Genomic DNA, 115343 nt, shown 5'->3' on the forward strand with positions numbered 1-115343 from the left:
CGGGGAGAACCACACATCATCTCCATAACCTGATGTTGATGTTATAGCAAGTATATAGCCGTCATTATCCGGGCTGATCGAGAGCGACATTTCGGAATCGTCTATGCTATCTTTAAATACTATCTGCTTTTTCATTCTTCTCTTTTTTTCTCAATTTTCACTTTCAACCTCTGGAAGTTCCGCAACTCCCGAATAGCCCCGTCTATGGCCTTGCCGATCTCGGTGGGATTGGGCTGCTCTATATCCGCTCCGCGTCTCCACTTCTGGAAATAGTGAAGCTGGTTAATGATCTCCTTGACTTTCATTTTTTATCTCTTCAATCGTCACCCTCACAGGGCGGCAGGTGTGACTCTCTTTCTCGTAATTGCCCCACGAGGATTGGCCGATGAAATCTTCAATACACCATTCCTCGTTCGGGCGTAGTGACCATTCTACGGGTTTCCCTTCCGGATCAAACACCGCCCACATTTTGATTGTTGTGCTCATATTCCCAATGCTTTTTCAATCAACTTTCTGTTTTCCGAGTACTGAATCGCGAAGTCAGCGTATCTACTATCCCCGGTGTGCGTGTTGTCCAGGTCTTTGAGTAGATCGTTGGTTTTCTGCAAGGCTTCCAGCAATTCCGGGGCGGCGGCGATAAGACGGGCGTTGGCCTCGGCCACTTCTTTATCTAAATTAAGAATTGAAGTATCTTTCCCATCGTACACGATCGCGATCTCGTAGTCTGACTCTGCCGGATATATATCTCTTACGTCTCGCTCCCACGGCCCCGGCGTGCCTTTAAATTTCGGTTTCATTATTCCTGTTTACGTTCGTGAAGTTTACACCAGTTTGTACTTTTGACTGCAAAAGAGCCAATTGCACATCGTAAGTTCTTTTGATACACACGATACTCATCGTAAAAATGTGTGCCACGCACTTCATCATAAGTAAAGTATTTACAATTATTGCACATTGGGGCTTTCTTATCAAATCCTTGCTCCTGCTTGATTTGGTTGACGGTCTTTTTCATCTTCTTACTCCTGTTATGCCCGAAGGCGGTTACTTTAATCGTAGTCCATGAAATCATCTTGAAAAACAAACTGACGGCAATCCTTATCCCACATTATTTCCTTTCCCTGCTTGAAGAAAACATCACTGTGCTCGTCGAATAATGCACATAAACCTATTTGGGTGGTTTCGTCAGAAAAATAGTTTTTGTTGTTATATTCCTTGTATGTCTCAAGGTCACTAATGACAGGAGCAAGAATCTTCTTAGTGTCGTCATTCTCGTACACCTCCATGAATAGGAATGTTCCGCTTTGATACATGTCCATGTCTGCAACATGATCTCCTTCGACCAATTGATTCATAATATCCAAAGTCAAATTCGGATTCTCGTAAAATTCCTGAGTAAAAAAATCTTTTCTTTCCATAGTTTTTATTGTTTTAGTTACTCCTTTACTCGTTCGATGTGACGCCAGTGGGTGACATATTGGCTAATATCGCGCCCTGTTGAATCTTCTACCCAGCAACCGTCTCGGCCAAATTCGGCAAAAGCATAACCGGATTCGGAAAAAAGAGGGCATTTGACCGAGTAATATTTTTCGTCGTAAGGCTCACCGGGTTCCGGCAATTCATCCTCCACACTGATCCACCGATATGCCTTTTCCAGACCTCTGCGGTAGCCGAAAGCATCACCGGCGAGGAAACCATCCCGATACTCCTGATAGCGGGCCCGACACCTGGTGTGATACCCTGCTACATTTCTGTCAAAAGGCCGACAATCAAACTCTTTGCAATTAGTACTTTTGCAGCGCTCTGCAATATGATCGTGCGCGTACTCTCTGGCCGCTTCTTGGGGTGTTTTCATAGCTCGTTCTGTTTAAGTTTATCCATTGTAATTCCCCGGCCTCGGCCATTCTTGCGGATTCGCTCGATTTTTTGGATTCTCCGAATAATTCCTGTCGGTTGAAGATTTGCATCAAGTCCTGAGTACGCTACAACCTCATTCAGCCAGGTTTCAACGCTTACTCCTTTGGGTGGTCCCTGCCAAATGCCGCCTATCAGATAGTTTTTCATTTCCCGTTATTTTTGAAGTATTCGACAATCTCTTCGGCGGTAGCTTTGCGGTAATAACCTGATGGCACGTCTACAAAAGAATCGAATCGCGCAGGCTCATTGAAAACAAACTTCCGAACACCGTTTTTACCCTCATTGGTCGGATACTCTGTGTATGCATACCATTGTTTCCGGTCGTTCTCGTCATTCATCGCCGCCAGGGCTTTGAACAGCTCGATGTTGTCGCCGCAGTCGATATAGCCTTTTGAAACCATCTCTGACTGTGTGACGGGGGATTCAAACGCGCATAATAGACAACCCGATGTAACATCTACATACAACACGTTAGATTCAAGACCCCGCATAAGAAATTTATATCCAATCCCTTCCAGCCACTCGATCAACTCTTTTCGCTTCTCCGGATTCTCAACCCGAACAAAGCAGGGGGTAGTGAAGGTCATTGCTTGTTGAGTTTTTGAATGAATAATCCTCGTAATCTGAACTTAACGTTATCAAAATCCTGCACACATTCAGCCGTCATAAATTCCGTAAAATCCAGACTGTCGAACGCGCATACCGCTCTTGCTTTCAGCGCTTCGATCTCCTCTTCTGCGTCCTGCTCGGCAAGCATCACGCAATACTCAATATCAGCAGCGGTGAATTGAAGGTTTCCGATCTTGATATGCCCATTGATAAATTCTTCTGCTCGTTTGCTTTTCATCTCCCGCTCCTTTCTGCCCTCGATAGGGCTTCATACTCGTTGATCGTTTCAAAAATCTGTAATACCACTTGGGGAACTACGGCGTTTCCGTAGGCTTTGATGGCCTGCTCCCGCCATCGGTTGTAGGCTTTGGCCCGCCGGGGTGTTAGGATTCCTTCAAAAACGGCATCAAAATCCAACCAGTCGGAAAGCCCATCATCTCCTCGACGAACAGGGGATTGAGTTGGGAAGTTTCGCCAGTTTGGCGGTATACTAACTCGCTCATTTCTTCGCCGAGGTTGCTCTTGCCCCTGTCTCTCTTGGCATGGCGACAATCCTGCACTTTCGGAGTAGGAAGCAACCCCACCGGATAAAATTTCGTCTTTCCGTTCTCGCACATCTTCAATCCCTGCGTCTGCGCGGTGGGCAACAAACCATGTCCGGTACCTTTGGTGTGGAGCGCCGACACCGCAAGCTGGAAGTACATACGGCTGGACTTCGTAACCTTCCGCTTCCAGGTCAGCGCACACCTGTTCGAATACCAACCCGTCCGACCAACTAACAATCCCGTAAACGTTCTCGCCCACGACCCAACGGGGTTGAACAACCCGAATAACTCCGAGCATTTCGGGCCACAGGTAGCGGTCATCTTCGGTTCCTTTTTGCTTTCCGGCAGTTGAAAACGGCTGGCAGGGAAAACCTCCTGTGAACACGTCGATAAGTCCTCGGTAAACGGCAAAGTCAGCTGTTCGTATGTCTGTGAATTGCTCTGCATATGGAAAGTGGTGTTTTAGTACGGTTTGACAAAAAGGGTCTATCTCGCAGTTGAAAAGGTTTTGCCATCCGACCCATTCGGCGGCGAGGTCAAAACCTCCGATCCCTGAGAACGAACTGCCGTGTGTCATCTCTCTTCATTCTGTGCCCCGGAGGGGACGGCTTACAAACACTCTTTGATCCTGCCGAGAATCTTATCATCGGACACTTGATAACCCAGCGAAAGGACATCGCACAGGATGCGTCTGAATTCTCCGGGTTTGTAATTCTCGACGGTAGTTGTTTCCAGATTAACCCTGGCGGACAACTCCCTGCGGATAACCTCGCCACGCAGCTCATCATCATCGATTTTCTCCAGTATATCTCTTACATAAAATTCAACTTCGGTATCGACGTCCAAACTAATGTATTTACTCATGATTGTCTGGTTTTTAATAGTTTTGCGTATCTGTCTTTCGGCGTATCCCCGATGTGGATTAATCCTGCTTCTTTCAGCCTTTCGAGCTCTTCGGCCATCTCGAACCAACTGATCGAAAGTTTGTCGTAGATACTCCGGAAAACAATGTTCAGCGGCTCGATTCTTTTCTCTTTTCGTTCGGCGGTCAGTTGCTCGATAGCTTCAAGGACGGTCATTTCTCTTTGCTTTTGAAGTAGTTTAACAGTTCATCCAAACTCATCAGGAGGGTAAATCTTTCCTTGTCGTGACATCTGGTGTCGGCAACTTCGGAACAGGTGTAGTTATCTTTCATGCTTTATCTACGGCTACTTCCGTTTAGCTTAATGAAGTTGAACATCTGTTTTAATCTGTCACCAAGCATCTTCCCATACATCTCAGAAAGAGATTCAAGCGTGAAATTTCCGGTAGCGTGGGTTATGGTTCCTTTGCGGTGACGCTCAAAGAGAAGATCGATCATCGGGGTTGATTCATTGCCGTAGTCTTTGGCGACTTTGGGCTCCCGGCCTATCTCGTCAATCACGAGCGGAGTATGAAGCATTTGGCTTGTGATACCTGATTTGGCAAGGTTGTACAACTCCATGCTTGTTTTAAACAGAACCGGGCAAACCTGCAATCCTTTCGACTGGACGAACTGATTGACCAACCTTGAATAAGCGTCCATTATCAGGGATTTTCCACAACCATAGCTCCCGATCAGGGCAACTCCGAGGAATAAATTTCCAGAGAAAGATTTATCCATTGTCGAGTATTTGTAGAGTTCGAGTATGACCGGCTCGTTACTGCGGTCTATCGTGAACTCGGAATACTCCCCGCGTTCGGACATCACGAGCTCCGCAAAAGCTTTCATCAATCTGGTGAAATCTGCCGGGGAATAGTCCAAAACGATTCTCTTGCGGATGGCAGCGCGGTATTTTTCCTCACGTTGAATTTGAAGGGACTTGATAATCCCGTCAATCGAAATCAGATCCTGAGATGCGTGTTGGGATATATTTTCCATTTTTCTGAGGTTTTTGTTTGTCCAGTTGAATCTTTAGCCAGCTCACAAAGTGGCTTTTCGTGTCATGTAGGGATTTTACCGTGTCTCCTCGGATGCGAAGTTCCCCGAAGAATTTGTCGAGCCACATTCGAGCCTCCTGTGTGTTTTTCAATCCACGCTGCATAGCTACCTGATCCAACCAGATTGTCTGCGTTTGCAATTCTTGTTGAACAATTGAGAGCTCTGAGGTGAAATCCGAGCCTTCGGATGGTGGTTGTGTTTCCCCCATACCCCCTTCTTCTTTTTCTTCTTCCTTGTATGTGTCTTTTTCTTCAAGGGTATCAATACCCTTTGGATACCCTTTCAATACCCTTTCATATAAACCGTGTTTTTGAAGAAGTGAGATGATTTTTTTATGAGGCCGGCACGATTCCGTCAATTGCCCGTATTGAAATTCTATAAAGTCCGGGATGAAATATTTGTTTGCGCCGATTTGCTCAATTCTTCCCGACAATGCCGACAAATCATCATGGGTGACCCGATCGCCTATGTAAGCTGACGCAAGCGCCCAATTGGCCGACCAAACACCCGCTTGGTCGCATTTATCGAAGATGAACCGGACAAGGCATTTATGCTTACAAGAGAGAGACATAAACCACTCTTTGTCCCACAAATCGGTATCTGTAAATCGTTTTGCCATTACTTATATTTCTTACAATCCTTTTTGCTCTTTAAGCCTTTTAACCTCCTGCTGATAGTGCTTTATTAGCACCGTATATTCGGTCGGCCCGATTTTACTGATGTTGTGTCTTTTGATGTCCAAATAGGAAATAACCTTATCCCCGTACTTCTCGATAAGACCGTGATTATATCCGATCATATTGCCTTCGTCGAACCTATTACAACTCCTGCATTGTAGATTCACGTTCTTTTCATCGAACCGCAGGCTCATGTGTTTCCGGTTGACATAATGACCTGCATCCGCATCCTTCCAAAAAACTACCTTTCCGCACGAAATACAGCGTCCGTAACCATTGCTGTCGGAATCCCTCAGTCGGACATATTCGCTGAAAATTCGGTCTAATTTGGCTTTGTAATTCATTAGTAACCCCTCCCATCCAATCTAACCTGCTCCTTTACGAAACTTATCTGCGTCCTGAGATTATCAGATTGATGTTTGCAGGTGGCGTTGATCCGGTCCAACCACTTGACTAACCTGTTTTCATGCCGGCAGCAACTCGTCAGGTATTTATTGGCTACCGTGGCCGCCATGCAATCGATTCGCTCTTTGTTTTCCTCGAAAGCCTTATTGATGGCTTCCTCCTGCAGGAAAACAGCCTCGGCAAGCATCTCACCGGATCGGGCCATGTAGACATTGAGAGTGGATAGCCGGTCGAGCAATACATTTATTTCACCGGAATAATGGGCGTTGAGATACTGCTGTATATCGTGGGCTTCCCTGCAAAGCGGTTCGAGCCTGCCAACCATTGTTTCAGGCAGTAACTCCCCATTATACTCCACCAGAATATCATCCATCATGCGATCATTTTTAAAAGTTTACTTTTGATCTCTTCTTTGTACTTATTGGCCTTTTCAAGCTGTTTCAGGCAAAAATCAATGAAAGGCTCATCCCGTTCTACCCGAAGTATTTTAAGGGCCAAATCCGGATTCTGAACCCTGGGATCGTATGCTATGAAATCACACCATTTTCGACTTGTCACGATCAGGTTCCCCTGAATCTGGGTGTAATACCCTCGGTTCAGCTTCTTCAAATCCTCCTGTGTCTCCAATAGGAGGTACTCTACATAATTTTTCCCGCTGTAAGGACACTTGATCTCAATGATTCCATCTTCACCTACCAATCCATCCGGGGAACCGCCGAAATATTCGTTATAGCGTATGAAGCCGCACAAATCGACTTTATTACCCGTTCTGGCTTCATACTGCATTCGGGCCTCGTCTTCATACTGCTGCCCCCATTTGACCTCTTTGTTGTTGAGTTCCTTGTAATCGAGGATTGTTCCGTTGGTGATCTGCTCGGATACTTTGTCGTAAACGTAATCCTTACTCGATTCGGAAAGTTTGCCGGCTTCCTTGTTGGCTTTACTTTTGGGCTCGGAGAGGAGATCGTCCAGCTCCGAGCTCGTAAACATTTCCAATCTGCCCGAATACCATTCAGGAGTTCTCTGTAGCTGTTCCATGCTCTTTGGCTATATCTTTCAAACCGAAAGCGTTGTTTGCGATCTGCTGCTCGGCAAAGCTCTTTTCCTCCGGTTCGTCTTTTCTTCCCAGGGCCTTGCTGAGTAATTCGTCGTACTTGGCTTTGTCGATATGACCCCTTAAAAGCGCGTCTTTGGCCTCTTGCTCGGTGGAAATCTCTTTCACATCCGGAACCTCCACAACATTGGGATTATCCATGTAGTCGGCCCCGTTTACCCGGATTACAGCCTGATCGCTAATGACAGCGGATTGCATCTCTACCGACATCGGGGCGTATTTCGACAGTAAAAGTTTTAGGACGGTCTTTTTGGCCATCGCATCAAAATCCGTAGCCCATTTACTGTTGTTCCTGATATACTCTTTTGATGAAGAATAAGTTTGTGAGTACTTTTTTGCGTGAGCATCAATCTGCTCGACGCTGCTGTAAGACATTTTTTCAAATCCGTTGGTCAATCGGAAGTAGGCCACATAGCCGATAGTCGGAAGCTGATCCCGGTCAGGAAGTTTTTTAAACTTGATTTCTCCGGTTACAAGGTCTTCATCCAGATATTCGCCTTCCTTGACTTCTGCAACGTTAATAGTCTGAAATTGACCGGAACGGATGGCTAATTGAACAAAACCCTTATATCCAATCTGAAATTGAGCTTCTGTCTTGTTTTCCCGGTTGTTCCTGTAAGGGATGACATAGGCAAAACCGAGGTTTGGATCTAAGGGAAGATCGAGCGCCGTAGCTTTAATGCCTGCATACATGACGCTCAACGGGTCGCATTCCTGTAAATTCTTGTTGTTTGCCACAAGAGCAGTCAAGTTATTTACAAAACTGCTCCGCTTCTCTCCGAGCACCTGACTCAAATAATTCTGTGTCCGTGGGTCGGTGATCTTTTGATTGAAGGCTTGGAAATTGCTCATAACGTTATATTTTTTGAGGTTTGAGGGAGATTGTGGTCTCCTTTGAGGATGGCTCCGATTCGAACGGACTTCCCTTGATATGAATTAGAATTTCGGTTTCCCTGTTGGCCAATTAGGCCGCCATCCTGCCGGTCTTTCCCGGCGGTCAACCAACGTATCGATGGTGCGTCTCGCGTTAAATAATGGTCCACTCTTCTCATCTGACCTTGCGGACAGGGCCGGTTCTGCCCCGGCGACAGCTTTGAATCTTACCCGCGAGAAAGGGTATCTGTCGGCTTCGTTTGTGTTGGCCCTCTCTTGCTGTACATCTCAAGGGCGCACTCCCCGCATCATTGCCTGCCACTTATCCGGGCGTCCCCGGTGGCTGCCTGTCCAATTGCCCGTCTTTCCCGACAGTCCGTCTTTTATTTGGTATTTATCCTATTTTTTATAGCTACCTTAACCTTTTCTGAGATAGGGAGATTGTGGACTGCCTGATTGCACTTTTGATGGGCCAGAACCATGTTGGAAAGATCGTTTTTACCTCCACAACTCAGGGCGATCAGGTGCTCAACAGTAATATCGTCCCCCATCTCATTTCCACAATAGAAGCAACAGGTGCCATCGCGTTCAATCAACCGTGCTTTCTCTTTCTTATAGCCAGGGTACCGACCTGTTTTTATTGGCGCTCCATTCCACTTTCCGCCTGCCCGGAATGCCCTAATCGCTTCATCCGTGAACCTGCCATTTGTTCGTCCAGTGTTATACAGCACCCCTGTTTCCTTGCCTTTAAACCGGAGAATTTCATATTGGTTTGTCGGAGGCAATATTTCGCATCCCCTCTGAGCCAGCCAGATTTTGAACTTTTCAACGTCCATATTAATTTACTTTTGTTGTGGACAGGGCAGGATTCGAACCTGCAATGAGTGCTTACGGTAAGCGTCTTTTACACACTCATTAATGCTGCTCGCCTTGTTCGGCATACTTACCACATGTATTAGCGTCTACCAATTCCGCCACCTGTCCAAATTGCCCGTCTTTCCGGGCTGTCAGCAGACCTTTTAACATCGCGACTTCTCCTTCGTTATAATCGCTTTCTGCGCTATAATCGCTGTCGAGGGTTCCCCACACCTTCCCGGAACTGTCCCCGTCTGTCCGGGATAGGTCGTCTGCCTGCCTCTGGGCATGATGTTTACTGATTCCAAAATACTTCTCGAAAACTTGGCTTTTCACCATCTTTAATGTAGAAATACCGCTTGTAGCGACCGATAAACTTGCCATTCTCATCCAGCCGAACAATCCATTCATCGCCGATTGGAAGCCCTTTGTCATTACGGAGCCTTGAGATAATCTTTCGCGCATCTACAGTACCGCCCACCTTGTTCATCTCGGCGGTCGTCATGATCCTGCCGTGAAGTAAAGCCGCTTCGATCTTCTTCTGGGATTCTGCTAAGCCATCCATAGTACTGAGTTTTGATTGGTTCTTTAAAAACTCCGCGAGCCTCACGGATGGCGGAGTGGTGACCCGGATTGCCGTCCGGATCGTAAAAAATGGCTGCTAACCTAAACCAACATTACTAACCTAACCTGCTTTACGGTAGCAGGAACCGTGTGTTATCATTTCACTCCATTTGAAGTCCGTTAAAACCTCTTCGTCTCTCGTGTTTAGGTGGTATTCCCACCATACCGGTGTTATGTCAATAATCTGATTCGTATACAGGTCACGGTCAATAATCACGGTAACATCAAGAGTGGAATAGAAGTCATCGGTATCATATTCGACTTTTCCATTATAGAAGAACTTGTCATCGATAGCCTTCAGTAACCTCCCATAGACCTCTGCATATATTTCAGGTGTGATATGCTTTTTCATAGCTTCTCAATTTTGCACCCCTTAGCGGACTCGAACCGCTACCTGCTCACACGCGCACAAAAACATCTTCAGTCAAGCAATAACCAGTTATGCGTGTTCGCCGTCTCTCTCCCGTTAGACTAAAGGGGTGGAATATTACAATTTGTCGAGGTACTCTTTGATCGCCTCTTTATCCTCATCGCTGACTTCGTCAGAAAGAGCCATCCGGGAAAGGTTTGCCCTCAGTGGATTCAAAGCTGAATCCGGAGCAGGGCCGGGTGTGATGATAAATTCGTCGTTCATGGCTTTGTAGGTTTACTGTTTTGCTTCAAGAATAGGTAAGCTGGCTTCGGTAGGAATGTAGATCACCTTATTCGCAGATAGATTTTGCTGGCGCACCCACAGATACTGAATGTAAGTAGGCGTTATGCTACCGTTTTCGATCTTTATAGCTTCGGCAGCACCTTTAGCACGTTCAATCTCTGCCTGGGCGTTGAGTTTCTCGGCTTCAAGATTAGCCTTAGCTTCCTCGATCTTGATGCGTCGGTTTTGTTCGGCTTTGGCAAATTCAGCTTTGCCGCTCATTTCTTGCTGCCATACGGCGTAGCGAGGGAATCCGACCATGCAAAGCACAATAATAAACACCATAAGTGCTGCAATTCCAGTAAAATTCAATACGTTTCTCATAACCTTTTTATTAGTGATTTCTTCTTAACTCAGAGAAGTCTAACTTGAGTGCAACAGAGCCCCGGATATAGGTGCGGCTATCTGTGCTGTCAGGATGTTTGGGAATAGCACCCGAATCAACATAAGCCTTGACTGTCCGTGGGTCTACACTTTGTAGCGAAGCGACTGTGTGCAAACTAAGGAGGGCCCCATAAAATTTTTCTGCGTTTACACTGTTTGCGCGTAAATCGTTGAGCTCTTTTTTTAGCTGGCGGTTTTCTATTTCCAAATCGGCCACATAAGCCGCTATACCCGATGCAGAATAGTCCATAATCTTTATCCTATGAAACAATTACACTTGTTATACTGATCGTTCTCGCTTCCTCTCGTCCTCTGCCTCGGCGGCAAATCGTTTCGATCTCCCTACCCCGCCGTACTTCTCTGTAGGTTTCACTTTGGTAGATCATTTCATTCGGAATAAAAGCCAGTAGAATAATTCCAGCCATAATTCCTTTCGCATCCCATGTGCGGATAAATTCGGGGAGCTGTGCGCCGCTTTTAATGCAGTAGTACCAGGCCACAAGCGCCGAAGTGTTATGAGGAATACCGAGCTTATCGAAAATCTTGTTTTTGGTGTTCTTGAAGGTCGAGTAAGCTTTATTTAAGTAGTAAGCCGCCTCTTTGTCCGAACGTCCCGTAGCAATCGTTTCGATCATCCGGTATTCGTTAGCTGTCAGCACTTCCTTTCCGTTCATACTCCCTGACCACTTTACCGACGTAAGCGTCCGTTACCTTCAAAATCTCTGCAATCGCCATGTATGTTCCGCGCGGAGCAACCCCGTTGTTTTCAGTTTTAGCCTGCTCGTAAAGCTCGATTGCCCTGGCTTTCTTTTTGGCCCACTTTTGTTGGTTTTTTGTCAAGACCCTTCTTTGTGGTATCATGTTATGTGTATTTTGTTATTTTGTGATTATCTTGCTTATATTAGTGTCTGCTAAATGACTTTACCTATGATTATTACACCAAAACTTAAAGATGATTTGTTGAGCAACCTGTTGGATCGCGACCTTCGTAAAGGATTGATCCCCGAAAAAGAATGCCTTTCATTTGGTATTGATCCTTGCATGTATGTTTCTATACTCGAGCAATTTGAAGACATGAATTTTTTATCTTTGAGTAAAACCAAAAGTTGCATTTTCATTGATGTTAAGGTTGATATGCATGATTTCTTTCGGCGTGGCGGATTTGTTGCACAGGAAGAACTGTTAAAAGCCAATATCGAGAAGTTAGGCTATGAAATAGACCTTCTTTGCAAACATCTTTCTGCGCCAGAATTTCTTGATAAAGCCAAGACGATTTCGATTATAGGCTCTAATATTCTTTCCTCCCTTGCCTTTTTTCGGTAATCCCAACATTGCCATCTCAAATTGCCTTACCGGATCATCAAAATTGCCCATGAGCATTGACCTAGTTTGCTTAACACGGTAGAATAAGTCACCTTTCTCGTCGGTTACCTCGTACTCCACATAAGACTTGTGCATGCTGGACGCGCTGTCTGTTTCGTAGTAGTTTATCGATATGATGAATTTGGTTGACTGTGCTAATGTTTCCATATTGATGTGTGTAATCAACTGTTTATTTGCCGTTAATAAGCCTTCGGTACTTTTTTACTATTTGTTTATTTGGCCTTTATTGTTTACTTTGTATTGTAGAATAGTTGTTTGATTTGTTTTGTTAATGCAAATATAGAGATTTCTCTGCAATAAGCAAATTATTTACAGAGATTTTTATAAATATTTTTCTTGATAGTGATTTTATGTCTGTAAAACAGAGACTTATAGAGTTTATAAAGCGAGAGGGCTTGAGTCAGTCGAGGTTTGAAAAGGCTGTCGGCCTCTCTAATGGCTATGTAAACAATATATCCAAAGGAATTGGAGCTGATAAGCTACAGAGGATTACAGAGAAATTTCCTTATTTAAACGCAGAGTGGCTACTAACTGGTAAAGGTGAAATGTTAAAGGCGAATACTATACAAGAAAGGACTGAATTACCTATTAACCCTAATGTTGAACCTATAAACAATGAGAGTATGTTAAACAGGGCTTTTGATGCATTGGAACGCAGAGATGTGGAATATGCAAAGCAGGGTGAACGAATTGACAGATTAATTGCATTAATGGAAATTGCAATGGGGGTCAAACAAGAGATGATCGACGAAACCGTCGAAAAAAAGAGAGCTATGTAATAGGTCAAAAAGACCTATTTACAACAATAAAGGACGGATGATGTCTTTGTCCAAGAATTTAGGCAAGAAATAACCAATATAACGGCATCATGTTTTGGTGCCGTTTGTTGTATAAATCTTCTATTTATTATGAAAACGACTTATGTATTGAGTGTAATTGTTTGTGGGCTATTATTTACTTCGTGCGCATCTATACCTATGTATTCGGAACATGTTTACTCCATAGATTTTAGAAAGTATTCCGAACAGGGATTTATTATTACCCCCACCGATAACATCAACAGGGAATATACTTCTTTGGCTGATATAGAAATGGTGTTTACGTTTGGATATACCGAAAAGAAAATTGTCACAAGGCGTGGTTTTTCTCAATCAGAAGTAAAGGATGATTTATACATAGATAAAAATACATTAAGATCTAAAAAGCCGCGTGGTGATAATTGGTTTACACCAACTCCTGAATATGTGCTTGACCAATTTGTTCAATATGCTAAATCGATTGGAGCAGATGCAATAGTTAATTTTAAATCAATAAAAATAGAAAGTTATCCTGGTAAAGTAACGTTAAGTGGATTTGCCATTAAAATTTTGGATTAATAGGCAATGAGATATTTTAAAATTATATTATTGTTAATCACTTTAATGTGTACAAATAGGGCCATTGCAGAGGTGCGGCCCGGCATAAAGATCGGCCTTAATGCTTCAGGTGTTAATTCCTATGACACTAAAATAAGTTGTCATGCGGGTGTTTTTGTGAATATTGATTTGAATAAATCCTTTCGTTTTTCCCCGGAAGTATTGTATTCACGAGAGGGTTTTGAAGCGGGCTATCCTGACGTTAATAGGATTAGATTGAATTACATGCGAATACCTTTCATGTTTCAATATATTATATCTAAGGATATTCCGATAGGATTTGAACTTGGGCCTCAAATGGGTGTTTTATTGAATGCCTGTCAAAAAACCGATGAAAGTAAGACCAACTTAAATAATTGTAGAGATTTTGATTGTGGGCTGGTTGCAGGCTTGCTTGTTGATTTAAATAAGTTTATCGTTCAAATAAGGTATTGTCAAGGTATAACCACGATTATCCCTAATACTAACTATCGAAATAACAACATACAAGCATCATTGGGTTTTAGATTTTAAGAACTATATTTGCCTTATCCTCATTTTAAGGCAACAGATAATTTAGCGGCTCTACACCCCCGTGCTGGAGTGTTAATGCACCCACTGCCTGCCTTAAGGTGAAGGATAACGGGACAGGTAGAGCCGTTTTTCAATTCTACCTTGCATAAGTATCCTTCTATGCAAACCAACTTCACAGCCTCCGATGTTACGGAGCGCCTCATCAGGGACAAGGTCTTTAGATGGGAATTGCTTGAAGCCGTCATCCGAGATAGGCGGATGAACCGATGGCTAAAAGAGGTGGTGGGTCAATTATTCGACCTACTCAAAGAACGAAAAGCCGCACAAAAGCGGTAGGAAGAGAAAAGGTGTCGGAATCGACACCTTTTTACATACAAAACTATCAACTACATAAAATGTAGTTTTCGTGGAAATATCAGATGCTTTCTGCGCATTTGTGGATTCTCTTTGATAAATCGAACAAGGCATTACGCAAGGTCTCCTTCTCTGCCTCATTGAAATCATCCGGTTTTCCATTATTCATTCCATCCATTTTATGATAAAGCCATGACCGGGACTTCTCAAAATAACGCTCTGAGATTTTAGCCCAAGACACATCCAGCAGAATATCGGACATTTTCTGCTTCACCGTTTCACGGTTTTGTTTTACAATAATTTCCATGTCATTTTCCGTTATGTAGTATTGCAATTGTAATACACTTTTGTGTATTATCCAAAGAATTTCATAAAGAATAGCAGCGAAAAACCGAAATCCTGCATTATATTTGTATTGTTTTAATCCAGTTTTAACTATGAGTAAGCCTTCGACTATATCTGGCAGCATGCAAATCGGAAATAAAAAAGTAACCGTAAAATTAGCTCTTCTTCTCTTTGAAGACGGAGGGGTTAATATTGCCTACTGCCCAGCTGTAAACGTTTACGGATACGGAAACACTTCCACCGAAGCCAGCAAGTCATTTGAGGTATGCTTGGAGGAATTTTTTACATATACCCTGCGCAAGAAAACGCTGGTAAAGGAATTGGAAAATTTAGGTTGGCGGATTAAAAAAGAACATAAATTTTACCCTCCCGAGTTTTCATCCCTGTTGGATAAAAACAAAACATTGCACAAAATACTGAATACCCGTAATTTCACAAAAATAGATCAGGATTTCACTATTCCGGCCTTTTCATAGATGGTACGCCTACACAACGTTTCCTTAAAAATATTTCGGGGATTCCTGGAGGAAAAAGGGTTGAAATGCATCAGGAATAAAGGAGGACACGAGGTTTGGTCTAGGTCTGATTTACGGCGTCCGGTAGTTCTGCAATCCCATATTGATCCTATCCCTGAATTTATTGTCAAAAACAACCTTAGAACAATAGGTGCTACAATCTCGGATCTTTTGCGGTACATGGGGTCATGAAACGGGTTTACTTGAAAAAAGGATGATTTAGCAACATCTCCGCATTCTCTTCGGCTGACACCTTGATATATTTGAGAAAGGTTGATTCTTTTTTATGACCGGTGATCTTCATTATGGCTATAGGCGGAACGCCGGATTTGTAGGCATTGGTCGCAAATGACCTCCGCGCGGTATGGGTGGTTACGAGATCGCATTTGGGGATCGGATGCTGCTCCTTGCGCCCTCCGATAATTTTGGTCACAAGAACTTCATCTGTTATTCCTGCCATTCTGGCTAACTCCTTAACTCGCATATTGGCGTGTTGATCTGACATCCTCAAACTACATCCTTTGCTCAAAATTTCCCGGACAATCGGATGTAATGGAATGACCACATCCACTCCTGTTTTTTGTGTAGTTATGCGGATTAAATCTCCATCAACATTGGCTGCTTCAAGCCTTGACAGGTCTGAAATCCGAAGTCCGGTATAGGCACCCACCAAAAATATATCGCGGGCTAAATTCAAGCTTTTCTGTTTGCGCTCTGCTTTTTCGCTGGACGGAATATCAAAAAAACGGCCCACAGTCTCAGCGGTTAAATCAAGTTTATATATTTTAGTCAATTCGGATTCTGACAGATAGACATTATATACATCGTTTTGAATAGCCGTGAAATCCTTGTGCCGGAATCCCTCGCACGATATGCCATCATTCACTGCTTCCCGGCATACAGTCTTTATCGTTTTGGCTATCATGCCGAAATAGTTGTCGGAATACCCTAAACGCAGAAACCACCGGCGAAGATCGTTGTACAGGTCCATGCCGATCATTCCAAAATCCAGCCTTCTACCCTTCCCTTTCTGATATTCCTTTAGCTTATTAAGGCAGGTAATGTAGCCCTTTATGGTATTCGGGCTTCTGATAACTCGATTATTATCGATGAAGCGCTCGAAATAATCGGTAAATAAAATAGGAGTGTTGTCCTCTTGATTAGTATAATGAATGTTATCGAAATACTCCCAGAATTGCGCTTTTGAGGGCGGCATTTTCCACTCCTTGAAATGTGCAATGGTTTTCATGGCAGACACCTCCCAGCGGTCTAAAACGCTATTTACATCGTTTCCTTGTCTGAAATCTCGAACAACTTTGCATCTCGCTTTTTCCTGGTTCCAATAAACGACAGGCGTTGATTCTCCCGTAGATTTTTTGTAATATTGTCCACGGAACGAGATGTAAATCAATATGGAGCTTTTAGATTTACTCTTGTCTTTTAGTAGAAATGTAACGGCCATAAAGGGGAGTGAATTGGGGAGTGAAAAGTTGCAGATTTATAGTTTGCTTATTCTGCAAATTTAACCCTTTCATCCATATAATCAAATATAATGCAGATTACCCACTTTGTTAATATGCAATTTAAATACTCCCGTTCCGAGTACTGAAAAATGCCTGTCAGTCTTTATAGACTGACAGGCATTTCGTTTATTTGGTATGTGGACGTATGGAAGATTGGAACTTATCCCGGAAGATGTCCCGATCATGACTTGTTTCGTCATGTCATGGTTATATAATCTAGGGCCCTGTGGTCCGGTCAATCAGGTCTGACGGAAGATTTATAAAATCTTGTCGAGTAGTTTTTTTACATGGTCCGTAGCCTGCTTCCCCCCTTCGATCCAATGAATCGCCTCGTCACGCCGGAACCAGGTCTCCTGGCGTTTTGCATAGCGCCGGCTGTTGCGTTGGATCAGTTCGATTGCCTTGTCACGCGAATGCAGTCCGTCGAAAAAACCGAACCACTCCTGATAACCGACCGTTTGCAAGGCATTCAGGTGACGGAGCGGATAGAGCCCGCGGGCTTCCTGTTCCAGTCCGGCTTCGACCATCAAGCCTACTCGCCGGTTGATGCGTTCGTAGAGCACTTCGCGCGGATAGCGGATGCCTAGCTTAATAATCCGAAAAGGGCGTTGTTTGGCGGTTCCGCTGCGGATTTCGCTATAAGAACGTCCGCTTTGCAGGCAGACTTCCAGAGCCCGGATCACCCGTTGCGGATTGCTTCGGTCCACCGAAGCATAGTATTCGGGATCGAGTTCGCTCAATTGCCGTAGCAGCGGGAAGAGTCCTTCTGTTTCGGCAGTACGGATAAGTCGTTCGCGCAGGGCCGGATCGGTTGCGGGCATCTCATCCATCCCTTTGCAAACCGCATCGATATAGAGTCCCGATCCGCCCACCATGAACAGCGTGTCGTGTTTGTGGAAAAGTTGTTCCAACAGTGCGAGTGCATCCGCCTCGTACCGGCCGCACGAATACTCTTCGGTGATGCTGCGCGAAGCGATGAAATGGTGAGGAACGGCCTGTAATTGTTCGGGTGACGGAGCTGCAGTTCCTATCGGTATTTCACGGTAAATCTGGCGCGAATCCGCAGACAGTATTTCTGAACCGAACTCTGTTGCGAGCGCTACGCTGACATCTGTCTTGCCCGTTGCGGTTGCCCCGAGGATGACGATCAGCGTTTTGTCCGGCTTATTCGTCATCGGCATAGCTTTCATTTCCATCGAAATCATCGAAATCGCTCATGATCTCATCGAAGATGGAGCGGTTTACCGGAGATGCTGACGGATCGAACTGATCGGGAGCCTCACCGTTGGCCAACAGCAATTGCGGGCCGCCTTCTTCATCCCGCCGGGCGTCGACCAGTTCCAGATAGAAGGCCCGATCCCCCACTGCATCGAATTGATAGATTAACCGGTTGTGGTTTTGCCGGATCACGTCGGCCAGTGTCATGTCGCTCATTGCGCCGGGAACGGAGGTTCCTTCCACCCCTTCGTCCTCGCCTAATCCCAGGTCCAGGTAGGTGTATTCCGAGAGTCGGTTCCATTCCCGGTCGGAAGTGAAGAACGACGTCATGTTCTCTTTTTCGTATTTGAGATCGTCGCTGATAAAGACATGCAGGTCGGCCAGCGTCATCTCGGGCGGAAGCAGGTAGTCGCGCAGGAAGTTGTCATCCTCATCGCTAAGCATTCTGAATTGTAGCAGCATATTTGGAGCTTTATAGTTCGAGTAAAAATTTCATCACGTCGATGCCATCCGGATAATCTGTCGGAGCGGGATGTTGGGCCTGTCCGAAACGCACCCGGCGAGGGTGGCGGATACGGTCCGATACGACGCATTGTATTCGGGAGTCGTGCCCGGGGAGCCAATCTTCGACTTCGGAAAGCGAGTCGTAGCGGGTGCAGGCCAGTTCGCTTACCGTTTGAGCGGGTTCTCCGCCTTCTCGTAGCAGGAAAAAACCGCCATCCGTAAAAGGCTTGCCCTGCATCGTGTTCAACGCAAAAGCCTGACGATAATTGTGCAGGTATGGCGGATGAGTGACCGGGTCTTTTTGCAAAGCGCGCATGAGCGGCTCCGTATCGTAGTTTCGCGGAAGGAATAACTGGCTGACATTGCGGCACCCCATCCCGAAATAGGTGAAAATGTCCTGTCTCAATTCAGCTAAATCTGCCGGGGTTTCGTCGCCGGTCAGCACGGCGATGCTGTGGCGGCTGCCCCGAAACAGGGCCGGCATATCGTGGTATATGGTCCGGAAATAACGGTTCGTATTGTCGCTCCCGGTGGCAATTACGGCATCCGGTCGTTTACCGTTCATGCGCTGCAACGGTAATGACGGATCGATTCCGGTGAGCAGTTCGGCGATGTGGTCGATCAGTACGCTGTCTTTCGACGAAGGTTTGTAGAGGCAGCCGTGCCCGCTGAGCAGTACGCACATCAGGTCGAAAAAACCGACCAGCGGAATGTTGCCCGCCATGATGATTCCCACCCTCCTGACCGTTTTTGTTCCCTGCTTTTGGTACGGTCGCAGCCATGTTTCGAGCAGCTCAGGTTGCAGCATATCGTTGCATATCGCCCGTATGGCGAAAGCGACCGATTCTGCGGTGAACCAACAATTCGCTTCAGTGGCCCGGCGGATTACGGGATCGAGTCGGCCTTCGTCGAGCTCCTGTTGCAGGATTCTGCCTAACTCTACGAAGGGGCCGATCGGATATTTTGCAGCGGGATTCATACAACAAAACTACAAAAAACTTACCTTTGCCCAACTGCATTACTCAAGAATCGCTGTATTATGAAATTTCTCGCCCTAATCCCTGCGCGTTACGCGTCGACACGCTTCCCCGGCAAGCCGCTGGCCGACCTGATGGGAAAACCGATGATTCAGCATGTGTATGAAAAGGCGCATGCCGTGTTCGATGCTTGCTATGTGGCGACGGACGATCCGCGCATTGAACAGGCCGTGCTTTCGTTCGGGGGCCGGGTGGTCATGACCTCTTCCGAACATCCCAGCGGTACGGACCGCTGCCGGGAAGCGCTGGTGGAAGTGGAGCGGGAGACTGGCACGGCATTCGATGTGGTTGTGAATATCCAGGGAGATGAACCGTTCGTCTCGCGTGAGCAATTGGAACTGATACAGCAATGCTTTGAGGACAGCGGTACCGATATTGCCACTTTGGTTAAGCCTTTTGGTCCGCAAGAGGATGTTTTTAATCCCAACTCTCCTAAAGTGGTGGTCTCGGCACAGGGTTATGCACTCTATTTCAGCCGTTCGGTTATCCCTTACCGGCGCGGTGTCGAGCCACAGCAATGGCAGGAAGGATTCAAATACCTGAAGCATATCGGGATGTATGCCTATCGCACCGGTGTGCTGCATCGGATCACCGACCTTCCCCGCGGTGTTTTGGAACAGTGTGAATCGCTTGAACAACTGCGTTGGCTCGAGAACGGATTCAAGGTTAAAGTGGCAGAGACGCTTTCGGAAAGCCTTGCGATCGATACGCCGCAAGACCTCGAAGCGGCGCGGGCGTTTATGGTCCGGAATGGCGGCTTGTAATCTTTTCAGGGCCCGGGATTTGGGAAATCGGGAAAAAACGGTATCTTTGTCAAGTCATATCGTTCTTCTGCGGTTCGTCCGAATTGCACCGTGTGACCTCCTTATTTTGTAAATTCCTACCACCATGTACGATAAAGATGCCCTTCAGGGTAAGACGCTTGCCGAATTGCGCGAGATCGGACGTCAGTTCGGGATCAAGGCGCAGATGCGCAAGCAAGAATTGGCAGACAAGATACTCGAACTATCCGCCCGCCAGCAACCGGCCGTTTCTCAACCCTCATCCGATGCCGAATTGTCGTTCGAATCGACAGGTGTGAAAACAGTCCGGCCGGTCGGAAGACCCAAAAAACAGACTGCTCCTCCCGCTGAAGAGCAAACTGCGGTGAGGATAGGCCGCGTTGTGCAGGGTGAACCCTACCGCAAACAGCGCGGACGGCGTCCTAAGGATAACCGGGACGGTGCGGAACAGCGAGATCCGGAAATTTCAGCAACGACGGTTGAAACTGAAGTCGCCCGTCCGAGTACGCGTGAAATGCGAGGGGACTCGCAGGAGGGCATGAAACGTCACCGGCGGGACAGGATTACCGTTAACAAGGCGATGAAAAACGTTGCCGGGGAGACTGATCCCGAAGCCATATTGATACAGGAGGGAGGGACTGATTTTACGGATATACCCGAATTGCCCATCGCAGAGACGCCGTCGGCCGAATTCCGGCTCCAACAGGAGGCTCCTGTTGCCGTGAAAGAAGAGTCTGCTGTCAAAGAGGTTAAACAGCCGCATATCCGGCGCGATGCCAAAGACGATTTCCTGGGCGATGTCGAAGGCGAAGGCGTGTTGGAAGTCATGCCTGACGGATATGGATTCCTGCGTTCTACCGATTATAACTACCTGAATTCACCGGATGATATTTATGTTTCCCCATCGCAGATCAAACTGTTCGGACTGAAAGTCGGCGATACCGTACAGGGAATGATCCGTCCCCCGAAAGAGGGTGAAAAGTATTTTCCGCTTGTCAAGGTGAACCGGATCAACGGACTGAGTCCTGATGAAGTGCGTGACCGTGTGCAGTTCGAGTTCATGACCCCGTTGTTTCCTTCGGAGAAATTCAATCTGACCGGCAATGGGCATAATAACCTTTCATCGCGTGTAATCGACCTTTTCGCACCGATAGGCAAGGGACAGCGCGGCCTGATCGTGGCACAACCCAAAACAGGTAAGACGATGCTGTTGCAGTCGATCGCCAATGCGATTGCCGATAACCACCCCGAAGCGTATCTGATCGTACTGCTGATCGACGAACGCCCCGAGGAGGTGACCGAAATGGCGCGCCACGTGAAGGCGGAGGTGGTCGCCTCGACATTCGACGAGCAGGCGACGCGTCATGTGAAGGTGGCCGAAATGGTACTCGAAAAGGCGAAACGTATGGTCGAATGCGGCCATGACGTAGTGATTCTGCTCGATTCGATCACCCGCCTGGCCCGGGCTTACAATACCGTTCAGCCCGCTTCGGGCAAGGTACTTTCCGGCGGTGTGGATGCGAATGCGCTGCACAAGCCCAAGCGCTTTTTCGGCGCTGCCCGCAATACCGAGGAACGCGGCTCGCTGACGATTATCGCTACGGCGCTGATCGACACCGGATCGAAGATGGACGAGGTGATTTTCGAAGAATTTAAAGGTACCGGTAACATGGAATTGCAGCTTGACCGCCAGTTGGCAAACCGGCGCGTTTACCCTGCTGTCAATATCGTGGCATCGGGTACGCGCCGCGAGGACCTGTTGCTGAGCAAGGAGGTGATGCAAAAGATCTGGGTATTGCGCCGCTACCTGTCGGATATGAATCCGACCGAAGCGATGGAAGTAATCAAAAAGCATATGGAATCGACCCGTTCGAACGAGGAACTGTTGGTTACGATGAACCAATAATCGTCAGGTTTATCGACCTGTTCGTTGCGATGATGCCGGGCGATAACGATAGATTGTGGGCGATGTACGGATAGATTCCGTCGAAAGTTTTGCCCCCATGTAAAGAGCGGGATGCCGTTGCAACGGCATCCCGCTCTTTTTGGGTATGTATGTATTTTTGGGGTTGTCTATCCGGGCCGGATCTGGTTTATGGATAGGCTGCTTGCAGGGTTTTCCAAAGGTTCAGGCGCAACTGCGATGCCGAGAGGCGTTTGTTCGTGCGTGTCGGATGAATACTGTTTGAAAGGAAAACCATGAACAGTTTCTTGCTGCGGTCGATCCCAAAGATCGTTCCGGTAAATCCGGTGTGGCCGCAACAATCCGGACCGCCGAATGCGCTTGCCGTTCCACGCTTGTCGAAGCCCAATCCTCGATAGATACCTTTGGCCGACAGCGGGGATGACGTAAAGGTATCGATCGTGGCCGGAGTGATGATCTGCCGTCCGTTATAGGAACCGTTATTGAGAATCATTTGGCAGAAGCGGGCGATATCGGATGCCGTCGAGAACAGGCCGGCATTCCCCCCTGCCCCGCCGGAAACTGCGGCGAGCTCGTCGTGCACGAAGCCTTGGATTGGTCCCCGCCTCAGTAGTTTATCGTTTTCGGTCGGTGCAATACGCTCTCGCGAGGTCCATTCGAGCGGCCGGTATCCTGTGTCGGTACACCCCAGTTCTGCAAACAGTTCGGCGGTCGATTCTTCGAGTGTGCGACCGGTAATTCGTTCGGCGATTAGCCGGAGCAGGTACATGTTCGTGTCGTTGTAGAGGTAGCGTCCACGCCGGCCGGGGTCGTAGCTGCGGATAATCTTGCGGGCCATGATCGTATCGACGGACGGATTGACCCACAGCGAATCTGCGATCTGCCGGTAACCGGGCCGGGGAACTCCGGAGAGATAGACGGAATCCTGAACGACATTACGCACCATGTAAAGATTTTGATCTACCAGATAAGGATATTGTTCGTTACGGTGGCCGTTGAACAGTTTCCCGCCGTGGGCCGGTTTGATCAGATCGGGATAAACGACGGTCGGTTTTAATCCCGATGTGTGCGTCAGCAGTTCCTGTATGGTGAGCGTTGTGAGAGGTGTCCCTGCAAATCGGGGCAGGAACTCCCCTACGGTTCGCTCCAGGCTTATTTTTTTTTGGTCGTAAAGGCGCATCAGAACGAAAGTGGTCGAGAGTACTTTCGTACACGAGGCTACGTCGTAAAGCGTACTGTCCGTTACCGGAACCGTGTGAGTATAATCGAGGTCGCCGTAATTATGGGTGTAAAGAGTCTGGTCTGCGGTACCGCACAGAAACGCTGCACCGGGAAATGCGCGGGCAGAGAGCTCCCGTCGGATCATTGAATCCATCCGCTCCTCCTCTCTACGGGGCAATTCGCCGCTTCGTGTTGACAACACCGTACCCAGCAAGAGAAATATGGCGATCAATCCGGATTTCATCGGGACGTATTTTGTGGTAGCGGTTCCAATTTAGGCAGAATGTGCAAATCCTGCAGGGCGACGATCGCTTCTCCGTTGTCGCCCAGAATGTTGATCCGGACGGCTTTAACAGGTTGTTCGGGGCAAAACGTTGCACTGCCGCTGTCGTCGAGCGGGCCACAGTCGGTGAAATGCGTTCCGTCGGTCGAATATGCTACCGTGCCCTGCGTGACGATGTAACGCGTGACGTTGGGAATACCGGTCTGGATGACGATAGCCCGGCACGAGACCGGCTCGGCGAAGGTGTATTGTATGTAATCGCCTTTTTTGCACGCCCTTGAACTGCGGCTGTAACTGGTCAGGTTGTAATCGGTGAGTCGCTGCGAGGGAAATCGTGAGGAGAACGGCAGCGACGAAGTAATGGTGGTTTTCGGTTCGATACAGGGCGACGGCCGGAAACTGAACGAAACCGGATTGGCCGCAGAGCTGTTATTCGATATCGTCAGGATAAGGTCTGCCGACTTGTTGCGGTTGTCTATATACAGGCGCAACGGAGAGAACGGGTTGGCCTTTTGTCCGTTACGGATGATGGCATACGTGGTGTCCGGTCCCGTTACATCGAGCCGGTTGATGACGGTTTCCGGGTCGCCGGGCGTAACGGTCAGGTACCAAATGCCGTTTCGGTCTGTATAGCGACTCAGCGGGAAGGTCAGCGTACGCCGGCTGCTGGCATGCAGCACTGTATCGAAAGTGGCGGCAGGCGGTACAACCGGGCTGTGTGCGTTGCCGTAGAATGCCCGGAACCGGTAGCGTTCGGGCAGCGTGTCCCGGATCGGAGCCGTGTAGCGTGGAGAACCGGCGGTCGGATCGGTGTCGTCGGCGGTATAACGGATCGTGGCGTGCGGCAACGAGGCGGCAGAGATAACACCGTGATCGTATTTGATTTCCGGTGCGAACAAATGGAAGCCGATGCCCATGGCGTCAAGCCGGGCCAAATGAGTGCCGGTCAGGCGGACATAAAAATCGTTCCAATCCCGTACCTCCGGTCGGCTCCATCCCACCTCGGCCAATGCACACAGGCGAGGATAGGCCTGGTATTCGGCAATACGGTCCGGATGGTCGAGCAACTCCGCCCACAGTGCGCCCTCTACTCCCCGGACGAGTTTGCTTTTTTCGGCGGAAGCGGTGACGGATGCAGGATCCAATGCATAGACCCGCCGCGTGTCGACAAGCCATGCCCATGTGTGTCCGCGGTCGAATGCATTTTGCTTCATGTCTATGTAGCAGTAAGATGCGGGCATCACGATGACGGGTAGTCCCCTGTCTACCGTCTCGGTACAGGCTTTCAAATCGTGCCAGCCCGAAATTACCGTGCCGGCGGATAATCCGTTCGTTGCCGATGCTTCGTCCCAGAACATACACCGTTTACCCTCTTCATGAGCGATTTTTTCCAGGCGCAGGACGAAATAACTGAATATCTCTTGAGGGGATTTCATACCCTGTTTTTTCATCAACGCTTGGCAGTGCGGGCATTTTTTCCAGTAGCGTGTGCTGACTTCGTCACTGCCCAGGTGCAGGTAGTGCGACGGAAAGAGTTCGGCCACTTCGTGAATGATGTCGCGGATCATTTCGAAATTCTCTTCGCGGGCGGCGCAAAGCACATTGCCCGTTACTCCGTTCCCATTCGGATCCGGATCGTCCGTCGTCCGGCAGAAGGTCTCCGGGTAGGAGGCTGTCAGGGCGAGGGCGTGGCCCGGAAGGTTGATCTCCGGAATTACCTCGATGTTGCGGAATGCCGCGTAACGGACGATTTCACGGATATCGTCCTGCGAGTAGTAGCCTCCGTAGCGCCGTTGTCCCGAGCCGTATGAGGGAGGTAGCACCTCTCCCGGTCCGCGCCAAGCTCCTTTGGCAGTCAGTTCGGGATATTTCTTGATCTCGATACGCCAGCCGTTGTCGTCGGTCAGGTGCCAGTGGAATTTGTTGAGCTTGTGACGGCTCATCCAATCGAGGTATTGCATGACGGCCTGCTTGTCGAAAAAGGTGCGCGATACGTCGAGCATGGCTCCCCGGTAAGCGTACCGAGGACTGTCTTTGACCGATACGGCATCCAGTGTCAGTGGTTGCGGAGCCGAGGCGACCGATTGGCCGTACACTTCCGGAGGCAGCAGTTGAAAAAGGGTTTGCAATCCGTAAAATACTCCGCCGCGGTCTCCGCCCCGGATGATGATATGTTCCGGTTCGATCGAGAGCGTGTAAGCCTCGTTTCCCAAATGCCCTCCCCGGCGCAGCGAGATGTAATTGGTTTCCGGCGTATGCGGTACGGTTTGGAGCCGGAAACCGCAAACTCTTTCGATGTGATCGTTCAGATACCCGGCCAGGTCGTCCGACTCGTGCGGGACGATCACCGTTTCCGGCGTAATGGTAAAACGCCCTTCCGCATAGGCCAGTTCCGAGGGCTGCGGGATCAATTGCTGCCCGTGTCCGGGGACAGCATGCAGGATCACAAACGTCAGGATGGCCAGAAAACGGAAAGAATTTATCATCGGATTACTCTTCATACAACAGGTAAGGTTTGCGCTGGACAAGGAAGCGTTCTACATCCCCTTTCCAGCGGCTTTTGATTTCGTCGGCTCCGGCTCCCGCGACGATCATTTCGCGGATGTAATTGACACCGGTCAGCTTGTCGAATATCGGCAGGAAGAAACTCTCGCCTCCTCCGATTTGTCGGTAACTTTCGATCAGGTACGCGAGATTGATTCCGTTTTTCCAAAGTATGCTGTCCGGTGGCTCCCGGCGCAGGTCTTCGCCGTGGCATAACACGCCCCGTAGCGGCGGATTTTTCGCACCCGGATTACTCTGCGGTGTGAACGAGTAGCTGCTTTGGAGTTTCGGATGTCCGTAAATCTGAAACGGGGCATCGGTACCCCGGCCTACGCTGAGAGGCGTGCCCTCGAAATAACACAGCGACCCGTAGAGGTAGATCGCCCGCATGTTGGGAAGATTCGGCGACGGTTTCACAGGCAGTGTGTATCGGGTTTGGTGCGTATAATTCAGACATGGAATTACCTTCAATGCACATTGTCCCCCGTTTCGGAGCCATTTTTCGCCGTTGATCATCCGGGCCAGTTCCCCGAGGGTCATGCCGTGTACGATCGGGATGGGATGCATGCCGACGAACGAACGGTTTTTCGGATCTAAAATCGGCCCGTCTACATAGAAACCGTTGGGATTGGGACGGTCGAGGACCAGGAAGTCGACACCGTTTTCAGCGCATGCCTCCATCATGTAGTGCATCGAGGAAAGGTAGGTGTAAAAACGTAAACCTACGTCCTGAATGTCGAATACGATCACGTCGATCCCGTTCAATTGTTCCGGTTTCGGCCGCTTGTTGGCACCGTAGAGCGAGACGACTTCGATTCCTGTCTTTTGGTCCCGGTAGCTCGCGACGCTCTCACCCGCATCCGCTTCGCCGCGGAAACCGTGTTCGGGAGCGAAAATCCGGCGGATCGCCACGCCGCGCGCGAGCAGCGTATCGACTAAATGTGTATGTCCTACTAGCCCGGTGTGGTTGGTCAGGAGCCCCACATTGCGTCCTGCGAGCAGGGGAAGGTAACGCTCCGTCTGCCCGGCGCCTACGATGACATCCGATGAACAGGGTGTGGCGGGGACATTGGATTTAAAACTAGTTGCCGGTTCTTCCCCGAACGTTACGGAAGAACGGCGGGTGCCGGGATATTCGCCCGTTTCGTGGTCCCGGGAAGGTTTGGGCGCGGCGAATGCATCCGCTGTGCAGGCCGCGAGCAGCAACCCGCACAGCAGGTATTTATATGGTGTATTGTGCAACATTCTGTTATTCGACGGTTACGGATTTGGCGAGGTTGCGTGGCCGGTCCACGTCGCGATTTTTGTTCACGGCGATGTGATAGGCCAGCATTTGCAACGGTAGCGAGACGACCAACGGAATCAGCCGTTCGTCGACCCGGGGAATTTCGATGACGTAGTCCACCATCTTGCGCACGTCTTCATTGCCTTCGGTAACGATGGCGATTACCTTGCCCCGGCGCGCTTTGATCTCCTGAATGTTGCTGATAGTCTTTTCGTACACGCTGTCGGCGGTGGCAATCGCTACTACGGGCATTTCGCTGTCGATCAGTGCGATCGGTCCGTGTTTCATCTCGGCGGCCGGATAACCTTCGGCATGGATGTAGGAAATCTCCTTGAGCTTCAGTGCGCCTTCCAACGCGACCGGGTAATTGTAACCGCGGCCCAGGTAGATGAAATTATGCGCATAGGTGAAAATTTTCGCCAGGTCGCAGATTTCGGTATCCAGTTTCAGAACCCGTTCCATCAACTGCGGTATTTGTTGCAGGTCGTGCAGCATGGTGGTATATAATTCCGGCGAAATGCTTTTTTTCAGTTTGGCGACACTCAGCGCGAGCATGATCAGGACGGTTACCTGGCCCGTAAAGGCTTTGGTCGAAGCCACGCCGATTTCGGGACCTACGTGGATGTAAGAGCCTGAATCCGTCGCCCGGGCGATCGATGAACCGATGACGTTGCAGATACCGTATATGAATGCGCCGCTGTTGCGGGCCAATTCGACAGCGGCCAGTGTGTCGGCGGTTTCGCCGGACTGCGACAGGGTAATTACGATGTCGTTGGGGCGTATGACCGGATTGCGGTAGCGGAACTCCGAGGCGTATTCCACTTCGACGGGAATGCGGCATAACTCTTCGATCAGGTGCTCCCCGATCAGGCCTGCGTGCCACGACGTGCCGCACGCGACGATGATGATGCGTCCGGCTTTGAGAAACTTGTCTTGGTGGTCGCGTACGCCGGAAAGGATAACGTCGGTGCCTTCGGGGTTGATCCGGCCGCGGATACAGTCGATGATCGTGCGGGGCTGTTCGTAAATCTCTTTGAGCATGAAGTGCGGGAAACCTCCTTTTTCGAGTTGGCTGATATTCATCTCCAGCATCTTGATGTGCAGGGGCTTCACCACGTTATCGAGCGATACGACCTGGAGCGGTTCGTTTCGCCGGATGACGGCCACCTCTTCGTCATTGAGATACACTACCTCTTTGGTATGTTCGATAATCGGCGTGGCGTCCGAAGCGAGAAAACGCTCGTTGCCCCGGATGCCGATCACCAGCGGGCTGCTTTTGCGCGCTGCCACGATCAGGTCTGGATTCTCTTTCTCTATAACTGCGATCGCATAGGCGCCGACCACTTCGTGCAAGGCCAGTTGCACCGCCGTGCAGAGATCGCAATGGTTAGTCTGCTTGATGTACTCGATCAGTTGTACCAGTACTTCTGTATCGGTGTCGCTCTGGAAGGTGTAGTCGTGGTTGCGCAACATTTCGCGCAGTACGTTGTAGTTCTCGATAATGCCGTTGTGGATAATAGCGAGGGTTTTCGATTGCGAATAGTGCGGGTGCGCATTTGCGTCGTTTGGTTCGCCATGCGTGGCCCAGCGGGTGTGCGCGATCCCGATGGTGCCCGAAACGTCTTGGCCTTGGGTGGCGCGCTCTAGGTCGGCGACTTTGCCTTTGGATTTGAATACATCCAGCGTTCCGTTTTCGTGTACCAGCGCGACGCCCGCACTGTCATATCCCCGGTATTCCAATCGGCGCAGACCTTGGATCAGCATCGGATAGGCCGGCCGGTCACCGAGGTAACCTACAATTCCGCACATGCTCTGAATTTTTTAGTTTTACTCCTGACAAAAATAACGTTTTTCATAGGAATATCGTACCTTTACAGGATCAATAAACCTGATGAGTTATGAACAAAGATAAGCGTTTGGAGGCATTCGGGCGCCTGCTTGACGTGATGGACGAGTTGCGGGTGAAGTGCCCGTGGGACCGGGTACAGACCTTTGAATCGCTGCGTAGCAGCACCATAGAAGAGACCTATGAATTGGTCGATGCGTTGCTCGATCACGATATGAAGAATGTCAAGAAAGAGCTGGGCGACCTGTTGCTGCATGTGATATTTTATTCCAAAATAGCTTCTGAAGAGGGGGCGTTCGATATCGCGGATGTGGCCGATACGGAGTGTGACAAGCTGATTTTCCGTCATCCCCATGTTTTCGGTGCCGTGCATGCCGATACGCCCGACGAAGTAAAACAAAACTGGGAAGACCTCAAGCTGAAGGAGAAGGAAAAAGAACACGAGAAGAAACGCGTGCTTTCGGGGGTGCCCCGGACACTACCTTCGCTGGTAAAGGCCTATCGTATCAGCCAGAAAGCGGCTTCGGCAGGTTTCGACTGGGAGACCAAAGAGGATATCTGGAGCAAGGTGCAGGAGGAGATCTCCGAAGTGCAGGCAGCTATGCAGAGCGGCGACGAGGTTAATAAGGAAGAGGAGTTCGGCGACCTGCTTTTCGCATTGGTCAATGCCGCGCGGCTCTATGGCGTGAATGCGGAGACGGCGCTTGAAAAATGCAATAAAAAATTCATTTCAAGGTTTACTTATATTGAGGAACAGGCCGAAAAACAGGGATTGTCGCTGCGCGAACTTTCGCTTGCGGAGATGGAAAACTGGTGGTGTGAAGCCAAAAACAAGGCAAAAGAGAAAACGGAATAGTTATGGCAATCATTAAATCGGTCCGGGGATTCACCCCGGTAATTGGAGAGAATACCTTTCTGGCGGATAACGCCACGGTGATCGGCGATGCGACGATCGGGCGCGATTGCAGCATCTGGTTCAGCGCCGTGGTACGGGGCGACGTCAATAAAATTACTATCGGCGACCGGGTTAACATTCAGGACGGGGCGGTGATCCATACGCTTTACCAGCGTTCTGTGACCGAAATCGGCAACGATGTGTCGATCGGCCACAATGCGAATGTACATGGGGCGAAGATCGAGGACAAATGCCTGATTGGTATGGGAGCGACGGTACTCGACCATGCCGTGGTCGGTACAGGGTCGATCGTGGCGGCCAATTCGCTGGTATTGACCGGTACGGTGATCGAACCCGGCAGCGTTTATGCCGGTGTGCCGGCGCGCCGCGTGAAGGGCGTGACTCCCGAGCAGGTGCGCGATATCATCGAACGCACGGCGCGCGATTATATGATGTACGCTTCGTGGTATAAAGAATAGACATAATGCTCCAGGGCAATTGAGGCGGATATTTCATGCATTTATCGTGAAATATCCGCTTTTGATCGGTATGATAACGCCCTTTTGGGAAATTACGTCTATTTTGGCAACCGTAGCAAATGAACGGTCTATGAAGATGAAATTGATCAAATCCGCCTTTCCCATATTTTTATTGTTTTTGTCGGTTTCGGCTTTTGCGCAGCAGGCAGGCTCGGTGACAGGCACATTGCAGGATGCGCAGACCAAGGAGCCGATGGCCGGAGCGATGGTCGAAATTTTTCCGGTATCCGATTCTGCGGCACGCCGGTACGTGACGGCCAATGCCCAGGGGCGGTTTTCCGTGACCGGACTACCCTATCGCGAATATGCCTATAACGTCACCTTTCTGGGGTACGATACCCTTGCCGGCTCGGTCAAGGTGAACCGGGCAGCCGTTGCGCTCGGTGTACTGCAGATGGCGCAGAAGGCGCAGGATCTCGATGAAGTTCTTGTTTCAGCACGGGCGATGCGCACGTCGTCCAAAGGCGATACCGTCGTTTACAATTCCGGAGCCTTTAAGGTAACGCAAGACGCTGCGACCGAAGACCTGCTCAAAAAGATGCCGGGCATCAGTGTGCAGAACGGTACGGTAACCGCGCACGGCGAAACGGTGCAGAAAATCCTGGTGGACGGTAAGGAGTTCTTCGGCAGCGACGTGACCACTGCGATCAAGAACCTGCCTGCCGAGGCGATCGATAAAGTCGAGGTGTTCAACAAACTCAGCGACCAGGCAGAATTCAGCGGAGTGGATGACGGGGAAGGTTACAAAGCGATCAACCTGGTTACGCGGAAAAATATGAACCGCGGGACTTTCGGCAAGTTCTATGCGGGTTATGGGTTCAACGACAAGTACAATGCCGGGGCGAGCCTGAACCTGTTCAACGACAAGCGCCGGTTTTCGATTATCGGCATGGCCAATAACGTGAATCAGCAAAATTTCGCCATTGACGACATTCTCGGCGTAGTCGGCACTTCGAATAGCGGCGGAGGCGGCGCGCGTCACCGGAGCGGTCGGGAGATGTCGAATTTCATGGTGGGCAACCAGAGCGGCGTTTCGACCGTGTATTCGTTGGGAGTCAACTATTCCGAAGAGTGGAGCGAAAAAGTGAAGTTTGACGGCAGCTATTTCTTCAATTCGACCAAAACCCATGTGAATACCGTTACGAACCGCAACTATTATCTGGGCGACGACTCCACCCAGTATTACGATGCGTTGGGGATTCGCGATACGCGTAACTACAACCATCGTTTCAATGCGCGGCTCGATTACAAGATCAACGAGAACAATTCGCTGATGTTCCGTCCGAGCGTCAGTTTGCAGACGAACGATGCGTCGAGCAGCGATACATTGACCACGATGCTGAGTGCGAACGCGATGGAAAACGCATTGGTCAACCTGTTCCGCAGTACCACATCGTCGCATACGGAGGGGTATAACATTTCGGGGAACCTGATCTACCGGCATAAGTTCGGGGAAAAACTCGGGCGGACGCTGACGGTGATGTTTGGCGGCGGGGTGTCGAAAAACGACGGCAAGCAGGATCAATACTCGCTGACGCGCTATTTTAACCCCGATTCCGAATCGTTGCTGGATCAGTATATAGCCAATAATTCCCGTTCATACCGGCTCAGCGGCCATGTCATGTATTCCGAACCTCTGAGCGAAAAATCCCAGTTACTGTTCAGTTACAATGCGAATTACAGCTACTCCGACCGGGATAAGCGTTCGTACCAGCGCCCCGAGTACATAATGATCGACAGTTTGTCGAATACTTACAACAGCGGCTACCTGACCCAACAGGTCGGTCCGGGTTTCCGGTACAACAATAAAAAGGTGATGGTCATCGGAAACCTTTCCTACCAATATTCGACATTGGCTGGAGATCAGCAATTTCCGAAGGTAACCAAAACTTCTGCCGATTTCAATAATTTGGTTTACATGGCCTTGTTGGATGTGAAATTCAATCCGACCAATACGCTTCGTGCGATGCTCCGCTCGTCGACGAACAATCCGTCCGTCACTCAGCTGCAGGATGTACTCGATGTGTCGAATCCGCTGTTCGTTTCCCAGGGCAACCCCAATCTCCGTCCGGTGTATGCCAACCGAATGTTTGTGCGGTATGTCAATACGAATGTTACGAAAGGCCGTACGTTCATGGCGATGCTGGGTGGTTCCATGCAGTCGAATTACATCTCCAATGCTACGGTGATCGCGGGCAAAAACGGCTACGAGGTCAAAGATCCCGCGGGCAATACGGTGATCGTGCTGAACCAGGGTGCTCAGTATTCGCGTCCCGTCAATATGAACGGTTACTGGAATGTGAACGGGATGATGAGTTACGGACTGCCCGTTTCGTTTCTTAAAAGCAACCTGAATGTCAATCTGGGCATTAATTATGCGGCGACCCCGAACATTTTCAACGAGGTCAAAAGCACGACCAATACGACGACCTATACTGCCGGAGCCGTACTGGGTAGCAATATCAGCGAGAAACTCGATTTTACGCTGGGCTATGATGTCGGTTATAACGTAGCGTCGAATAAGGTCCGCAAAGAGAGTAATAACCGTTATGTGAACCAGCAGGTATCCGGAAATTTCAAGTGGATTACCTGGGCCGGAATTACTTTGCAGGCCAATGGCTCTTATCTGAAATACAGCGGTATTACGGATTCGTTCGTTGAAGATTATTTCTTGCTGAATGCTTCGATCGGGAAAAAAATATTCAAACACCAGCGCGGTGAGATCAACGTATCGGCTTACGACCTGCTGAACCAGAACAAAAGTTTCTCGCGCAATGTCACGGATATCTATATCGAGAACGTGAAAACCAATGTCCTGGGCCGCTATTTCAGTATTAACCTGATCTATAACCTGAGGCGTTTCGGAGGCAAGAATGTAGACGCTTCGTCCACTCGTCGGGGGGAAACTCCGGATTCGCTTCACGACGGACGGCCACCGATGGGACGCCCCCCAATGGGGCCGCCGCCGGGCGGACACCGGGGACCGATGTAGTGTTAATTACTTGTTTCCGCAGGCCCATAACACAAAAAAAGGGAGAATTGTTCTCCCTTTTTTTGTGTCCTTGTGTGGTCGTTTTATCCTTGCGTGATTAATTGAAGGAGTGTTCTTTTATTGCCGGGTCTCCTGTTTTTTCAGCAAGTCGCGGATTTCGGTCAACAGTTGTACGTCGGCGGGTGGAGCCGGCGGAGTCGCGGGCGTTTCGGTCTCTTTTTTCCGGTTGAGTCTGTTGATCAGTTTGATGAACAGGAAGATTGCAAAAGCGATGATGATGAAGTCGAAAGTCGCCTGAAGAAAATTCCCGTAGTTAATCGTCACGGCCGGGATGACTTCGCCCGATGCGGCTGTCTGGGCCTGCTTGAGTGTGATGCCCAGATCGGTGAAATTGACTCCGCCGACCAACACGCCGATCGGAGGCATGATGACATCGGCTACCAGCGAAGAGACGATTTTGCCGAAGGCCGCACCGATTACGACACCGACGGCCAGATCGATCACATTGCCCCGCATGGCGAACTGCTTGAATTCGTCTATGAGTTTGCTTTTCATAATACAAGGTTTTGATATGGTACCAAATTTAGTGAAATAAACTTAAAATGAAACCGGTGGCGACATTTCCCCTTTCATTTTGCGGCATTTCCCGGTATTTTTTGTACTTTGCGTACCATTTTATGCGTTTTATCTCTAAAATAGCTGAACTATGAACTTAAAATCATTATGGATTCTGGTTCTGGCCTGCGTGGCAACTACGCTTTCGGCACAGAAGAAGCCGTTGGACCAGAGTGCATACGACGGATGGAAATCGATTGTTTCCCCTAAGGTTTCCGAAAACGGCGATTGGATTTGTTACGCGATCACACCGCAGCGCGGTGACGCCCTACTCGAGTTTTACAATGCGGGAACCAAACAAACGACGCGTATCGAACGCGGCGGCAGCCCTGCATGGTTTAACAACGATACGTGGGCTACCTTCAAGATCGCCGTACCGTTTGCCAAGGTACGCCAAGCCAAAATCGACAAGGTAAAGGCGGATAAGATGCCCAAAGACACCTTTGCCGTGATGAATCTTGCCGAGATGAAGGTGGTCAAACTGCCGGGCGCCAAAGAACTGAAAACGTCGGCGAAGGGGGCGCTCTATGCCTATACCTATGAGGTGACTCCGGTTAAAGATACGACCGTTAAGGATAGTGCTGCCAAAGGAAATAAAACCCCGGGCAAATACGACCGGCTGGTTGTCGTCGATGTCCGCACGGGCGACAGTACGGTCGTGGACAGTGTGAAGAATTTCACGGTGGCCGAGAACGGGAGGTCGGTGCTTTATACCCGTGAGGCCGATTCGCTCAAGGCGGTCTATGTCTACACCGTCGATCCGAAGCGAGGCGTCCTTCAGCGTGAACTTTGGTCGAGCAAGCTTGGTGCAGTCTCGCCTTCGCTGGTGCTGGACCGTTCCGGGGAGCAAGGTGCTTTTCTGGTGACGGCCGACACGGTGAAACATGCGCTGTACGATCTCTACTATTTTTCCACAACCGATCTGAAACCCCGCCAAGTGGCCGATGCGCAGATTATCGGGTTGCCGGGCGGATATGCCGTGAGCCGGTTCGGGAACCTTTCGTTCAATCACGAAGGGAACCGCCTGCAATTCGGGATCGCTCCGAAACCGAAAGAGGTACCCAAGGATACGTTGCCTGCCGATGAGAAGTTTTCGCTGGACGTTTGGAGCTATCGCGATACCATGTTGATGCCGACGCAATTGGTAAACAAAAAGAAAATCGAAGAGGCTTCCTATCCCGCGGTCTATTTCCCGAAAGAGAACCGTGCCGTAGCATTGGGCGACAAGGATCTCCCGTCGGTGTCGTTTGCCGAGAACGGGGATGCACCCTATGCGATCGGTACGACCCGCTTGCCGTACAGCCTTTATACCGAACCTGAAATTCAGATGTTCGATCCGTCGGACTCTTATCTGATCGAACTGAAAACCGGCAAACGTACGCTGCTGCGCAAAAAAGGATACGGCGGGATGTATCTTTCCCCGTCGGCCAAATATGCGGCTTATTACAACCTGCCGGACTCTTCGTGGTATTCGATCGACACGAAGACGCTGAAACATACGCGCCTGACGGCCGATATCCCTTATCCGCTCTATAATGTCGATGACGATCACCCGGGAACCCCGCCCCTGTATGGCATGTACGGTTGGACGAAAGGGGACGAGATGATGCTGATTCCCGACCAGTTCGATCTTTGGTTGGTTGATCCCTCGGGTAAAAAAGCTTCCCGGAACCTGACTAAGATCGGCCGCGAGACCAACACTCAGTTCAAGTTTGTCAACCAGAGCCGCACCGAAGGTAAATCGGCGGTAGATATGACCCGGCCGATGATGTTCCTGTCGTTCAACCGCGGCAACAAGGAGAACGGTTATTATACGTTGCGTCCGGGCCAGGCGATCCAGAAGCTGGTGGAAGGCCCCTATATCTATGCGATTGCGGGTTTTGCCCGTAAAGGCGACCGGTTGATTTATACCCGTGAGAATTTCAACGAGTTCCGCGACCTATGGACCAGCAACGAGCGGTTCGGCGATTCGTTGAAACTGACCAATGCTAACCCGCAGCAGGCCGATTACAAATGGGGATCGGTCGAACTGTTCAAATGGACCGATTTCAACGGTAACGAATGCGAGGGTTTGCTGCACTTCCCCGAAGATTACGATCCGTCGAAACCCTACCCGACCATCGTCTATTTCTACGAAGTGCAAACTTTCTTGAAATACCGTTACAATACTCCGTCACCGAGCCGTTCGATCATCAATCCGGTTTATTGCACCAGCAACGATTACATCGTCTTTATCCCGGATATCAAATATCGCGACGGATTTCCGGCCAAAAGTTGCTACGATGTGGTAGTGAGCGGAACGATGGCGCTGATCGACCGCGGAATCGCCGATAAGAACCGGATCGGTTTACAGGGGCAAAGCTGGGGCGGTTACCAGACCGCGCATCTGGTGACTCAGACCGACCTGTATGCGTGCAGCGCGCCCGGTGCCGCTGTCACGAACATGATTTCGGCATACGGCGGCATTCGTTATGAGTCGGGTTTTTCGCGCGCTTCGCAGTATGAAACGGGCCAGAGCCGTATCGGGGCTACTCCCTGGCAGCGCCGCGATCTCTATATCGAAAACTCGCCCGTGTTCTTCGCCGACCGCGTCAAAACTCCGCAGCTGTTGCGCCATGACGATAACGACGGTGCGGTGCCCTGGACGCAGAGTATCGAATATTACATCGCTTTGCGCCGTTTGGGCAAACCGGTATGGTTGCTCAACTACAACGGCGAGCCGCACAACCTTGCATCGCGTGCCGCCAGTATGGATTGGGACAAGCGGATGTATCAGTTCTTCGACCACTACCTGAAAGGTGCGCCGATGCCCCGCTGGATGAAGGAGGGTATTTCGGTAACCGAAAAAGGGATCGACCAGAAATACGAACTGGTCACCGAGTAACCCTGAGTTTTTATTACGGGAAAATAGAAAACGGAGTGGATCTACATCCACTCCGTTTTTGTTTGGCGGCTTTACTCGGAAATATTCAAGCCCTCCGGTTTTATGCAGTGCAGTCCGGTTGGTTGGACTATGCGTTATTTCCAGCGTGCGTATGGCCGGTGTATGGTAATTTGCATGTCAAGTGTAGTACAGAATTCCTGCAGTGGAGCGCGTGGTATGTCGGTCAGATTTTGACCGTACAGCCGCTTCTGTGGCTTTCGAATGCGGCTTCGAGCATCCGGATATCGGTAAGCATCTCTTCGTGTGACACCGGTGTGGGCCCGCCGTCACGCAAAGCGCCGTAAACGGCATCGTAGTAGCCCAGGTAGTTCCCCGGGACGGTCGGGTATTTGCGGCGTCCGGCATCGGTATTCAGGATGCCCCACTCCGCTTCGCTTTCGGCGGCCCACGCTTGGCGTGAAGGTGTGGCTTTGCCTGACCGTAGCAGATCTTCCTGCGGGTCGAGGCCGTATTTGACATAAGAGCCCTTTGTCCCGTGCACGGCGAACCGGGGTCCCTCTTCCCGGATAATCATTCCGGCACGCAGGGTGACTGTCAGGTTCGGGTAAAGCAGCTGCATCAGGCTGTAGTCGTCGACTCGGCTGCCGTCCCGTTGTGAAGCCAATGTAGCCCAAACACCGTCAGGCCTGCCGAAGAGCGCGAGTGCCTGGTCGCTCAGGTGTGAACAGAGGTCGTAAGTGATTCCGTTACCGGGTAACGGTTCTTCCCGCCAAGGGGCCCGTGCTGCGGCCATATCGGGCCGGTAGCGCTGGAATGCGGATTGGAATTCGACGATGCGGCCCAACTCTCCCGATTGCAGGATTTGTTTGACGGTCAGAAAATCCCCGTCGAAGCGTCGGTTTTGAAAAACCGTCAGCAGCAGGCCTTTTTCCTCGGCCAACCGGATCAATGCTTGTGCTTCGGCAGAGGTGGGTACGAACGGTTTTTCCACGACTACGTGTTTGTCCGCTTCGAGGGCCTGCCTGCAATAATCGGCATGAGTCTGTCCGGGGGTATTGACCACGACCAGTTCGATATCCGTCGCGAGCAGGTCGTCAAACGAGCGAACGACCTGTACGCCGGGATAGGCACCCCGGGCCAGGTTGTTGCTTCGTTCGGCGATGGCCGACAGTTCGAAACCTTCGTGCACGTCGAGAAACGGTGCGTGGAACACTTGTCCCGACAGGCCGAAAGAGGCGATTCCGGTTTTGATCTTTTCCATGACATTTGGGTTTAGGATTCAGGTTGGGCGGTCAGTTGTTTCAACCGCTCCTCCCGTTCGGTTTTACGCAGTACTCGGCGCATGCCGAGGCAGGCCAGGAGGAAGTAAACTGCCGTCAGTATCCAGAGTGTCCAGAATTGGGTGCTGACTTCGGCAAGCGTTGCCCCCATCGTCTGGATGCGGATAAAGCCGTCCACACCGCTGCCGCTCGGAATGAATTTGGTCCCGTAATAGAGCCATTGCGGGATACACTCCTGGGGAACGGAGGCGCCGCTGAGCATCAGCACCGGGATGGAAGTGAACAGCAGCAGCAGCAGTGAGTTTTCACGGTGGCGGAACAAGGATGAGAGGGCCACGCCGAGGAATGTGCACGACAGCAGGTATGGGAGCAGAAACAGGACGATCGTGCCTGCGCTTCCGTTCATCGGGTAGCCGAATAGTTTGTAGTGGAAGCAGAGCAGGTACGAGAGCGTAATACAGTAAACCGAAATGAAAGCCGCCGATTTCCCCAGTACGATCGGTAATACAGACATGCGTCGTTCTCCGCTGGGAATCAATGTTTTGTAAAGGCCTTTTTCACGCCAGGTACCCCCGACCATACCGATGCCGATCAGCAGCGTCTGCTGGATGATGACCATCAGTATTGCCGGCATGATGAAGGTGGCGTAACCCAGATAGGGGTTGTACATGTTCCGGACCGATATCGAGACGGGATTGCTCAGTGCTTCGGCCTGCTTGGATGAAACTCCTTTCGAGACGAACCGCAGCCATTCGACGTTGCTGTTCGAATGGCCTATGCTGCCCATGATGTCGAAAAAAACCTGCCGGTACATCAGGAAGTAACTTGCATCGGCATAGATGGCAAGGTTGACCTTTTCGGTCCGCATCAATTTCTTTTCATAGTCGCCCGGAATGACGATGATGCCGTTTACCTTCCGTTCGAGAAAGAGTTTTTTCGCTTCGTCGAGGCTGGCCGGTTTGTAAACGACGTTGACGTTGGGTGTGGCGTCGAACGAACGGATCAGTTGCCGGCTCGACGGCGTGCGGCTGTTATCGACTACCGCGACGGGTACGTCGCGCAGCACTTCGTTTTTATAGGCGAGCGAATAGGCCGTCGAGTAGATGAAAATGGCGCCCACGGCAATCAGCAGTACACCTGCATCGCAGAAGATGTTGCGATATTCGTTGCGCAGCACCGAGGCGAATTCGCGGAATTTCTTTTGAAAACGGGTTGTTATCATTTTACAGTTTCCCCCAGTATTTTTCTTCGGTGCATATTTTCTTCATTCGCGGCAGCATAATCAGCGGCAGCAACAGGAAGAGCATCATATAACCCAGATAGGCGAACGAATTGACGACCGGAGCGCCCCGCATCGCCTGATCGATGAAAATTTCGACGTAGTAGGTCATCGGGAAAATGTATCCGAAAATTTGCAACGGCAGGTCCATCGCCATGAATGGAAAGGTCAGCCCCGAAAAGGTAAACGACAGCACCGAGTAGCCGCCCCCGATCGAAAGCGCGAGGCGAAGGTTGCTCAGGGCCGCGATCATAAAGACCCCGATGGCTTGAGATACCATTACGTAAACCAGTCCCGAGACGAAAAGCAGCATTACGTTTCCCTGCAACGGGACGCTCAGGAACTTGAACAGGCAGGTGTTCATCAGCATACACAGTGCAAAGAAAATCACCGTGTAAGGCGCCAGTTTTCCCGCCAGGGCTACGAGCATGTTGCCGCCGCCGGTAGCGAGCCATTCGCGTGCGGTGCTGTTTTTCAGTTCGACGCCGATCGTGAAGATCGTTGTCAGCAGCGTAAATAGCATCAGCATCAGCGGCAGGAAACTCGGCAGCAGGTAGTATTCGTAGTTCGAGAAGGGGTTGAACAGGATGTGCTTTTCGAAATAAATCGGCATCATCAGGTCGTAGGCTTCTTTTTCAGAAATGCCCTGTTTCATCAGTGTCTGGATCTGAATGCCCGACGAAAATGTCATCACGACGGTTTGGATATCCCGGTTGAGCATGCCGTTTTTAACGAGGTTCAGGCCGTTGATGTACGCCACGACGTTCGACTGCTTGTTGCTGTAAATGTCTTTTTCCAAACTGCGCGGAATCGAAACGATCGCGTCGATCTTCCCCTCTTTCATCATCCGTTCCCCTTCGGCCAGATCGGTGATGTGGTAGGCTACGCGGGCCGACGGCGTCGCGTCGATCATCCGGCTTAGCTGCCGGGAAAGAGGCGTATTGCCCGGGTCGTATACGGCGATGGGAATGTCGTGGGGCACCCCGGTGCGGAACAGCAGGATGAAGACGACGAACGACAGGATGGGCAGTCCGATCGACAGCCGCGAGAAGGTCTTGTAGCTGTTGAACATCCCCAGTTCGCGCCGCAGTACGGCTATGAAATCCCGGATCAGTTTCATGTGCGGTTATTTTATTTCGTCCCAGTTGACCGTGACGGTCATTCCCGGACGCAATCCTGCGATTCGTTTTACCGGACGTGCCTTCACTTCGAATGTGCGGATGTCGAAATCGCCGCGCGTTTTGGTGGCCGACCAGGTCGCGTATTCGGCCTGTGCGGCCATGTAATCGATTTTCAGTTGAATGGTTTTGGCCAGTCCCGGCACATAAGCGGTGAGGATCGATCCGATTTTCACTTTGGGTAACAGGTCTTCCTTGACGTTGAACGTCACCCACAGGTCGTTCATGTCGAGCAGGGTGATGACCGGATAGCCGGAGCCGATCAGCTCGCCCGGTTCGGCGATCACCGTCGACACTTCTCCGTCGATCGGCGAATACTGGATGGCGTCGCTGGCGTACGATTCCACTTCGGAGACGGCTCCGGTAGCTTGTGCGACCAGTGCGGCCGCTGCGGTCTTGTCTTCGAGGCGCGCTCCTTCCACGGCCATGTTGTACTGAGATTGTGCGGCTTGCGCCGTCGTTTTCATCGCCTGCAGGTTCGCGGATGCCTCGTCGAATTTCTGGGCCGGCACCACTCCGGACTCGTACAGGTTTTTGATCCGGTCATAACTCTTCTGTGCCAATTCCCGGCCCGCTTCCGCTTTTTTCCACATGTTGTATGCGGCCTCGATTTCCTGTACCCGGGCGCCACGACGGGCTTTCTCGCTTTGTGCCCCGGCAGCCTGGCGGACGGCTTGTGCCTGTTGCAGTTTGGCTTGCACTTCCGGCGTGCTCAGCATAAACAGCTGTTGCCCTTTGGTAACTTGCTGCCCCTCCTTGACGTCCATCTGTTCGATGCGGCCGGGGACTTTAGACGAAATTTTGACACTCGTCGCCTCTACTTCGCCTTGGATGAAATTGGGAACGGGCTTGATCGCGAACCAGCAGATCAGCGAAACGGCGACGATGACTACGACGATGCCGATAGTCAGTCCGATTACATTGCTCTTTTTCATATAGGTGTTCTATTTTTATTGTCTTTGTTATGGGGTCATTGTCACGATCGACGGGTTATTCGTAACGGATCGGCATTGCGGCCGGCCGCCGGGCATACTCCGTCAGCATTTCACTTTCTCCGCACGCTTCGAGCAGCCGTGCCAGCATCAGGTCGTAGTAATAGGCGGCCTGCAGGCGTTCGGTTTTGATCTTGGCCAGATTGAGCTGGGCATCGACCACATCCGAAGAAGGCGCAGCCCCTTCCTTGAACGCTTCCTCCTTGATACGCAGGTATTCGGCGGCGAAGTTGTATGCCGCATCGATCGAGGGCAACTGCTCGTTGTAGGTCGTCATTTCGTTGTAAAGCTTGTCGATCAGCGTCAGGATATCATGCTGGGCCTTGACGTTCAGCGCTTCGACCTGGCGTACCTGCGACTTGGCGGCGCTGAACTTGTATTCCCGGTTCAATCCGTCGAAAATCTTGAACGAAACCCCAGCCCCGACAGCCCAGCGCGGCATGAGCGGAGTCACCTGATAATTATAGAACGAAGCGCCTCCCATCAGGGCTACTTGCGGAGCGAAGTCGGCCCGCTGGAGCCGGACTCCTTCTACGGCGAGGTCTTTTTTCAGTCCGACCTGCCGTAACTGCGGATTGTTGTTTAACGCGAGTTGTTTGAAATGGTCGACGTCTTCGATTTGGCTGAGGATGAACATGGACGAGATCGGCTGATAGGTCGTTTCAGCGTTCAGGGTATTGCAGAGTGCACTGTTCAGTGTTGCGGCCGTTTTTTGTGCGGCGAGGTATTCCCGTTCGGCTTCGGCCGTGTGAACTTCAGCATAGAGCCGTTCGCCTTTTGCGATGATACCGTTGGCCTCAAGCGCTTTCGCATCGGCAAGATGGTGCTGCATCCCTTCGAGCACTTGGCGGCGCACTTCGACTACCTGCAGCGCCAGTGAGAGCCCGTAATAGCGTTCGGTCAGCTCGGAGACGAGCGAGTTGCGGGTTTGATACCCTTTCTGCTCGGTTTCGCTGATTTTGATCTTTGCCGCATTGTTTGCAGCGTTGATTTTGCCGCCGGTGTAGACCGGGACGGTAATCGTGCCCCCGACCGTTCCGAGGCTGCGGTCCTGCAACGGAAGCGCCCAATTCTGTTTCATCAGTGCCTGTGCCTGCTGAAGTACCGCCGGGGGCAGTACTCCGCCCATGCCCCCGATCAGTCCGCCGACCGGTTCTTTCATTCCATTGAGGTCGATGTTGATGTCCTCCGAAAGATAAGCATAAGCGCCGGTTACCCCGATTTTCGGCAGGCGCAGGCCGTATGCTGCTTTACGTTCGCGCTCTGCGGCTTCTTGTTCATATGTTGACGCCTTGATGCTCGGGTTGTTGGTCAGCGTGAGGTTCAGCGCTTCGTCGAAAGAGAGCGTCTGCTTCGGTTGGGCTGCGAGACTCGAGGCAAGGCTCATGGCAAGTGCTGCAAAAACTATTTTTTTCATATGGTTGGTTCTATTTGATTGCACACATGGATATTCTTGTAATCTTCTCAATTTCGGCGGCGATATCCCAGTCGTTCGCTCCGAAGCCGAATTTGTACCGCGCAGCGAGGTATTGCATCGGGATACCGACCAAAGCTATGTAAAAATCTTCGATACTCACATTTTTCCGAACCGATCCGTTTTCATGTCCTTTGCGGATCAGTGTCTCCCCGATCTGGCGAATCTGTTCGCGGATCGCCGGATCGATCTCGGTCGAAAAGTCGTTCAGCAACATAATCTGGAACTTCAACCGATACGGATTCAGGCTGGCGCTCTCAAAGATGAAACCGATGATTCCGCTGACAATCCTGTCGATACGGTCGTTTTCGCCGATCAGCGCATCGATTCGCTCCGTGATCGAATTCAGTGCGTCATTGAGCAGGTCGTTCACCAACTTCACCTTACTCGGGTAATGGCGGTACAGGTAACCTGCCGACACCCCGGCCCGCTGGGCGATAGCTGCGACCGAACTGCCGGTGATGCCGCACTCGCTGATAATCTCGACCGATGCCTGCCGGATACGTTCGATTTTGGATGTGTCGATCTTTTTGGCCATTGCATTAATGAATGAACGTTCATTCTTGCGGCAAAAATGGAAACAATTTTTCAAAACTCAAAAAATAAATGAATAATTATTCATTTATTAATGAAAAATTCGGACAAAAGTTGAATCGTATGCAGGTATTGTCGGTTATTTCGCGAGGTGTCGGTTGACATCCAGTGCTTTTTGTGCAAGGTCGCTGAGGATGGTAACCTCTATCCCGGCTTGCCGTAAAACTGCTTCCCCGAGGCAGGTGACGAAGGTCGGCGGTTCGTATGCGGCGAACACAACCCGTTTCATGCGGTGGAGGATGATCAGTTCGGAGCAGGAGGCCGGTTTGGACTTCCGTGTAGTACAGGGCTCCATGCTGGAATAGACAGTTGCTCCGGTGAGCCGGCTGCCGGCCCGAATGGCTTTGAGGATGGCCTCTTCCTCTGCATGGTTGGTCGGGGCGGTTTCCCGGCTGTACCCGGTGAATACCTGCCCGTCTTCGGTTACGATTACGGCCCCTACCGAATAAGCGCCTTTCGACGGCGGGCACTGAGCGGCCAGTGTAATGGCCTGTTCCATGCGGGCATAATCTTCAGCGGAAGCTTTCAGCGCATAAATGGCAACGGACATATCCCCTACCGCCTGGGTGCTGAGCAGGTGCATCCGCCGATCTTTGTTGTGAGGGAACCTTCCTGCATGTACGAAACGTGGGGCGTGTGAGTCGCCGACAAAAAAAGGAGCCGTAGCCATACGCAAATAATCGATCGCATCTGCGGTGAGAAATTGGGTCAGGATACGGGTACCCCCTTCGATAAACAGCGTACGGATACCCTCTTGCGAGAGAAGCTGCAGGATCGTTTCCGGGGTAATCGGGTCTGTTTTAGCGACGATTACCGTGGCGACGCGCCGTAATGCTGCCAAATGTTCCGGTGATGCTCCCGTTCCGACGATTACGATCTTTCGGCCCGTCCCTTCTGTGAAAAACCGGGCTTGCGGATCGAGCCGTCCACTCGCGCTGACAGTCACTTTGACAGGGTCGGCAGGCTTGCCTTGCGCCGTACGTTTTTCGCGCAGTTTTTCACTGCGGGTGACCAATGCCGGATTGTCTTTGCGGATGGTCTCCGCACCCACCAGCACCGCGTCGCATTCGGCCCGCAAAGCGCGGACCTGTTCCCAATCTTTTGTGCCAGAAAGCACAAGACGCCGGGAAGTGGTGTCGTCTATATATCCGTCGAGCGAGACGGCTGCCGAGGCCCATACGATCATAGCCGGAAAAGTAGATCTGTTATACAAAACAAAGATCATTTAAATTTTTCTAAATCACAAATTTGTGTACCTTTGTATAAGGGAAAGTGTACATGAGGATGAATGGTGCGAAAATGTATGGTTTTCTGAAACATTTTATCATGTTTCACGTTATAGAAGCAACGAAAGACGAATCAAATCCATCTATCTGGTAAGATAGATCGGTATTTATCCTGCGAGTACAGTGACCGAAAGACAGTTGATAAAACGTTGTTGTCAGCATGACCGCGTCGCCCAACAGAAGCTCTATGAAACATATGCCCCCAAGATGCTGGGCATATGCATGCGCTATGTGAAGGACTACCATGTGGCCTGCGACCTGATGCACGACGGTTTTATCACGGTGTACAGTAAAATCGGGGATTTCCGTTCGGAAGGCTCTTTTGAAGGATGGATGCGCCGTATTTTCGTCAATACCGCATTGGGATACCTGCGCAAGGCAAATGTGCTGAACGGCTCGGTACCCGTGGATGGCCTGGTTCAACTGGACAATCACGATGTCACGGTATTCGAACGGATGGAAGCCGCCGAACTGCGCCGGTGCATCGATCGGCTACCCGACGGATACCGGGTGGTGCTGAACCTTTTTGCCATAGAAGGTTATTCGCATAAGGAGATCGCCGAAATGCTGGGCATTAACGAAGGTACTTCCCGTTCGCAGTACGCCCGTGCAAAGATCTATCTGCAAAAGATGTTGCAAAAAGCAGAGATGATGTAAGATGAAACGAGACCGGTTTGATGACATATTGCACTCCAAGCTGCAGGACCCGGAAGCGGATTATGCGGTTCCGTCCTGGAATGAAATGGAGCGTCGGCTGGTCCTTGCTGAAAATGCGGCCGGGGTGGTTCGCAAGCGCTCACTCGGGCGTAGTGTAAAATACTCCATTGCTGCCGCTATAGCCCTTTTAATCGGATTCGGCGTCTATCAATTCGGCCGGCACAGCGGGGAGATGGTTGCTTCTCTGCAGGAGGGCACGGTATCGAAAGGCGGTTCGCTGCCGGCCTTGGAACAGGCTATGAAAGCGGATATGATTGCCAACACGGAACCTTTGAACGATCCCGCTCTCGAAAAACTGTTCCGCTCGGTGCGGAGCGTTACCCCGGTTCAGCCGACTCAAAGTGCGCAGAATCCCCTTCATCGGGCAATGGTTTCGGCGGGGTTGAATGTCCCGCAGGAGCCGTCTGCATGGCCGGAACCGACCGTTTTGTCTCCCGATGAGATCGAAGGACCGGACCGGACGGATGAGCCATACCTGGCGCAAGGACCTCAAACATCGGATCAATCGCCGTTTACCCGGTCCCAGACCGACGGAGTGGATCGCAAGGCTTCGTACCGCAATGGTTTTGACTGGAATAGCGGACTTAAACCGCAGCGCCGTTCGTGGATGGTCTCGGCCTATACGAGCGCACATGCTTCCGGGGCATCCGATGTAAAGTTGCTGAGGAGCCAAACGGCTTTCAACGCAGCGTTGGTGGAGTCGAATTACACGAAAAATGCCGTTACGTTCATTGGGCGTAATCTCAAACACCGCTTCCCCATTTCGGTCGGGGTGAATGTGAAAAAACGGCTGACCGACCGTTGGGGTATCGAAACCGGGCTTGTATATTCCTATCTGGAATCCAGCGGCGATCTGGATGCTGAATATACTTATAGGTATAAACAGAAGATACATTATTTGGGCATTCCGCTCAATCTGAGCTATTCGCTTTACCAAAACAAACGGCTGGACATCTATCTGCAGGGCGGCGGTATGGCCGAAATGGCGCTTTCGGCGCATGGGTATACCCGTATCTTCAATCATGGGGTGTTTGCGTCCGACATCGATGATAAATTGCCGGCCAGCGGTGTGCTGTGGTCGGTTGGGCTCGGAGCCGGTATCAGTTACGATTTTGTGCAGAATTTCGGACTCTATCTCGAGCCGGGGGCCAATTATTATTTCCCCAACAGCAACCAACCCCGCTCCTACCGGACGGACAATCCGTGGAGTTTCAACGTCCGTGTCGGTTTCCGGTTTAAATTTTAATGCGCCATGCAACATTTTGGGTTGTGGTACCGTCTTTGTGTAAAAGACGTCTGAAATTCTAATCCTTAATGTACCTTTTAAGCTCTAAGTTATGAAACGAGTATCAAAACTTTTCGCTTTACTGATAGCCGCGCTCTCGGTCGCTTTGGTCTCTTGCAATAAAGATGGTTCCAGTGACAATTTTTACGTGAGTTACGGCGTGATCGTGGGCACTCAGGATGCCTATACCATTAAAACGGACGGAGGCAATACCCTGACCGTTATCGAGAACCTGGTCCCTTCGTTTCCTGTGGTGGATGGCATGCGTGTGAGGGTCAACTATACCATTGAAAAGCAGACCGCCAACGGTTTCGAAGTCCGGCTTAACGCTATTGAGAAAATTCTGAGCAAGGATCCCGTTTATTCGACGAAACTGACTCCCGAAGAGTTGACGGCACTGGGCAACGACCCGATCGATGTCGAGGACGCCTGGTTCGGGGGAAACTATTTGAACGTGAATTTCTTCGTATTCCGTTTCGATCCTTCTCTGGCGCATTTTATCAATTTGCTGGTGGACGAACAGAATTCCACGGCGGATAATGTGGTGGTTATCCTTAAGCATAACGCTTATGGAGACCCGGCGACTTCGCTTGCTTTCGGCCGCGTGTCGTTTGACATCAGCGGGTTGGTCCCGGCCGGGCAAAAATCGGTTAAGATTACGCTCAAATGGACCAATTACAACAATGTAGAGCGCAGCGATTCGGGTATTTTTACCCTTGACGATCCTGCTGCATCGACGACGCTTACCGGCGCAAAAGACGAACAATCGACCGGTGCAGCCCTGGGGGCGATCAAATAATAACAGGGCGAAAGCCCGGTTAGTTCTGTGGGTTATTTAATTAAGGTTAGCAAGTGAAGCGGGGCGCCATTAGGCGCCCCGCTTCTTTTTGCTTTCAGAACCTTTTTTCCGAAACTTTTATTTGCGCTTCGGACCCGGTTTGGTTACTGTTTTGAGTGCTGTTTTATCGTTCTCCGGTTTGGCTGCCGCCGGTTCGCTTCCCTGTTTTTTGAGCGAATTCAGGTACTGCACTACTGCATATTTGGCAGCTGCGATCGTTTCCCGGTTTACCTTCTCGATTACGCTCCCCCGGGCCAGGTCGTCGCTGCTGATGTAGCCTTCGAGCATCAATAACTGTACGATCATATTGTTGATGTTCGTCTCTTCGCTGTAGCCTTCGGCGATGTAAAGTGTCGGTACTTTGGCCGCAAACTCCTCTGCGAAATCGGGATAGTTCGGAAAACTCATCAATTCCTCGAATGTTTCCCCGAAGCTCGTCAGTTCGATGTTCAGGTTGGGATTTACCAACAGCGGACTGAATTCGTGATTCGGGTCGGACGGATGGAAATTGACAAGGTTGGTGATGTCCACCTTTTTGGACTTGTTGTCCATCCGGCGCAAATCGGCTTTACGCATGTTGTCGAGCTGGTAGAGGTAGAAGTTGTAGCGCCACAACTCGGAGCTGTTCATCTCTCCGTGGAAAAGATGTCGGTACTTTTCATTCAGCAACCGTTTTACCTTGATCTTGCCTTCGTTGATTTCGGGTTTGTTCACACGGACTTCCTGAATCAGTTGTTTGAGTGCGGCCGCCGCCTTCTGCGGGCCCGTGATTTCGCGGCCTTTCTTGCCGATTTCGGTTGACAGTACGCCGCACTGGATGTGGCGTGCCCCACCCTTGCCGTCTTTGCCGCCGCGCAGACAGGTGATAAGATTGTGAATACATTCTACCTGTCCCTCTTCCGAGATGAACGGCTGGCCGCCCGGCGTACTGGCCAGTGCATCGAATATCGCGCTGAACATTTTGCGGTCGATCTGTTTTTCATCGGTCAGCCTGTCATCGCCGAACCGGTACGAAACCGTTGCGATGAAGCGGTTCTGGATCATGTCGAATGCCACATTTTCGATCGTGTAGGCTACCCCATCCCGGGTAAACGACCTGCCTGCGAAGATCATTTTCACCACTTCGGTGATATCTATCTTGTCGAGCAGTTTGAATGACGAAGCGAGGTAGTATTGTTGGTCGGCGGGAGAGAAATCCCAGTCGAGAATGTCGTCCAGGTAGTTGCCGTGACGTGAGATCACCTCGACGATATTCTTGTCGGCCGTGTAGCGTTTGAGCGTGCACTGGAAGTTCGGGCCGTCTCCGCTGGTTGCTTTCTCCTTGCGTTCACCGTGTGCATCGATATAGAGCAGAAAGTTTTCCGGATTGTCGATCCGTGTAATGCCGCCTTCGTTTTTCGAATAGTTACTGGCCGACAGCATGATATCCACCTTGTAAGGCATCGTGATGTCGCACATGCCGCTCACGGTACTGCGGGCGTTGCGGTCGTCCACGTTGCTGTCCGCACTGCTTTCGAACAGGTACTTGTAGTATTTGATATAGTCGGGATCGAAATCGGTCGTACGCGAGAAATCGCCCACTTCGGTACCGATGCCGTAAAGATTTCCGTCGGCGTCCTGGAACTCGTGGAACATGTCGCCGGCGACCATCTTCACCGAGCGGATGCCTTCGAGATTGTTGCGCAGCCATTTGAGGACAAAGGCGGCGATCATTTCGCTCTTGCCTACCCCGCTGTCGCCGTTGATCTCGATTACGAAGACGCTGCCGTCGTTCTCTTCGACCATAAACAGCGATCCGTGGCGCGGCGTGCCACCCATCTCTTTCACCTTTTCGTTGATGACCGTCAGGCGCGGTTTTTTTACGTCGCCGAAATAATCGGCTTCCGACTTGAGCGGCGTGACGATCGTCTTGATGTTGCCTGCGGGACCTTTGATGTCGAAGTAACCGATCTGCGGGAATGAAATCAGTTTTTCCGGGGCGCCGAGCAGCGAAATGACGTCCGGCACGAAATTACGGATGTCCTGCAGGCTGATGTCTTCCGTATAATTGAGCCGGTAGTTGTCGGTCAGGTATTTCAGGTAACCCTTCTGGAAGATGACCAGCTCCTTGACAATGCCGTGCTTAACCACCTTGCAACGGTAGTCGTCCGAGTCCATGTTCGCGACGAAACGTGCGAGGCGGTGTACGAAGAACGACGGATCGGGCCGCAAGTCGATGTAGCGGATGTATTCGGCCGGATAATCGGAAGGAATCTCCCCATCAGGCTTTTTGCTTTCCACCCGGTCGATCTTGTGGAACGGATATTCGCGTTTTTTTGCGTCGGTAACGATCCGCGTGTGTTCCTGTACGGGCTGTTCCGACGAGATTACGCCGCACTTGGTCATCAGTTCGTTAATCCAGTTGATACGGCCTCCGGCGAAGGTTTCGAGCGACTTGTTTTCCATTTCGAAACCTTTGTAAATCGAAATGCCGTGTTGTACCATTTCGTTTACGCTGGAATTTTGCTTCTTGAATGCCGTTTCGACGATCCGTACGATCGTATGCGCATAACGGTTGTAATAGTCCGTACCCCGGGTGCGCTTGATCAGGCTGATGTAGAATCGCACGACGCGGCGGCTGACCGCATAGATTTCGCTTTCTGCGATCTTGATGTCTTTCTTGCGCATGATGTAGTTACTCAGTTCCTGCAACTGCATCGGCATGATGCTCGAAACGAACTCTTCGGTGAGCATCCTCACTTCCGTGTCGTCGCAGTCGCTGATGCGCTTGTCGAAATAGGCCAGTTTGTCGCAGACCATCTTGTAGAAAGACTTGTCGTTTTCGAGTAGGTACAGGTAGAGTATCTTGTCCGTGATTTCGGCTGCCCGGTCCACTCCTGTGCGCAGTACGTCTTCGATATAGCCGATGCTTTTTTGCGAGATGGTGAGGTTGCGGAACTCTTCTTTGTCACGCAGCGTGCGCATGAATTCGTCGATCCAGATATTCAGGTTCAACTGTAAAAGCTTGATACCGGTGATCTCTTCGAAGCATGCGCCGGCCATCTGGATAATTTCGCGGCGGCTAGGTTCGAGACTCTCCTTCTCGAACGGCAGGTTGAAGTGCAGCAAGATCTCCCGGATATACTTTTTGATGATCGAGTTCAATCCTTCGAGCTTTGCCTTGTCGAGTTCGGGACTGCCCGTTGCGTTGATAGCCAGGATTTTCATTTTGCTGTCCGAGAAGAGCAAGTTCTCCATCTCGATCAGGATCTCCATCATTACACTCTTCTCCTCGGGGTTGTCGAGTACGTGGTGGTTCGGCTGGAAAGTCCGTTTGTTGGTAATGTATTTCAGGATGACCGCTTTGCTGTATTTCGAACTGACCGTGTTGAAATCCAGGTCGGCCAGCGCCGGAACACGTTTGTAAACCTGTGCGAGCAGGTTTTCATAGATTTTGGTGAATGCCGAACTGCGGACGAATTCGAAAACGTCTTTGCAGGTGCCGACGATATCGCCGTGCAGCTCGATCACCGAGTTGGCCGACCTTCCGATTGTAGTGATCGTTACGCCGCTTTTTTCGGGAGAGGCGTGGTACAGCGAGCGTACGTCGCGGATTTGCAGCGACGGCGCTTTGTCTTTCTTGTATTTCGCTGAAAGCGGATAATCCGCAATGATGCTCTCGATGAAATCTTTGTCTTTCGGATAGCGGAACATCTCATTCAGCAGGGCGCTGCTTTCACGCTCTTTGTTCGCCGAATCGGCACGCATGGCGGCAAATTGGTTCCAATACCGGATGAAGATCGAAAAGGCATCTTCCAATTCGGCCCCGAGAACTTTCAACCCCTCTTTCGATGCCGAGGTATAGCCGCCCAAAGAGAAGCGTACGAGTCCTGTCGGATACGGTACGGTGGCTACGCCTTTGTTCCGGGCCAGCATCTGGCAGAACAGCAGCAGGTCGGGGTACGAATAGGGACCGGTGATCTTGAAGTTGAACAGGTAGGAACCGTCCGATTGGATGACTCGTAGTGCTGTCCCCGCCGGACTGTTGTCAAGCAGGCGCTGTCCGATCTCTTTGGCCATCTTCATACGCGTGAGCGATTCGTGGCGAAAGTTCTTGTTCACCCGGAAACGGTTCAGGTTTTCCACCAACTTGCTTTGGTAGTAGACGAAAAACGGTTCGTCGTGGTATTTGAAATCGTCCGGCAGTCCCAGTACGTCTAGCTTGTCCAGGGCTACCAGTTCGTCGAGCAGGAACAGGTAGAGCGGCGACCCCTCGAAGCCGGCCGTTTTGTGCAACTGGCGGTTGGTTTTGCTGATCTCGTTGTTTTGCTGGGTCTTTTCGAATTGGCTGACGATAAATTTGACGATCGCCTTTTTGATTTTCGAACGCGAAGCGTTTTTCGGCAGTTCGGCTTCGATCTGGTCTTTGATGCGCTTGGCTACCTGGGCGATCTCGAGCGTATTGTTGAGCATCAGCAACGAGTTGTTGTTGCCGTGTTCGGCGCTGTTGCAGGCCCGTGCGTATTTTGCGAAGTCCGTTGCCTGGGGAGTGACGGCTACGGCGCCGAGGCGTTCGCCCGTGGCGGCGAGGTTCTTCGTGGTCGAAAGCGACGAAATGGCCTTGATACGCGACTGCGCGTTAATGTTGTTCATGATGTAGCGAGAAAGCGTACGCCATTTTGGCAACTCGCGGTCTTCGATCTTGACGCTCTCTGCGTATGCTTCGTCGAGGAACAGCGTGATTTTGCAACTGTTCAGGAAACGCAGAAAGTTGTTGGCCGCCTCGCTGTTGAAATCGGTATAACCCGTGGGATTGTTCGGGTCGTTGACGATGATCGTCGTATTTTCGCAGAAAAGGTCCCACAGGCTGCCGCTGTCGTCGAATAATGCCAAGGTCGATTTGATCCGTTGCAACCGGTCGATCAGGCGGTCGTAGGCAAGCCTGCCTTCGTTGTCGTTCTCGATTTCGATGTCGAACGGATTGATGTCGAAACAGTCGTCCGGCAGCAGGTCTTTGTACTCCCAGGCCTGGATCGCATTGTAAATGATATAGGGCTTCGGCCGGCCGTTCGGGTTGAACAGCAGGTCGCGGATGATCATCTGTACGGCATCCGATACCGAGGTCTGGTCGAGGTTGCCTAACGCGGCGAGGAAATTTTTGACGATCTCCTTGTCCTCTTCTTTGAGCGCGAAGTATTTGTCGCGGATGCCCAGGTCGATCAGGAACTTCTCGAAGCGCCCCTTGTTGTCGGCATCTTTGCCCGTTTTGGTTAGGTATTCCTGGTATTTCTCAAGGAACAGGTTGATGCCGAAATTCTTATGGAAATGATTGTGCAGCGTCCGCTCGTAGCAGCTCGGAATGATGTCGAGGATCAGCTGGCATGCATAGCGGATTTTGCTGTTCAGGTTGTTGAACGTTTTACTGCGCAGGTAGTCCCCGAAAGTCTTGATTTGGTGACGGCCACCGCCTTCGAGGATCGTTATGACGTCGATGAGTTTGTTGCCCGCATAGAAATAATTTTTCATGCGGCTTTCGAACTCGTCGATCAGCTCCTGGGTCTGTACCTTCTTGGTTTCCTGTTTGTGGCAGTTCTCAAGGAAGAAGATAAAGTCGCGCAGCTTTTCGAGCGAGTATTTATCCTGTACGACCTGCCGCGAGAAAGAGTCGAGTTTGAAGAGTGTGATCCGTTTCTCGATATCGTTCGGATCGCCCGTCTGTTCGTTGAGCAGCGTTTCGAGTTCGGCGGCGTACTCTCCGATCTGGGCTTCTATCTTTTCTCGGAACTCCTTGAGATAGGTCGGGTTGACATTTTCCAGGATCAGGCGCAGGTTCAGCTGTGTATTCGACGGCGAGCCGAGTTTTTTGGTGTGTACTTTGTTGAGCGTATTGATAATGCCGTTGTGGAAACAGAAGATCAGCGAGGTATTCGAGCTGCGCGACTCTTTCGAGTCGTCCACGATCACCAATCGCGTCAGCAGCGGGAACCATTTTTCACCGGCATAATGGTTGATGCGGGCGTGCTTTACCTTGACGACGAATACCGAAGTGGTGTCGGCCGTCATCTTTTCGTAGAGCAGTTCCGGGGCGGGCGATTCCATTACCACGACGCAGTCCTTGCTGAATACGTCGCCGCGCAGCAGGGAGACGGCTTTGTCGGCGTTCCCGGACACGACTGTACGGATCATGCCGTTCATCCCTTTGAAATTCACGGCCCACTTGCTGCGGTGCAGGAAGTCGCAAATTTCGGCTTTTGTCGTGTAATGGGTGCTTTGGCTGATCATCTGTTCGAGCGTGTCCATCAGGTAGTTCCAGTGCGCTTCGTTGATGTCGCCCGTTACGCCGATCACGTCGCGGTATTTGCGTAGGTCGCGAACGTGCCCGCCTAACTGGATTTGCGACATGAAGTCGATGTGATAACTGTTGATCGGCGGCGTGCCGACCGAAAGGTCATGGCTGTCGCGGATATTGATCAGGACATTTTTGATTTCGGTAGTCGTCCCGTCGGTATCGAGCACCGAATTGATCTTTTTGACGAATTCTCCGCGTTTGCTGCTCAGTTCGAATGCTTTCGAGTTGTTGTGAGGGATCAGCATCAGCGACACATCGGTATAACCGGGGATATCCTCGCGGAATTTGAGCAGGTAACGGTTGATCTCGGCCTGTTGGCGGGCCGGATCGTCGGGCTCTTCCATACAGAGGCTGACGAAGCTGGTCAGATTATCGAAGATGTGGCGCGGCAGGAAGATTTCGGCCCGCTCGCCCAACGATTCGTACAGGTTCAGCAGCTGGAGAGCCTCGTTGCTCAGGAATGCTTTCGGTTCGCCTACGATTTTCATGATTTTTCAGATAGTTTGCGTTTGTTCTTCTTGCGTTCGTTTATACACGATGACAGCACAAATATACGGGTGTAGATGTAAAAAAGTGTCTTGATGTTAAAATTTTATTTTATTTGTTTTAAAATATACAAATAAAAATAATTGAAAAGGCCCGGGTATAAGTAATTGGCCGTGATCAAAAATAATAAAAAAGATTGATCCGCAGCTCAATCTTCCGAACAGGTTATGAACAATTGAGCAATGATGCGGGAAGTCTTTTTCCGTGGGACCGGAATGTAAAATAGAGGTATATTAATAAATATATTTATTAATATATTGTTGATAATCAAATATTTAATGGTGTGATTTTTGCGGCGATTTTCGTACCAACCATTAAACCCTCAAACGTATGAAAAAATTATTGTTATTGGCAGTTTGTATAGCGATGGCTTACGGCTGTTCACAATCAGATCTTTTGACGGAACCTGGCCTGATTCAGTCTTCAACCAAATCGGTTCAGCGGGTGGCGGGTTTGTTGCAAATCAATGCCGGAGGAGGTACGGTGCAAGCCCATGTCAGTCTGAATCCTGCAATTCCTCTCTATCTCGATGTCTATATCACCGTCCATAACATCAATATTGATTTTGGCGGAGGTTCAGGTACGACGTATGGTTCTGCTACTCTTATAACTATGCTGGGATATAGTGGAAATGCCTATTCTGAAGTGTTGAACGGTAGCGCAACCTCTCACTCTTATGTAGACGTAAACAGTTTGAAAATAAGGCCGGACGTTCCAGATCTGTATCATATTGAGTGGACAGTAACCGGCTTACCTTATGAGGATCCTGATCCACCTTTTCCGATCAACCCGGGTGGTGGTGGCGGCGGAGACGGTTGTGATACGCTTTGTTTGGTCGTTACGTCTCCTTATTTCCATATTCCTGCAAACAACGGTAAATTTGATTAAAAACAAAAGAAGGCCGGAATTCCGGCCTTCTTTTTGGAATAATAGGGAATCGCGAAGTTACAGCTCGTAGCGGTAGATCTGGGCTGTAGCGGTGCGGTAATCCTTCTCCAGTTGCAGCAGCGTCTCGCGGCTTTGATACAGCGTACTTACCTCTGTGAAGTATTCGATTACGGAAATTTGTCCTGCGTCCAGGGCCTTGTTCAGTAACTCGATGTTATTCTGGTTACGGAGCACTGCCTGTAGGGATTCCGCCGACTGGCGAAGGGTTTGCGCCTGTTCGTAAAGTTGCTTCAGAATCGTAACGCTGTTCAGTTTAGCGCTTTGCAGCTTCGTGTCGGAAAAGTAGCTTTGCGCCCGGGCGGCTTTCACCTTATTTTTATTTTCGAACATCGGGATCGACATGCCGACGAGTAAACCGTTGAAGCGTCCTTCGAGTCCGTAATTGTGCCGGTACCCTACTTCGAATTTGGGCAGTGCGAGCGCCTTGTTCAGCGTAATCGTTTTCAGGTTGACGCTGTGCTCGTCCGCCAAACGTTGCAATTCCGGGCTCTGTTCCATGTAGAGCGTTTCGAGCGTGGCATATTCGGGGAGTTCCGATTCCGCCGGATAGTCCGTGGCTGTGAAATTGACCGGCTCTCCACCTGCGAGGTTCGAGAGTTGTTGCAGCCGGGCTTTTAACGTTGTGGCATTCAGGTTCGCTGCAGTTTGTGCTGCGATCAATTCAACACTGATCTTGTTTGTTTCCAAAATATTGGCGGCTCCGGTCTCCAGTTTTTGTTTATATACAGACGAGAGGCGTTGTGCGTTGGACAGTCGTTCGCCGAGCAAAATCTGCTGTTGCCGCAGGTAGATGATTTCGATACAGAGCTCTTTGGCCTGCAACAGTAATTGCTGGCGGAACTCGGCACCTTCGCTGTCGTACAGAGAGGCTTTGAGTTTCGCGATTTTATTACGGGCTGCATAAGCTCCCGGAAAATCAAACGGCTGCGTGACGGTCAATTCGGAGTTGTTGCCCGGAACCGGCCGGCGCCAAAGGTTCTCGAACTCTACCGACGGATTCTCCAGCGAGTTACCGGTTTTGGCTTCGAGTTTTTGGGCTTCGGTCAGCTTGCGCTGGGCCTGCAACTCTTTTGATGCCTGTTCTACGAGCAACAGCACTTCGTCGATGCTCTCCTGCGCCCGCAGGGGACCGAAGCTCGCGAGGCACGCGGTTATGATTAGGATCGTACGTTTCATACCTGTTCTTGTTTACGGTTGATAATCAGATAGACGGTCGGAATGATAAACCCGTTGAGCAGTGTCGAACTGAGCAGGCCGCCGAGAATTACTTTGGCCAAAGGGCTCTGAATTTCGTTGCCGGCCAGGTTACCGCCCAGGGCCAGCGGAATGAGTGCGAGGGCCGAGCTCAGTGCGGTCATCAGGATTGGATTCAGCCGGTCGAGCGATCCCTGCACGATGCTTTCACGGAGTGACATTCCTTCACCCCGCAGGTGGTTGTAATGGGATACAAGCAGTATGCCGTTTCGCGTGGCGATACCCAGCAGCGAAATGAAACCGATAATGGCCGGAATACTGATCTCACCGGATGTGATCCACAGGCTGAAGATTCCGCCGATTAGCGCCAGCGGCAGGTTGAGCATGATGATGCCGGCCATCGATACCTTTTTGAACTCCTGGAACAGCAACAGGAATATTACCAGCAGCGAGATGAGCGACGTGAAGAGCAAAATGCGCGAAGCCGCCTGTTCGCTCTCGAACTGCCCGCCGTATTCGATGTGGTAACCTTCCGGTAGCGGCACGTCGTTTTTCACGATCTTCTGGATGTCGTTCACCACTCCGCGCAGGTCGCGTCCGGCCACGTTCGCGGAAATGACTATCTTGCGTTGGGCGTTTTCACGGTTGATGGTATTGGGGCCCGATGAAGAAACCAGTTCAGCTATGTAATTCAGCGGGATTTTCTGGCCGTTTGCATCGATGGTGAGATTTCCGATCCGCTCCATTTCACTGCGGCTGTTGTCATTCATCTTGACCGTGACGTCGAACGAACGTCCCTGGTCGTACACTTGGGACACTACCCTGCCGGCCAGCGCCACTTCGATGAATTCCGAAAATTCCGGCAGTGTGATGCCGTAACGCGCCAGCATTTCACGCTTGGGTTTGATCTGCAACTGCGGGCGCTCTACCTGTTGCTCGACATTCAGGTCGGCGATGCCTTCCACCCCGGAAACGGCTCCTTTGATCCGGTTGCCGAGCGTGAAGAGTTCATTCAGGTCGGGGCCGAAAAGTTTGATCGCAATATTGGCCTTCGTACCCGAGAGCATTGCGTCGATACGGTGAGAAATCGGTTGTCCCAATTCGATATTTACGCCGTGCAGGACGCTCAGTTTTCGGCGCACGTCGGCCGTAAATTCGTCTTTTGACCGCTTGGCCAGGATATATGGAGCTTCCAGCTCCGACACATTCACGCCGAGCGCGTGTTCGTCCAGTTCGGCGCGGCCTGTCTTGCGTACGACCGTCTGGATTTCAGGCACGGTCAACAATATCTCTTCCACGTTGCGCCCCACTTTATCGGACTCTTCGAGAGAAATGCCGGGCATCGTGGCGACATTGATCGTAAATGACCCCTCGTTGAACGGGGGCAGGAAGCTGCGTCCCAGGCTGAAGAAAATAATCAGCGAAACGACGAACAGCCCTACCGTGCTGCCGAGTACGGCCCGTTTGTGGCCGAGTACCCATTCCAGTGCCGGACGGTAAATCTTTTTCAGCCAGCGCGCCAGGAACGGCTCTTTTTCGCTTTTACGCAGCACCTTGTCTCCGGTAAGCAGGTAACTGCACATGACGGGGGTCAGTGTGACCGCTACGATCATCGATGCAAAAAGGGCTACGATGAACGAAATGCCCAACGGTCGAAGCATCCGTCCTTCCATCCCGCTGAGGAAAAAGAGCGGAATGAACGCGACGATGGTGATGATCGTGGCATGTACGATCGAGGTGCGTATTTCGGTTGATGCGTCGTATACGACGTTCAGCGATGGACGCCGTTCGGCTTTCGGGAGCCGGAAATTCTCCTTGAGCCGTTTGAAGACGTTCTCCACGTCGATGATCGCATCGTCCACCAGCGATCCGATGGCAATGGCCATACCACCGAGACTCATCGTGTTGATGGTAAAGCCCATCAGTTTGAGCGCGAGAATCGATACGAGCAACGAGAGCGGCAGTGCTACCAGCGAGATGACTGTCGTGCGTACGTTCATCAGGAAGAAGAACAATACCACCACGACAAAAAACGCCCCTTCGAACAGGGCTTTCCGGATGTTGTCGATCGATCCTTCGATAAAGCGGGCCTGACGGAAACTGTCGGTCGACAAGTGGATGTCCGCCGGAAGCTGTGTCTGGATCTCGGCGATCGCTTTGTCGAGCCGTTCGGTCAGTTCCAGTGAGTTCGTGCTGGGTTGCTTGGTGACGGTCATCAGGACGGCCGGTTTGCCACGCTCGGAAGCAACGCCCATTTTCGGGGTTTTGGCCCCGGTGCGTACGTTGGCTACATGCTCGAGCAGGATCGGGTTGCCGCCTGCCGTTTTAACGACGGCTTTTCCCATGTCGTCGGCCGAAGTGGTCGAAAGCATGCCCCGGATGATGTATTCGTTGCCGTACTGGTTCAGCACACCTCCGTTCGAGTTGCGGCTCAGGTCGTTCACGACGTTCATCACCTCGTCGAGCGAGACGTTGAAGTTTTTCATGCGGATCGGGTCGAGCAGAATCTGGTATTCCCGGATTTCGCCGCCGATGACGGTGACTTGCGCCACGCCGCCGGTGGAGAGCAGCCGCGGACGGATGTTCCAGTCTGCGATGGTTCGCAGCTCTTGCAGTGAAGTGCTGTCCGAGGTAAGGCCGACGATCATCAGCTCGCCCAGGATCGACGACTGCGGTCCGAGGGTCGGATTCCCAACGTTGTCGGGTAGCGTGGCGTTGACGGCGGCCAATTTTTCCGAGACGATCTGGCGCGCTTTGTAGATGTCCGTTCCCCAGTCGAATTCCACCCATACGACCGAAAATCCGGTCGTAGACGATGAACGCACCCTGCGTACGTCGGTAGCTCCGTTCACGGCGGTTTCAATCGGAAAAGTCACCGTGCGCTCGACCTCCTCGGAAGCCATACCCGGCGCCTCGGTCATCACGACCACAGTCGGGGCGTTAAGGTCGGGAAATACATCCACCTCCATCTGCCGGGCCGTATATGCGCCCACGAAGAGCAGCAATACGCCCATAATCATTACCAACAATCGGTTGTGTAATGAGAAGTCGATTATTTTATTCAGCATGGCGGTGTCGGTTTAGTGCTGGTGTCCGTGGGGAATGGCACCCGAGAACGAAGCCATCTTGACTCGGTAAGCTCCGCGGCTGACGACGTTGTCGCCCGGTTCGAGGCCCGCAAGAATTTGTATGTTTTTTCCGTCGCTGGCACCCAGTTTTACTTCCTGTTTGCGATATCCATCCTCGTCGATCTGGACGAAAACCGAGTAATTGCCCTGTTCTTCGATCAGCGCCGTGACCGGAACGGTCAGCGTGTTCGGTTTGGGTGATGAGATCAGGAATACCTCGACGAACGATCCCGAGACGATCCCGCCTTTGTTGTCGAATTCGAACGTGACAGGAATGTAGGCCGATGCGCCGTCCGAAGCTTTCCCGACCGACACGAGCCGTCCGCCCAGATCTTTGAGCGAATAGGTTTTGTCGTCGTATGAGGTTTTGAAGTTCGCACTCGAGATGGTCGGTAGTGCACCGTGATAGCGTTGCGAAACTTCGGCTTTGAGCTTCAGCCTGCGGTTTTGCGAAATAGTGGCCAGCAGCTGCCCGACTTCGACGAATTGCCCTTCGCTGACAGCTATGTTTTTGATAAAGCCACCGATAGGCGCCCCTACGCCCGTGCCTTTCGCTGTAGTCTTGTTCGCTACGGCCTCCTGCGCCGTTTTAGCGTTTTGGTAATTGAGTTTGGCCTGTTCGTATTCGGACTGCGAAATAATTTTGTCTTTGACGAGCTCCTCCGCCCTCTCGTAAGCTGCTTTTGCCTGTGCGAAGGCGGCTCGGGTGCGGGCCGTGTAGTCGCCTTCGGCGATATTCTTCGACGAAATATAGAAAAGATTTTCGCCTCGGCTTACCGAAGCGCCTTCGGACAGTTTTTTCGAAGAGAACGATACGACTCCGCTGACGGTGGCGACTACGGTCGCTTCGTCTCCCTGTGCGGCTAAGATTTGTCCGCTGGCCGGAATAACTTCATAGAATGTGGTCGGTTCGACTTTGTGAAGTGCGAAATCCGTTTCTGCAGCTTGTTCTTTGGTGAAGACGATTTCTCCGGCGGGATGTCCGGCCTTACCTTCGTGTTGATGATCGAGGTTCTCCCTTTCATGGTCGTGACCTTCGGCTTCGTGGTTATGTCCCTCTGCCGCATGGTCGTGATCGTCGTGAGATTGACACGCTTCGTGCGCCTCATGGTCGTGCGTGTCCTTTGGAGTTTGCTTTCCGGTGCAGCCCGTAACGAGCGCGACGGAGATTAATGCTATCAATATTTTGTTCATCGCTTGTTTCGATTGTAAATGGGACTTATACAATTACTCCGGTGAAGCTGTGCAAAATTGTACAACTTCCCGTCGGGCGCGTGTACAACACTCGGTTGTAACGGCGCTTAAGCGATGAATGCAGGAGGGGCGCGGAGGGCTGCGGGGCCTTGGGATTCGGCTCCGTGTAAAGCGGCAACGAACGGCCGGTAATCTACCGGGCTGCCGTGGCCACTGAGTAATAGTGAAAGATCAGGATATACGTAATAGAAAAGCGTGAAAACGAAAGCGTCGGCCGGTTGCAGGTCATGCGTATGGCCTAGGCAGAACTGGTGGTCGCTGTCGTTACGGCCCGACATGACGAACAGCTGGCGCAGGTCGCAGTCATTGTCCGTTTCGGGATGATGGTGCGAAGCGGTAACCGGCGCCTGCTGGCATTCGGTGCATTGCTCTACAACCGAAAACCGGATCGAACCGTCGCAGTGGTGGTGGTGAGGCAACACCGACAATACCAGCATGAGTATGCCGGTACAGAGCAGGATGATGCGGATGCCTGTTTGCCTCATTGTGTTGATACTCCTTTTTGAACGTTCAGTTTATCGGCAGGTCGATGTTATTTTATAAACGGTTATTCGCCGTAAAATATTTTAGGCTGCGATTTTAGGTGTTTCGGCATCGCCTTTTTTCAACATATTGCGGTAAATCTTGTCCATGATCACGGCGATGGCTCCCCCGCCCGTCACATTGCCGGCGGTGCCGAAGCTGTCCATCGTGATGTAGAGTGCAATCATCAGGGCCTGCAATTCGGCGTTGAAACCCAAAATCGATGCGAGCAGTCCGAGTGCCGCCATGATCGCTCCGCCCGGGACGCCGGGAGCGGCTACCATCGCGATGCCGAGCATGAAGATAAAGCCTGCATACAATTCGAATGTGATCGGGAATGTGTCGGGTGTCATCCACATGATCGCCAATGCACAGGCGACGATTTTCAGGATGCTGCCCGAGAGATGGATCGTTGCGCAAAGCGGTACCACGAAACCTGCCAGATCGGGATGTACACCCATTTTGATCGTTTGTTGGAGCGATACGGGAATGGTAGCGGCGGACGATTGCGTACCGAGAGCCGTGGCATAGGCCGGCAGCATGATGCGCAGCAGCTTGAGCGGATTACGCTTGGCGATCGCTCCGGCAATGGCATACTGGATCAGCAGCAGTGCGATGTGCATGACGAAGATGATGATGATCACCTTCAGGAACAGCGACATTACCTGCACAGCCTGTCCTTCGGCGCCCATTTTCAGGAAAATTCCGAAGATGTAAAGCGGTAGCAGCGGTACGATCACTTTGCCGATCAGCAGGTTGATCACTTCCCCGAATTCATTGAGCGCATCCTTGAACGTACGTCCCGGTAGCGCGGCCAACCCCAAGCCTAAAATGAAAGAGAAGACCAATGCGGAAACGACGTCCATAAACGGCGGCATGTCGATCGTAAAAAACGGAGGGATCGTCGCACTGGTGATCGATGCCAGCGGGTTGGTCGCTTCCACGGCGGCGGTACCGGCGGCTGAAACCTCGTGTACCCCGCCGCCCGGCAGCAGGTACGGGAAGGTCGCCAGACAGGTGAAATAGGAGAAAAAACCCGCAAACAGTGTCGAGATATATGCGACGAGTGCCGTAATGCCCAACAGTTTACCCGCCCCGGATCCGAGGTCGGCAATACCCGGAGCCACCAGGCCGACAATAATCAGCGGAATGGAGAAGCTCAGGAAATTGCTGAAGATGGAGTTGATGGTGACGAAAATGCGAACGCCGGGCGTCGGAAGGAAGGTCGAAAAGGTTAAGCCGAGAACGATTGCGATGACGATTTTCAGCAACAGTCCGACTTTGAAGCGTCGTTTCATTAGGCGGTTTTTAAATTTGAGCGTAAATATAAATAAATTTTCCCAATGAAAAATGCTATCTTCGCCCTCTCTGTGGCATTTGCCGATAATTTAACGTTATGGCTTGGATTTATCTGATTTTAGGCGGCCTGTTCGAGATGGGTTGGGCGCTGGGATTGAAACTCTCGGAAACCATGCAGGTCAAGGTCTGGGGGATCCTGCTGGCTGTCGTATCGATGGCGCTGAGCATGTTCCTGCTCTATATCGCACAAAGAAGCATCCCGATCGGCACCGCTTATGTGGTGTGGACCGGGATCGGTGCTGTGGGGACACTGCTGGTCGGAATTTTTCTGTTCGGTGATTCGGCCGGATTCTGGCGTCTTTTCTCCGCCGGACTGATCGTTATCGGGGTGATCGGTCTGAAAATTGCGCACTAGCGCTGCGCAGTGTGATGAGCGTTAGTTCGGGATAGGTCCCGATGCGCATCGGATAGATCACATATCCCATCCCATCGTTGATGTAGAGGTGCTTGTCGCCTTCCGTGTACAGTCCGCTCCAGCGCGGGTACATCCATTGGGCGGGGGACCAGACCCACTTGCCGACATGGATTTTCATCTGCATCGCGTGGACATGGCCCGACAGCGTAAGGTCGGCTTTGCCTGTCGCGCGGACCGCATCCCAGTTCTGGGGCGTATGCGAGATCAGGATGTTGAATGCGCTGTCCGGTACGTTGCGGTAAGTGGCCTCCAGATCGCAGCCTCCCAGTCCGGTCTCGTGTCCGTTGTGAAAACCGTCCCGCGGATAGTTGACTCCCGAGACCGTGATGCTGTCCGCACCCCGTCGGATTGCTACCGATTGGTTGTTCAGCAGGTGCCATCCCATCCTGGCTTGTTTTTCTTCCAATAATTTAACGCTTTCGACTGGGCCGAAACCGGCGCGTTCCCGCATGTAGAATCCGAGATCGTGGTTGCCGAAAACCGAATAGATCCCGTCGCGGTTGCGGATCGATGCGAGGGCGGCCATGTCTTTGCCGCTCAGTTCACGGGCGTTCGTGTTTACGACGTCTCCACCGTTGACTACCAGGTCGGCTTCCAGGGCGTTGATCTTTTCGGTCATATGCCTGATCAGCGTGTTGTGCGGTCCGTAGTTGCCCGTATGCAGGTCGGAAAACATCACGATTCGGTACCCGTCGAAAGCAGCAGGCAGTTTATCCGACGTGATCGTGATCTCTTTGACTTCGATATGATTGCGCCCGCGCGTGGCCCCGTAAATCATGACGCCGAGGCAGTACAGCCCGACGATCAGTCCGGCAGCGGAAAACCAATGCACGCGCCGTTTTTTCACCCGGCTGGCCGGGTAATCAAGCAAGGAAAAGAGCAGGTATATCAATTTCGGGACGATCGACATCATAAAGATGGCGATAACCCACAGGATGATCTGTACGTAGCGGGGCGAGGCTGCATCGGGCGCCATCCGGTAGCAGGTCAGGGCGATGACGATCAGTGTGTCGAGGAGAAGGAACGAAGCCAGATAAATCCGGTGTATCCAGGGCCGTTCCGGAAAAGCTTTTTTCAGACGGTGCCGGATCAGCAGATCTTGCAGGATGGAGATCAGAGCGAGCAGGAGAATAAAGATTTTAATCATGGGGCAACGTAAACTAGGTATTCGACAGCTCTGCAAAAATACGACAAATCCTTGAAGTACGTGGAAGTGCCGATGCTGCTGTACGCATAAAAACGTATTTTCTACCCGTTTAGTACCCCTTGTGTGGCTTCCTTGACAGGTTTTATTATTTTCGCGGGGTATTTCGTTTTGTCCATCGACGATATGAATCAGGTTGTTAATTCAAAGCTTAAACCAGGATATGAGTAAGTCGTTTTTCCGGCAGTTCCAGAACGAGGACTGGATTGCTACACTGATGGGATTGTTGCTTGTCGTGACAGTGATCGTCCTTCCGGGACTGATTCCCGTGTTTCCCAAGGAACTGAATACAGTGGGAGCATGGCTCTCCATCCTCGGACTGCTGGTGGTCGCCCTGTTGGTTTCCGCATTGGGTGTCCGGTTGCTGGGTGAACGATTGAAGGGTTTTCTTCCGGCTTTCGTTGCGATTTTTGTCCTGTCAGTCCTGTGTATGTTGCTTTCGGGTATCCCTGCGATCAAACGCACCGGATTCGAGTCGGTTTTCTTTTCAGTGGCCCTCGGATTGCTGATCCGCAATACCGTGGGATTGCCCGCGTGGCTTTCGCCCGCAGTCCGCAGTGAATACTACATCAAGATCGGGCTGGTGCTGCTGGGTACGTCGGTGCTGTTCGGTGAGATTTTGGAAGCCGGATTTTTTGGTATTCTGCAGGGCATCGTCGTCGTGTTCAGCGTGTGGTATTTTACCTTTTGGCTGGCCCGCAAAATGAAAGTGGACGAAGAGATGGGCGTTATGCTGTCGAGTGCGGTGTCGATCTGCGGCGTGTCGGCTGCCATCGCCACCTGCGGGGCGATCAAGGGAGACAGTAAAAAACTGTCGTTCGTCGTGTCGATCGTGCTGATCGTGGCTATTCCGATGATGTACCTGATGCCCTATCTGGCCAAGTTGATGGGTTTGTCGCAGGAGGTGGCGGGCGCGTGGCTCGGCGGGACTATCGATACGACCGGAGCCGTGGTTGCGGCCGGCAAGTTTTTGGGTGAAACGGCAGAAACTTACAGCGTCATTATCAAGTCGTCGCAGAATGTCCTGCTGGGCGTGGCTGCGTTTATTATTTCGATCTATTGGTCGGTGCGGGGCACTTCGAATACAGAACTGAAACCCACTCCCCGTGTCTTGTGGGATCGTTTCCCTAAATTCGTCGTAGGATTTATGCTGGCGTCACTAATTTTCAGTACCTGCTTCGATATGGGGCAGGCAAAAGCCCTCGGCTCTCTGGCCAAGGGCTTGCGTGAGGTGATGTTCTCCGTCGCTTTCGTCTGCATCGGGTTGGAAACCGATTTCCGTTATATTTTCAAGGCCGAAAACCGGCGCTATATCGCTACGTTCCTGATCGCCCAGTGCTTTAATATCGTTGTGACGCTCATTGTCGCGTGGTTGCTGTTCGGCTGGCTGGCGGTGTAGGAAACGTAATGTCGATCGCAATATCAATGGCTTCGGGGTGCTGATTCCGTTTCAGATCCTTGATTCCGTTCCGCTCGTCCGTTGAATTTCCGCTTGTTTTATCAATTCGTTGCGCTGTTTGCCGGAACGACTAGCACGGCATTTCCCACTTTACGCGGAATGCGGATAAAAGCCACTTTATCCGAAGGCCGGTTGATGACTCTGTGCTTGCGTGACCAAAGTGCCGAAGATCCGCCTCCGTCCAGATTCAGTGCCGAACTCATGTCCAGCATGCGGCAACTCCATGCCAGTTCGGCCGGAGACATGCCGTCCGCTCCTTCCTGTCGTCCGTCCACGACCATCAATATAATGGTACCGTCAGGGCGAATGCCGATCACCGTGCGCGGATGGCGTTTGGTATCGCCGTAATTCAGCGGGATCAATTGAACGTTGTCGTACATCAGCATCGGGCCGGCCCCCATCACGTTCGGATAGGGCGTATGCCAGAGCGAATCGGCGGCAGCCACACCGGGCAGGTTTTTGATGAAATGCAGTCTTCCTGCACTATCCAGAGCGATTGCACCATTGCCCCACCCGCCTCCGGCGGTCAGGATAACGCCGTCGATTTTGGTGAAATCGTTGGCAATCGCCTGTTTGGTTTTCGTGATAAAATAACCGCCGTTGACCGCCACCTCCGCGTTAGCCTCCTTTTTACCGAGCCGTTTGACCGTCTCGCGCTTCTCCCCCTGTTTGAGCTGCAGGCGGTGCAACTGCGGGTTGAATTCCACGCAATAGATTTGCTGGTCGGAGTCGAACAACCTCAGGTCTACACTTTTGATCGTCAGGCCATTGTCTGTTTCAACCGTCTTCCATGCCGCACCGGTTAAGGCAATCGAATCTTCCGGAGTTTGTGCCTGTAAGGTTTCAATGACTGTTAAACTGCACAATAACAGTCCGATATGCCGGAACCGGGAAGCGCAAGCGTGAGTCGGTTTCATAACGTTGAGTTTTAGGTAAACGGGTTTTAGACGAAAGAATAGAGTCTGTAAACAGTTCGGAGCTTACCGGTTGTAGAGCTTCTCCAGGTTTTCCTGCACCCGCTCGTCGAAGAGGTAGTCGTCGTATTCCATATATTTATCGATCATGCCGTTCGGTGTGATTTCGATAATGCGGTTGGCTACCGTATTGATGAATTCGTGGTCGTGCGAGGTCATCAGTACGATTCCCTTGAACGAAACGAGTGCATTGTTGAATGCCTGAATCGATTCGAGGTCGAGGTGGTTGGTCGGCGAGTCGAGCAGCAGTGTATTGGCCTGCTTGATCATCATCCGGGCGATCATGCAACGCATCTTCTCGCCGCCCGAAAGGACGTTTACCTTCTTGTAAATCTCTTCGCCGCTGAAAAGCATCTTACCCAGGTATCCCCGCAGGTAGAGTTCGCTGGTATCGTCTGAGAACTGGGCCAGCCAATCGACGATGGAGAGTTCGTTGTTGAAGAAATCGGAGTTGTTCAGCGGCAGGTAGGCGCTGTTGATCGTCACGCCCCACTCGACCATGCCGCTGTCGGGCTGGTCGTGTCCTGCGATGATCTCGAACAGGGTCGTGATCGCCCGCGGCTCGCGCGAAAGGAAAGCCACTTTATCCCCTTTTTCAATGGTAAACGACACCTTGTCGAACAGCTTTTCACCGTTGACGGTTTTACTCAGGCCGTCCACCGCGAGGATTTTCGTACCCGTTTCCCGTTCGGGCTGGAAAATAATACCCGGATATTTGCGCATCGAGGGTTTGATCTCTTCGACGTTGAGCTTTTCGAGCATCTTCTTGCGGCTGGTGGTCTGCTTCGATTTGGCGACGTTCGCGCTGAAACGCTGGATAAATTCCATCAGCTCTTTTTTCTTCTCTTCTGCCTTCTTGTTCTGGTTGGCCTGCTGACGCGCGGCCAGCTGGCTCGATTCGTACCAGAAGCTGTAGTTGCCGGAGAAGAGGTTGATATCGCTGTAATCGATGTCGATGATGTGCGTGCTGATCGCATCGAGGAAGTGACGGTCGTGCGATACGACGAGTACCGTGTTTTCGTAGTTCGACAGGTAGTTTTCGAGCCACATGATCGTATTGACGTCCAGGTCGTTCGTCGGCTCGTCGAGCAGCAGGTTATCCGGTTTGCCGAACAGGGCCTGCGCCAGCAGCACGCGTACTTTCTCTTTGGCATTGAGGTGCCCCATCAACTCGTAATGCAGGTGTTCCTTGATTCCCAGTCCGCTGAGCAGGTTGGCTGCGTCGCTTTCGGCATTCCAACCGTCCATTTCGGCGAATTTTTCCTCGAGTTCCCCGACCTTGATACCGTCTTCGTCCGAGAAGTCAGGTTTTGCATACAGGGCGTTCTTTTCGTTCATAATTGTCCACAGTGGCTGATGGCCCATCAGCACTGTATCCAAAACGGTATGTTCGTCAAATTCGAAGTGGTCCTGTTTGAGGACGGAAAGTCGTTCCGACGGACCGAAGCTGACCGAACCGCGCGAAGGGGTTACTTCGCCGCTGAGGACTTTGAGAAAGGTGGACTTGCCGGCGCCGTTCGCACCGATGACCCCGTAGCAGTTGCCGGGTGTGAATTTCAGGTTTACATCTTTGAACAGCACGCGTTTGCCGTATTGCACTTCGAGATTTGAAACAGTAATCATTGGCTTTATATTTGTTTTGCGAGGTGCAAAGATACGCAAAATCTTCGGGATCGGGGTGTTATTCGTTTCGTTGTTCGTCCGTCTGGGTCAATTCATTGAGCGTGTAGACCAAAGGAGTCGTAAACGGTTGCCGCCGGTAGGGGCAGTCTGCCACCCGGCAGTGTTCGCAATGCTTCTCTTTGCAGGAGTCCGAGTGTACAGAGAGCGTAATCCGGTCGGAAAATCCCTTTTCTATCGCCCGGCGGAGCGCTTCGCAGGCTTCGTGTCCCTGTTCGATGTTGTAATACCACGGCAGCGTCAGGTCACAATCGATGAAGAAACCGCTGCCGTATTTAATCATTTTGAGGTTGTGGATGTCGATCCAGTCGGGCCGCTGGTTTTCGGAGATCGTTTCCAGCATCTTTTCGAGGTACTGCTTGTCCGCTTCGTCCATCAGGTCGGCTACCGTGCGGCGCAGGATCGAAATACCGGTGAGGATGATGATCGCGCCGAAAATCAGCGCGAGCGCACTGTCGATCCAGCCGATACGGGTGATGTAGAGCAGGATCAGGCCGATCGCGAGCCCGATGGTCGAATAGGTGTCCGATTGCAGGTGTTTGCCCCCGGCTATCAGGGCTATCGAATTGTAGCGCCGCCCCATGCGGATGCTGTACCACCCCATCAGGTAATTCATCGCTCCGGCCGCTGCGACGACGATGATGCCGATATCGAGTTTTGCTATTTCCGCCGGTTCGAACAGGCGGCGGACACCTTCGAAGATGATGACGCCTCCGGCAATGATAATCAGCAATCCTTCGATCGAGGCGGAAATCAACTCGACCTTGCCATGTCCGAACGGATGCCCCGCATCCTTCGGCTTGGCGGCCAGATACAGGCTGTACAGGCTAATGAAGCCTGCCGTTACGTTCACAATACTCTCCACCGCATCGGTCAGGATACCGACCGAATTGGTCAGCCAGAAAGCGAGGAATTTGCCGGCCATGATGGCGACCGACCCGCAGACGATCCAACGCTGGATCCGTTGCTTGAGCGCATCTTCGTTTATCATACGGTACGAACGAATTGGGTGCCGAAAAAGTTTGCCATTTTAAAACATGTGCAGCGGCAAGGAAAGAGGGTTCCCCGGTCACAATGAGAAACCTATGTTTGTCAAACCGATGTTCCGGGATGTTTGGGATTAAATCCAGAACAGGGCAGCCTTGCAAGCGGCCTGGTCGCTTCCTTCCGGCCGGATTTCGAATTTGTCGGCTTCTTCGCTGTTCTCCATCGCGATGACGACCTGTTGACCGTAACGGGTTTCATGCAGGAAGTTGATATCGAGGCGCCGCAGGCGTTGTGAAGTCAACTTTTCGAGCGGCAGCATGTCGACCATCCATTGCACGTATTTCATACTGTTCGTATGTTGGTTGAAATCGATGTCGCTGTAACGGATACGGTGCGTTTCGGCGGCCGTGCCGTTTACCTTGGCTATCTTCGCCGGACGGTCTATCGGCGGATCGGTTGCGATAACCGCCGCCATGTAATGTTCCAAAGTGCGCAGGTCGAGCGGCAGCCGTGTTTTGAAGTCGATCATCGACCAATGGGTACAGCCTTTGCCGATGGCGTTGCCCGCCCGGTCATGCAGGATGAAGTTACGGGTGGTCATCAGGCGGTTGATGTCGCTGACCCACGTTTCGATTTGGTAATGCTCGTACTCATCGGGATATCGGTCCATTTCGATCGCCATACGCGAGAGTACCCATGTGGTATTGTTGCTCTGCATCCAGCGGAGGCCGAAGCCTAGCCGGTCGGCATCCTCTCCCGCTGCATGCAGGATATGGTTCCCGAGGGTGATAATCGATGCTTTTTGGGTCAGGTCCACATCTCCGGGCTGTACCCGGTAATCGTATTTTCCACACTCCATAAGTCGGTCGGATTTTGATCGTTGGTTTGGTTGTTTTTTTGTTCCCGCACGAATCCTGCCATTTCCCGCATCATCCGGTGAGATGACGCTGCCCTGAACCGGGCGATTCGACCGGTCAGGGCAGCTGTTTCATACATGTCACCTGTTCGTATCCCGACAAGCGGCCGGGTACGATAGCGGGTAGGATTATTATTTATACTCGTCCCACGCTTTGATCGCGATATCGGTCATCTTCATGTTGCAGAAAGCATGGATGAACGAAGCCGCCAGGCGTGCGTTGGTAATCAGCGGAATGTTGTGGTCGATTGCCGCGCGGCGGATCTTGAAGCCGTTGGTAATCTCACGGGTGGTATGGTCGCGCGGGATATTCACCACCAGGTCGAATGTTTTGTCCGCGATCAGACTCAGTACGTTATCCGTCTTGTGTTCGTCGGGACGACTGACAGCAATGGCGTTTACGCCGTTTTCTTTAAGGAACTCGGCGGTTCCGGCGGTAGCGTAGATCGTATAGCCTTTTTTGTCCAGTTCGCCGCAGGCTTCCAGCATATCGACTTTCGATTTGGCCGATCCCGAAGAGATCATCACGTTCTTTTTCGGGATGTTGTATCCCACTGCGATCATCGAGTTCAGCAGCGCTTCGTTGAAGTCGTCTCCGAGGCATCCTACCTCGCCGGTCGAAGCCATGTCGACGCCGAGAATCGGATCCGCTTTCAGCAGGCGTGCGAACGAGAATTGCGCAGCCTTGACGCCGATGTAATCGACGTCGAATTTGTCCGGTTTTGCGTAAGGAGCGTCTAGCATGATTTTCGTTGCCGTTTCGATGAAGTTGCGCTTGAGGATCTTCGATACGAACGGGAAGCTGCGCGAAGCACGCAGGTTGCACTCGATCACTTTGATGTCGTTGTTCTTGGCCAGGAATTGAATGTTGAGCGGTCCGCTGATGTTCAGCTCTTTGGCGATTTGGCAACTGATCTTTTTGATGCGGCGTCCGGTTTCGAAGTAAATCTTCTGGGCCGGGAATACCAGTGTCGCGTCACCGGAGTGCACGCCGGCGAATTCGACGTGTTCCGAGATCGCGTAATCGATGATCTCACCGGCGTGCGCTACCGCGTCGAACTCGATCTCTTTTGCATTTTCGAGGAATTTGGAGATCACGACCGGATACTCTTTCGACACCTTCGCGGCGATGCCGAGGAAATGTTCCATCTCCTGTTTGGTGTGGCAGACGCGCATGGCGGCTCCCGAAAGCACGTAGGACGGACGGATCAGTACCGGGAAGCCTACGCGGTCGACGAATTCGTTCACGTCGTCCATCGACGAAAGCTCTTTCCACTGCGGCTGGTCGATGCCGAGGTTGTCGAGCATCGACGAGAATTTGTGCCGGTTCTCTGCACGGTCGATCGAAACGGCCGACGTCCCGAGGATGGGTACATTCTGGCGCTGGAGTTTCATGGCCAGGTTGTTCGGTATCTGGCCGCCGACCGAAACCATCACGCCGTTAGGCTGTTCGAGGTCGATTACGTCGAGTACGCGTTCTTCGGACAGTTCGTCGAAATAGAGCCGGTCGCACATGTCGTAGTCGGTCGAGACCGTCTCCGGGTTGTAGTTGATCATGATCGACGTGTAACCGAGCTTGCGTGCGGTTTGCACGGCGTTGACCGAGCACCAGTCGAACTCGACGGAGCTGCCGATGCGGTAAGCGCCCGAACCGAGTACCACGACCGATTTTTTATTGTGGTAGTAAGAGATATCGTGTTCGGAACCGTCGTAAGTCAAATAAAGGTAGTTGGTCAGTTCGGGATGCTCCGAAGCGACAGTGTTGATGCGCTTGACCGACGGCAGGACACCGAGGCGTTTGCGGTGGTTGCGTACGGCGATCATCTCTTTTTCGAGGTTGCCATTGGGCGCTTCGACCAAACGTGCGATCTGGAAATCCGAGAATCCGAGTCGCTTTGCCTCGCGCATCACGTCGGCGGGAATTTCGGCGATCGTACCGTATTTTTTCAGCACGAGCGAGTATTGGTAGATGTTTTCGAGTTTGGAGAGGAACCACGGATCGATTTTGGTCAACTCGTGGAGTTTTTGTACGCTGTAACCTTTCTCAAAAGCAGCTGCAATGGCGAACATGCGCATATCGGTCGGATTGGCCAGTTCGTCGTCGAGGTTCTCGAAGGTGATGTCGCTGTTGCAGACGAAACCGTGCATCCCCTGCCCGACCATACGCAGACCTTTCTGGATGATTTCCTCGAAACTTTTGCCGATCGACATGATTTCGCCGACCGATTTCATGCTCGATCCGATCTGGCGCGATACGCCTGCGAACTTGCTTAGGTCCCAGCGCGGGATTTTGCAAATCATGTAATCGAGTTGCGGCGCTACATAGGCCGAGTTCGGGGTGTTCATCTCTCCGATTTCGTCGAGCGTGTAGCCCAGGGCCAGTTTTGCGGCCACGAAAGCCAGCGGGTAGCCGGTCGCTTTGGATGCCAGTGCCGAGGAACGGCTCAGGCGTGCATTTACCTCGATTACGCGGTAATCGTCGGTGTCCGAATTGAATGCGTACTGGATATTGCATTCACCGACGATGCCCAGATGGCGGATCGTCTTTTTCGAAAGTTCTTGCAGGAAACTCAATTCTTTCTCGTCGAGCGAGCAGGTCGGCGCCACGACAATACTCTCACCGGTATGGATGCCCAACGGATCGACGTTTTCCATGCTGGCCACCGTGAAGCAGTGGTCGTTTTTATCGCGGATTACTTCGAATTCGATCTCTTTCCATCCTTTGAGCGATTCCTCGACCAGAATCTGCGGGGCGTACGAGAAAGAATTTTCAGCCCGGGCTTTGAGTTCATCCATGTCGTAGCAGAAACCGCTGCCCATACCGCCCAGTACGTAGGCCGAGCGTACCATGACCGGGAAGCCGATCTTCTCGGCGGCCTGGATCGCCTCGTCCATCGTGTTGACTGCGATGCTGCGCGGCGTTTTGATCTCGATTTCGTTCAGCTTCTTGACGAACAGGTCGCGGTCTTCGGTGTACATGATTGCTTCTACGGAAGTACCCAGTACCTCGACACCGTATTTTTTCAGGATACCGTTCTGATACAACTCGGTGCCGCAGTTCAATGCGGTTTGGCCTCCAAAAGCGAGCAAAATGCCGTCGGGACGCTCTTTTTTGATCACTTCCTCGATAAAATAAGCGTTCAGCGGCAGGAAGTAAACCCGGTCGGCGATACCTTCAGAGGTTTGGATGGTTGCCACATTGGGGTTGATCAGGACGGTGGAAATCCCCTCCTCTTTCATCGCTTTTAGAGCCTGAGAGCCGGAGTAGTCGAATTCGCCGGCCTGTCCGATTTTGAGTGCGCCCGAACCCAGCACGAGCACCTTAGAGAGTTGTTTCTTCACAAGTAGGAAATTTTATCTGTTAATGCGGTTGATTGTCTTCCGGAGGATCTACCTCTGAGGTAGGTATTTCATCGGGCGAAGGTACGAAATATATTTGAGAATCGGGGCGTGGTGCGATTGTTGTTTGTTGAAAAATAAAATTAATGTTAAGTTTGATTCCCAGGGACAATATAGATCGCCGTCCCCGCGTTTAAATTGCGAATATAAGATTGTCGTATCATCAAATTAATTAATATTATTATGAAAAAGAAAGCTCTGATCCTCATGTCGTTTTTCGCAATGGCCATGACCGTTGCCCTGGCTCAGAACCCCGATAAGGGAAATGGGACATGTCCGAAGGCCAAAACCGAATGTTGCGCCAAATCCTGCGCGGATAAAAAATGTGATCTTGCCTGCACGAAGGACGGCAAGAAAGCCTGTGTCAAAACCGGGGACTGCAAAGCAACCTGCCAGAGTAAATGTACGAATGGGAATGCAAAAAAATAGCGGATTTCCACTAAATGAAATATCGCGCGGTGTGCATTTGCACACCGCGCGTTGTTTTGGCTCGTTGTTTTGGATATGAAGCCTGACCAAGAAATGAGGTCGTTTTAAGTTTTTAGACTGCATGATGAAATAGGCTGCGCAGCCTATTTCATTCCTGCTTAGCCCAGCGGCAGGATTTGCTCTTCACAAAGGGTCAATTTCTCGATTCCGTCAGCTGTGACGGCAAAGGTATTCTCAATTCCTACAGCTCCGGTCTCCGGGATGACGAACTTGGGTTCCAGCGCGAAGACCATTCCCTCGGCGAGAATGTCGCGTGAACGCGGTGCCAGCACGGGCGATTCGTTGATCTCGATACCGATTCCGTGGCCGATGAAACCCGCCTTCTGGCGGTGTCCCATGAAATAGTCGCCAAGGCCGGCTTCCTGCGCGATTTCGATGGCCATGTTGTACAAATCTTTGGCAGGTACTCCCGGCCGGGCTGCTTCGGCGATGCTGCGCTGAATCTCGATCGAGGTTTCGTGTGCCTTGTAGGCCAATTCCTGTAAATCCCCTATGGCGAAAGTGCGGGTCATGTCGGTCATGTAGCCGGTGAAGTTGCCGCCCAGGTCGACCATGACGCTCATCCTCTCTTCGAGCATGGTGCCGTTGCAGCCTACCGGCAACGAATCATCGAGTCCGGCCCCGCCCATCGCGAAGTCATACGGCGAAGGATTATCCGCATTGTCCCCGGCGATTACGCTACCCATGAAAATCTCCATGCTCTGGCCGAAAATGCGGAAGATGCCGAGCGATCCCAGCAGGCGGCTTTCCCGTTCGATCTCGACCGACAGGTCGAGGTCGGTCATCCCTTTTTTATATAACGAGGGAATTTTGGCGTAAACTTCCGCATGCAGGATACCTGAACGGCGAATCTGTCCGATCTCGTAAGGGGTTTTAATACTGCGCACGCTGCGGAGCACAGCAGTGCCGTTTTTGATCGTTGCCGGTTTGAAAATGGCTTCGTAGCGCAGGAATTCGTTGTGAGTGATCGAATCGTTTTCGAGCATCAGCGTTTGCGGAAATGGAAGCCCCTGCTCGCGCAGGTAGTCGCCGATCTCTTCCGGTTTGCGGATGTACACGATGTTGTCGCCGTCGAGTCCTACCGGCCGACGAACGAAAAAGAGCGGTTCCCTGTCCGCAGGCAGGTAACAATAACCGCTGAATACGCGACCGGATACATAATAAAGATTGACATTATCGGTAACTAGCATTGCATCTGCCCCTTGCTGGAGCATGGATTTACGGATCCGCTCCCAGCGCTGGGAGAATTCGTCGGCAAGAACGGAAGGATGGATCATGGATGTTGTTGCGTTGTGAAGGTTATTTATTGGTCTGTCTGTCGAAAAATGGATTTTTGGAGCTGATGCTTAGTGGAAGGGCAAATACGGAGCGGCATCCCGGCAATAGTCCCAGTTTACGGGCAGCGTAGCCTGCCGAAAACATGATGCGGTTATCGATATGCAGCTCGGCGGCGGTCGCGGCCATCGATCCGAGTGCAATACCTAAATCGACCGAATTCAGTGCACAGGGAGCATCGGCATTTCCCCCTTTGGCGATACAGGTCGCATAGCCGCAATACCCGCAATTGAGTCCCATCGGCGAGGTGCGCGATCCGACCAGGATTACTGCTTCGGCCAGCTCGATATTGTCGGCATCGCGCAGGAAAAATTTCAGTCCGGTCTCCTCGGCTGATACCCGCAGTGCACCGGCTACCTCGAGAATCGAGTTTTGGGTCAGTGCGACAATTTCGATATTGTCTATCCCCTTGCCTTTGGGGGCGGTGCGTCCGGCAGTCATGATCTGGCGGGCGGCATCCACGATGTAGTCGTGTCGGCTCTCTCTTTCGTCTATCACCATCGCTTTATAGGATTAAAGTGTTTGTTGCGCCAATTGGTGTAGCTGCTCTTCTGTGAGCCTGAAAACGGTCCATTCATCCATCGGAACCGCCCCCAGCGATTTGTAAAATGCGATCGAGGGGGCATTCCAGTCGAGCACCACCCATTCCATCCGGCGGCATTGCCTTTGGACGGCGATCCGGGTCAGGTGCAGCAGCAATGCTTTGCCGTAACCTTTCCCCCGGTGCTCCCGGTCGACGAAAAGGTCCTCAAGATATAGGCCACGTTGTCCGCGGAAGGTGGAAAAATTATGAAAAAACAGGGCGAATCCTACCGGAATCCCGTTTTCTTCTCCGATTACCACTTCAGCCTGCCGTTCGTCGAACAAAGCCCGGCGCAGGGCCTCTTCCGAAGTATCCACTTCGCTTTCCAGCTTTTCGTAACGTGCCATTTTCAGGATAAACCCGTAGATCAATCCGGTGTCCTGCGGAGTTGCATTGCGTATTGTGAATGTGCCCATATCAGGTATGTTTTACAAATAATCTTTTTACAAAAGGGATGGAACCTCCGTTCTCGGCCACATAAACGCCTCCGAGAATCATCATGGCGCCGGTCAGCGCCACGGGTGTGATCCGTTCGTGCAGCAACAGCGCCGAAGAGATCATTGTAACCAACGGAACGAGGTAAATGTAATTGCTGGTGGCCAGGGTGCCCAGGTGTTTGACTGCAGCGTTCCACACTGCAAAACAAAACAGCGATGCGACCAGGCCGAGAAAAAGCAAATTGCTGAATACCATCGGGCGGAGCAGTATCGCTGTATCCGTGGTCAGTGGACGAATCAGAAAGACCGGCAGCAGGGTCAGCACGCCATAGAAAAAAACTTTGCGGGTGATATATAGCGTATTGTATTTGCCGTCGAGTTTTTTCAGGAAAATGTTGTAAAACGCCCAGGTCAGCGCTGCGGTGAAACTGAGCAAATCGCCCAACGGGTGTACCTGCAGGATGACACTGCCGTTATAAACGACGCACGCCACGCCGAGCAGTGCGATGAACGATCCTGCGATCAGGCTGTTGCGCAAACGTCCGGATTTGAGCAACAAGCGTGTCAGGATGACGGTCAAAATCGGGGCAGTGGCGACCAGCAGCGCTACGTTTGAGGCCAGTGTCAACCCGAGCGCGCTGTTTTCGGTCAGGAAATAGAGCGATCCCCCGCTGATTCCGGCTCCTACGCACAACAGCTCGTCCCGCCAGTTTTTCGGCCATCGGATGCGCGGGGAGCAGATCCACATCACTCCGTATGCCAGCAGGAAACGGTAAAACATGATGTCGGCGGGAGTTAACCCCGCCTCTAACAATTTTTTTGTCGAAACGAAAGTCGTTCCCCACAGCACGACCGCTGCGAGCGCCATCAGGTGATATGCCCCGTTTTTATTCTGCACGACACAAAAGTATCAAAATTTAGCAAATAAAATTCGTTTCCGCCCACTCCTCTATCATAGTGTTTACAACTTTTTTCGCCGCATTTCAGCGGAGTTCGCCCGAATCCGAAATTCACCCGTGGAGTATTTGTGGTACGGTTTATGAAATTCCTTTTCATGAATTTTCCTGATATCGCCATCAATTATCTATTGCGATATATATCTAATCTTTTAAAACTTTACGTTATGAGCACAGCAGACAAAAAACGCGTGAACATTGAAACTCCGGTTTACGGTTCGACAGCAATGGCATCTCCGGCACCCACCGACACGATTCCGATGGAGCCTACCTCTCCGGAAATCGCCTACCAAATGGTCAAGGACGAAACCTATCCGCAGACCCAGCCCCGGCTGAACCTGGCTACTTTTGTAACCACATACATGGATCCGTATGCCACCAAACTGATGAACGAGGCGATCGATATGAACTATATCGATGAAACGGAATATCCCCGTGTAGCGGTGATGACCGGACGTTGTATCAACATTGTGGCGAATCTGTGGCACTCCCCGGAAAAAGCGCAGTGGAAGGCAGGTGCACTGGCGATCGGTTCTTCCGAGGCCTGTATGCTGGGCGGTGTGGCCGCGTGGCTGCGCTGGCGCGAAAAACGTAAAGCACAGGGCAAACCCTACGACAAACCGAATTTCGTAATATCTTCCGGTTTCCAGGTGGTATGGGAAAAATTCGGCCAACTCTGGCAGATCGAGATGCGTACCGTGCCCCTGACGTTGGAGAAAAATACGCTCGATCCCGAAGCTGCCTTGGCTATGTGCGATGAGAATACGATCTGTATCGTTCCGATCCAGGGCGTGACGTGGACCGGACTGAACGACGATGTGGAAGCCCTCGACAAAGCGCTGGACGTTTACAATGCCAAGACGGGTTATGACATTCCGATCCATGTGGACGCGGCGACCGGCGGTTACATTCTGCCGTTCCTCAATCCGGACAAGAAATGGGATTTCCGCCTCAAGTGGGTGCTTTCGATCAGTACTTCCGGCCACAAGTTCGGTCTGGTATATCCGGGTCTGGGCTGGGTAGTATGGAAGGATAAGAAATACCTGCCGGGCAGCATGGCTTTCAGCGTGAATTACTTGGGGGCGAATATTACGCAGGTGGGTCTGAACTTTTCACGTCCCGCCGCGCAGATTCTGGGTCAGTATTACCAGTTTATCCGTTTGGGATTCCAGGGGTACAAGGAAGTTCAGCAGAACAGCATGGACATTGCCAAATACCTGCATGACCAACTCGACAAGATGGCCCCGTTCAAAGTGTACAGTAAAGATGTAGTCAATCCGCTCTTTATCTGGTATATGAAACCGGAATATGCCAAGAAGGCCAAATGGACCCTTTATGACCTGCAGTACAAGTTGCAGGAGAGCGGCTGGATGGTGCCTGCCTACACCCTGCCGGACAATCTGGAGAACTTTGTCGTGATGCGTATCGTGGTACGCCAGGGCATGAGCCGCGATATGGCCGACATGTTGCTGGGCGATATTGCCAACGCGATTGCCGAATTCGAAAAACTGGAATATCCCACCCAGGCCCGCATTGCGCTTGACAAGAACCAGAAAGTGGTCGGCAAGGTATTTACCCATACCCACACTCCCACCGCAAAAGCCAAGAAGTAGCGTGATGGACGATTGAGAACAAGGCTGTCTGGATATGTCAATATTCCGGATAGCCTTTTCTCTTACCTCTTTTCCCATTATGTGGTGAAAATCTATCCCTTGTTTTGAACAGGGAATGAGGTGCTTCGCAATCGTTGCACGCTTTTTGCGAACGACACCTACGTAATCGAATCCATTCAACTTAATTTTAAATACTAATAGTATGGCAACAACTAAAAGCACAGGGTTCAAATTGAGTGTCATGACACTTGCAATTATGAATATCACTGCCGTTGTGAGCCTGCGTGGACTGCCTGCAGAGGCGGTTTACGGACCCTCTTCGGCTTTTTACTATCTGTTCGCCGCGCTGGTTTTCCTGATTCCTACCGCATTGGTGGCTGCCGAGCTGGCCGCCATGTTCGCCGACAAACAGGGCGGTGTGTTCCGCTGGGTCGGTGAGGCTATGGGTGCCCGGACAGGCTTTCTGGCCATTTGGCTCCAGTGGATCGAGAGTACGATCTGGTATCCGACCGTACTGACCTTCGGCGCGGTATCGATCGCCTTTATCGGCATGCATCCGACGGCCGATATGGCTTTGGCTTCCAATAAAATGTATACGCTGATCGTCGTGCTGGTGATCTACTGGGCAGCTACATTCATCGCCCTTAAGGGTCTGGGCTGGGTCGGTAAAGTAGCCAAGATCGGCGGTCTGGTCGGTACGATCATTCCTGCGGGTTTGCTGATCGTGCTCGGTATTATCTATTTGTCGACCGGCGGCCATAACAATATGGATATGAGCCAGGGATTCTTTCCTGACCTGACGAAGTTCGACAACCTGGTACTGGCGTCCGGTATCTTCCTCTTTTACGCCGGTATGGAGATGATGGGTATTCACGTGATGGATGTGAAGAACCCGAGTAAGAACTATCCGAAAGCCATCTTTATCGGATCGGCGATTACCGTGCTGATTTTCGTGCTGGGTACTTTTTCGTTGGGTTTCATCATTCCCGCAAAGGATATCAATCTGACGCAAAGCCTGCTGATCGGTTTCGACAACTACTTCCAGTACCTGCGTATGAGTTGGGCTTCCCCGATCATAGCCGTTGCGCTGATGTTCGGCGTATTGGCCGGTGTGCTGACATGGGTGGCCGGTCCTTCGAAAGGTATCTTTACCGTGGGTAAGGCCGGTTATCTGCCTCCGTTTTTCCAGAAATCCAACAAAATCGGTGTACAGCGTAATATCCTTTTGATTCAGGGTAGCGTGGTGACTTTGCTGAGCTTACTGTTCGTGGTGATGCCTTCGGTGCAGTCGTTCTACCAGATACTTTCACAGTTGACGGTGCTGTTGTACCTGATCATGTACCTGCTGATGTTCGCATCGGCGATCATATTGCGGTATAAAATGCCGAATATCGTACGTCCGTTTAAGGTCGGTAAGGTGGGTAACGGACTGATTTGGTTCGTGGCCGGTTTGGGTTTCTGCGGTTCGCTGCTGGCTTTCGTGCTGAGTTTTATTCCGCCCAGCCAGATATCAACCGGTAGTAACACCGTATGGTTCTCCGTACTGGTTATCGGCTGTATTGTCGTGGTAGCTGCGCCTTTTATCATCTATGCTTCGCGCAAGCCGTCCTGGCAGGCCCCGGGTGCAGGTTTCCAGCCTTTCCACTGGGAGCTTCCTAAAAATGCTTCCGCAGCCGCTGCTGCGACTGTAACCGCACCTGCGACCCCGTCTGCTGCGGCCACTCCTACTGCCGGCGCGGCCGGTGACGCGACCAACAATCAAAAAACAGAGTCATGAACAAGAACTTAACAAACGATCAGATAAAAGCCGTTGTACAAGAGGCGTACAACGTTGTGAAAAGCGATACGGGCGGCAAAAATGCCGATTACATTCCCTATTTGGCCAATGTGTCTTCGTCGCTGTTCGGTCTCTCGGTTTGCCTGCCTGACGGTGAGGTGATCGAGGTCGGAGACACGGGCTACGTATTCGGTATAGAATCCGTCTCGAAGGTTCCTACCGCCATCCTCGTGATGAAACAGTACGGCGCGGATGTAATCTTGCAAAAGATCGGTGCGGACGCAACCGGATTGCCGTTCAACTCGATCATGGCGATCCTGCTCGAAAACGACCATCCCTCTTCGCCGTTGGTGAATGCGGGTGCCATTTCGGCTTGCAGTATGGTAAAACCGGTGGGTGATTCGGCCGGGAAATGGAAAGCTATTACGGATTTCCTCGGACAATTGTGCGGCAGTCCGTTGGTGCTGATCGACGAGCTGTATAAATCGGAATCCGATACCAATTTCAACAATCGTTCGATTGCCTGGTTGTTGAAGAATTACAACCGGATTTACGACGATCCCGACATGGCGCTCGATATCTATACGCGGCAGTGTTCGCTGGGCATTACACCCAAGCAGCTTTCGATCTGCGGCGGTACGATCGCCAACCGGGGCGTCAATCCCGTGACCAAGACCCAGGTATTCGATAAGGCCCTCGCACCGAAAATCACGTCGATGATCGCTACGGTCGGTTTTTACCAGCATACCGGAGACTGGATGTACACCTCGGGCGTGCCGGCCAAAACCGGTGTCGGCGGCGGTGTGCTCGGGGTCGTTCCCGGCGTGATGGGCATAGCGGCCTTCTCCCCCCCGCTCGACGATGCGGGAAATTCGGTCAAAGCACAAAAGGCCATTTTGTATATCGCGAATAAACTGGGACTGAATATTTTCGACTAATTACACTTTAATCAGTGAGCATCAGAGGGGCATCCGGCAATTGATTTGGGGATGCCCCTTATATTTTATGTAAACTTTTAATGAGGCGGTAAATCTCTTTTTACAGATGGATCGGCTTACGGGTGCTCGGCATTTTATTTGTTCGAATAGTCACGCATGCTTTCACCGGATAAACAAAAACTGTGGAAGCTAAATCTGAATAGTCATTCCCAGCCCTAAAATCTTCCTGCAAAGATGACAACAGGCCAAACGACGACACCTGGTAAGCTTAAACCACACTTGGCATTGATCTTCGCGAATGTTCTTTTCGGGATGAACTTTTCGTTCTACGTCTCGATTATCCATCATTACATGGATTTCGAGGACCTGTTCTTCTTTCGCGTGGCTTTTGCTGCCGTCTGTTTTGTGCCGTGGACTTTTTTTTCGCAGCGCTACCGGATTCCGGCGAAAGACTTTGTGAAAATTCTGATTCCGACGGTGCTGGTTATTTACGGGCATGAATTCATGATGCTCTGGGGGGCCGAATATACCAATCCGGTGGATGCTTCGACGATTGCCACGATGGCACCGATCGTCACGCTGGTTGTTTCGGCGCGGATGCTGCACGAGAGGCTGCACATGGCTAAGGTGATCGGCGTGATTCTGGCTTTTATCGGTGCGGCTGTACTGATCCTCGGCAACGGAATCCCCGTTTTGCGCAGCCGGGAATTCGGCAACCTGTTTATGTTTATCAGCGTATTGGCCGCTGCCACCAATACGATTTTCATCAAACCTTCGCTGATGCGATACGGTACGATCCTCGTCACGGGTTGGTATTACATCATCGGACTGGTGATTTCCGCCCCGTTCTTTGCCAAAGGGTTGATGCACTATGATTTTGCGTCGTTGCCAGTGGCCGGGGGGCTTGAAATCGCATATATCCTGGTACTGGGAACCGTGCTGCCCAACTACCTGCTGTATTACGGTACGGAGAAACTGACCTCGGTGCATACGGGCCTTTACTCCTATTTGCAGCCGATTTCGGCCACTATCCTGGCCCTGTTGCGCCGACAGGTCGAACTCGATTACAATAACCTGATTGCTGCCGGATTGATCCTGATCGGTATCGTCCTGGTGGTGATCACTTATGAAAAATATAAATTTCCGGTTCCCAAAATCTAAATGCAAATTGAGCTACCTTTGCAAGGTTTTAGTCTTTTTCGCATTTATGGGGAGTTTTCGCGGTGTACTGTATGCTTTGATTTCATCGACCACCTTCGGGTTGGTTCCTTTTTTTTCGATCGCGCTGCTCGGCAGCGGTATGTCGGCTGCAACGGTGCTGTTTTACAGGATGAGTGTTGCGGCATTGCTGATCGGGCTGGTCGCCGCGGCGCAGCGGAAAAGTTTTGTCATTACGGCCCGTGAATTCGTGATTATCGTCGGTCTGGGGTGGCTTTATGCCGGCACGTCGCTCGGCCTGATTCTCTCCTATAGTTTGATCCCCAGTGGTATTGCTACGACGATTCATTTTCTGTATCCCATTTTGGTCACGTTTCTGATGATCGTCTTTTTTCGTGAGAAACGGTCGGCCGGATTGGTGGTGGCTGCGGTCGTTTCGTTGCTGGGTGTCGGGTTGCTGAGTTGGAGCGGCGGTGCTGTCGTGAACGTAGAAGGCATCATGCTGGTGCTGATTACCGTGATAACTTATGCACTCTATATCGTAGGCGTTAATAAAACGGGTGTCGGACGAATCGATTCACTGCCGCTGACTTTCTATATCCTGTTGTCCGCGGCGGTATTGTTCGCTATGTTCGCGGGACTGACCACCGGCATCGGGCCGATCCGCAGTTGGTATCAGGCGGTGAATGTTTTGCTGATTGCGCTGGTTCCTACGGTTATCTCCAATTTGACGCTGATACTGGCGGTTAAGAATGTCGGGTCGACCGTGACGGCGATTCTCGGTTCGATGGAGCCGGTTACGGCTGTATTGGTGAGTATTTTTCACTTCGGTGAACCGTTCAATCTGCAATATGCCTCCGGTTTGATGCTGATCCTCGCATCGGTTTGTCTGGTCGTATGGAGCAACAACCGTCGGCATCGGATTGATCGTTAAAACCGGCGGTTCGGTCGTATTTTTTTTGCAATCGGTACGAATCAGTTGTTTGCGGGAGAAATTCCTTTTACTTTTATTTCGTCAATTCTCCCTTTTTCAATTATGCAAACGACTCAACGATCGCGGACAAAAGTTATCCAGGTTATCGTCCATACGATCGCCTGGGCGATGATGTTCTGCTCTCCGCTCTTTTTCTCGCAGGGCGAAGGCAATTCGATTTCGTGGGCCCGCTACCTGGGTTTCTGCGCTTCGCCGCTCGCGTTCATGCTTGTCTTTTACCTCAATTATTTCGTGCTGATCGATCGTTTGTTGTTCCGCAAGCGGCTCGGGACCTTTGTCCTGATCAATCTCCTGTTAATTATATTGCTGGCAGTTGGACTACATGGCTGGCATGAATTCCACCGGACGTATGTGATGGGGATCCCCCCTTCTTCCCGCCCGCGTGCCCGTACGCAATTTTATCTCTTTTTCATGCTCCGGGACGCTGTGACGATGCTGCTGGTTACGGGGTTGAGTGTAGCCATCAAAATGACGGGACGCTGGTATCGTGTCGAGCGGGAAAAACAGGAGATCGAAAAGGAACGCACGCAGGCGGAATTGCAAAACCTGAAAAGCCAGCTCAACCCCCATTTCCTGTTCAATACGCTGAACAATATCTATGCGCTGGTGGCGCTCAATCCCCAGCAGGCGCAGTATGCGTTGCATTCGTTGAGCCAGTTGCTGCGGTATGTACTGTATGACAACAATCAGCAGATGATGCCGTTGTCTAAGGAGTTGGCGTTTATTCGCAGCTATGTGGAACTGATGAGCCTTCGTTTGTCGAAACAGGTACAGCTCGAAGTGAACCTGCCTGAGGACGACCGGGGATACCAGGTGGCTCCGCTGCTATTTATCGCATTGATCGAAAATGCCTTTAAACATGGTGTCAGTGCAACGGAACCCTCCTTCATTCACATTTCGTTCGCATTGACCGGAGGTGATACGCTGATTTGCACGGTCGAAAACAGTTGTTTCCCGAAAAATGAACTGGATCGCAGCGGATCGGGCATCGGCCTTGAAAATTTGCGCCGCCGCCTGAGCCTGCTCTATCCCGGACAGCATATTCTGCGGATGGAAAAGATCGGGGAGCAGTATGTGGCGCAGCTGATCCTGACATTGAAACCGCATGTGCAGGATAGCGAAATCGGGTCAAAATGATTATCTTGTCGAAACAAATTGTGAGAAGTGATGTCGTTATTGCGTTCCATAGTGGTCGATGACGAACCGTTGGCCCGCGAACTGGTCGAAGGATATGTAAACCAGACACCTTTCCTGGAGTCGGCCGGTTCCTACCCCGATGCACTCAGTGCTATGGAGGCTATCCGTAATGGGATGCAGGCCGAACTGTTGTTTCTCGATATCCAGATGCCGAATCTCAGCGGACTGGAACTCTCGCGTTTGCTGCCGCCGGAGATGAAAGTCATTTTTATTACAGCGTTCGAACAATACGCTGTCGAGGGGTTCCGCGTCGAAGCACTCGATTACCTGCTCAAGCCGGTCAGCTATGCCGACTTCCTGTCGGCGGCCCAGAAAGCACAACGCCAGTTCGAACTGGAACGAGGCGCGGTCAAGGCGAATGTTTCCGTCGAGGAGCGGAGTATCTTCGTAAAAACCGACTACAAAATCGTCCAGATCCATCTGGATTCCGTGCTCTATTTGGAAGGGGTCAAAGATTATGTGCGCATTCATACGGATGATGGCCCGGTCATGACGCTGATGAGTATGAAGGCGATGGAAGACGCCCTGCCCGATACCCGCTTTATCCGGGTGCACCGTTCTTTCATAGTCAATCTGGATCGTGTGACGACCATTGAGCGCAACCGGATCGTATTCGGCAAGGTTTATATTCCGATCACCGATTCCTATAAGGATCGGTTTATGGAAATCCTTTCCCGGCGTTTGTTGTAGCGTTCCGGGAACAGCGAGGCGTGTATCGTATTGTCGTCGATGTGGCGTACAGGCTCCGTGGGGGTACTTTATGCCGTTCTGCTTTTCCTTCTTGAAAGAATGTCCGGCATATGTTCGAGTGCCCACCCCACCAGGGCGTCGATATGCGGAATCAGGCTTTGTCCGGTTACGGTCAGCTTATATTCTACCCGTGGGGGCACTTCCGGATAAACTTTTCTGGATACCAGTCCGTCTGTTTCGAGATTGCGCAGTGTGACGGTCAGCATCCGTTGTGAAATATCGGCGATGGATTTCTGGATGTCGCTGAAACGCATGGTTCCGTTGGCGTGCAGCGTCACCAGTACGAGCATCGGCCACTTTTCCCCGATTCGCGTGAGGATATCCCGGATCGGACAATCGTTGGTATGGTGAAAGTTTTGCATTCTTCTTGCAGGTTTATCTTTTTGAAAGCCAGCAAAGGTTACTTTGATGTAACTCTCTGACATTGATGTTGGTTCTTGGTTATTTGTACAATTGGTTTTATATTCGCATCACAAAAGTAATAAACTTACTAAAAATAACTATTGTGTCATTAAAAAATTGAATTATGGCAAAACGTGTTGCGGCGGTAGCCGTTAATCCGGTTAATGGATTCGGTTTGTTCCAGTATTTGGAGGCTTTTTTTGAAAATGGGATCGGATACGAGGTTTATGCGGTGGCTCCGGCAAAAGAGATTAAAACCAATTCGGGTATTACGTTGGTGGCCGATGATGTGATTGCCAACCTGAAAGGTAAAGAGGATCAGTTCGACGCGCTGGTTTTTGCCTGCGGCGATGCTGTGCCCGTTTTTCAACAGCATGCTTCGGAGCCTTATAACGTCGATTTGATGGAAGTGATTAAAACTTTCGGGGAAAAGGGAAAAATGATGATCGGCCATTGTGCCGGTGCCATGATGTTCGATTTTGTGGGTATCACTGCGGGTCGGAAACTGGCAGTGCATCCATTGGCCAAAGCGGCTATTCGTAACGGTGTCGTCACCGATGAGAAGTCGGAGATCGACGGTAACTTCTATACGGCACAGGATGAGAATTCAGTTTGGACGATGATGCCGCACCTGATCGAAGCGCTGAAAGCCTAATTTCCGTTTGCACATTATTCCGACTATCCTGACGGCGGTTTGTTAAAGGATGGGTTTATTTGAAATCAAGGTGTTGGATGGCTGACCTAGATACCATAACGCTGGTTCAGATACTCCAACGCCTTGATTAATATTTTATCTTCCAGGTAGTTATTTCGATCGTTTTCGACCAAAATGTCCGGAATGCATCCGATGCCTTCCGGTGAGCTGCCGTCCGAAAGGGTTATTTTCACGATGGAATAGTTGTATACCCAGCCAGCCGGTGAATACGACTGCAGGCTTTGAGGATAAGTGGCCGACTAACTTGTCCCGGTCTGAAATCTCATAATGGGAAAGTCGGCGGACAACGGTGAATGCTCTTGTGGGGGACGATTGATTGAGACTTCGTAGGTTGTGTTTCTTTTGATGCGGATGAATACAAATTAAAAGCGGAACCGTTTACGGTTCCGCTTTTAGTAGAATAATGCAAGCCGAGATTAGTAAATCTGGCCGTACTTTTTGCACAGTTCGATGAACTTCTCGACGCGCTCGGGCTTTACGTCTGCCTGAATGATGTGGGCCGGAGCCACCATGTACCCGCCGCCTTTGCCAAGGATTTCGATGCGTTCCTTGATGTCGGCTTCGAGTTCTTCATCGGTGCCGTTCGGCATCAGGTACTGCTGGTCGATCGCACCCCAGAATGCGAACATATCGCCGTATTTATCCTTGACCTCCTGCGGAGAGTGCAACGGAACTCCGGGCTGAACCGGGTTGAACACGTCAAAGCCGCACTCTTTGATCATCGGCATCAGTGTGCCTACGGCGCCGTCGCTGTGCAGAATCATTACCAGATCCGGTTTTTTGGCCTTCAGCGTGTCAATCATCTTTTTGTAATACGGCAATAGCAGTTTGCGGAACATTTCCGGTGCGAAGAGCGTGCTGGTCTGCGATCCGAAGTCGTCACCCACCCAGATGGCATCCACACCGGCGTCGATCAGGCGCAGTGCGATCTGCGTCTGGAATTCCCCGCAGGCCGCGAAAAGCGGTTCGAGGTATTCGTCTTCCATGAACATGCTCATCAGGATCTTCTCGAACCCGGCAAGCTGGTGGGCCAGGGAGAAAAGAGTCACCTCGATGTCACCGATGATGAAATAGTCGTCCTTGTATTTTTTTACCAAGGCTTCCGCGTCACGGTAACGGCCCGGAGCGTCGGGGTCGGGAAACTGGTAGTTTTTGATATCGGCTGCAGTCTGGGCATTGGCAAGCGGGTATTCCACCACTTCGACGTAGAGCGACCCCTGCTGCATACGCATCTTGTATTCGTTGAGCCAGGTTCCGTCTTCGCGTTTCTCGATTTTGAAATCGTCCGAAACCGATGCGCCGACAATTACGGTATCGCTGCCCATCGCCGTGCGGATTTCGTTACCGCTGATTCGGTAGGTAACGTCTTCATAAAGGTTGTCCGTAACATGAACCGGGATGTTCAGCTTTTTGCCGAAATAGTCCAGGTGCTGGCGGCACAGGTCGAACTCCACGGGTACACGGTCGGGTAGCCCTTCGATGCGGCGGAACGCTTTTAAAACTCTTTCTCTGCTAGTCATCATTAGTATGTTTTCAGGTTTGATTTGATCGTTCCTTGCAGCAGGTACAGGCCATACCTGCTTTGTGGTTAACAAAGATAAAAATTTTTATTTGTACCGCAATCGGGACGTATGCTTTTTGGTATCTTTGGGACACTATTGTCCCCGAACGTTATGGATAAAATTATTGAATACACGCCCGAAGGGGTATGTTCGCGCCGGATTGAAGTGTATGTTGACGGCAGCAGGATCCGGAAGGTCTCTTTTGCCGGAGGATGTCACGGCAATACCCAGGGAATTGCCGCCTTACTGGAAGGAATGGAAATAGAAGAGGCGATCAGGCGTCTGGAAGGGATCGACTGCAAAGGGAAAGGAACCTCGTGTCCGGACCAATTGGCCCGGGCGTTGCGTCAACTGAGCGAGTAATGTTTTTTGTGCGGAACGTGCGTCCGGTTTCGCCGCTGCTTGCGTGAAAAGCTTTTGTCGCTGCATCCGGGGCACTCCGCCTCTTCGGCACACGCCTGGCAAGCCGTGTAAAGCGGGCAGCCGGAACATTTGCCGTCCGGAGTAGCTTTAAATCGCCTGTAGATCATGATGGCAGCCCAGATGACGCAGACTCCGACGATAATATATACGATAAGATCCTGCATGGCTATTTGATTTCCGGGTCAGAACAAACCTCCGACCTGATACACGATAAACGACATAAGCCATGCCAAACCCGTCGTGTAGAAAAGCGTAAAGGCGGCCCATGACCGTCCGGCCTCTTTGCGGATAGCCGTAATAGCTGCAATACAAGGGAAATAGAGCAGGATAAAGATCATCATCGAGTAGGCTACCAACGGGGTGTAGACCTTTTCCCCGGCACGGTCTCCCTGCGTGTATACCTGTTCCTGTAATTTTTCAGTCAATGTTATCTCATTATCGCCGGCATCGGTCAGTACGGCCATCGTGCTGACGACTATCTCCTTGGCGGCTAGTCCGCTGACCAGGCTGACGCCGATCTGCCAATCGAAACCCAACGGTCGTATTGCCGGTTCGATCGCTTTCCCGATCCGGCCGATATAAGATTGCTCCTGCTGTTGGGCCGGCGTGAGCGAACCGTCTCCGGTCGGGTAATGGCTCAGTGCCCATACAATCACCGAAGCGACCAGAATAATTGTTCCCATCTTGCGCAGGTATTGCACGCCCTTACTCCACATGTGGCGCACGACGCTGCGGGTCGTCGGAATCCGGTACGGCGGCAATTCCATGACGAAGGGTGCCTCGTCCCTGCGGAAAAAGACCCGCTTGAACAGGATGGAAGAGAGGATCGCGATCAGGATGCCGAACAGGTAGACCGACAACAGTACCAACCCTTGATTTTTAGGAAAAAATGCAGAAATCAGCAGGACGTATACCGGCAGCCGTGCGCTACAGGACATGAACGGGATAATCAGCATCGTCAGGATGCGGTCCTTGCGGCTTTCGAGCGTGCGGGTGGCCATGATCGCCGGGACGTTGCATCCGAAGCCCATCAGCAGCGGAATGAACGACTTGCCGTGCAGTCCGATCTTATGCATCAGCTTATCCATGATGAAGGCCGCGCGTGCCATATAGCCCGTATCTTCCATCAGCGAAATGAAGAAGAACAGGATCAGGATGTTGGGCAGAAAGACGATCACTCCCCCTACTCCGCTGATGATGCCGTCGACGATCAGGTTGCGCAGCGATCCTTTGGCCATTAAATTCGTAACCGTATCACTCAGCCAGCTCACGCCGCTCTCGATCCATCCGGCGGGGATGGCCCCGAGCGTGAAGGTGGCCTGGAACATCACCCACATCAATAGCAGGAAAACCGGCAGTCCCCAGATCTTATCCGTCATGATGCGGTCGATCCGTCCCGTCCGCGCATGTTTATCGTGTGTCTCGCCCTGGTAGGTTTCTTCTAACGCTCCGACGATGAAGCCGTACTTGGCGTCGGCGATCGCCGACTCGGGATTCTCGCCGAACCGTTTTTCGAGCTTCTGTTTCAGCAGCGCTTGCGTTTTGGTGATGTCGTTGAAGTTCGCACATTTTTCAAGCAATTTGAACGAACTTTGGTCGCCTTCGAGCAGTTTGATCGCGAGATAACGAGATGAATAGAGGGCAACGATGTCGCTGTTTTCCCAGATTTTATTTTGGAGGATGCCGATCGCTTCTTCGAGGTCCGTGCCGTAATTGATATGGATATGCCGTACGGTCGGCTCTTTGTCCTCGAATACTTTGGCTACGGTATCGAACAGCCGGCGGATGCCGGTTCCCTGCGAAGCGACCGTCGGAACGATCGGAATGCCCAGCATGCGGCCCAGGTGTTCGTAATCGAGCCGTGCGCCGGTTTGTTCCATCTCATCGTACATGTTCAGGGCGATGACCACCTTGATGTCCATGTCGATAAGCTGCGTGGTGAGGAACAGGTTGCGTTCCAGGTTGGTCGCATCGACGACGTTGATCACCACGTCCGGCATTTCGCGCAGGATGTGGGTGCGAACATACAACTCTTCGGGCGTATATTCGGTGATGGAATAGGTGCCGGGCAGGTCGACCAGGTTGAATGTGTAGTGTCCTTGGTGGAAGCGGGCCGTTTTGGCATCGACCGTAACCCCGCTGTAGTTCCCTACCCGTTCATGCGATCCGGAAGCGAGGTTGAACAGCGAGGTTTTGCCGCTGTTGGGGTTGCCGACCAGGGCTACGTTGATTACCTGGTTGCCGCTGCGGATTGCGCCCGGCCATTCGTGAGAGGTATGTGCAGCTCTCTTTGCATCGTGGCTGTGGTGGTGCGGCGGTTTGCGGCCGAACAGGTGCCGCCATACTTTGGAGTGACGTTTGCGATTATGCTGATGATGCGAACGGTGGTGCTTGAAGTCGTCCAGGCTATCCGTTTCGAGTTTCAGTTTCGGTAATTCGGAGATCGGCATCACTTCAATCAGTTCCGCTTCGCTGTGGCGCAGCGCAATGCGGTAACCCATGATCTCGTATTCGACCGGATCCTGCAACGGGGCATTCTTGATTACTTTGACGATTTTACCCCGGATGAAGCCCATTTCGGTAATCCGGTTACGGAACGAGCCGTGGCCGAACACTTTGGTGATCAGCCCTACTTCCGAAGTTTTCAACGCTGAGAGGCGCAGATGCCGGACCGGAACACTTTCTTCTGATGTGGGATGGTTTTGCATATACAACGAAACAACGTACAAAGATATAAATATCCTGTTAGGTTTCGGATCATTGTTCCGGCGAAAATGGAATGCATTGCCTCTATTTTAAAATAATTCGGAGAGGAGAGGATGCGGAATAGAGCCAAAATCACTTTATTACATTAATTTTGCTGCGAAATAAATCGGTTATGATGGGTTTGTGGAAATATTACTGGATGTTGTTGCTGGCGGTTCCGATAGCGGGCTATTCGCAGGCGGTACGTCCGGTTTCCTCGGGGATCGTCCGGGGCGAGGTGAAGGATAAGAACAGCGGACTGCCCCTGACGGGAGCGTTGGTGCTGGTTGTGAACGATACGTTGCGGCAGCAGACCGGCACGGACGGTCGTTATGAAATCAAAGGGGTTCCGACGGGATACAATACGCTGTACGTGGATGCCGAAGGCTATTCCGGAGTCCTGACAGAGTCGTTCTTGGTGACGACTTCCGCGCCGACATTGGTGAATGTGGAGCTGGAAAAGCGGATGGTGACCGTCGGCGAGGTGGTCGTCAGTGCGTCGCCGTTCCGGCCCACGACCGAGTCGCCCGTTTCCATGCGCCGCATCGGGACCGAGGAGATCGACCTGACTCCCGGTGCGAACCGCGATATCTCCAAAGTGGTGCAATCTGCCCCGGGCGTGCTGTCGGTGCCGACGGCCAACCGTAACGATGTTCTGGTACGCGGCGGTGGCGCCAATGAAAACCGTTATTACCTCGACGGGATCGAGATACCGGTCTTGAACCACTTTGCCGTGCAGGGCGGTTCGGGCGGCAATGCATCGCTGGTCAATCCAGAGTTGCTCAAATCCGTCAACTTTTATACGGGGGCTTTCCCGGCCCAGTTTTCGAACGGGCTCAGTTCGGTGATGGATATGCAGATGCGGTCGGGTAATCCCGACCGGTTTCACGGCAAACTGATCCTGGGTGCTTCGGATGTGGGACTGAATGTCGATACTCCCATATCGTCCAATGGTAAAACCACCCTGACCGGGTCGTTTCGGCGCAGCTATCTTCAAATGCTCTTCAAAGTGTTGAAACTGCCGTTTCTGCCGACTTACAACGATTATCAGTTTAAAGTAAATTCGAAGCTGTCCGACCGGGATGAGTTGTATGTCATCGGATTGGGATCATTTGACAAAAACCGGTTGAACCTGTCGATGAAGGATCCCGAGGAGGACCGGAAATATATCCTGGGGTATCTGCCCGAAAATAACCAGATCAGTTATGTTTTCGGAGCGGGTTATCTGCATTCGTTTACGGGGGGGCGTCTGCAAGTTACGGCCAGCCGCGATTACCTCAAAAATCAACTTTGCAAGTATGAGAATAATGACGAAGCTTTGCCTAAAACGCTCGATATCGACAGCCGGGAAGGAAATTACCGGGTCCGGGCGGCTGTGAGTCTGTGGGATTTGAACGGTTTCCGACTGCAAGCCGGGGTTGGAGGCGGTACAGGATCGTACCGGAATGAAACCTTTCGGCAGGTGTATACGGCAGAAGGTTCGCAGGAGGATCGTTCGTCAAGCCGTTTCACGGTCGGGCGGTATGAATTTTTTGCTACGCTAAGTCGTGATTTTTTCCGGGAACGGTTATCCGTCCTGGCGGGCCTGCGTGCGGACGGAATGACCTATTCCGATCTGACTTCGAACCCTTTCAGGCAGCTCTCCCCGCGTGTGAGCCTCTCTTATAAACTTTTCCGCAAATGGAGGCTGAGCGCTTCGGTGGCCCGTTATCATCAGGAACCGTCGTACACGACGATGGGATACAACGGCAATTTGATTCCCGGTTATAATCAGAAGGAAGGATTGCGTTACATGGCGGTAAACCAGTATATCGCCGGGGTCAACTTCTCGCCTACCCCACAGTCCGATTTCAAGTTGGAGGGCTTTTACAAGCAGTATTCCCGGCTGCCGGTGTCGCTGCTCGATTCACTGCCTGTCTCTACCGGCGATTTTGCCGACTATATCGTCGGGGATGTCCCGGCCAAATCGGTCGGCAAGGGACGCGCTTACGGCGGGGAATTTTCCTATCGCAACCTGAACCTGTATAATACAGTAGTGAATCTGGCTTATACGTTCTTTGTTTCACAGGTCAATAAGATGGACGGGGAGTTGCGTCCGACTTCGCATTATCTTTCGTCGAGCTGGAATGTGGGACATATTTTCAATGTGTCGGCGATCCATAAATTCGGTGCCAACTGGACGGTCGGCGCCAAGTGGTATCTTTCCGGCGGCGTGCCTTATACCCCTTACGACGAAACCCTTTCGTCGTTTACGTCGGCCTGGGATGCCCGCCGGCGTCCCTATCCCGACAATACGCGCTACAACGGCATGAAGATGCCCGTTTATCACCAGCTCGATCTTCGGATCGATAAAGTGTGGTATTTCAATAAATGGCGGCTCGGTTTCTATCTCGATATCCAAAATCTGTACAATTACAAAGCGGCCGGACAGGAGATTCTGATGCCTGAAATCGGCGCCGACGGCCAGTATGTGCCCGATCCCAATAAGCCGGGGTACTATAAAATGCAGCACATTGCGCACGATATTGGCGGAACGATCCTGCCGACGCTCGGCATTACCATAGAGATGTAGGCCCGATATGCATTCCGATTCCGGGAGTGTTTGCGGCGAGATCGTCTGTGCGAGTTTTTGAGTACAGCCATTGCAGGAGTTTCAGTATGAGCTGCGGGGATAAGTTCACTTGATTTTAGCCCCGTCTGCCGATGGCCGGTTTACGGTTGCACACGGACGGGAATAAATAAAAAATGAGAGGTACTGGGGCCTCTCATTAGTGTGTAATAATGTGGTGTCTTATTAATAAATCTTGTTCACATACACCCGCCCGACATAAATAGTGCCTGAGTTGATGTATACGTCGATATATCCCCAGCAGTTATCGGGATTGTCGGCCATATTGGTCAATGTGATGGCCGATCCGGTTCCGGATGGCTGCACGTCGAAATTGAATGGTTGGGCATCGAGCGACCAATCGGTGTCGCGGCTTACTTCCCATCCGTTCTTTAAAATGTAGACCGTTTCGGAAGCACCGTATTCCGGCAAAATAACCAGATTTGAACTCATTTTGTACACGTCAGCCTTGGCTTGCAGTGCTTCTGTCGTTGATGCATTTGCAGGCGTTACGCAATAAGCTGCCACAGCCGCACCGGTGAGGGCCACTAAAAGAAATAATTTCTTCATGATAAAATTAGGTTTAAGTAATGAAATAGGTTTGGAATAAATGGTATTACAATATAATAACAATAATTTATTGTATAAATAGTGAAAACGGCGTGAAGATGACAGGAAAAGGCTGAATTTGTATGCTCTTTTTGCTTTATCCGCGCAAACAGGCAGAGCAGCCGGAGTGTGGATGGAAACCGAGGGCTGGCTGCGGATTTTGATAATACCCGTTTTGATAGTACCCGATCCCGATAACCGGGCACTATAAAATGCAGCACATTGTGCACGATGTCGGCGGAATCATCCTGCCGACGCAGGGGATTACAATAGAGATGTGTCTACCATTGTGCAGTGACTAAGTCAAGCAGTTGGCGTTTTTTTACGGGTTTGGCTAAAAATGCGTTGCATCCGGCTTCGATAGCACATGTGCGGTCGGAGTCGAACGCATTGGCCGTAAGTGCAATAATCGGGATTTTGGTGTCGAAGTCCCTGATTTTCCGGGTGGCTTCCAAACCGCCCATAACAGGCATTTTCATATCCATGAGAACGAGGTGGAACTGTCCGTTGCGGATTTTTTCAATGGCTTCCACACCATTTTCTGCGCGGATGAGGTTGTAATCCTTAAGGATATGCTGTACTAGGGAATAGTTGCTGTCATTGTCTTCGGCAACCAGGATTTTCATCTTTTTCCCTTCGGTTCCTTTCAATACCGGTGATTGTGCCGGGTCGGAGTAATCGGCATAGCTCCCGATGTCTATTTTACAAGGTATGTATGCCCAGAACAACGATCCGACACCCGGTTCAGACGTGAATCCGATCTCGCCTCCGGCAGCTTCGGTAATAGCCTTTGAGATCGCCAGTCCGAGTCCTGTTCCCTGTGCAAAATCGTTGAGTTTCTGGAACCGGCCGAATACCTGGTTCTGCAATTCTTTTGGAATGCCGGTTCCCGTATCTTCGACATAAATGCGGATTCCTTCCCTTTCGACCGTGTATCCCATTTTTACATATCCCGATTGTGTACATTTCACTGCGTTGGTCAAAAAGTTCATCCAAACCTGTTTGAGCCGGTTGCTGTCCAGGAAAACCCAACAATCGGGGCGGGAGTTGTCCATAAAAAATTTTACCTCCGGATTCGTTACTTTCGGTTGCACCATCGTGTATACTTCGTTGCATATCTGCGCCAGATTGAATTTTTCCGGTTTTCGTTCGATGATACCCGATTCGATCTTCGACAGGTCGAGAATGTCGTTGATCAACCGAAGCAGCAGGTCGTTGTTGGTCTCGATAATCTTCCAGTATTCCGCTTTTTCCGCCGGGTCATCGCAATCTACCAGTAATTCGGAGAATCCGACAATCGAATTCAGCGGTGTGCGTATTTCGTGGCTCATGTTAGCCAGAAAAGCGGATTTAAGCCGGTCGGAAAGTTCGGCTCTTTCTTTCATCTCCTTTAACTCCTGGGCCATTTTATCCCATTTCGTATTGTTGAAAGCAATGCCCGTGTAGCGGATAATCCGTCCCTTTTTATCTCTCTCGGAAGGAATGCCGGTAATAATCAGGGTTTGCCACTCCTGATCCCATTTGGTCCTGGAACGATATTGCAAAGTAAACTCTTTGCATCTCCCCTGGAGCATGTCGTCGATATTCTCGCGGACGCGGTTCGTATCGTCGGGATGTGCGACATTCAGGTAGTCTTCCGGGGCAATAGGTTTGTCGGGATCGTAATCGTTGACCGGATCGTTAAACGAACGGTACTGACCGGTTGCTACATCGAAATCCCAATAGGACATTCCGACTGTTTTGAATGTCAGTTCCATTTTATAGTTCCGCTCTTTGAGCTCTTCGTTCAACTGATGAAGGTTGGATATATTCTGCTTAAATCCGGTGAACCGTATCACTTCGCCGTTTTCGTTATATTCGAAAGGGACGCCTGTAACCGAGCAATATTGCCAGGTGTCGTCATACCTCGTTTGTATACGGCAGGTGAAGTTGATATTGATTTTGTTTCCCGATAACATGGATTGGATGGCGTCGTTTACGGAAGACCGGTCTTCGGGATGGATGACTTCCAGGTATTCTGTTATCGATACCAGTTGGTCCGAGGTATAGTTGTTTACCGGATCGTTATAAGATTCGAATTTTTGAGTCCGTACGTCGAAATCCCAATGGACGATATCGCTGACTCGCATGGCCAGTTCCCGTTTAGCGATCAGGTCCTGCGTTTTTTTAGCCATTTGCATCTTTTCGGTCACATCCAGTTGGGTGCCTACGATTTGTACTTTTCCGCGATGCTCGGTGGAAAGCCGCATTCTGCTTTCGTAGTATCGATACTGATTTTCCTGTTCGTTGAAAACCCGTACGGTAATCTGTCCCTGCGTGATTTTTTTATTTTGCAGTTGGGAAAACAGGTCGGCTAGCAAAGCGCTATCCTGCGGATGCAGGATCTGTTGCAGTTGCGTCACAGTCATGCCGTCGCAGACTATGGGTTGCCCGTGCGACGTTTCAAATGCCTGTTTGTGTACATCGTACACCCAGGATGACATACTGGCGGCTTTCATGGCCATTTCCAGGTTCTTTTTGCTCTCCTCGGTACGGTACTCCGCTTCTTTGGTGGCGGTTACGTCATTGGTAAGCAGTATATGGCCGACGATCGTGCCGTTTTTATTCAAGATAGGAACTACTTGTGCTTCATAAATAATTGTATTTTTGTTCGGGGTGGAATAATACTCCCTGTTTATTCTTTCGAAGTCGTACTCGAATTCCAGAATGATCTCTTCGCCGGACTGTATTTTAGCTTTCAGGTCTTTGTCGACATAGGGGCTGTCGAACAGGTTGATTTTGTTTATTACATCGCGTTTTTTGACTCCGTATGTTTGTTCTGCACGCGCATTCAGATCGCGCAAGATACCTTTCGTATCATAAATTTCGATGCCCATCGGCAGTCGGGCGAAAACGCTCTCCATGAACAGAATTTGATCCGACAGCAATTCGGACATCTCCTTTTCAAACCGGATGCAACTGTTTTGCGGAGACGTAATTTCTTGGCGTTTCATTTTAGTATCTAAATATTTAGTCGTTCACTTGAGGATATGGATCGTGCGCCGGTACTCCGACGGGGACATGCCCGTGTGTTTGCGGAAAAAGCGGCTGAACGAAGACTGTGAGGAGAATCCGCTGTGTCTGACAACGTCTTTTATCGTTATGTCTGCGTTTCTCAGGAGTGTTTTTATTCCAATAATGGTGTAATCCGCAATCATATCCCGGGCGGATCGACCGTTTACTTCCTGTATGATTTTGGTAAGATACAGGGGGGATATGCATAGTTGATCGGCGTAATATGCGACTTCCCGGTGAGTTTCGCGGTTTTCAAAAACCAACATGGCGAATTTCATCGCGATGCTCTCTTTGTTTGAATTCAGCAGGGGGGTATTTCTTTTACGCGTTTTCTTTTGGAAATGCACATAAAAATCCCAGTAATAGATCCGCAGTAAGTGCAGGATGGTCTCACGACGAAATGCAGGATCGTCGTTGTTTGTCCGGAAGTCTATTGCACGGCAAAAACCGAGGAATCTTTTGGCTTCATTAACCGATATTGGGACCTGGAAGTTCTTTCTCATGTGAAAGAAGAAATCGGGGGTTATGCGTCCCAGGCTGCTCATAATATCCATGAACATTACCTTATCGACTTTGAAAAAAATCATGGAAAAGTCATCGCTGACCTTATGGATGGAACCCAGCTGGAAGGGTAGAATGGTAACAAGGTCATTTTTTGATATTTGCCGCCGCATGGAAAACAAATCTATGACAGCGGTGCCTCCGGTACATAATCCGCCAAACCCCTCACCCAAATAGGTCGCGTGTTCAGTAAGCGGCAAGCAGGATATATCGGTGTATACAAAAAAATTATCACTCATTTAAAATGATCTCACTTTAACAGATATAAAGATACGGGATTCGTTTTTAATAAATAACTTGGATACGATATGGAATGTGATTGGCAAGTTTGAGCACCAGATTGAATATTTCCGGTCGTTGCAGGATTTGTATAAGAGCCGGTGTTTCCGATTTTCGTCAGGGTGAAAGCAAACATCCGGCGATTGTTCCGGCTGGCGGATTCTCGTCGATCGGACGGTGTTCCGATGAGGAATATGGTGTAGGTGGAAAGTTTCGCCGCCGCCCGTGACGGAATTTTTACGATTGAAGACCGGAGGGGTAAAATACGGACGTGAAAAAAGTCCCCGCTTAGCGGGGACTTTTACTAGGATCTGTGGCGGTATGGACGGGACTCGAACCCGCGACCTCCTGCGTGACAGGCAGGCATTCTAACCAGCTGAACTACCACACCGTTTGTGTACCGTGCAACCGTGTTTCTCAATTGCAGTGCAAATGTAAGCTATTTTTTTTATTCTCCAAAATTTTGAGCAAAATCTCGTAAACTTTTTCTGTATGCGGCCTACGGTTCTTCCGGGCGCTCAAAAACCGAGAAGTTGACACTTCCGTAACAACGTTTCTCTTTAAATCCGGGTAATTTGCTTACATCCATATTTTTGGAGTGCTCGAAGATCAACCACCCGCCCGGTTTAAGCAGCCCTTTCTGCCAAACGAGTTCGGGGATCGTTTCACTTCCCTCGATGTCATAAGGAGGATCGGCGAAGATGATATTGAACTGTTTGGTACAGCTTTTCAGGTAGAGAAAGGCGTTCGCCTTTACCGCATAAATCTCGGAAAACCCGAAGGTTTTGGCCGTACTGCGGATGTAGTTATAATGTATCGCGTTAATTTCGACCGAAACGATGCTCCCTGCCCCGCGCGATGCGAATTCGTAACTGATGGACCCCGTTCCCGAGAAAAGGTCGAGGACATCTACCCCTTCGATCTCCCAATGGCTGGTAATTACGTTGAACAGGTTTTCCTTCGCGAAGTCCGTCGTGGGACGGGCGCGCAGATTCTTCGGCGGCTGGATGATCCGGCCCCTGTAACGTCCGCTAACGATCCGCATCGAAACAGTATATTAAATTGTTGTGGTTTATTTCCTCGTTGCGCAAAGCTTTGGGAAGGCTAGAACGCAGCTCTTTGTCGACGAGGGTTTTGCGGTAGTATCCCTTCAGTATTTTGCGGATTTGTTCGATTCCCTCGCCCGTAATCAGCAGGTCGTAATCCTGCAGGTCGTATTGCTTGTTCAATTGCTGCAGGTAAAAGAGCAATTCGGCTGCTTCGGTGCACGGGAGAACTTCGCAGTATTGCAGCCGTACGTCTTTAACGGTGATATTGGCCCAGTCTCCTGCAAAATTGATTTCGACGGTCGGTCCCTGGTGCGTTTTGCGCGCTGCGATCTGTAACGGATGGAGTACCTGCATCCGTTGGCCGTACAAGGCTTGGAGTTCCTGCCATACCGGTTGCGGCAGGACGATGTAGGCGGCGATTCCCTGTACCGGATCGGTGCGGATGATCTGGTCGTCCTGTCCGACGGGAATACCATGCGCCTGCATGTAGGCCTGTCCGCCTTCAGGCGTTGTCAATTCAGCGGGGACGAGGCAAACCTTTTCGGTAACAGGGATGAGGCATATTTTTTTATAGGGTAGTCGTAGTACCTCTTCGTCCCGGATCAGTTGGCTGACTGTTGCCGACAACGGCAGGTTCGAATCGAGCCCGTACCTGGCGGATCGGATCGGCCCCTTGTCTGTAAGGATGCAGAACTGCAAGTCTTGCCCGGAAATTTGCAGGGCGAGCGAACGGACCGTAGCCTGCTCGGGTGTAATATTTTGTGCTTCGAAGGACATTCGTCGTGATTTTTCGCCTTGATTTTGTAAGTTTGTGACACAAATATCAAGGTTATTTTTGCCGGTAGAAACTATGCTTTCGGAACATATAGCGTCTCAAATTTATCGAAATTTTGCCTTCGAGCCAACTTCGGACCAAAAAAATGTGGTCGAAGCCCTCTCGGGGTTCATGACCGATCCTGATTACAGTAAGATTTTTATCCTGAACGGATATGCCGGAACGGGTAAAACCACCCTGATTTCGGCATTGGTACGGACGCTTTCCGGTATGAAAATCAAGACGGTATTGCTCGCTCCTACCGGCCGGGCCGCCAAGGTGGTCAGCCGGTATGCAGGGCAAAAAGCCTTTACCATCCATAAGAAGATTTATCGCCAGAAATCGCTCGCATCGGCCGATGCCCAGTTTTCACTCGATTACAACCGCGAAAAAGATGCGGTGTTTGTCGTCGATGAGGCATCCATGCTGGCCAACTACTCGTTCGATCCGTCTGCATTCGGGTCGGGAAATTTGCTCGACGACCTGGTTCGTTACGTGCGTCAGGGAAGCCGTTGTCGGCTGATTGTCGTAGGGGACAGTGCCCAGTTGCCGCCGGTGGGTATGGAGTGCAGTCCTGCGCTCGATCCCGAAAAGATGCGCGGGTACGGCGACGTGACCTATGTGCAGCTCGAGGAGGTGATGCGCCAACAGGATACTTCGGGCATCCTGTTCAACGCGACACTGGTGCGCTGCATGCTTTCGGCCGGGATTATCGATATCCCGATGTTCGATTTGTCGTTCGGGGATGTCGAACAGGTCGACGGCGGCGAGATACTGGAGCGCATTCAGGATGCCTATTGTAAATACGGTATGGAAGAGACGCTGATTATCACGCGTTCGAACAAACGGGCGAACCGGTTCAACGAGGGCGTCCGGCGCAATGTGCTCTTCGCTGAGGAGGAGATCGGATCGGGCGATATGCTGATGGTCGTCAAGAATAATTATCATTATACCGAGCGGGAGCAGGATTGCAGCGTCGATTTTATTGCCAACGGCGATACGGTATTGCTCTCCCGCATCCGCAGGTTCGAGGATTTTTACGGGTTCCGGTTTGCCGACGCGCAGCTCACGTTCCCCGATTACGATTCGTTGGAGTTGGATTGTAAAATCCTGCTCGACACCCTCTCGAGCGATTCCCCGTCGCTGACGCGTGAACAGGGCAGCCAGTTGTTCCAGGGCGTGGCCGAGGACTATGCGGACATAACATCGAAAGCTAAACGCTACAAGGAGGTCCGTGAAAATCCCTATTTCAATGCGATGCAGGTCAAGTTCGCGTATGCCGTGACCTGCCATAAGGCACAGGGCGGCCAGTGGAAGTGTGTTTTCGTGGATAAAATGCTTTTCGGCGAGGAGGTGATGACGCGAGAGCTGATGCAATGGCTCTATACGGCGATTACGCGGGCGACCGAAAAGCTCTATTTTATCAATTTCGACGAGCGGTTTTTTGACGGAAAATAAGTACCTTTGACAAGCTTTCTTTCCGTAAAAATAATATGAAACAGACAGATACCTCCCCCGCTCCCGCTGCGAAACAAAAATACGTCGAAACCCCGCTGATGAAGCAATATTACAGCGTCAAGGCCGTGCACGGCGACGCGATCCTGCTTTTCCGCGTGGGCGATTTCTACGAAACTTTCGGCGAGGATGCGATTAAAACGGCAAAAATCTTGGGTATTACTCTTACCCGGCGGGCCAATGGGGCCGCTTCGTACGTCGAGTTGGCCGGATTTCCCTACCATGCGATAGATACCTACCTGCCGAAACTGGTGCGGGCCGGTGAGCGGGTGGCCGTGTGCGAGCAGCTCGAAGACCCCAAGACGACTAAAAAGATTGTCAAGCGCGGCGTGATCGAACTGGTCACGCCGGGGATTTCATACAGCGACAATATTTTGGCGAATAAGGAAAATACGTTCTTGGCGGCGGTGTATTTCGGGAAGAAAGCCACGGGCGTGGCATTCCTCGATGCGTCGACCGGCGAGTTCTATGCGGCCGAAGGGACTAACGGTTATGTGGATAAGCTGCTGTCGAACCTCTCACCCAAAGAGGTCATCTATTCCAAAGGTTACGAGCAAGAGTTCACCGAGGCATTCGGAAGTAAGTATTACACGTACCGGGTGGACGACTGGATGTTTTCAGAGGACGGAGCCCGCGAAAAATTGCAGAACCAGTTTCAGGTCTCATCGCTCAAGGGATACGGTATCGACACACTGCCCGGTGCAGTCGTTGCGGCCGGTGCGGTGCTCTATTACCTTGAATTTACCGAACACCGTCAGACCAAGCATATCGCATCGATCTCGCGTATCGATGAAGATAAATTTGTCTGGATCGACAAATTTTCGATCCGCAACCTCGAATTGTTCGCTTCGAACAGCGGACAGGAAGGCTGTTCGCTCTCCGAAGTGCTCGACAGGACGGCCTCCCCGATGGGCGGCCGCATGTTGCGGCGGTGGATTTCACTGCCGTTGAAGAGTATAGAAGAGATCAATGCGAGGCTCGATCTGGTCGGGTTGTTCGTGGAACGGCCGGAACTGCGCGAGGCTCTTTATGAGTCGGTGGCGCTGATCGGCGATTTGGAGCGGATCATCTCCCGTGTGGCTGTCGGACGCGTTTCACCGCGCGAGGTGGTGCAGTTGAAAAATGCACTCTATGCGGTTGAAAAATTGCAAAACACGATGCGCGAGGCGGGACATCCGGCATTGGGAGCACTGGGAGAACAATTGGATTTATGCCTGGAGGTGCGAGATAAAATCGAGCGTGAAATCTATTCTGATCCGGCGAACCAAATCCAGAAAGGCGGGGTAATTGCATCGGGCGTGAATCTCGAACTGGACGATCTGCGGAATATCTCGTCGAATGCGAAGGATATTCTTGCCAGTATCCAGCAGCGCGAGAGCGAAACGACCGGCATCCCGTCGCTGAAGGTGGCTTTTAATAATGTGTTCGGTTATTACATCGAGGTGCGCAATACGCATAAGGACAAAGTGCCTGCCGATTGGATTCGCAAGCAGACGCTTACCGGTGCCGAACGGTATATTACCGCCGAACTGAAAGAGTATGAGGAGAAGATTCTCGGTGCGGAAAGCAAGATTCTTGCGATTGAACAGGAGATGTACGCTGCGTTGCTGGCCGAACTGACACGCTTCGTCTCCCCTATTCAGAAAGACGCGTCACTGGTGGCGCGGCTCGATTGCCTGCTCGCTTTTGCCATCCAGTCGGTAGAGCGTCGTTATTGCCGGCCCGAAGTGAACGATTCGCAGGTGATCGATATCAAGGACGGGCGTCACCCAGTCATCGAGACGCTGATGAGGGTCGGTGAGGAGTATATTCCCAACGACGTCTATCTGGACGATTCTTCACAGCAGGTCATGATTATCACCGGGCCCAATATGTCAGGTAAGTCGGCCATTCTGCGCCAGACGGCGCTGATCGTGCTGATGGCCCAGATGGGTTGTTTCGTGCCGGCTAAAGAGGCTAAAATCGGCGTAGTGGATAAGATTTTTACGCGCGTGGGAGCCTCGGATAATATTTCGCAGGGAGAATCGACCTTTATGGTCGAGATGCTCGAATCGGCCAGTATCCTGAACAATATTTCGAACCGCAGCCTGGTGCTGCTCGATGAAATCGGCCGGGGAACCAGCACATACGACGGTATTTCAATCGCATGGGCAATGGTGGAATACATCCACCAACATCCGTCGGCCCGGGCGAAAACGCTTTTTGCCACTCATTACCATGAATTGAATGAGATGGAAGAACTTTACGAGCGCGTGAAAAACTTTAATGTATCGGTCAAGGAGATTAATCGTAAAGTTATCTTTCTGCGCAAGTTAGTTCGTGGCGGAACGGAGCACTCGTTTGGTATCCATGTAGCGAAGATGGCCGGTATGCCGGGCCAAATCACCGACCGTGCCGAACGCATTCTGGCGGATATGGAGTCGGCACACCGCGGCAGTATGCGCGATACTACCCGCAAAGTACCTACCGTGGCGCAGTATGGCGGCGGCGGAATGCAACTCAGCATGTTTCAGTTGGACGATCCTGTGCTCAAGCAAATCCGTGATGAAATCAAGGGGTTGGACATCAATGCTCTTACGCCGCTCGAGGCGTTGAATAAGCTCAATGAGATAAAAAAGATAACGGGACTGTAAAGGTCCCGTTATCGTAATTATACTTGCGCCGGTCGATTTTTGTCCGGATCTGATTGATAGACTCAATTATTCCGTGTCAGCGATTTGATATTTTCGATCAGCATCTGTACCGCTACCGAATTGAAGCCTCCTTCGGGGATGATTACGTCTGCATGGCGTTTGGACGGTTCGACGAACTCGTCGTGCATCGGTTTGACCGTTTCGAGGTATTGACGGATCACCGATTTCATACTTCGGCCACGATTTTGTACATCTCGTAAAATTCTTCTTGCTAAGCGGATATCTGCGTCCGTGTCAACGAAAACTTTAATATCCATCAGTTTCCGTAACTCTTCGCATTCGAAGATCAGAATGCCTTCGACGATCAGCACTTTGGATGGAATGACCCTGACCGTTTCCGGCAGGCGATTGTGCTCGACGAAGGAATAAACCGGACGGTTCGACCGGTATCCCTCCCGCAACATTCTGATCTGCTCGATCATCAAGTCCGTCTCGAAAGAATGCGGATGATCGTAGTTGAGCTTCGTGCGTTCTTTATAAGTGAGATCCGGGTAGGCGCGGTAATAGTAATCGTGCGACAGGGTGGTCACCGCATCGGAAAAAGCCTCTTGCAATTTGCGTACGAGTGTGCTTTTGCCCGAGCCGGTACCGCCGGCCACGCCGATGACGATCGTTCGCTCCCCCATCGTCGGATTAAATGTCGATATTCGCGTACTTCGCGTGGCGTTCGATGAATTCGCGGCGGGGCGGTACGTCGTCGCCCATCAGCATCGAGAAGATGCGGTCGGCTTCGGCGGCGCTCTCGATCGTTACCTGGCGCAGGATGCGGGTTTCGGGGGACATGGTCGTTTCCCACAATTGATGTGCGTTCATCTCACCGAGACCTTTATAGCGCTGAACGTGCGCGCCTTTCGATCCGTATTCGGCCAACGTGGCTTCGCGTTCTTCCTCGGTCCAGCAGTAGCGGCTGTTCTTACCTTTTTTGACGAGGTAAAGCGGCGGCGTGGCGATGTAGACGTGGCCGTTCTGAATCAGGCTGTTCATGTGGCGGAAGAAGAAAGTCAGCATCAGCGTGGCGATGTGGCTGCCGTCGACGTCGGCATCGGTCATGATAATCACCTTGCCGTAGCGCAGTTTTTCCAGGCTTACTTCCTGTTCGTCGTCGGCATTGTTGTCTCCGCCGGGAACGATCCCGAGCGCTTTGAACATGTTGCTGATCTCTTCGTTCTCCCAAACCCGGTGTTTCATCGCTTTCTCGACATTCAGGATTTTACCGCGCAACGGCATGATCGCCTGGAATGTCCGGTCGCGTCCCTGCTTGGCGGTTCCGCCTGCCGAGTCGCCCTCGACGAAAAAGATTTCGGTTTTGTCGCGGTCGCGTGACGAACAGTCGGCCAGTTTGCCCGGTAAACCCGAACCCGAGAGGACGGTTTTGCGCTGCACCATTTCGCGCGCTTTGCGGGCGGCATGCCGGGCCGTAGCGGCCAAAATCACTTTATTGACTACTGAGCGGGCATCTTTGGGGTTTTCTTCGAGGTAATGGGTCAGTGCCGTGGTGATGGCCTGATCGACGGCTCCGGACACCTCGCTGTTGCCCAGTTTGGTCTTGGTCTGGCCTTCGAACTGCGGTTCCTGTACCTTGACCGAAATTACAGCGGTAAGTCCTTCGCGGAAGTCGTCACCGTTGATCTCGAATTTTACTTTGGAGAGCATACCCGAATCTTCCGCGTACTTTTTCAGCGTACGTGTCAGTGCACGTCGGAAACCGGTCAGGTGCGTCCCACCCTCGATCGTGTTGATGTTGTTGACGTACGAGTGGACATTCTCCGAGAAGCTCGTATTGTACTGCATCGCCACCTCTACCGGAACGCCGTCGCGCTCCGTGTCGATATAGATCGTGTTGTCGATCAGTGATTCGCGGTTTTCGTCGAGGAATTTGACGAACTCTTTCAGCCCGTCCGTCGAGTAGAATTCGTCGCGGCGGTAATTGCCGTTCTCGTCTTTTTCGCGCTTGTCGGTGATGTTCAGCCGGACTCCTTTATTCAGGTAGGCCAGTTCGCGCAGGCGGGACGACAAAATTTCGTAGTTGTATTCGGTTGCGATAAAGATGCTGTCATCGGGCTTGAAGGTGATGATCGTGCCGTGAGAATCGGTCTCGCCGGTAATCTCCATCGGGCCCAGCGGAGCGCCCTTACTGAACTTCTGGACGTGCACTTTACCCTGACGGTGCACTTCGGCGACCAACAGGTTCGAAAGCGCATTCACACAGGAGACACCTACTCCGTGCAGTCCCCCCGAAACCTTATAGCTGTCCTTGTCGAATTTACCGCCGGCGTGCAACACAGTGAGTACGACCTCGAGTGCTGATTTGCCCTCTTTTTCATGGAAATCCGTCGGAATACCCCGACCGTCGTCCTCAACCGTAATCGAGTTATCTTCGTTGATATAGACTTCGATATTCGAACAATATCCGGCCAATGCCTCGTCTATCGAGTTGTCCACCACCTCGTAGACCAGGTGGTGCAACCCTTTTACGCCGATATCCCCGATGTACATGGCCGGGCGCTTGCGGACCGCTTCGAGCCCTTCGAGTACCTGGATACTGGACGCCGAATATTCTTCTTCAATCATTTTTTCGTGTTCTGTGCTCATCTTCTCTGTCTCTGATGTCTTTAGGATGTATGCCTGCCCTTAGGCGGCAAGGTGTTTCAAACGTTCAAAGATACGGAAAATTACGTAATTTTCCAACTCTCTGCGCGGTTTGGAAGCCACTCGAACGGCCATTAATAACCAAGAATGGAGACAATGTCGATCTCCTCGATTTGTCCTTGATTAAAACGGATGGTGCGCGAAGGATATTGCTGGATGTTGCCGATGTTGTGCGTGGCCATGATGACTGCGCAGCCGTTGCCGGCAATTGCGCGGAAGAGCTGCATAATGCCGTCGGACGCGGCTGGGTCGAGGTTGCCGGTAGGTTCGTCGGCGAGAATCACCTGAGGGTTGTTCAGCAACGCACGTGCGATGGATAGGCGCTGCTGTTCGCCGCCCGAAAGCTGGAACGGCATTTTATACTCCTTGTTGACCAACCCGACTTCGTTGAGCACTTCGGCGATTTTGTTTTTGATCTCCATGTCGTTCTTCCATCCGGTGGCTTTCAGTACGAACTGCAGATTCTGGAATACATTGCGATCGGTCAGCAGCTGGTAGTCCTGGAAAACGATGCCCATGCGCCGGCGAAGGTACGGGATGTCCTTGCGTCGGATTTTGGTCAAGTCGAAGCCTGCGACCCACCCTTCGCCTTCGACCAGCGGCAGTTCGGCGTACAGGGTTTTCATCAGCGAACTTTTGCCCGACCCTACGCGGCCGATCAGGTAGACCAGTTCGCCGGGCCGGACGGTAAGGTTCACGTCCGAAAGCACCAAGTCGCAATTGTCCCGCTTTTTACGGAAGCTGGCCTCCTTGAAAGAGTCCCGGGTGTGGTAAATCGAAACGTTCCTGAGTTCGACGACGGCATTTGGTTCCATAATACAGCAAATTTGACTTTACAAAGATACCGAATAGTTCAGCTCTGCCCTGCATTTGTTGATGAAGTGTTGATAATTTTAGCAGACAATATTGAGGATTCATTGTGGCTGTTGACCTTTGGGAGAGAAAACAGTATCTGTATGATTGATTTCGAAAAAGTGATATTGCCTATTTTTACGTCTTTATTTTGTATTTTCGCTTTTCCATCCGATTTAATGATGAAAAACAGGAATCACTATGGCTGCATTTCCAAATACAAAGCCACACTATGAAATACTCGACGGACTGCGCGGAGTGGCGGCAATCATGGTCGTCTGGTTTCACATATTCGAAGCCTATGCGACCAGTCATCTGGATCAACGCATCAATCACGGTTATTTGGCGGTCGATTTTTTCTTCATACTGTCCGGGTTCGTTATAGGTTATGCTTATGACGACCGTTGGGGAAAGATGAAGATTACGGACTTTATCAAACGGAGAGTGATACGCTTGCACCCGATGGTTGTGGTGGGAGCGCTTATCGGGGGCGTTATGTTCTATTGGCAGGGGTGTTCGGTGTGGGATGTGTCGAAAGTGACTATTCTGGCCCTATTTATCGCCACATTTATGAACGCGTTGCTGATTCCGGCGACTCCCGGAACCGAAGTCCGGGGCTTGGGCGAGATGTATCCGTTGAACGGGCCCAGTTGGTCTCTTTTCTTTGAATATATAGGAAATATTCTCTATGCCTTGGTCATTCGTAAATTTTCGACCAAGGCGCTGGCCGTACTTGTTTTTGCCGCAGGGTGCGGCTTGGCAGCATTTGCTATCGGGGGGCCGTACGGTGATATATGCGCCGGATTTTCACTGACCGGGATAGAATTTACCGGAGGATTGCTGCGGCTGTTGTTCTCTTTTTCTGCCGGACTGCTCCTGTTCCGTATTTTCAAGCCGATTCACGTAAAGGGCGCCTTCTGGATCTGCAGTTTGTCTATCGTCGTGCTTTTGGCTGTGCCCCGTCTGGGGGGTGCCGAATATTTATGGGTGAACGGAGTGTATGATACGGTATGCTTCGCAGTGTGTTTTCCACTTCTGGTTTATCTCGGGGCTTCGGGGAAAAGTACCGATAAGTATACGATAAGAATATGTAAATTCTTAGGTGAAATTTCTTATCCTTTGTATATGGTCCACTATCCGTTTATTTATCTCTATTATGCTTGGGTAAAGAATGGCAACCTTACCTTCCGGGAGTCATTGCCCGGCGCATTGGGTGTCGTCATAGGAAGCATTGTCCTAGCTTATATTTGTTTGAAATTTTATGATATTCCGGTTCGGAGATATTTGACGAACCGGTTCCTGAATTCTCAAAAAGTCAAATAAACCGAAACCGTACTGGGATGTATGTTTGGCGATTTTTGAATGTTTCGGTTTCGTAAAATAAAAATAGCACTGATTATCAGTGCTATTTTTATTGTTTGTCAAGTGGAGCTGGAGGGATTCGAACCCTCGTCCAAACAAGGAACCCAAGAGCTTTCTACATGCTTATCCTTCGGTTAATCCTTCTGCCGTGACCTGGTCGAAGGCGACCCAGCCATGACCCCAGCCTGTAAATTTCGCGATTCGTTCCAGGCGCCTGAACCGCTATCCCAGTTCTGATGATACCCCGTATGCCTCTTGACTACCGGGCGGAGTCTTCGGCGGGGTACTCGTCCCTCAGCCTCCTTGGACCGCGGGATTAAGCCATTTTACTTGGTAAAATTAAGCAGCGAGTGCGTAGCTATTATTGCCATTTGTAGTTTGAGCGTTCACTTTAACGAGCCTCCACACAACGCTCGGCATGCTTACAATCAGACTCTACCTGCTGTCAAAACCGGTCAGCCCCTTTATTGCATCTTGACAAAGATAATGTTCTTTGTCAGGATAACGAAATAAATAGAGGAAAATTATTTAGATGTGACAGGAATATCGAAATATTGGTTACATTGTAATTGGGGCTGGGATAGCCGAGGAGACGGTTATTTCTTAAGCGAAGTTTTTTCACCGAGTACTCCGGAGGAATCGGATAATTTGATTCCGTTCGATGGAAAACCAGGACAATACAGATATGAATTGAAACAATTGACTGGCATCAGGCCTAAATAACCATCCTTCTAATAATTGTTGATTATGCGAAAGTTGTTATTAATCTGTGTATGCACGATGATGGTAATCGTTTCGTCGGCTCAGGAGCGTAAATTGGGGTTCGGTGTGAAAGCCGGGGTTGCCGCGACTTCCCTGACGATCCCCAAAGGTGAAAAAAGCCAGAGTTCGTATCGTGCCGGATTTACAGGAGGTTTCTTTGCGGATTATCGTTTTAATTCCCGCTGGGCGCTTTCAGCAGACTTGCTTTATGCACGTCAGGGTGCTGATATTAAGCTTAATGGTGATGGCGAAAACCGAATGAAACTGGACTATTTGCAAATTCCTGTTTTGGTTAATTTTTATCTGACCAGGTCATTGGCTGTAAAAGCCGGTATACAACCCGCCTTTTTTTTAGATGGAAGTGAAGTTTATAACAGCTCTATACGCTCCAGTTCTGCATCTACGGATTGGGCGATTCCTGTCGGACTTTCTTATGAATTGAATTGCGGGGTAATTTTCGAGGCCCGTTATAATGCGGGTGTAAAATATAGTGTGGATGAATTTGATTTCCCCATGCATACCGTCGCATTTGCATTTACCGTCGGATATCGGTTTAGATAACGGACTATTTGGAACGAAAGAAATGAAGAGGCCCCCGGTCCCCGGGGGCCTCTTCGTATTGAATACACAGATGTATTATTCCGTCCTGACGATCTCCAGCAGTTGTTCCGGTCGGTCGATGACAAACATCGCTCCGTTCTCTTCGAGTTCTTTGCGCGGGCGGAATCCCCACGTTACGGCTACTGACCGGAGCCCGCTATTGGCTGCCGTGCGCATATCGACGCTGCTATCTCCGACATACAGGGTATCTGCCGACGTGGAACCGGTTTCCGTAAGGATGTTCCGGACGATCGTTGGATCGGGTTTGGGAGGGATCTCTTCACGTTGGCCGTGCACGGCGGCGAAGGTGCCTGCAGGAAAATAGCGGTCGATCAATTTTCCCGTGGCCGCCTGATACTTGTTCGAGGCGACAGCCATGCGGAGCCCCTGCTTTTGCAAGTCGTCGATCAACTCGGGAATGCCCGGATAAGGTTTGGTATAGTCCATATTGTGTATGGAATAATAGTCGACGAAATCCTGTCGTACCCGGAGGACTGTCTTTTCATTGCGCTGGTCCTCGGGTAGCGCCCGTTCCATGAGTTTGGTAATGCCGTTGCCGACGAAAAAACGGTAGGCTTCGGTGTCGTGTTGCGGGAATCCGTTTTGTGCCAATGCGTGATTTGTGCTGATGGCCAGGTCTTCAAGCGTGTCGAGCAGGGTGCCGTCAAGATCGAAAATAACCAGTTTTGTCATTTGTCGCAATTTGAATTCGTGCAAAAATAGCCAATCTTAAGTGAAATTGCCAGTCCAGGACGGTAATCCTCCATTTGTTGGAGGCAATGTGGTTATGTCCGGTCAGAACGGATAGCCGATAGCCAGGTGGAAACCGAGGCCGTCTTTGAAGCTGGGGATGTTGTAGTATCCGTGTTTCCCGGTATCGTATGGGGCGTGGATGCCGATACCCAGGTCGGCCCGGATCACCAGGTAACTGATGTCGTAACGCAGGCCGAAACCGGTGCCCAACGCAATTTCGCGCCCCAATCCTCGCCAGGTCAGTTCGGCTCCCGGGCGGTCTTTGTCTTTTTTCAACAGCCAGATATTGCCCGCATCTACGAATAGTGCGCCGTTGAGCTTGCCGATCATTTTGAACCGAAATTCGACGTTGGCTTCCAACTTGAAAGTTCCGGTTTGGTCGAGATAACCGTTTTTATTGTCTGCGGGCGGACGGTAACTGCCCGGGCCGAGCGAGCGGATTGTAAACGCGCGGATGCTGTTGGCTCCTCCGATATAGAACTGTTCGCTGTAAGGAATGACTTGAGAATTCGCATACGGATGCGCAGCACCGATCATAAAGCGGTAAGCCAGCCAGCTGGCCGATTCGCCGATCCGCTGATAGAACCGGACTTCGCTCGTCGCTTTGATAAATTGGGCGAATTGGTTGTTGAAAATCTTTTTAGGGCCTTTTTGTCCGCATAATTCCATAATGCCGTACAGCAGGTTGCCGGCCGAAGTGAAACTGCTCTGCCAGTACAACCGGTTGCGCGGATAGCTTTTGTCGAACGTATAGGTGTACGACATGGCCGGGATGAACTGGTTGCGGAAACTCAGCGCGATGGCCGGGTTTTCGTTCAGGGTGGAGTCGAATTCTGCTGATGTGTGCAGCAGCCGGTTGTACGTGAGTTTCAGGATCGACACCGAGTGATAGCTGTTCGGAGAACTCTGCCAGTCGTAACTGAGCGAGGTGCTGAACGAAATCAGCTTGAAGAACTTGGGACGGTTCAGCAGGTCTGCGCCGAGTTGGATGCGGGAACGTGACGGGTAAGCGGTGACTCGCGAAAAGAAACCGGGGAAGATCAGTTTAGGGAACTCCAGCGATGCGTTGAGCCCGAATTCGTAGGAGTTGAGCAGCGAGGCTTTCGTCCCTCCCGAATTCCGGTTTCCGGTCTGCCATTCGTACGAACCGTTCAGTCGGAGCGAGAGCACTTCCCCGCCCCGGAACAGATTGTTGTTGTTTATGCGCAGGGAGAGTCCCGGCCCGAGGAGGCTGTTCGATTTCGAGGTGACGTTCATTTCCAGTTCCGCCTCCAGCGGATAGTCGAAAGCGGCGGCTATTTCCACATCGAGCGTATCGCGTCCGTGCAGCGAATCGGGAGGCGTGACGCTGAGGTTTACCGAGCGGAATATGCCCAGTTTGTTCAGGTTGGTCAGGGTTTTGTTCTGGTCGGCTACCGTGAACAGCTTGCCGCTGTCGAGCGTGATGGCTTTGGAGAGTACTTTCGGGCGGATTTTCAGTTTTTTCTGGTAGATCAGCCGGTAATCCTGCAACCGAAGCGTATCCTGAATCCCGGGACGGATATTTTGCAGTTGTACGGTGAGGCTGCCGGTCGTGTACGGTCGTAATGCCACTTCCGGAACGGTCGGCTTGACCTGCATGCGCAGCTGTACCCGTTCGGGGTGCTGTGTCGTGTCGGCCTGGTAGTCGATGTAGTCCGGACGGAAAAAATAGTAACCGGCGTTGCGCAGGATATTGCTGATGCGCTGCCGTTCGGCGGAGAGCGTGTCCATGTTGTATTGCGCGCCGGGACGGATCAGCGACGAAGCCTGCAACGTATCGAACGCCGCGCCGAGCGGTCCTGTGAGGCGGGGATAGGCGATACTGTCGTAGAACCACGGTTTGCCGACATGAATGTCATAACTGAGTTTTGCCTTTTTCGGGTTTTTGCGCGGCAGCAAAGTATATTGCGCTTCGGAGCCGAAATAGCCGTAATTGCCTAAAATGTCGGCTACCAGTTTTGTGCGCAGTTCGGGCTGCACTTTGGAAATCAGTACCGGGTTTTTGGCCAGGCGGTTGTATAGCCAGTGGCGAAACCCTTTTGTTTTGGGCGTGTACAGGTGGTTGTAGGCCCACAACCCGATGGGAAACGGAGTGCGGACATAGGGGCTGTACAGCGGGTTGTTCGGTTTTACCGACAGCGGATCTTTGACGGCCGATTCAATGCCCGGGGCAATCCGGCCGCTCGAATCGGTATTGATCGTGATTTTTTTGACGCCGGTATAGAGCACTTCGTCCGATGCCAGTCGTTTTGTGGTGGAGCAGCCTGCCAACCACAGCACGGCTCCGCAACCCAGCAGGATGTGTGTCCAGGTACCGGTATGTCGTTGTCTGCTATTCATTAGCTGCGGTTTTGGCCGGCGGTGCGGCCTGTGTTTGGACTTTGTTCTTCATAAACCGGAACAGGTCGGTGATCTTGAGCATCTTTTTGCGGATCACGAAACCGACTCCCGTTTCGATTACTTCACCTTCGAGGATGCTTTCGTAATCGGTATGCCGGAACAGCTTGACGAACATATTGTCGCGTTTGGTGACCATGTATTCCAGTGAAATGTCGTCGATTAAGTTTTCTTTAAGGTTCTC

106 protein-coding genes, 2 tRNA genes and 1 other RNA gene (2 of these 109 running past the window's edge) are annotated in these 115343 nt (G+C 51.3%); 31 read left to right on the forward strand and 78 right to left on the reverse strand.

Annotated features, from left to right (window positions below; translation table 11 throughout):
- The 27 genes from NQ495_RS00775 to NQ495_RS00905 form a co-directional block, all read right to left on the reverse strand.
- Window positions 1-135 carry the 5' portion of a hypothetical protein gene (locus NQ495_RS00775; protein ID WP_009134901.1) on the reverse strand. It extends 90 nt beyond the left edge of the window, so only the first 135 of its 225 coding nucleotides appear in the window; it begins with the start codon at window positions 133-135; its stop codon lies beyond the left edge, outside the window.
- A gap of 147 nt (window positions 136-282) precedes the next feature.
- Complete coding sequence (locus NQ495_RS00780; protein ID WP_009134899.1) at window positions 283-486, reverse strand: hypothetical protein; 204 nt, start codon at window positions 484-486, stop codon at window positions 283-285.
- A complete protein-coding gene (locus tag NQ495_RS00785; RefSeq protein WP_009134898.1) occupies window positions 483-797 on the reverse strand; it encodes a hypothetical protein in 315 nt (104 codons plus the stop codon). Before NQ495_RS00785 ends, NQ495_RS00780 begins: the two co-directional genes overlap by 4 nt.
- A complete protein-coding gene (locus NQ495_RS00790) occupies window positions 797-1012 on the reverse strand; it encodes a hypothetical protein (RefSeq protein ID WP_147513084.1) in 216 nt (71 codons plus the stop codon). The genes NQ495_RS00785 and NQ495_RS00790 overlap by 1 nt, the downstream gene beginning before the upstream one ends.
- 34 nt (window positions 1013-1046) lie before the next feature.
- Window positions 1047-1415: a hypothetical protein gene (locus NQ495_RS00795; RefSeq protein ID WP_009134896.1), complete on the reverse strand. Its 369-nt coding sequence runs from the start codon at window positions 1413-1415 to the stop codon at window positions 1047-1049.
- Between the two features lie 17 nt (window positions 1416-1432).
- Window positions 1433-1852, reverse strand: a complete 420-nt coding sequence (locus NQ495_RS00800; protein ID WP_009134895.1) for a DUF551 domain-containing protein — start codon at window positions 1850-1852, stop codon at window positions 1433-1435.
- Window positions 1849-2061 carry a hypothetical protein gene (locus tag NQ495_RS00805; protein ID WP_009134894.1) on the reverse strand — a complete coding sequence of 71 codons (213 nt, stop codon included), beginning with the start codon at window positions 2059-2061 and terminating at the stop codon, window positions 1849-1851. Before NQ495_RS00805 ends, NQ495_RS00800 begins: the two co-directional genes overlap by 4 nt.
- Complete coding sequence (locus NQ495_RS00810; protein ID WP_009134893.1) at window positions 2058-2501, reverse strand: hypothetical protein; 444 nt, start codon at window positions 2499-2501, stop codon at window positions 2058-2060. The genes NQ495_RS00805 and NQ495_RS00810 overlap by 4 nt, the downstream gene beginning before the upstream one ends.
- The gene (locus NQ495_RS00815; RefSeq protein ID WP_009134892.1) at window positions 2498-2761 is read right to left on the reverse strand and encodes a hypothetical protein; all 264 of its coding nucleotides are present in this window, start codon (window positions 2759-2761) and stop codon (window positions 2498-2500) included. Before NQ495_RS00815 ends, NQ495_RS00810 begins: the two co-directional genes overlap by 4 nt.
- Window positions 2758-3645 carry a DNA cytosine methyltransferase gene (locus NQ495_RS00820; RefSeq protein WP_083818353.1) on the reverse strand — a complete coding sequence of 296 codons (888 nt, stop codon included), beginning with the start codon at window positions 3643-3645 and terminating at the stop codon, window positions 2758-2760. Before NQ495_RS00820 ends, NQ495_RS00815 begins: the two co-directional genes overlap by 4 nt.
- Window positions 3646-3677: 32 nt before the next feature.
- A complete protein-coding gene (locus tag NQ495_RS00825; RefSeq protein WP_009134890.1) occupies window positions 3678-3932 on the reverse strand; it encodes a hypothetical protein in 255 nt (84 codons plus the stop codon).
- Window positions 3929-4147 carry a hypothetical protein gene (locus NQ495_RS00830; RefSeq protein ID WP_009134889.1) on the reverse strand — a complete coding sequence of 73 codons (219 nt, stop codon included), beginning with the start codon at window positions 4145-4147 and terminating at the stop codon, window positions 3929-3931. The genes NQ495_RS00825 and NQ495_RS00830 overlap by 4 nt, the downstream gene beginning before the upstream one ends.
- 119 nt (window positions 4148-4266) lie before the next feature.
- Window positions 4267-4968 (reverse strand): P-loop NTPase family protein, encoded by a 702-nt coding sequence (locus NQ495_RS00835; RefSeq protein ID WP_009134887.1) that lies wholly within the window; start codon window positions 4966-4968, stop codon window positions 4267-4269.
- Window positions 4922-5647: a DUF7833 domain-containing protein gene (locus tag NQ495_RS00840; RefSeq protein WP_009134886.1), complete on the reverse strand. Its 726-nt coding sequence runs from the start codon at window positions 5645-5647 to the stop codon at window positions 4922-4924. The genes NQ495_RS00835 and NQ495_RS00840 overlap by 47 nt, the downstream gene beginning before the upstream one ends.
- 12 nt (window positions 5648-5659) lie before the next feature.
- On the reverse strand, window positions 5660-6049 hold the full coding sequence (locus NQ495_RS00845; protein WP_009134885.1) for a recombination protein NinG: 390 nt from the start codon (window positions 6047-6049) through the stop codon (window positions 5660-5662).
- The gene (locus NQ495_RS00850) at window positions 6049-6486 is read right to left on the reverse strand and encodes a hypothetical protein (protein WP_040294616.1); all 438 of its coding nucleotides are present in this window, start codon (window positions 6484-6486) and stop codon (window positions 6049-6051) included. Before NQ495_RS00850 ends, NQ495_RS00845 begins: the two co-directional genes overlap by 1 nt.
- Window positions 6483-7148 (reverse strand): lambda exonuclease family protein, encoded by a 666-nt coding sequence (locus NQ495_RS00855; RefSeq protein ID WP_009134883.1) that lies wholly within the window; start codon window positions 7146-7148, stop codon window positions 6483-6485. Before NQ495_RS00855 ends, NQ495_RS00850 begins: the two co-directional genes overlap by 4 nt.
- The gene (locus NQ495_RS00860) at window positions 7123-8076 is read right to left on the reverse strand and encodes a recombinase RecT (RefSeq protein ID WP_009134882.1); all 954 of its coding nucleotides are present in this window, start codon (window positions 8074-8076) and stop codon (window positions 7123-7125) included. Before NQ495_RS00860 ends, NQ495_RS00855 begins: the two co-directional genes overlap by 26 nt.
- Before the next feature lie 404 nt (window positions 8077-8480).
- Entirely contained in the window at window positions 8481-8933 is a 453-nt protein-coding gene (locus NQ495_RS00865; RefSeq protein ID WP_009134881.1) for an HNH endonuclease, read from the reverse strand.
- An 18-nt stretch (window positions 8934-8951) separates the two neighbouring features.
- Window positions 8952-9081 (reverse strand) — tRNA-OTHER (locus NQ495_RS00870).
- Window positions 9082-9247: 166 nt separating this feature from the next.
- Window positions 9248-9517 carry a helix-turn-helix domain-containing protein gene (locus NQ495_RS00875; protein WP_009134879.1) on the reverse strand — a complete coding sequence of 90 codons (270 nt, stop codon included), beginning with the start codon at window positions 9515-9517 and terminating at the stop codon, window positions 9248-9250.
- Between the two features lie 120 nt (window positions 9518-9637).
- Window positions 9638-9928: a hypothetical protein gene (locus NQ495_RS00880; RefSeq protein WP_009134878.1), complete on the reverse strand. Its 291-nt coding sequence runs from the start codon at window positions 9926-9928 to the stop codon at window positions 9638-9640.
- 135 nt (window positions 9929-10063) lie between these two features.
- On the reverse strand, window positions 10064-10210 hold the full coding sequence (locus NQ495_RS00885) for a hypothetical protein (protein WP_009134877.1): 147 nt from the start codon (window positions 10208-10210) through the stop codon (window positions 10064-10066).
- 12 nt (window positions 10211-10222) lie between these two features.
- Window positions 10223-10594: a hypothetical protein gene (locus NQ495_RS00890; protein ID WP_009134876.1), complete on the reverse strand. Its 372-nt coding sequence runs from the start codon at window positions 10592-10594 to the stop codon at window positions 10223-10225.
- A gap of 10 nt (window positions 10595-10604) precedes the next feature.
- Window positions 10605-10904, reverse strand: coding sequence for a hypothetical protein (locus NQ495_RS00895; protein WP_009134875.1), 300 nt, complete (start codon window positions 10902-10904; stop codon window positions 10605-10607).
- Window positions 10905-10914: 10 nt separating this feature from the next.
- Window positions 10915-11328, reverse strand: coding sequence for a helix-turn-helix transcriptional regulator (locus NQ495_RS00900; protein ID WP_009134874.1), 414 nt, complete (start codon window positions 11326-11328; stop codon window positions 10915-10917).
- Window positions 11300-11515 (reverse strand): hypothetical protein, encoded by a 216-nt coding sequence (locus NQ495_RS00905; protein WP_009134873.1) that lies wholly within the window; start codon window positions 11513-11515, stop codon window positions 11300-11302. The genes NQ495_RS00900 and NQ495_RS00905 overlap by 29 nt, the downstream gene beginning before the upstream one ends.
- 66 nt (window positions 11516-11581) lie before the next feature.
- Between NQ495_RS00905 and NQ495_RS00910 the strand changes: the two genes are divergently transcribed.
- The 4 genes from NQ495_RS00910 to NQ495_RS00925 all read left to right on the forward strand — a co-directional run bounded on the left by NQ495_RS00910 (window position 11582) and on the right by NQ495_RS00925 (window position 13965).
- Window positions 11582-11977: a hypothetical protein gene (locus NQ495_RS00910; RefSeq protein ID WP_009134872.1), complete on the forward strand. Its 396-nt coding sequence runs from the start codon at window positions 11582-11584 to the stop codon at window positions 11975-11977.
- A gap of 410 nt (window positions 11978-12387) precedes the next feature.
- Window positions 12388-12816 (forward strand): helix-turn-helix domain-containing protein, encoded by a 429-nt coding sequence (locus NQ495_RS00915; protein ID WP_050808017.1) that lies wholly within the window; start codon window positions 12388-12390, stop codon window positions 12814-12816.
- Between the two features lie 129 nt (window positions 12817-12945).
- Entirely contained in the window at window positions 12946-13413 is a 468-nt protein-coding gene (locus NQ495_RS00920) for a hypothetical protein (RefSeq protein ID WP_009134869.1), read from the forward strand.
- 6 nt (window positions 13414-13419) lie between these two features.
- Window positions 13420-13965 (forward strand): porin family protein, encoded by a 546-nt coding sequence (locus NQ495_RS00925; RefSeq protein WP_083818352.1) that lies wholly within the window; start codon window positions 13420-13422, stop codon window positions 13963-13965.
- Window positions 13966-14380: 415 nt separating this feature from the next.
- On the opposite strand, the gene NQ495_RS00930 is transcribed toward NQ495_RS00925, so the two are convergent.
- A complete protein-coding gene (locus NQ495_RS00930; protein WP_009134867.1) occupies window positions 14381-14626 on the reverse strand; it encodes a DUF5053 domain-containing protein in 246 nt (81 codons plus the stop codon).
- Window positions 14627-14756: 130 nt separating this feature from the next.
- Here NQ495_RS00930 and NQ495_RS00935 point away from each other — a divergent pair, with 130 nt between their 5' ends.
- Complete coding sequence (locus tag NQ495_RS00935) at window positions 14757-15140, forward strand: hypothetical protein (RefSeq protein ID WP_009134866.1); 384 nt, start codon at window positions 14757-14759, stop codon at window positions 15138-15140.
- A 238-nt stretch (window positions 15141-15378) separates the two neighbouring features.
- On the opposite strand, the gene NQ495_RS00940 is transcribed toward NQ495_RS00935, so the two are convergent.
- The 4 genes from NQ495_RS00940 to NQ495_RS00955 all read right to left on the reverse strand — a co-directional run bounded on the left by NQ495_RS00940 (window position 15379) and on the right by NQ495_RS00955 (window position 19403).
- A complete protein-coding gene (locus NQ495_RS00940; protein WP_050808016.1) occupies window positions 15379-16641 on the reverse strand; it encodes a tyrosine-type recombinase/integrase in 1263 nt (420 codons plus the stop codon).
- 318 nt (window positions 16642-16959) lie between these two features.
- Window positions 16960-17883 (reverse strand): tRNA (adenosine(37)-N6)-dimethylallyltransferase MiaA, encoded by a 924-nt coding sequence (gene miaA / locus NQ495_RS00945; protein WP_009134864.1) that lies wholly within the window; start codon window positions 17881-17883, stop codon window positions 16960-16962.
- Window positions 17867-18382, reverse strand: a complete 516-nt coding sequence (locus tag NQ495_RS00950; protein ID WP_009134863.1) for an IS1096 element passenger TnpR family protein — start codon at window positions 18380-18382, stop codon at window positions 17867-17869. Before NQ495_RS00950 ends, miaA begins: the two co-directional genes overlap by 17 nt.
- Window positions 18383-18392: 10 nt before the next feature.
- Window positions 18393-19403 (reverse strand): acyl-CoA reductase, encoded by a 1011-nt coding sequence (locus tag NQ495_RS00955; RefSeq protein ID WP_009134862.1) that lies wholly within the window; start codon window positions 19401-19403, stop codon window positions 18393-18395.
- Window positions 19404-19463: 60 nt separating this feature from the next.
- Between NQ495_RS00955 and kdsB the strand changes: the two genes are divergently transcribed.
- Both kdsB and rho read left to right on the forward strand, forming a co-directional pair.
- Window positions 19464-20225, forward strand: coding sequence for a 3-deoxy-manno-octulosonate cytidylyltransferase (gene kdsB, locus NQ495_RS00960; protein ID WP_009134861.1), 762 nt, complete (start codon window positions 19464-19466; stop codon window positions 20223-20225).
- A gap of 124 nt (window positions 20226-20349) precedes the next feature.
- Window positions 20350-22149: a transcription termination factor Rho gene (gene rho, locus NQ495_RS00965; RefSeq protein ID WP_009134860.1), complete on the forward strand. Its 1800-nt coding sequence runs from the start codon at window positions 20350-20352 to the stop codon at window positions 22147-22149.
- Window positions 22150-22336: 187 nt separating this feature from the next.
- On the opposite strand, the gene NQ495_RS00970 is transcribed toward rho, so the two are convergent.
- The 4 genes from NQ495_RS00970 to glmS are packed head-to-tail and all read right to left on the reverse strand — an operon-like array spanning window position 22337 to window position 29309.
- Window positions 22337-23632 (reverse strand): serine hydrolase domain-containing protein, encoded by a 1296-nt coding sequence (locus NQ495_RS00970; RefSeq protein WP_259801644.1) that lies wholly within the window; start codon window positions 23630-23632, stop codon window positions 22337-22339.
- Window positions 23629-26157: a glycoside hydrolase family 20 protein gene (locus tag NQ495_RS00975; protein ID WP_182654727.1), complete on the reverse strand. Its 2529-nt coding sequence runs from the start codon at window positions 26155-26157 to the stop codon at window positions 23629-23631. The genes NQ495_RS00970 and NQ495_RS00975 overlap by 4 nt, the downstream gene beginning before the upstream one ends.
- Before the next feature lie 4 nt (window positions 26158-26161).
- Window positions 26162-27460, reverse strand: a complete 1299-nt coding sequence (locus NQ495_RS00980) for an exo-beta-N-acetylmuramidase NamZ family protein (protein ID WP_009134856.1) — start codon at window positions 27458-27460, stop codon at window positions 26162-26164.
- Window positions 27461-27464: 4 nt separating this feature from the next.
- Window positions 27465-29309, reverse strand: coding sequence for a glutamine--fructose-6-phosphate transaminase (isomerizing) (gene glmS, locus NQ495_RS00985; RefSeq protein WP_009134855.1), 1845 nt, complete (start codon window positions 29307-29309; stop codon window positions 27465-27467).
- A gap of 89 nt (window positions 29310-29398) precedes the next feature.
- Between glmS and mazG the strand changes: the two genes are divergently transcribed.
- The 3 genes from mazG (at window position 29399) to NQ495_RS01000 (ending at window position 33772) form a co-directional block, all read left to right on the forward strand.
- Entirely contained in the window at window positions 29399-30202 is an 804-nt protein-coding gene (mazG, locus tag NQ495_RS00990; protein WP_009134854.1) for a nucleoside triphosphate pyrophosphohydrolase, read from the forward strand.
- Between the two features lie 2 nt (window positions 30203-30204).
- Window positions 30205-30720: a gamma carbonic anhydrase family protein gene (locus NQ495_RS00995; RefSeq protein WP_009134853.1), complete on the forward strand. Its 516-nt coding sequence runs from the start codon at window positions 30205-30207 to the stop codon at window positions 30718-30720.
- A gap of 130 nt (window positions 30721-30850) precedes the next feature.
- Window positions 30851-33772 (forward strand): outer membrane beta-barrel protein, encoded by a 2922-nt coding sequence (locus NQ495_RS01000; RefSeq protein ID WP_009134852.1) that lies wholly within the window; start codon window positions 30851-30853, stop codon window positions 33770-33772.
- Window positions 33773-33889: 117 nt separating this feature from the next.
- On the opposite strand, the gene mscL is transcribed toward NQ495_RS01000, so the two are convergent.
- Window positions 33890-34327 (reverse strand): large-conductance mechanosensitive channel protein MscL, encoded by a 438-nt coding sequence (mscL, locus tag NQ495_RS01005; protein WP_009134851.1) that lies wholly within the window; start codon window positions 34325-34327, stop codon window positions 33890-33892.
- Between the two features lie 151 nt (window positions 34328-34478).
- Here mscL and NQ495_RS01010 point away from each other — a divergent pair, with 151 nt between their 5' ends.
- On the forward strand, window positions 34479-37271 hold the full coding sequence (locus tag NQ495_RS01010) for an alpha/beta hydrolase family protein (RefSeq protein WP_009134850.1): 2793 nt from the start codon (window positions 34479-34481) through the stop codon (window positions 37269-37271).
- 223 nt (window positions 37272-37494) lie between these two features.
- Here the strand turns inward: NQ495_RS01010 and NQ495_RS01015 are convergent, their stop codons facing one another.
- From NQ495_RS01015 to NQ495_RS01045, 7 genes are all read right to left on the reverse strand, one after another.
- The gene (locus tag NQ495_RS01015) at window positions 37495-38532 is read right to left on the reverse strand and encodes a Gfo/Idh/MocA family oxidoreductase (protein WP_009134849.1); all 1038 of its coding nucleotides are present in this window, start codon (window positions 38530-38532) and stop codon (window positions 37495-37497) included.
- A gap of 11 nt (window positions 38533-38543) precedes the next feature.
- The gene (locus tag NQ495_RS01020; RefSeq protein WP_009134848.1) at window positions 38544-39773 is read right to left on the reverse strand and encodes an ABC transporter permease; all 1230 of its coding nucleotides are present in this window, start codon (window positions 39771-39773) and stop codon (window positions 38544-38546) included.
- Between the two features lies 1 nt (window position 39774).
- Entirely contained in the window at window positions 39775-40950 is a 1176-nt protein-coding gene (locus tag NQ495_RS01025; protein WP_009134847.1) for an ABC transporter permease, read from the reverse strand.
- Window positions 40951-40956: 6 nt separating this feature from the next.
- A complete protein-coding gene (locus NQ495_RS01030) occupies window positions 40957-41943 on the reverse strand; it encodes an HlyD family secretion protein (protein ID WP_009134846.1) in 987 nt (328 codons plus the stop codon).
- A gap of 55 nt (window positions 41944-41998) precedes the next feature.
- A complete protein-coding gene (locus tag NQ495_RS01035) occupies window positions 41999-43417 on the reverse strand; it encodes a TolC family protein (RefSeq protein WP_009134845.1) in 1419 nt (472 codons plus the stop codon).
- 10 nt (window positions 43418-43427) lie between these two features.
- Entirely contained in the window at window positions 43428-44012 is a 585-nt protein-coding gene (locus tag NQ495_RS01040) for a TetR/AcrR family transcriptional regulator (RefSeq protein WP_009134844.1), read from the reverse strand.
- A 135-nt stretch (window positions 44013-44147) separates the two neighbouring features.
- Window positions 44148-45254, reverse strand: a complete 1107-nt coding sequence (locus NQ495_RS01045) for a dihydrofolate reductase family protein (protein ID WP_040294610.1) — start codon at window positions 45252-45254, stop codon at window positions 44148-44150.
- Window positions 45255-45477: 223 nt separating this feature from the next.
- On the opposite strand from NQ495_RS01045, the gene NQ495_RS01050 reads away from it, so the two are divergent.
- From NQ495_RS01050 to NQ495_RS01060, 3 genes are all read left to right on the forward strand, one after another.
- Window positions 45478-46011, forward strand: a complete 534-nt coding sequence (locus NQ495_RS01050) for an RNA polymerase sigma factor (protein ID WP_040294609.1) — start codon at window positions 45478-45480, stop codon at window positions 46009-46011.
- 1 nt (window position 46012) lies between these two features.
- Window positions 46013-47317, forward strand: a complete 1305-nt coding sequence (locus NQ495_RS01055) for a porin family protein (protein ID WP_009134841.1) — start codon at window positions 46013-46015, stop codon at window positions 47315-47317.
- A 91-nt stretch (window positions 47318-47408) separates the two neighbouring features.
- On the forward strand, window positions 47409-48155 hold the full coding sequence (locus NQ495_RS01060; protein WP_009134840.1) for a NigD1/NigD2 family lipoprotein: 747 nt from the start codon (window positions 47409-47411) through the stop codon (window positions 48153-48155).
- A gap of 117 nt (window positions 48156-48272) precedes the next feature.
- Here NQ495_RS01060 and NQ495_RS01065 read toward each other — a convergent pair whose 3' ends face one another.
- A complete protein-coding gene (locus NQ495_RS01065) occupies window positions 48273-55010 on the reverse strand; it encodes an aminotransferase class I/II-fold pyridoxal phosphate-dependent enzyme (RefSeq protein WP_009134839.1) in 6738 nt (2245 codons plus the stop codon).
- Between the two features lie 388 nt (window positions 55011-55398).
- On the opposite strand from NQ495_RS01065, the gene NQ495_RS01070 reads away from it, so the two are divergent.
- Window positions 55399-55956, forward strand: coding sequence for a hypothetical protein (locus tag NQ495_RS01070; protein WP_009134838.1), 558 nt, complete (start codon window positions 55399-55401; stop codon window positions 55954-55956).
- Between the two features lie 57 nt (window positions 55957-56013).
- On the opposite strand, the gene NQ495_RS01075 is transcribed toward NQ495_RS01070, so the two are convergent.
- The 5 genes from NQ495_RS01075 to NQ495_RS01095 form a co-directional block, all read right to left on the reverse strand.
- On the reverse strand, window positions 56014-57192 hold the full coding sequence (locus tag NQ495_RS01075; protein WP_009134837.1) for a TolC family protein: 1179 nt from the start codon (window positions 57190-57192) through the stop codon (window positions 56014-56016).
- Window positions 57189-60278: an efflux RND transporter permease subunit gene (locus NQ495_RS01080; RefSeq protein ID WP_009134836.1), complete on the reverse strand. Its 3090-nt coding sequence runs from the start codon at window positions 60276-60278 to the stop codon at window positions 57189-57191. The genes NQ495_RS01075 and NQ495_RS01080 overlap by 4 nt, the downstream gene beginning before the upstream one ends.
- Before the next feature lie 12 nt (window positions 60279-60290).
- Complete coding sequence (locus NQ495_RS01085) at window positions 60291-61532, reverse strand: efflux RND transporter periplasmic adaptor subunit (RefSeq protein ID WP_009134835.1); 1242 nt, start codon at window positions 61530-61532, stop codon at window positions 60291-60293.
- Between the two features lie 107 nt (window positions 61533-61639).
- Complete coding sequence (locus NQ495_RS01090) at window positions 61640-62077, reverse strand: DUF6769 family protein (RefSeq protein ID WP_009134834.1); 438 nt, start codon at window positions 62075-62077, stop codon at window positions 61640-61642.
- Between the two features lie 81 nt (window positions 62078-62158).
- Entirely contained in the window at window positions 62159-63412 is a 1254-nt protein-coding gene (locus tag NQ495_RS01095) for a dicarboxylate/amino acid:cation symporter (protein ID WP_009134833.1), read from the reverse strand.
- A gap of 98 nt (window positions 63413-63510) precedes the next feature.
- Here NQ495_RS01095 and NQ495_RS01100 point away from each other — a divergent pair, with 98 nt between their 5' ends.
- Window positions 63511-63828: a DMT family transporter gene (locus tag NQ495_RS01100; protein WP_009134832.1), complete on the forward strand. Its 318-nt coding sequence runs from the start codon at window positions 63511-63513 to the stop codon at window positions 63826-63828.
- Here the strand turns inward: NQ495_RS01100 and NQ495_RS01105 are convergent.
- Complete coding sequence (locus NQ495_RS01105) at window positions 63794-65035, reverse strand: metallophosphoesterase (RefSeq protein WP_009134831.1); 1242 nt, start codon at window positions 65033-65035, stop codon at window positions 63794-63796. The two genes, NQ495_RS01100 and NQ495_RS01105, sit on opposite strands and share 35 nt — an antisense overlap.
- A 220-nt stretch (window positions 65036-65255) precedes the next feature.
- Between NQ495_RS01105 and NQ495_RS01110 the strand changes: the two genes are divergently transcribed.
- Window positions 65256-66491 carry a YeiH family protein gene (locus NQ495_RS01110; RefSeq protein WP_009134830.1) on the forward strand — a complete coding sequence of 412 codons (1236 nt, stop codon included), beginning with the start codon at window positions 65256-65258 and terminating at the stop codon, window positions 66489-66491.
- A 101-nt stretch (window positions 66492-66592) separates the two neighbouring features.
- Here the strand turns inward: NQ495_RS01110 and NQ495_RS01115 are convergent, their stop codons facing one another.
- The 10 genes from NQ495_RS01115 to NQ495_RS01160 form a co-directional block, all read right to left on the reverse strand.
- Entirely contained in the window at window positions 66593-67468 is an 876-nt protein-coding gene (locus NQ495_RS01115; protein WP_009134829.1) for a phosphodiester glycosidase family protein, read from the reverse strand.
- 63 nt (window positions 67469-67531) lie between these two features.
- Complete coding sequence (locus NQ495_RS01120; RefSeq protein ID WP_009134828.1) at window positions 67532-69148, reverse strand: ABC-F family ATP-binding cassette domain-containing protein; 1617 nt, start codon at window positions 69146-69148, stop codon at window positions 67532-67534.
- A 58-nt stretch (window positions 69149-69206) separates the two neighbouring features.
- Complete coding sequence (locus NQ495_RS01125; RefSeq protein WP_009134827.1) at window positions 69207-70196, reverse strand: cation diffusion facilitator family transporter; 990 nt, start codon at window positions 70194-70196, stop codon at window positions 69207-69209.
- A 129-nt stretch (window positions 70197-70325) separates the two neighbouring features.
- A complete protein-coding gene (locus tag NQ495_RS01130; RefSeq protein ID WP_009134826.1) occupies window positions 70326-71051 on the reverse strand; it encodes an acyl-[acyl-carrier-protein] thioesterase in 726 nt (241 codons plus the stop codon).
- Between the two features lie 189 nt (window positions 71052-71240).
- Complete coding sequence (gene carB, locus NQ495_RS01135) at window positions 71241-74450, reverse strand: carbamoyl-phosphate synthase (glutamine-hydrolyzing) large subunit (protein WP_009134825.1); 3210 nt, start codon at window positions 74448-74450, stop codon at window positions 71241-71243.
- A 225-nt stretch (window positions 74451-74675) separates the two neighbouring features.
- The gene (locus NQ495_RS01140) at window positions 74676-75059 is read right to left on the reverse strand and encodes an invasion associated locus B family protein (RefSeq protein WP_147513083.1); all 384 of its coding nucleotides are present in this window, start codon (window positions 75057-75059) and stop codon (window positions 74676-74678) included.
- 35 nt (window positions 75060-75094) lie between these two features.
- Window positions 75095-76273, reverse strand: a complete 1179-nt coding sequence (locus NQ495_RS01145) for a M24 family metallopeptidase (RefSeq protein WP_009134823.1) — start codon at window positions 76271-76273, stop codon at window positions 75095-75097.
- A gap of 22 nt (window positions 76274-76295) precedes the next feature.
- A complete protein-coding gene (locus tag NQ495_RS01150) occupies window positions 76296-76832 on the reverse strand; it encodes a ferredoxin domain-containing protein (RefSeq protein WP_009134822.1) in 537 nt (178 codons plus the stop codon).
- A 12-nt stretch (window positions 76833-76844) separates the two neighbouring features.
- Window positions 76845-77330, reverse strand: a complete 486-nt coding sequence (locus NQ495_RS01155) for a GNAT family N-acetyltransferase (protein ID WP_009134821.1) — start codon at window positions 77328-77330, stop codon at window positions 76845-76847.
- A gap of 1 nt (window position 77331) precedes the next feature.
- A complete protein-coding gene (locus NQ495_RS01160; protein ID WP_009134820.1) occupies window positions 77332-78219 on the reverse strand; it encodes a DMT family transporter in 888 nt (295 codons plus the stop codon).
- 315 nt (window positions 78220-78534) lie between these two features.
- Here NQ495_RS01160 and NQ495_RS01165 point away from each other — a divergent pair, with 315 nt between their 5' ends.
- The 7 genes from NQ495_RS01165 to NQ495_RS01195 all read left to right on the forward strand — a co-directional run bounded on the left by NQ495_RS01165 (window position 78535) and on the right by NQ495_RS01195 (window position 86674).
- Window positions 78535-79920, forward strand: coding sequence for a glutamate decarboxylase (locus tag NQ495_RS01165; protein WP_407650869.1), 1386 nt, complete (start codon window positions 78535-78537; stop codon window positions 79918-79920).
- 202 nt (window positions 79921-80122) lie between these two features.
- The gene (gadC, locus tag NQ495_RS01170; RefSeq protein WP_009134818.1) at window positions 80123-81697 is read left to right on the forward strand and encodes a putative glutamine/gamma-aminobutyrate antiporter GadC; all 1575 of its coding nucleotides are present in this window, start codon (window positions 80123-80125) and stop codon (window positions 81695-81697) included.
- Window positions 81694-82635 (forward strand): glutaminase A, encoded by a 942-nt coding sequence (gene glsA, locus NQ495_RS01175; RefSeq protein ID WP_009134817.1) that lies wholly within the window; start codon window positions 81694-81696, stop codon window positions 82633-82635. The genes gadC and glsA overlap by 4 nt, the downstream gene beginning before the upstream one ends.
- Window positions 82636-82869: 234 nt before the next feature.
- Window positions 82870-83796: a DMT family transporter gene (locus NQ495_RS01180; protein ID WP_009134816.1), complete on the forward strand. Its 927-nt coding sequence runs from the start codon at window positions 82870-82872 to the stop codon at window positions 83794-83796.
- 46 nt (window positions 83797-83842) lie between these two features.
- The gene (locus NQ495_RS01185) at window positions 83843-84727 is read left to right on the forward strand and encodes an EamA family transporter (RefSeq protein WP_242035484.1); all 885 of its coding nucleotides are present in this window, start codon (window positions 83843-83845) and stop codon (window positions 84725-84727) included.
- 102 nt (window positions 84728-84829) lie between these two features.
- Complete coding sequence (locus tag NQ495_RS01190; RefSeq protein WP_009134814.1) at window positions 84830-85924, forward strand: sensor histidine kinase; 1095 nt, start codon at window positions 84830-84832, stop codon at window positions 85922-85924.
- A gap of 30 nt (window positions 85925-85954) precedes the next feature.
- The gene (locus NQ495_RS01195) at window positions 85955-86674 is read left to right on the forward strand and encodes a LytR/AlgR family response regulator transcription factor (protein ID WP_009134813.1); all 720 of its coding nucleotides are present in this window, start codon (window positions 85955-85957) and stop codon (window positions 86672-86674) included.
- 68 nt (window positions 86675-86742) lie between these two features.
- Here NQ495_RS01195 and NQ495_RS01200 read toward each other — a convergent pair whose 3' ends face one another.
- Entirely contained in the window at window positions 86743-87096 is a 354-nt protein-coding gene (locus NQ495_RS01200; RefSeq protein WP_009134812.1) for a winged helix-turn-helix transcriptional regulator, read from the reverse strand.
- Between the two features lie 164 nt (window positions 87097-87260).
- On the opposite strand from NQ495_RS01200, the gene NQ495_RS01205 reads away from it, so the two are divergent.
- Window positions 87261-87791 carry a DJ-1/PfpI family protein gene (locus NQ495_RS01205; protein ID WP_009134811.1) on the forward strand — a complete coding sequence of 177 codons (531 nt, stop codon included), beginning with the start codon at window positions 87261-87263 and terminating at the stop codon, window positions 87789-87791.
- An 86-nt stretch (window positions 87792-87877) separates the two neighbouring features.
- Here the strand turns inward: NQ495_RS01205 and NQ495_RS01210 are convergent, their stop codons facing one another.
- Together NQ495_RS01210 and NQ495_RS01215 are read right to left on the reverse strand one after the other, a co-directional pair.
- A complete protein-coding gene (locus tag NQ495_RS01210; RefSeq protein ID WP_153811652.1) occupies window positions 87878-88024 on the reverse strand; it encodes a hypothetical protein in 147 nt (48 codons plus the stop codon).
- A 243-nt stretch (window positions 88025-88267) separates the two neighbouring features.
- Window positions 88268-89374, reverse strand: a complete 1107-nt coding sequence (locus NQ495_RS01215) for a uroporphyrinogen decarboxylase family protein (protein WP_197971143.1) — start codon at window positions 89372-89374, stop codon at window positions 88268-88270.
- A 150-nt stretch (window positions 89375-89524) separates the two neighbouring features.
- Here NQ495_RS01215 and NQ495_RS01220 point away from each other — a divergent pair, with 150 nt between their 5' ends.
- On the forward strand, window positions 89525-89776 hold the full coding sequence (locus NQ495_RS01220) for a TIGR03905 family TSCPD domain-containing protein (RefSeq protein WP_040294608.1): 252 nt from the start codon (window positions 89525-89527) through the stop codon (window positions 89774-89776).
- A 242-nt stretch (window positions 89777-90018) separates the two neighbouring features.
- Here the strand turns inward: NQ495_RS01220 and feoB are convergent, their stop codons facing one another.
- Complete coding sequence (gene feoB / locus NQ495_RS01225) at window positions 90019-92544, reverse strand: ferrous iron transport protein B (RefSeq protein WP_009134807.1); 2526 nt, start codon at window positions 92542-92544, stop codon at window positions 90019-90021.
- Between the two features lie 170 nt (window positions 92545-92714).
- Here feoB and NQ495_RS01230 point away from each other — a divergent pair, with 170 nt between their 5' ends.
- The gene (locus tag NQ495_RS01230; RefSeq protein ID WP_009134806.1) at window positions 92715-95153 is read left to right on the forward strand and encodes a TonB-dependent receptor; all 2439 of its coding nucleotides are present in this window, start codon (window positions 92715-92717) and stop codon (window positions 95151-95153) included.
- A 222-nt stretch (window positions 95154-95375) separates the two neighbouring features.
- Here NQ495_RS01230 and NQ495_RS01235 read toward each other — a convergent pair whose 3' ends face one another.
- The 6 genes from NQ495_RS01235 to NQ495_RS01260 all read right to left on the reverse strand — a co-directional run bounded on the left by NQ495_RS01235 (window position 95376) and on the right by NQ495_RS01260 (window position 101518).
- Complete coding sequence (locus NQ495_RS01235; protein WP_009134805.1) at window positions 95376-95759, reverse strand: hypothetical protein; 384 nt, start codon at window positions 95757-95759, stop codon at window positions 95376-95378.
- Between the two features lie 320 nt (window positions 95760-96079).
- On the reverse strand, window positions 96080-98791 hold the full coding sequence (locus NQ495_RS01240) for a PAS domain-containing protein (protein ID WP_009134804.1): 2712 nt from the start codon (window positions 98789-98791) through the stop codon (window positions 96080-96082).
- 24 nt (window positions 98792-98815) lie between these two features.
- A complete protein-coding gene (locus NQ495_RS01245; RefSeq protein ID WP_009134803.1) occupies window positions 98816-99652 on the reverse strand; it encodes a helix-turn-helix domain-containing protein in 837 nt (278 codons plus the stop codon).
- 354 nt (window positions 99653-100006) lie between these two features.
- Window positions 100007-100083, reverse strand: a tRNA-Asp gene (locus NQ495_RS01250).
- 108 nt (window positions 100084-100191) lie between these two features.
- On the reverse strand, window positions 100192-100737 hold the full coding sequence (locus NQ495_RS01255; protein ID WP_009134802.1) for an RsmD family RNA methyltransferase: 546 nt from the start codon (window positions 100735-100737) through the stop codon (window positions 100192-100194).
- Window positions 100724-101518 carry a DUF3822 family protein gene (locus NQ495_RS01260; protein WP_009134801.1) on the reverse strand — a complete coding sequence of 265 codons (795 nt, stop codon included), beginning with the start codon at window positions 101516-101518 and terminating at the stop codon, window positions 100724-100726. Before NQ495_RS01260 ends, NQ495_RS01255 begins: the two co-directional genes overlap by 14 nt.
- A gap of 73 nt (window positions 101519-101591) precedes the next feature.
- Between NQ495_RS01260 and NQ495_RS01265 the strand changes: the two genes are divergently transcribed.
- Together NQ495_RS01265 and mutS are read left to right on the forward strand one after the other, a co-directional pair.
- Window positions 101592-103013, forward strand: coding sequence for an ATP-dependent DNA helicase (locus NQ495_RS01265; RefSeq protein ID WP_009134800.1), 1422 nt, complete (start codon window positions 101592-101594; stop codon window positions 103011-103013).
- A 35-nt stretch (window positions 103014-103048) separates the two neighbouring features.
- Entirely contained in the window at window positions 103049-105703 is a 2655-nt protein-coding gene (mutS, locus tag NQ495_RS01270) for a DNA mismatch repair protein MutS (protein ID WP_009134799.1), read from the forward strand.
- Between the two features lie 62 nt (window positions 105704-105765).
- On the opposite strand, the gene udk is transcribed toward mutS, so the two are convergent.
- The 3 genes from udk to NQ495_RS01285 form a co-directional block, all read right to left on the reverse strand.
- A complete protein-coding gene (udk, locus tag NQ495_RS01275) occupies window positions 105766-106389 on the reverse strand; it encodes a uridine kinase (protein ID WP_009134798.1) in 624 nt (207 codons plus the stop codon).
- A 7-nt stretch (window positions 106390-106396) separates the two neighbouring features.
- Complete coding sequence (gyrB, locus tag NQ495_RS01280; RefSeq protein WP_009134797.1) at window positions 106397-108355, reverse strand: DNA topoisomerase (ATP-hydrolyzing) subunit B; 1959 nt, start codon at window positions 108353-108355, stop codon at window positions 106397-106399.
- 131 nt (window positions 108356-108486) lie between these two features.
- On the reverse strand, window positions 108487-109227 hold the full coding sequence (locus tag NQ495_RS01285) for a cell division ATP-binding protein FtsE (RefSeq protein ID WP_009134796.1): 741 nt from the start codon (window positions 109225-109227) through the stop codon (window positions 108487-108489).
- Between the two features lie 238 nt (window positions 109228-109465).
- Here NQ495_RS01285 and NQ495_RS01290 point away from each other — a divergent pair, with 238 nt between their 5' ends.
- On the forward strand, window positions 109466-110587 hold the full coding sequence (locus NQ495_RS01290) for an acyltransferase family protein (RefSeq protein ID WP_009134795.1): 1122 nt from the start codon (window positions 109466-109468) through the stop codon (window positions 110585-110587).
- Window positions 110588-110687: 100 nt separating this feature from the next.
- Here the strand turns inward: NQ495_RS01290 and ssrA are convergent.
- Window positions 110688-111089, reverse strand: a transfer-messenger RNA (tmRNA) gene (gene ssrA / locus NQ495_RS01295).
- 317 nt (window positions 111090-111406) lie between these two features.
- On the opposite strand from ssrA, the gene NQ495_RS01300 reads away from it, so the two are divergent.
- Window positions 111407-111949 (forward strand): porin family protein, encoded by a 543-nt coding sequence (locus NQ495_RS01300; RefSeq protein ID WP_050808015.1) that lies wholly within the window; start codon window positions 111407-111409, stop codon window positions 111947-111949.
- A gap of 75 nt (window positions 111950-112024) precedes the next feature.
- On the opposite strand, the gene NQ495_RS01305 is transcribed toward NQ495_RS01300, so the two are convergent.
- From NQ495_RS01305 to NQ495_RS01315, 3 genes are all read right to left on the reverse strand, one after another.
- A complete protein-coding gene (locus NQ495_RS01305) occupies window positions 112025-112681 on the reverse strand; it encodes an HAD family hydrolase (RefSeq protein WP_009134793.1) in 657 nt (218 codons plus the stop codon).
- Window positions 112682-112783: 102 nt separating this feature from the next.
- Window positions 112784-115102: a translocation and assembly module lipoprotein TamL gene (gene tamL, locus NQ495_RS01310; protein WP_009134792.1), complete on the reverse strand. Its 2319-nt coding sequence runs from the start codon at window positions 115100-115102 to the stop codon at window positions 112784-112786.
- Window positions 115095-115343: the end of a translocation/assembly module TamB domain-containing protein gene (locus tag NQ495_RS01315; RefSeq protein WP_009134791.1), read on the reverse strand. Its footprint extends 4512 nt past the window's final position; the window shows 249 of its 4761 coding nt (coding positions 4513-4761); its start codon lies off the right edge, out of view — the gene reads right to left on this strand; the stop codon is at window positions 115095-115097. Before NQ495_RS01315 ends, tamL begins: the two co-directional genes overlap by 8 nt.

The organism is Alistipes indistinctus YIT 12060 (genome assembly GCF_025144995.1).
GTDB lineage: Bacteria > Bacteroidota > Bacteroidia > Bacteroidales > Rikenellaceae > Alistipes_A > Alistipes_A indistinctus.

What these genes read in the sequence shown, in the direction of transcription:
- NQ495_RS01060 (WP_009134840.1), top strand. Translation starts at nt 47,409, where the DNA reads ATGAAACGAGTATCAAAACTTTTCGCTTTACTGATAGCCGCGCTCTCG.
- NQ495_RS01125 (WP_009134827.1), bottom strand. Translation starts at nt 70,196, where the DNA reads ATGATAAACGAAGATGCGCTCAAGCAACGGATCCAGCGTTGGATCGTC.
- NQ495_RS00905 (WP_009134873.1), bottom strand. Translation starts at nt 11,515, where the DNA reads ATGATACCACAAAGAAGGGTCTTGACAAAAAACCAACAAAAGTGGGCC.
- NQ495_RS01000 (WP_009134852.1), top strand. Translation starts at nt 30,851, where the DNA reads ATGAAGATGAAATTGATCAAATCCGCCTTTCCCATATTTTTATTGTTT.
- NQ495_RS00800 (WP_009134895.1), bottom strand. Translation starts at nt 1,852, where the DNA reads ATGAAAACACCCCAAGAAGCGGCCAGAGAGTACGCGCACGATCATATT.
- NQ495_RS01035 (WP_009134845.1), bottom strand. Translation starts at nt 43,417, where the DNA reads ATGAAAAAAATAGTTTTTGCAGCACTTGCCATGAGCCTTGCCTCGAGT.
- NQ495_RS01085 (WP_009134835.1), bottom strand. Translation starts at nt 61,532, where the DNA reads ATGAACAAAATATTGATAGCATTAATCTCCGTCGCGCTCGTTACGGGC.
- NQ495_RS00880 (WP_009134878.1), bottom strand. Translation starts at nt 9,928, where the DNA reads ATGAAAAAGCATATCACACCTGAAATATATGCAGAGGTCTATGGGAGG.
- NQ495_RS00835 (WP_009134887.1), bottom strand. Translation starts at nt 4,968, where the DNA reads ATGGAAAATATATCCCAACACGCATCTCAGGATCTGATTTCGATTGAC.
- NQ495_RS00845 (WP_009134885.1), bottom strand. Translation starts at nt 6,049, where the DNA reads ATGAATTACAAAGCCAAATTAGACCGAATTTTCAGCGAATATGTCCGA.
- NQ495_RS00855 (WP_009134883.1), bottom strand. Translation starts at nt 7,148, where the DNA reads ATGGAACAGCTACAGAGAACTCCTGAATGGTATTCGGGCAGATTGGAA.
- NQ495_RS01055 (WP_009134841.1), top strand. Translation starts at nt 46,013, where the DNA reads ATGAAACGAGACCGGTTTGATGACATATTGCACTCCAAGCTGCAGGAC.
- NQ495_RS01160 (WP_009134820.1), bottom strand. Translation starts at nt 78,219, where the DNA reads ATGGCGCTCGCAGCGGTCGTGCTGTGGGGAACGACTTTCGTTTCGACA.
- NQ495_RS00805 (WP_009134894.1), bottom strand. Translation starts at nt 2,061, where the DNA reads ATGAAAAACTATCTGATAGGCGGCATTTGGCAGGGACCACCCAAAGGA.
- glmS (WP_009134855.1), bottom strand. Translation starts at nt 29,309, where the DNA reads ATGTGCGGAATTGTAGGTTACCTCGGTGACCGGCCGGCCTATCCGATG.
- NQ495_RS01030 (WP_009134846.1), bottom strand. Translation starts at nt 41,943, where the DNA reads ATGAAAAAGAGCAATGTAATCGGACTGACTATCGGCATCGTCGTAGTC.
- NQ495_RS00925 (WP_083818352.1), top strand. Translation starts at nt 13,420, where the DNA reads ATGAGATATTTTAAAATTATATTATTGTTAATCACTTTAATGTGTACA.
- NQ495_RS01260 (WP_009134801.1), bottom strand. Translation starts at nt 101,518, where the DNA reads ATGTCCTTCGAAGCACAAAATATTACACCCGAGCAGGCTACGGTCCGT.
- NQ495_RS00895 (WP_009134875.1), bottom strand. Translation starts at nt 10,904, where the DNA reads ATGGACTATTCTGCATCGGGTATAGCGGCTTATGTGGCCGATTTGGAA.
- NQ495_RS00840 (WP_009134886.1), bottom strand. Translation starts at nt 5,647, where the DNA reads ATGGCAAAACGATTTACAGATACCGATTTGTGGGACAAAGAGTGGTTT.
- NQ495_RS00900 (WP_009134874.1), bottom strand. Translation starts at nt 11,328, where the DNA reads ATGAACGGAAAGGAAGTGCTGACAGCTAACGAATACCGGATGATCGAA.
- NQ495_RS00950 (WP_009134863.1), bottom strand. Translation starts at nt 18,382, where the DNA reads ATGCTGCTACAATTCAGAATGCTTAGCGATGAGGATGACAACTTCCTG.
- mscL (WP_009134851.1), bottom strand. Translation starts at nt 34,327, where the DNA reads ATGAAAAGCAAACTCATAGACGAATTCAAGCAGTTCGCCATGCGGGGC.
- NQ495_RS00875 (WP_009134879.1), bottom strand. Translation starts at nt 9,517, where the DNA reads ATGGATGGCTTAGCAGAATCCCAGAAGAAGATCGAAGCGGCTTTACTT.
- NQ495_RS01070 (WP_009134838.1), top strand. Translation starts at nt 55,399, where the DNA reads ATGAAAAAATTATTGTTATTGGCAGTTTGTATAGCGATGGCTTACGGC.
- gyrB (WP_009134797.1), bottom strand. Translation starts at nt 108,355, where the DNA reads ATGAGCACAGAACACGAAAAAATGATTGAAGAAGAATATTCGGCGTCC.
- NQ495_RS01220 (WP_040294608.1), top strand. Translation starts at nt 89,525, where the DNA reads ATGGATAAAATTATTGAATACACGCCCGAAGGGGTATGTTCGCGCCGG.
- NQ495_RS01105 (WP_009134831.1), bottom strand. Translation starts at nt 65,035, where the DNA reads ATGATTAAAATCTTTATTCTCCTGCTCGCTCTGATCTCCATCCTGCAA.
- NQ495_RS01095 (WP_009134833.1), bottom strand. Translation starts at nt 63,412, where the DNA reads ATGAAACGACGCTTCAAAGTCGGACTGTTGCTGAAAATCGTCATCGCA.
- NQ495_RS00830 (WP_009134889.1), bottom strand. Translation starts at nt 4,147, where the DNA reads ATGACCGTCCTTGAAGCTATCGAGCAACTGACCGCCGAACGAAAAGAG.
- NQ495_RS01255 (WP_009134802.1), bottom strand. Translation starts at nt 100,737, where the DNA reads ATGCGGATCGTTAGCGGACGTTACAGGGGCCGGATCATCCAGCCGCCG.
- NQ495_RS00920 (WP_009134869.1), top strand. Translation starts at nt 12,946, where the DNA reads ATGAAAACGACTTATGTATTGAGTGTAATTGTTTGTGGGCTATTATTT.
- NQ495_RS00940 (WP_050808016.1), bottom strand. Translation starts at nt 16,641, where the DNA reads ATGGCCGTTACATTTCTACTAAAAGACAAGAGTAAATCTAAAAGCTCC.
- NQ495_RS01195 (WP_009134813.1), top strand. Translation starts at nt 85,955, where the DNA reads ATGTCGTTATTGCGTTCCATAGTGGTCGATGACGAACCGTTGGCCCGC.
- NQ495_RS00860 (WP_009134882.1), bottom strand. Translation starts at nt 8,076, where the DNA reads ATGAGCAATTTCCAAGCCTTCAATCAAAAGATCACCGACCCACGGACA.
- mazG (WP_009134854.1), top strand. Translation starts at nt 29,399, where the DNA reads ATGAACAAAGATAAGCGTTTGGAGGCATTCGGGCGCCTGCTTGACGTG.
- NQ495_RS00910 (WP_009134872.1), top strand. Translation starts at nt 11,582, where the DNA reads ATGATTATTACACCAAAACTTAAAGATGATTTGTTGAGCAACCTGTTG.
- NQ495_RS00890 (WP_009134876.1), bottom strand. Translation starts at nt 10,594, where the DNA reads ATGAGAAACGTATTGAATTTTACTGGAATTGCAGCACTTATGGTGTTT.
- NQ495_RS00980 (WP_009134856.1), bottom strand. Translation starts at nt 27,460, where the DNA reads ATGTTGCACAATACACCATATAAATACCTGCTGTGCGGGTTGCTGCTC.
- NQ495_RS00820 (WP_083818353.1), bottom strand. Translation starts at nt 3,645, where the DNA reads ATGACACACGGCAGTTCGTTCTCAGGGATCGGAGGTTTTGACCTCGCC.
- NQ495_RS00780 (WP_009134899.1), bottom strand. Translation starts at nt 486, where the DNA reads ATGAGCACAACAATCAAAATGTGGGCGGTGTTTGATCCGGAAGGGAAA.
- NQ495_RS01305 (WP_009134793.1), bottom strand. Translation starts at nt 112,681, where the DNA reads ATGACAAAACTGGTTATTTTCGATCTTGACGGCACCCTGCTCGACACG.
- NQ495_RS00970 (WP_259801644.1), bottom strand. Translation starts at nt 23,632, where the DNA reads ATGAAATCCGGATTGATCGCCATATTTCTCTTGCTGGGTACGGTGTTG.
- NQ495_RS01075 (WP_009134837.1), bottom strand. Translation starts at nt 57,192, where the DNA reads ATGAAACGTACGATCCTAATCATAACCGCGTGCCTCGCGAGCTTCGGT.
- NQ495_RS00785 (WP_009134898.1), bottom strand. Translation starts at nt 797, where the DNA reads ATGAAACCGAAATTTAAAGGCACGCCGGGGCCGTGGGAGCGAGACGTA.
- miaA (WP_009134864.1), bottom strand. Translation starts at nt 17,883, where the DNA reads ATGCCGATGACGAATAAGCCGGACAAAACGCTGATCGTCATCCTCGGG.
- NQ495_RS00790 (WP_147513084.1), bottom strand. Translation starts at nt 1,012, where the DNA reads ATGAAAAAGACCGTCAACCAAATCAAGCAGGAGCAAGGATTTGATAAG.
- NQ495_RS01185 (WP_242035484.1), top strand. Translation starts at nt 83,843, where the DNA reads ATGGGGAGTTTTCGCGGTGTACTGTATGCTTTGATTTCATCGACCACC.
- feoB (WP_009134807.1), bottom strand. Translation starts at nt 92,544, where the DNA reads ATGCAAAACCATCCCACATCAGAAGAAAGTGTTCCGGTCCGGCATCTG.
- NQ495_RS00935 (WP_009134866.1), top strand. Translation starts at nt 14,757, where the DNA reads ATGAGTAAGCCTTCGACTATATCTGGCAGCATGCAAATCGGAAATAAA.
- NQ495_RS01240 (WP_009134804.1), bottom strand. Translation starts at nt 98,791, where the DNA reads ATGAAACGCCAAGAAATTACGTCTCCGCAAAACAGTTGCATCCGGTTT.
- NQ495_RS00955 (WP_009134862.1), bottom strand. Translation starts at nt 19,403, where the DNA reads ATGAATCCCGCTGCAAAATATCCGATCGGCCCCTTCGTAGAGTTAGGC.
- NQ495_RS00850 (WP_040294616.1), bottom strand. Translation starts at nt 6,486, where the DNA reads ATGATGGATGATATTCTGGTGGAGTATAATGGGGAGTTACTGCCTGAA.
- NQ495_RS01190 (WP_009134814.1), top strand. Translation starts at nt 84,830, where the DNA reads ATGCAAACGACTCAACGATCGCGGACAAAAGTTATCCAGGTTATCGTC.
- NQ495_RS01155 (WP_009134821.1), bottom strand. Translation starts at nt 77,330, where the DNA reads ATGGGCACATTCACAATACGCAATGCAACTCCGCAGGACACCGGATTG.
- NQ495_RS01165 (WP_407650869.1), top strand. Translation starts at nt 78,535, where the DNA reads ATGGCATCTCCGGCACCCACCGACACGATTCCGATGGAGCCTACCTCT.
- NQ495_RS01200 (WP_009134812.1), bottom strand. Translation starts at nt 87,096, where the DNA reads ATGCAAAACTTTCACCATACCAACGATTGTCCGATCCGGGATATCCTC.
- gadC (WP_009134818.1), top strand. Translation starts at nt 80,123, where the DNA reads ATGGCAACAACTAAAAGCACAGGGTTCAAATTGAGTGTCATGACACTT.
- NQ495_RS01265 (WP_009134800.1), top strand. Translation starts at nt 101,592, where the DNA reads ATGCTTTCGGAACATATAGCGTCTCAAATTTATCGAAATTTTGCCTTC.
- NQ495_RS00795 (WP_009134896.1), bottom strand. Translation starts at nt 1,415, where the DNA reads ATGGAAAGAAAAGATTTTTTTACTCAGGAATTTTACGAGAATCCGAAT.
- NQ495_RS00915 (WP_050808017.1), top strand. Translation starts at nt 12,388, where the DNA reads ATGTCTGTAAAACAGAGACTTATAGAGTTTATAAAGCGAGAGGGCTTG.
- NQ495_RS01180 (WP_009134816.1), top strand. Translation starts at nt 82,870, where the DNA reads ATGACAACAGGCCAAACGACGACACCTGGTAAGCTTAAACCACACTTG.
- NQ495_RS01140 (WP_147513083.1), bottom strand. Translation starts at nt 75,059, where the DNA reads ATGCAGTCTAAAAACTTAAAACGACCTCATTTCTTGGTCAGGCTTCAT.
- NQ495_RS00930 (WP_009134867.1), bottom strand. Translation starts at nt 14,626, where the DNA reads ATGGAAATTATTGTAAAACAAAACCGTGAAACGGTGAAGCAGAAAATG.
- NQ495_RS01045 (WP_040294610.1), bottom strand. Translation starts at nt 45,254, where the DNA reads ATGATCGTATGGGCCTCGGCAGCCGTCTCGCTCGACGGATATATAGAC.
- NQ495_RS00825 (WP_009134890.1), bottom strand. Translation starts at nt 3,932, where the DNA reads ATGAGTAAATACATTAGTTTGGACGTCGATACCGAAGTTGAATTTTAT.
- NQ495_RS01230 (WP_009134806.1), top strand. Translation starts at nt 92,715, where the DNA reads ATGATGGGTTTGTGGAAATATTACTGGATGTTGTTGCTGGCGGTTCCG.
- rho (WP_009134860.1), top strand. Translation starts at nt 20,350, where the DNA reads ATGTACGATAAAGATGCCCTTCAGGGTAAGACGCTTGCCGAATTGCGC.
- NQ495_RS01285 (WP_009134796.1), bottom strand. Translation starts at nt 109,227, where the DNA reads ATGGAACCAAATGCCGTCGTCGAACTCAGGAACGTTTCGATTTACCAC.
- NQ495_RS01090 (WP_009134834.1), bottom strand. Translation starts at nt 62,077, where the DNA reads ATGAGGCAAACAGGCATCCGCATCATCCTGCTCTGTACCGGCATACTC.
- NQ495_RS00815 (WP_009134892.1), bottom strand. Translation starts at nt 2,761, where the DNA reads ATGAAAAGCAAACGAGCAGAAGAATTTATCAATGGGCATATCAAGATC.
- NQ495_RS00995 (WP_009134853.1), top strand. Translation starts at nt 30,205, where the DNA reads ATGGCAATCATTAAATCGGTCCGGGGATTCACCCCGGTAATTGGAGAG.
- NQ495_RS01115 (WP_009134829.1), bottom strand. Translation starts at nt 67,468, where the DNA reads ATGAAACCGACTCACGCTTGCGCTTCCCGGTTCCGGCATATCGGACTG.
- NQ495_RS01150 (WP_009134822.1), bottom strand. Translation starts at nt 76,832, where the DNA reads ATGGTGATAGACGAAAGAGAGAGCCGACACGACTACATCGTGGATGCC.
- NQ495_RS01130 (WP_009134826.1), bottom strand. Translation starts at nt 71,051, where the DNA reads ATGGAGTGTGGAAAATACGATTACCGGGTACAGCCCGGAGATGTGGAC.
- NQ495_RS00810 (WP_009134893.1), bottom strand. Translation starts at nt 2,501, where the DNA reads ATGACCTTCACTACCCCCTGCTTTGTTCGGGTTGAGAATCCGGAGAAG.
- NQ495_RS01235 (WP_009134805.1), bottom strand. Translation starts at nt 95,759, where the DNA reads ATGAAGAAATTATTTCTTTTAGTGGCCCTCACCGGTGCGGCTGTGGCA.
- NQ495_RS01100 (WP_009134832.1), top strand. Translation starts at nt 63,511, where the DNA reads ATGGCTTGGATTTATCTGATTTTAGGCGGCCTGTTCGAGATGGGTTGG.
- udk (WP_009134798.1), bottom strand. Translation starts at nt 106,389, where the DNA reads ATGGGGGAGCGAACGATCGTCATCGGCGTGGCCGGCGGTACCGGCTCG.
- kdsB (WP_009134861.1), top strand. Translation starts at nt 19,464, where the DNA reads ATGAAATTTCTCGCCCTAATCCCTGCGCGTTACGCGTCGACACGCTTC.
- NQ495_RS01020 (WP_009134848.1), bottom strand. Translation starts at nt 39,773, where the DNA reads ATGATAACAACCCGTTTTCAAAAGAAATTCCGCGAATTCGCCTCGGTG.
- NQ495_RS00975 (WP_182654727.1), bottom strand. Translation starts at nt 26,157, where the DNA reads ATGATAAATTCTTTCCGTTTTCTGGCCATCCTGACGTTTGTGATCCTG.
- NQ495_RS01300 (WP_050808015.1), top strand. Translation starts at nt 111,407, where the DNA reads ATGATGGTAATCGTTTCGTCGGCTCAGGAGCGTAAATTGGGGTTCGGT.
- NQ495_RS01010 (WP_009134850.1), top strand. Translation starts at nt 34,479, where the DNA reads ATGAACTTAAAATCATTATGGATTCTGGTTCTGGCCTGCGTGGCAACT.
- NQ495_RS01110 (WP_009134830.1), top strand. Translation starts at nt 65,256, where the DNA reads ATGAGTAAGTCGTTTTTCCGGCAGTTCCAGAACGAGGACTGGATTGCT.
- NQ495_RS01290 (WP_009134795.1), top strand. Translation starts at nt 109,466, where the DNA reads ATGGCTGCATTTCCAAATACAAAGCCACACTATGAAATACTCGACGGA.
- NQ495_RS01025 (WP_009134847.1), bottom strand. Translation starts at nt 40,950, where the DNA reads ATGAAACTGATCCGGGATTTCATAGCCGTACTGCGGCGCGAACTGGGG.
- NQ495_RS01120 (WP_009134828.1), bottom strand. Translation starts at nt 69,148, where the DNA reads ATGATTACTGTTTCAAATCTCGAAGTGCAATACGGCAAACGCGTGCTG.
- NQ495_RS01080 (WP_009134836.1), bottom strand. Translation starts at nt 60,278, where the DNA reads ATGCTGAATAAAATAATCGACTTCTCATTACACAACCGATTGTTGGTA.
- tamL (WP_009134792.1), bottom strand. Translation starts at nt 115,102, where the DNA reads ATGAATAGCAGACAACGACATACCGGTACCTGGACACACATCCTGCTG.
- NQ495_RS00885 (WP_009134877.1), bottom strand. Translation starts at nt 10,210, where the DNA reads ATGAACGACGAATTTATCATCACACCCGGCCCTGCTCCGGATTCAGCT.
- NQ495_RS01040 (WP_009134844.1), bottom strand. Translation starts at nt 44,012, where the DNA reads ATGGCCAAAAAGATCGACACATCCAAAATCGAACGTATCCGGCAGGCA.
- mutS (WP_009134799.1), top strand. Translation starts at nt 103,049, where the DNA reads ATGAAACAGACAGATACCTCCCCCGCTCCCGCTGCGAAACAAAAATAC.
- NQ495_RS01205 (WP_009134811.1), top strand. Translation starts at nt 87,261, where the DNA reads ATGGCAAAACGTGTTGCGGCGGTAGCCGTTAATCCGGTTAATGGATTC.
- NQ495_RS01065 (WP_009134839.1), bottom strand. Translation starts at nt 55,010, where the DNA reads ATGAAAATCGTAGGCGAACCGAAAGCATTCCTGAGCAACGAGGCTCTC.
- NQ495_RS01215 (WP_197971143.1), bottom strand. Translation starts at nt 89,374, where the DNA reads ATGATGACTAGCAGAGAAAGAGTTTTAAAAGCGTTCCGCCGCATCGAA.
- glsA (WP_009134817.1), top strand. Translation starts at nt 81,694, where the DNA reads ATGAACAAGAACTTAACAAACGATCAGATAAAAGCCGTTGTACAAGAG.
- NQ495_RS01145 (WP_009134823.1), bottom strand. Translation starts at nt 76,273, where the DNA reads ATGATCCATCCTTCCGTTCTTGCCGACGAATTCTCCCAGCGCTGGGAG.
- NQ495_RS01245 (WP_009134803.1), bottom strand. Translation starts at nt 99,652, where the DNA reads ATGAGTGATAATTTTTTTGTATACACCGATATATCCTGCTTGCCGCTT.
- NQ495_RS01015 (WP_009134849.1), bottom strand. Translation starts at nt 38,532, where the DNA reads ATGGAAAAGATCAAAACCGGAATCGCCTCTTTCGGCCTGTCGGGACAA.
- NQ495_RS00865 (WP_009134881.1), bottom strand. Translation starts at nt 8,933, where the DNA reads ATGGACGTTGAAAAGTTCAAAATCTGGCTGGCTCAGAGGGGATGCGAA.